At 41.8% G+C, this 95434-nt stretch carries 99 protein-coding genes and 2 riboswitches; of the genes, 59 read left to right on the top strand and 40 right to left on the bottom strand.

What is annotated here, in order from left to right; all coding sequences use genetic code 11:
- The first annotated feature begins 706 nt into the window (after positions 1-706).
- The gene (locus BVI01S_RS09100) at positions 707-1156 is read left to right on the top strand and encodes a hypothetical protein (protein WP_034758789.1); all 450 of its coding nucleotides are present in this window, start codon (positions 707-709) and stop codon (positions 1154-1156) included.
- Positions 1157-1191: 35 nt separating this feature from the next.
- Here the strand turns inward: BVI01S_RS09100 and BVI01S_RS09095 are convergent, their stop codons facing one another.
- Positions 1192-1443, bottom strand: a complete 252-nt coding sequence (locus tag BVI01S_RS09095) for a DUF2164 domain-containing protein (RefSeq protein ID WP_061809932.1) — start codon at positions 1441-1443, stop codon at positions 1192-1194.
- Positions 1444-1742: 299 nt separating this feature from the next.
- Here BVI01S_RS09095 and mscL point away from each other — a divergent pair, with 299 nt between their 5' ends.
- From mscL to BVI01S_RS09070, 5 genes are all read left to right on the top strand, one after another.
- Positions 1743-2126, top strand: coding sequence for a large-conductance mechanosensitive channel protein MscL (gene mscL / locus BVI01S_RS09090; protein WP_034758792.1), 384 nt, complete (start codon positions 1743-1745; stop codon positions 2124-2126).
- Between the two features lie 78 nt (positions 2127-2204).
- Positions 2205-2759, top strand: a complete 555-nt coding sequence (locus tag BVI01S_RS09085; RefSeq protein ID WP_439951104.1) for a DinB family protein — start codon at positions 2205-2207, stop codon at positions 2757-2759.
- A gap of 185 nt (positions 2760-2944) precedes the next feature.
- Entirely contained in the window at positions 2945-3142 is a 198-nt protein-coding gene (gene cspD, locus BVI01S_RS09080; RefSeq protein ID WP_032088076.1) for a cold-shock protein CspD, read from the top strand.
- 142 nt (positions 3143-3284) lie between these two features.
- Complete coding sequence (locus tag BVI01S_RS09075; protein ID WP_034758795.1) at positions 3285-4805, top strand: MDR family MFS transporter; 1521 nt, start codon at positions 3285-3287, stop codon at positions 4803-4805.
- Between the two features lie 149 nt (positions 4806-4954).
- Positions 4955-5113, top strand: a complete 159-nt coding sequence (locus tag BVI01S_RS09070; protein ID WP_156029999.1) for a hypothetical protein — start codon at positions 4955-4957, stop codon at positions 5111-5113.
- Positions 5114-5259: 146 nt separating this feature from the next.
- Here the strand turns inward: BVI01S_RS09070 and BVI01S_RS23130 are convergent, their stop codons facing one another.
- On the bottom strand, positions 5260-5385 hold the full coding sequence (locus BVI01S_RS23130) for a hypothetical protein (RefSeq protein WP_256503881.1): 126 nt from the start codon (positions 5383-5385) through the stop codon (positions 5260-5262).
- A 195-nt stretch (positions 5386-5580) separates the two neighbouring features.
- Between BVI01S_RS23130 and BVI01S_RS09065 the strand changes: the two genes are divergently transcribed.
- From BVI01S_RS09065 to BVI01S_RS09050, 4 genes are all read left to right on the top strand, one after another.
- Positions 5581-7083, top strand: coding sequence for a glycine betaine uptake BCCT transporter (locus tag BVI01S_RS09065; protein ID WP_061809931.1), 1503 nt, complete (start codon positions 5581-5583; stop codon positions 7081-7083).
- A 136-nt stretch (positions 7084-7219) separates the two neighbouring features.
- Positions 7220-7924, top strand: a complete 705-nt coding sequence (locus tag BVI01S_RS09060) for a Type 1 glutamine amidotransferase-like domain-containing protein (RefSeq protein WP_061809938.1) — start codon at positions 7220-7222, stop codon at positions 7922-7924.
- A 79-nt stretch (positions 7925-8003) separates the two neighbouring features.
- Positions 8004-8273, top strand: a complete 270-nt coding sequence (locus BVI01S_RS09055; RefSeq protein ID WP_061809930.1) for a hypothetical protein — start codon at positions 8004-8006, stop codon at positions 8271-8273.
- 116 nt (positions 8274-8389) lie between these two features.
- The gene (locus tag BVI01S_RS09050) at positions 8390-8827 is read left to right on the top strand and encodes a GNAT family N-acetyltransferase (RefSeq protein WP_061809929.1); all 438 of its coding nucleotides are present in this window, start codon (positions 8390-8392) and stop codon (positions 8825-8827) included.
- A 58-nt stretch (positions 8828-8885) separates the two neighbouring features.
- Here BVI01S_RS09050 and BVI01S_RS09045 read toward each other — a convergent pair whose 3' ends face one another.
- Entirely contained in the window at positions 8886-9977 is a 1092-nt protein-coding gene (locus tag BVI01S_RS09045; protein WP_061809928.1) for an AI-2E family transporter, read from the bottom strand.
- A 210-nt stretch (positions 9978-10187) separates the two neighbouring features.
- Between BVI01S_RS09045 and BVI01S_RS09040 the strand changes: the two genes are divergently transcribed.
- From BVI01S_RS09040 to BVI01S_RS09030, 3 genes are read left to right on the top strand one after another with little or no spacing between them, the layout of a single operon-like run.
- Positions 10188-11711, top strand: a complete 1524-nt coding sequence (locus BVI01S_RS09040; RefSeq protein ID WP_167562107.1) for a spore germination protein — start codon at positions 10188-10190, stop codon at positions 11709-11711.
- Positions 11695-12804: a GerAB/ArcD/ProY family transporter gene (locus BVI01S_RS09035; RefSeq protein ID WP_061809926.1), complete on the top strand. Its 1110-nt coding sequence runs from the start codon at positions 11695-11697 to the stop codon at positions 12802-12804. The genes BVI01S_RS09040 and BVI01S_RS09035 overlap by 17 nt, the downstream gene beginning before the upstream one ends.
- Complete coding sequence (locus tag BVI01S_RS09030) at positions 12801-13907, top strand: Ger(x)C family spore germination protein (protein ID WP_061809925.1); 1107 nt, start codon at positions 12801-12803, stop codon at positions 13905-13907. The genes BVI01S_RS09035 and BVI01S_RS09030 overlap by 4 nt, the downstream gene beginning before the upstream one ends.
- A 41-nt stretch (positions 13908-13948) precedes the next feature.
- Here BVI01S_RS09030 and BVI01S_RS09025 read toward each other — a convergent pair whose 3' ends face one another.
- Genes BVI01S_RS09025 through BVI01S_RS09015 form a run of 3 tightly spaced genes read right to left on the bottom strand, consistent with a single transcriptional unit; the run spans position 13949 to position 15205 of the window.
- A complete protein-coding gene (locus BVI01S_RS09025) occupies positions 13949-14263 on the bottom strand; it encodes a DMT family transporter (RefSeq protein ID WP_061809924.1) in 315 nt (104 codons plus the stop codon).
- On the bottom strand, positions 14263-14607 hold the full coding sequence (locus BVI01S_RS09020; RefSeq protein WP_061809923.1) for a DMT family transporter: 345 nt from the start codon (positions 14605-14607) through the stop codon (positions 14263-14265). The genes BVI01S_RS09025 and BVI01S_RS09020 overlap by 1 nt, the downstream gene beginning before the upstream one ends.
- Positions 14608-14611: 4 nt before the next feature.
- Positions 14612-15205 carry a TetR/AcrR family transcriptional regulator gene (locus BVI01S_RS09015; protein ID WP_061809922.1) on the bottom strand — a complete coding sequence of 198 codons (594 nt, stop codon included), beginning with the start codon at positions 15203-15205 and terminating at the stop codon, positions 14612-14614.
- 170 nt (positions 15206-15375) lie between these two features.
- Between BVI01S_RS09015 and BVI01S_RS09010 the strand changes: the two genes are divergently transcribed.
- From BVI01S_RS09010 to BVI01S_RS09000, 3 genes are read left to right on the top strand one after another with little or no spacing between them, the layout of a single operon-like run.
- Positions 15376-15705 (top strand): hypothetical protein, encoded by a 330-nt coding sequence (locus tag BVI01S_RS09010; RefSeq protein WP_061809921.1) that lies wholly within the window; start codon positions 15376-15378, stop codon positions 15703-15705.
- A 24-nt stretch (positions 15706-15729) separates the two neighbouring features.
- On the top strand, positions 15730-16128 hold the full coding sequence (locus tag BVI01S_RS09005; protein ID WP_244886913.1) for an aminoacyl-tRNA hydrolase: 399 nt from the start codon (positions 15730-15732) through the stop codon (positions 16126-16128).
- Positions 16129-16151: 23 nt separating this feature from the next.
- A complete protein-coding gene (locus tag BVI01S_RS09000; protein ID WP_061809920.1) occupies positions 16152-16496 on the top strand; it encodes a VOC family protein in 345 nt (114 codons plus the stop codon).
- Between the two features lie 69 nt (positions 16497-16565).
- On the opposite strand, the gene BVI01S_RS08995 is transcribed toward BVI01S_RS09000, so the two are convergent.
- On the bottom strand, positions 16566-16757 hold the full coding sequence (locus BVI01S_RS08995; RefSeq protein WP_061809919.1) for a hypothetical protein: 192 nt from the start codon (positions 16755-16757) through the stop codon (positions 16566-16568).
- Between the two features lie 450 nt (positions 16758-17207).
- Complete coding sequence (locus BVI01S_RS08990; RefSeq protein WP_244886912.1) at positions 17208-17405, bottom strand: hypothetical protein; 198 nt, start codon at positions 17403-17405, stop codon at positions 17208-17210.
- A 599-nt stretch (positions 17406-18004) separates the two neighbouring features.
- Between BVI01S_RS08990 and BVI01S_RS08980 the strand changes: the two genes are divergently transcribed.
- Positions 18005-18496, top strand: a complete 492-nt coding sequence (locus BVI01S_RS08980; protein ID WP_061809916.1) for a hypothetical protein — start codon at positions 18005-18007, stop codon at positions 18494-18496.
- A 48-nt stretch (positions 18497-18544) separates the two neighbouring features.
- Here BVI01S_RS08980 and BVI01S_RS08975 read toward each other — a convergent pair whose 3' ends face one another.
- Positions 18545-19399 (bottom strand): STAS domain-containing protein, encoded by an 855-nt coding sequence (locus tag BVI01S_RS08975; protein ID WP_061809915.1) that lies wholly within the window; start codon positions 19397-19399, stop codon positions 18545-18547.
- A 198-nt stretch (positions 19400-19597) separates the two neighbouring features.
- On the opposite strand from BVI01S_RS08975, the gene BVI01S_RS08970 reads away from it, so the two are divergent.
- Positions 19598-19987: a thiol-disulfide oxidoreductase DCC family protein gene (locus tag BVI01S_RS08970; RefSeq protein ID WP_061809914.1), complete on the top strand. Its 390-nt coding sequence runs from the start codon at positions 19598-19600 to the stop codon at positions 19985-19987.
- A 102-nt stretch (positions 19988-20089) separates the two neighbouring features.
- On the opposite strand, the gene BVI01S_RS08965 is transcribed toward BVI01S_RS08970, so the two are convergent.
- The 5 genes from BVI01S_RS08965 to BVI01S_RS08945 form a co-directional block, all read right to left on the bottom strand.
- Positions 20090-20497 carry a secondary thiamine-phosphate synthase enzyme YjbQ gene (locus BVI01S_RS08965; RefSeq protein ID WP_061809913.1) on the bottom strand — a complete coding sequence of 136 codons (408 nt, stop codon included), beginning with the start codon at positions 20495-20497 and terminating at the stop codon, positions 20090-20092.
- 55 nt (positions 20498-20552) lie between these two features.
- On the bottom strand, positions 20553-21074 hold the full coding sequence (locus BVI01S_RS08960; RefSeq protein WP_082804699.1) for a 2'-5' RNA ligase family protein: 522 nt from the start codon (positions 21072-21074) through the stop codon (positions 20553-20555).
- 9 nt (positions 21075-21083) lie between these two features.
- Complete coding sequence (locus tag BVI01S_RS08955; protein ID WP_156030005.1) at positions 21084-21377, bottom strand: hypothetical protein; 294 nt, start codon at positions 21375-21377, stop codon at positions 21084-21086.
- Positions 21378-21424: 47 nt separating this feature from the next.
- Complete coding sequence (locus BVI01S_RS08950) at positions 21425-22150, bottom strand: LamB/YcsF family protein (protein ID WP_061809911.1); 726 nt, start codon at positions 22148-22150, stop codon at positions 21425-21427.
- A 375-nt stretch (positions 22151-22525) separates the two neighbouring features.
- Entirely contained in the window at positions 22526-22714 is a 189-nt protein-coding gene (locus BVI01S_RS08945; RefSeq protein WP_061809910.1) for a hypothetical protein, read from the bottom strand.
- A 375-nt stretch (positions 22715-23089) separates the two neighbouring features.
- Here BVI01S_RS08945 and BVI01S_RS08940 point away from each other — a divergent pair, with 375 nt between their 5' ends.
- Together BVI01S_RS08940 and BVI01S_RS08935 are read left to right on the top strand one after the other, a co-directional pair.
- A complete protein-coding gene (locus BVI01S_RS08940) occupies positions 23090-23767 on the top strand; it encodes a response regulator transcription factor (protein WP_061809909.1) in 678 nt (225 codons plus the stop codon).
- The gene (locus BVI01S_RS08935; RefSeq protein ID WP_061809908.1) at positions 23764-25173 is read left to right on the top strand and encodes a HAMP domain-containing sensor histidine kinase; all 1410 of its coding nucleotides are present in this window, start codon (positions 23764-23766) and stop codon (positions 25171-25173) included. The genes BVI01S_RS08940 and BVI01S_RS08935 overlap by 4 nt, the downstream gene beginning before the upstream one ends.
- A 13-nt stretch (positions 25174-25186) precedes the next feature.
- On the opposite strand, the gene BVI01S_RS08930 is transcribed toward BVI01S_RS08935, so the two are convergent.
- Complete coding sequence (locus tag BVI01S_RS08930; RefSeq protein WP_034758876.1) at positions 25187-25699, bottom strand: spore coat protein; 513 nt, start codon at positions 25697-25699, stop codon at positions 25187-25189.
- A gap of 553 nt (positions 25700-26252) precedes the next feature.
- On the opposite strand from BVI01S_RS08930, the gene BVI01S_RS08925 reads away from it, so the two are divergent.
- The 3 genes from BVI01S_RS08925 to BVI01S_RS22525 all read left to right on the top strand — a co-directional run bounded on the left by BVI01S_RS08925 (position 26253) and on the right by BVI01S_RS22525 (position 30661).
- Positions 26253-29099 (top strand): 2-oxoglutarate dehydrogenase E1 component, encoded by a 2847-nt coding sequence (locus BVI01S_RS08925; protein ID WP_061809907.1) that lies wholly within the window; start codon positions 26253-26255, stop codon positions 29097-29099.
- 19 nt (positions 29100-29118) lie between these two features.
- Positions 29119-30351 carry a 2-oxoglutarate dehydrogenase complex dihydrolipoyllysine-residue succinyltransferase gene (gene odhB, locus BVI01S_RS08920; protein WP_034758881.1) on the top strand — a complete coding sequence of 411 codons (1233 nt, stop codon included), beginning with the start codon at positions 29119-29121 and terminating at the stop codon, positions 30349-30351.
- Positions 30352-30523: 172 nt separating this feature from the next.
- Positions 30524-30661 carry a hypothetical protein gene (locus BVI01S_RS22525; RefSeq protein WP_156030008.1) on the top strand — a complete coding sequence of 46 codons (138 nt, stop codon included), beginning with the start codon at positions 30524-30526 and terminating at the stop codon, positions 30659-30661.
- A gap of 71 nt (positions 30662-30732) precedes the next feature.
- On the opposite strand, the gene sda is transcribed toward BVI01S_RS22525, so the two are convergent.
- Entirely contained in the window at positions 30733-30867 is a 135-nt protein-coding gene (sda, locus tag BVI01S_RS08915; protein ID WP_034758885.1) for a sporulation histidine kinase inhibitor Sda, read from the bottom strand.
- A gap of 373 nt (positions 30868-31240) precedes the next feature.
- On the opposite strand from sda, the gene BVI01S_RS08910 reads away from it, so the two are divergent.
- The 3 genes from BVI01S_RS08910 (at position 31241) to BVI01S_RS08900 (ending at position 34678) form a co-directional block, all read left to right on the top strand.
- Complete coding sequence (locus tag BVI01S_RS08910; protein ID WP_061809936.1) at positions 31241-32875, top strand: AMP-binding protein; 1635 nt, start codon at positions 31241-31243, stop codon at positions 32873-32875.
- Positions 32876-33066: 191 nt separating this feature from the next.
- Positions 33067-33942, top strand: a complete 876-nt coding sequence (locus BVI01S_RS08905) for a gamma-glutamylcyclotransferase family protein (protein WP_051758253.1) — start codon at positions 33067-33069, stop codon at positions 33940-33942.
- A 118-nt stretch (positions 33943-34060) separates the two neighbouring features.
- Entirely contained in the window at positions 34061-34678 is a 618-nt protein-coding gene (locus BVI01S_RS08900; protein WP_061809906.1) for a DedA family protein, read from the top strand.
- A gap of 25 nt (positions 34679-34703) precedes the next feature.
- On the opposite strand, the gene BVI01S_RS08895 is transcribed toward BVI01S_RS08900, so the two are convergent.
- Positions 34704-35033 carry a hypothetical protein gene (locus BVI01S_RS08895; RefSeq protein ID WP_034758887.1) on the bottom strand — a complete coding sequence of 110 codons (330 nt, stop codon included), beginning with the start codon at positions 35031-35033 and terminating at the stop codon, positions 34704-34706.
- Positions 35034-35242: 209 nt separating this feature from the next.
- On the opposite strand from BVI01S_RS08895, the gene BVI01S_RS08890 reads away from it, so the two are divergent.
- The 5 genes from BVI01S_RS08890 (at position 35243) to BVI01S_RS08870 (ending at position 41217) form a co-directional block, all read left to right on the top strand.
- On the top strand, positions 35243-35446 hold the full coding sequence (locus BVI01S_RS08890; protein ID WP_034758890.1) for a DUF6501 family protein: 204 nt from the start codon (positions 35243-35245) through the stop codon (positions 35444-35446).
- Positions 35447-35588: 142 nt separating this feature from the next.
- Positions 35589-36494: a GNAT family N-acetyltransferase gene (locus tag BVI01S_RS08885; protein WP_061809905.1), complete on the top strand. Its 906-nt coding sequence runs from the start codon at positions 35589-35591 to the stop codon at positions 36492-36494.
- A 132-nt stretch (positions 36495-36626) separates the two neighbouring features.
- On the top strand, positions 36627-37508 hold the full coding sequence (locus BVI01S_RS08880; protein WP_034758894.1) for an ATP-binding protein: 882 nt from the start codon (positions 36627-36629) through the stop codon (positions 37506-37508).
- Between the two features lie 10 nt (positions 37509-37518).
- On the top strand, positions 37519-39438 hold the full coding sequence (locus tag BVI01S_RS08875; protein ID WP_061809904.1) for a nitric oxide reductase activation protein NorD: 1920 nt from the start codon (positions 37519-37521) through the stop codon (positions 39436-39438).
- Positions 39439-39642: 204 nt separating this feature from the next.
- Positions 39643-41217 (top strand): cation:proton antiporter domain-containing protein, encoded by a 1575-nt coding sequence (locus BVI01S_RS08870; RefSeq protein ID WP_061809903.1) that lies wholly within the window; start codon positions 39643-39645, stop codon positions 41215-41217.
- Between the two features lie 151 nt (positions 41218-41368).
- Here BVI01S_RS08870 and BVI01S_RS08865 read toward each other — a convergent pair whose 3' ends face one another.
- The 3 genes from BVI01S_RS08865 to BVI01S_RS08855 all read right to left on the bottom strand — a co-directional run bounded on the left by BVI01S_RS08865 (position 41369) and on the right by BVI01S_RS08855 (position 44746).
- Positions 41369-42676 carry an aldehyde dehydrogenase gene (locus tag BVI01S_RS08865; RefSeq protein WP_061809902.1) on the bottom strand — a complete coding sequence of 436 codons (1308 nt, stop codon included), beginning with the start codon at positions 42674-42676 and terminating at the stop codon, positions 41369-41371.
- A 283-nt stretch (positions 42677-42959) separates the two neighbouring features.
- Positions 42960-44102: a toxic anion resistance protein gene (locus BVI01S_RS08860; protein ID WP_061809901.1), complete on the bottom strand. Its 1143-nt coding sequence runs from the start codon at positions 44100-44102 to the stop codon at positions 42960-42962.
- A gap of 14 nt (positions 44103-44116) precedes the next feature.
- Entirely contained in the window at positions 44117-44746 is a 630-nt protein-coding gene (locus tag BVI01S_RS08855) for a 5-bromo-4-chloroindolyl phosphate hydrolysis family protein (protein ID WP_061809900.1), read from the bottom strand.
- A 259-nt stretch (positions 44747-45005) separates the two neighbouring features.
- On the opposite strand from BVI01S_RS08855, the gene BVI01S_RS08850 reads away from it, so the two are divergent.
- The gene (locus BVI01S_RS08850; protein WP_061809899.1) at positions 45006-46166 is read left to right on the top strand and encodes a D-alanyl-D-alanine carboxypeptidase family protein; all 1161 of its coding nucleotides are present in this window, start codon (positions 45006-45008) and stop codon (positions 46164-46166) included.
- Between the two features lie 43 nt (positions 46167-46209).
- Here BVI01S_RS08850 and yidC read toward each other — a convergent pair whose 3' ends face one another.
- The 3 genes from yidC to BVI01S_RS08835 form a co-directional block, all read right to left on the bottom strand.
- The gene (yidC, locus tag BVI01S_RS08845) at positions 46210-46971 is read right to left on the bottom strand and encodes a membrane protein insertase YidC (RefSeq protein WP_034758912.1); all 762 of its coding nucleotides are present in this window, start codon (positions 46969-46971) and stop codon (positions 46210-46212) included.
- Between the two features lie 32 nt (positions 46972-47003).
- Complete coding sequence (locus BVI01S_RS08840) at positions 47004-47285, bottom strand: hypothetical protein (RefSeq protein ID WP_034758915.1); 282 nt, start codon at positions 47283-47285, stop codon at positions 47004-47006.
- 220 nt (positions 47286-47505) lie between these two features.
- Positions 47506-47961 carry a cupredoxin domain-containing protein gene (locus BVI01S_RS08835; RefSeq protein WP_034758918.1) on the bottom strand — a complete coding sequence of 152 codons (456 nt, stop codon included), beginning with the start codon at positions 47959-47961 and terminating at the stop codon, positions 47506-47508.
- 161 nt (positions 47962-48122) lie between these two features.
- On the opposite strand from BVI01S_RS08835, the gene BVI01S_RS08830 reads away from it, so the two are divergent.
- Positions 48123-48470: a DUF1033 family protein gene (locus BVI01S_RS08830; RefSeq protein ID WP_034758922.1), complete on the top strand. Its 348-nt coding sequence runs from the start codon at positions 48123-48125 to the stop codon at positions 48468-48470.
- Positions 48471-48504: 34 nt separating this feature from the next.
- On the opposite strand, the gene BVI01S_RS08825 is transcribed toward BVI01S_RS08830, so the two are convergent.
- From BVI01S_RS08825 to BVI01S_RS08815, 3 genes are read right to left on the bottom strand one after another with little or no spacing between them, the layout of a single operon-like run.
- On the bottom strand, positions 48505-49644 hold the full coding sequence (locus BVI01S_RS08825; protein ID WP_034758923.1) for a Ger(x)C family spore germination protein: 1140 nt from the start codon (positions 49642-49644) through the stop codon (positions 48505-48507).
- Complete coding sequence (locus tag BVI01S_RS08820) at positions 49641-50753, bottom strand: GerAB/ArcD/ProY family transporter (RefSeq protein ID WP_034758926.1); 1113 nt, start codon at positions 50751-50753, stop codon at positions 49641-49643. The genes BVI01S_RS08825 and BVI01S_RS08820 overlap by 4 nt, the downstream gene beginning before the upstream one ends.
- Positions 50754-50765: 12 nt before the next feature.
- A complete protein-coding gene (locus tag BVI01S_RS08815) occupies positions 50766-52262 on the bottom strand; it encodes a spore germination protein (RefSeq protein ID WP_061809934.1) in 1497 nt (498 codons plus the stop codon).
- 162 nt (positions 52263-52424) lie between these two features.
- On the opposite strand from BVI01S_RS08815, the gene BVI01S_RS22520 reads away from it, so the two are divergent.
- The 5 genes from BVI01S_RS22520 to recQ all read left to right on the top strand — a co-directional run bounded on the left by BVI01S_RS22520 (position 52425) and on the right by recQ (position 57237).
- A complete protein-coding gene (locus tag BVI01S_RS22520) occupies positions 52425-52556 on the top strand; it encodes a YuzL family protein (RefSeq protein ID WP_156477314.1) in 132 nt (43 codons plus the stop codon).
- Positions 52557-52774: 218 nt separating this feature from the next.
- Positions 52775-52990, top strand: coding sequence for a cold-inducible protein YdjO-related protein (locus BVI01S_RS08810; RefSeq protein WP_034758928.1), 216 nt, complete (start codon positions 52775-52777; stop codon positions 52988-52990).
- A 143-nt stretch (positions 52991-53133) separates the two neighbouring features.
- Positions 53134-53268: a hypothetical protein gene (locus BVI01S_RS23125; RefSeq protein WP_261750719.1), complete on the top strand. Its 135-nt coding sequence runs from the start codon at positions 53134-53136 to the stop codon at positions 53266-53268.
- 109 nt (positions 53269-53377) lie between these two features.
- A complete protein-coding gene (locus tag BVI01S_RS08805) occupies positions 53378-54979 on the top strand; it encodes an amidohydrolase (RefSeq protein ID WP_034758931.1) in 1602 nt (533 codons plus the stop codon).
- Positions 54980-55107: 128 nt separating this feature from the next.
- The gene (recQ, locus tag BVI01S_RS08800) at positions 55108-57237 is read left to right on the top strand and encodes a DNA helicase RecQ (protein ID WP_034758934.1); all 2130 of its coding nucleotides are present in this window, start codon (positions 55108-55110) and stop codon (positions 57235-57237) included.
- Positions 57238-57303: 66 nt separating this feature from the next.
- On the opposite strand, the gene BVI01S_RS08795 is transcribed toward recQ, so the two are convergent.
- On the bottom strand, positions 57304-58905 hold the full coding sequence (locus BVI01S_RS08795; RefSeq protein ID WP_061809898.1) for an ABC-F family ATP-binding cassette domain-containing protein: 1602 nt from the start codon (positions 58903-58905) through the stop codon (positions 57304-57306).
- A gap of 398 nt (positions 58906-59303) precedes the next feature.
- Here BVI01S_RS08795 and BVI01S_RS08790 point away from each other — a divergent pair, with 398 nt between their 5' ends.
- From BVI01S_RS08790 to BVI01S_RS08780, 3 genes are all read left to right on the top strand, one after another.
- The gene (locus tag BVI01S_RS08790; protein WP_061809897.1) at positions 59304-59573 is read left to right on the top strand and encodes a YkvA family protein; all 270 of its coding nucleotides are present in this window, start codon (positions 59304-59306) and stop codon (positions 59571-59573) included.
- A gap of 155 nt (positions 59574-59728) precedes the next feature.
- A complete protein-coding gene (locus BVI01S_RS08785) occupies positions 59729-60157 on the top strand; it encodes a DUF4395 domain-containing protein (RefSeq protein ID WP_061809896.1) in 429 nt (142 codons plus the stop codon).
- A 425-nt stretch (positions 60158-60582) separates the two neighbouring features.
- Positions 60583-62514, top strand: coding sequence for an endonuclease MutS2 (locus BVI01S_RS08780; protein ID WP_061809895.1), 1932 nt, complete (start codon positions 60583-60585; stop codon positions 62512-62514).
- A 61-nt stretch (positions 62515-62575) separates the two neighbouring features.
- On the opposite strand, the gene BVI01S_RS08775 is transcribed toward BVI01S_RS08780, so the two are convergent.
- On the bottom strand, positions 62576-63304 hold the full coding sequence (locus tag BVI01S_RS08775; RefSeq protein WP_061809894.1) for a ZIP family metal transporter: 729 nt from the start codon (positions 63302-63304) through the stop codon (positions 62576-62578).
- Positions 63305-63440: 136 nt separating this feature from the next.
- On the opposite strand from BVI01S_RS08775, the gene BVI01S_RS08770 reads away from it, so the two are divergent.
- Both BVI01S_RS08770 and BVI01S_RS08765 read left to right on the top strand, forming a co-directional pair.
- Entirely contained in the window at positions 63441-63956 is a 516-nt protein-coding gene (locus BVI01S_RS08770) for a YhcN/YlaJ family sporulation lipoprotein (RefSeq protein WP_061809893.1), read from the top strand.
- Positions 63957-64066: 110 nt separating this feature from the next.
- Positions 64067-65287, top strand: a complete 1221-nt coding sequence (locus BVI01S_RS08765) for an MFS transporter (RefSeq protein ID WP_156477317.1) — start codon at positions 64067-64069, stop codon at positions 65285-65287.
- 44 nt (positions 65288-65331) lie between these two features.
- Here the strand turns inward: BVI01S_RS08765 and BVI01S_RS08760 are convergent, their stop codons facing one another.
- On the bottom strand, positions 65332-66624 hold the full coding sequence (locus BVI01S_RS08760; protein WP_061809891.1) for an NCS2 family permease: 1293 nt from the start codon (positions 66622-66624) through the stop codon (positions 65332-65334).
- Positions 66625-66710: 86 nt separating this feature from the next.
- Positions 66711-66811: riboswitch (purine riboswitch) on the bottom strand.
- A gap of 215 nt (positions 66812-67026) precedes the next feature.
- Here BVI01S_RS08760 and BVI01S_RS08755 point away from each other — a divergent pair.
- Entirely contained in the window at positions 67027-67884 is an 858-nt protein-coding gene (locus tag BVI01S_RS08755) for a CvfB family protein (protein ID WP_034758959.1), read from the top strand.
- Between the two features lie 53 nt (positions 67885-67937).
- On the opposite strand, the gene BVI01S_RS08750 is transcribed toward BVI01S_RS08755, so the two are convergent.
- Positions 67938-69158 carry an MFS transporter gene (locus BVI01S_RS08750; protein ID WP_061809890.1) on the bottom strand — a complete coding sequence of 407 codons (1221 nt, stop codon included), beginning with the start codon at positions 69156-69158 and terminating at the stop codon, positions 67938-67940.
- A 224-nt stretch (positions 69159-69382) separates the two neighbouring features.
- Between BVI01S_RS08750 and BVI01S_RS08745 the strand changes: the two genes are divergently transcribed.
- Positions 69383-70444, top strand: a complete 1062-nt coding sequence (locus BVI01S_RS08745) for a C45 family autoproteolytic acyltransferase/hydrolase (protein ID WP_061809889.1) — start codon at positions 69383-69385, stop codon at positions 70442-70444.
- Between the two features lie 181 nt (positions 70445-70625).
- Here BVI01S_RS08745 and BVI01S_RS08740 read toward each other — a convergent pair whose 3' ends face one another.
- The 3 genes from BVI01S_RS08740 to msrA are packed head-to-tail and all read right to left on the bottom strand — an operon-like array spanning position 70626 to position 72571.
- Complete coding sequence (locus tag BVI01S_RS08740; RefSeq protein WP_061809888.1) at positions 70626-71741, bottom strand: glycosyltransferase family 2 protein; 1116 nt, start codon at positions 71739-71741, stop codon at positions 70626-70628.
- 42 nt (positions 71742-71783) lie between these two features.
- Positions 71784-71987, bottom strand: coding sequence for a hypothetical protein (locus tag BVI01S_RS08735; RefSeq protein ID WP_061809887.1), 204 nt, complete (start codon positions 71985-71987; stop codon positions 71784-71786).
- 53 nt (positions 71988-72040) lie between these two features.
- Positions 72041-72571: a peptide-methionine (S)-S-oxide reductase MsrA gene (msrA, locus tag BVI01S_RS08730; RefSeq protein ID WP_061809886.1), complete on the bottom strand. Its 531-nt coding sequence runs from the start codon at positions 72569-72571 to the stop codon at positions 72041-72043.
- A gap of 219 nt (positions 72572-72790) precedes the next feature.
- Positions 72791-72989: riboswitch (cobalamin riboswitch) on the top strand.
- Between the two features lie 135 nt (positions 72990-73124).
- Between msrA and BVI01S_RS08725 the strand changes: the two genes are divergently transcribed.
- From BVI01S_RS08725 to BVI01S_RS08655, 14 genes are all read left to right on the top strand, one after another.
- A complete protein-coding gene (locus BVI01S_RS08725; protein ID WP_061809885.1) occupies positions 73125-74090 on the top strand; it encodes an ABC transporter substrate-binding protein in 966 nt (321 codons plus the stop codon).
- On the top strand, positions 74053-75111 hold the full coding sequence (locus tag BVI01S_RS08720; protein WP_034758971.1) for a FecCD family ABC transporter permease: 1059 nt from the start codon (positions 74053-74055) through the stop codon (positions 75109-75111). Before BVI01S_RS08725 ends, BVI01S_RS08720 begins: the two co-directional genes overlap by 38 nt.
- On the top strand, positions 75108-76559 hold the full coding sequence (locus BVI01S_RS08715) for an adenosylcobinamide amidohydrolase (RefSeq protein WP_061809884.1): 1452 nt from the start codon (positions 75108-75110) through the stop codon (positions 76557-76559). The genes BVI01S_RS08720 and BVI01S_RS08715 overlap by 4 nt, the downstream gene beginning before the upstream one ends.
- A gap of 36 nt (positions 76560-76595) precedes the next feature.
- Positions 76596-77150 (top strand): bifunctional adenosylcobinamide kinase/adenosylcobinamide-phosphate guanylyltransferase, encoded by a 555-nt coding sequence (locus BVI01S_RS08710; protein WP_061809883.1) that lies wholly within the window; start codon positions 76596-76598, stop codon positions 77148-77150.
- A complete protein-coding gene (cobS, locus tag BVI01S_RS08705) occupies positions 77147-77935 on the top strand; it encodes an adenosylcobinamide-GDP ribazoletransferase (protein ID WP_061809882.1) in 789 nt (262 codons plus the stop codon). The genes BVI01S_RS08710 and cobS overlap by 4 nt, the downstream gene beginning before the upstream one ends.
- Positions 77893-78522: a histidine phosphatase family protein gene (locus tag BVI01S_RS23265; protein ID WP_034760667.1), complete on the top strand. Its 630-nt coding sequence runs from the start codon at positions 77893-77895 to the stop codon at positions 78520-78522. Before cobS ends, BVI01S_RS23265 begins: the two co-directional genes overlap by 43 nt.
- Positions 78474-78902, top strand: coding sequence for a bifunctional adenosylcobinamide kinase/adenosylcobinamide-phosphate guanylyltransferase (locus BVI01S_RS08695; protein ID WP_034758981.1), 429 nt, complete (start codon positions 78474-78476; stop codon positions 78900-78902). The genes BVI01S_RS23265 and BVI01S_RS08695 overlap by 49 nt, the downstream gene beginning before the upstream one ends.
- Positions 78903-78916: 14 nt before the next feature.
- Complete coding sequence (locus BVI01S_RS08690; RefSeq protein ID WP_034758984.1) at positions 78917-79504, top strand: cob(I)yrinic acid a,c-diamide adenosyltransferase; 588 nt, start codon at positions 78917-78919, stop codon at positions 79502-79504.
- A gap of 58 nt (positions 79505-79562) precedes the next feature.
- Positions 79563-79982: an ECF transporter S component gene (locus BVI01S_RS08685; protein WP_224519842.1), complete on the top strand. Its 420-nt coding sequence runs from the start codon at positions 79563-79565 to the stop codon at positions 79980-79982.
- Positions 79979-80707 (top strand): hypothetical protein, encoded by a 729-nt coding sequence (locus tag BVI01S_RS08680; RefSeq protein ID WP_034758991.1) that lies wholly within the window; start codon positions 79979-79981, stop codon positions 80705-80707. Before BVI01S_RS08685 ends, BVI01S_RS08680 begins: the two co-directional genes overlap by 4 nt.
- Positions 80708-80870: 163 nt before the next feature.
- Complete coding sequence (locus BVI01S_RS08675) at positions 80871-81824, top strand: LCP family protein (RefSeq protein WP_034758994.1); 954 nt, start codon at positions 80871-80873, stop codon at positions 81822-81824.
- Positions 81825-82288: 464 nt separating this feature from the next.
- Positions 82289-83134 (top strand): pyrroline-5-carboxylate reductase, encoded by an 846-nt coding sequence (gene proC / locus BVI01S_RS08665; RefSeq protein WP_034759001.1) that lies wholly within the window; start codon positions 82289-82291, stop codon positions 83132-83134.
- Between the two features lie 121 nt (positions 83135-83255).
- On the top strand, positions 83256-84365 hold the full coding sequence (gene proB / locus BVI01S_RS08660) for a glutamate 5-kinase (protein WP_034759004.1): 1110 nt from the start codon (positions 83256-83258) through the stop codon (positions 84363-84365).
- A gap of 66 nt (positions 84366-84431) precedes the next feature.
- Positions 84432-85694, top strand: coding sequence for a glutamate-5-semialdehyde dehydrogenase (locus BVI01S_RS08655; protein ID WP_034759007.1), 1263 nt, complete (start codon positions 84432-84434; stop codon positions 85692-85694).
- 55 nt (positions 85695-85749) lie between these two features.
- Here BVI01S_RS08655 and BVI01S_RS08650 read toward each other — a convergent pair whose 3' ends face one another.
- From BVI01S_RS08650 to BVI01S_RS08620, 7 genes are all read right to left on the bottom strand, one after another.
- Positions 85750-86496 (bottom strand): 3'-5' exonuclease, encoded by a 747-nt coding sequence (locus BVI01S_RS08650; protein WP_051758257.1) that lies wholly within the window; start codon positions 86494-86496, stop codon positions 85750-85752.
- Entirely contained in the window at positions 86496-88412 is a 1917-nt protein-coding gene (locus BVI01S_RS08645; protein ID WP_034759010.1) for a DUF294 nucleotidyltransferase-like domain-containing protein, read from the bottom strand. The genes BVI01S_RS08650 and BVI01S_RS08645 overlap by 1 nt, the downstream gene beginning before the upstream one ends.
- Before the next feature lie 166 nt (positions 88413-88578).
- Positions 88579-90753: an MMPL family transporter gene (locus BVI01S_RS08640; protein ID WP_244886909.1), complete on the bottom strand. Its 2175-nt coding sequence runs from the start codon at positions 90751-90753 to the stop codon at positions 88579-88581.
- A gap of 122 nt (positions 90754-90875) precedes the next feature.
- Positions 90876-91415 (bottom strand): D-glycero-alpha-D-manno-heptose-1,7-bisphosphate 7-phosphatase, encoded by a 540-nt coding sequence (locus BVI01S_RS08635; protein WP_061809880.1) that lies wholly within the window; start codon positions 91413-91415, stop codon positions 90876-90878.
- A 145-nt stretch (positions 91416-91560) separates the two neighbouring features.
- Positions 91561-92754, bottom strand: a complete 1194-nt coding sequence (locus BVI01S_RS08630; protein ID WP_061809879.1) for a class I SAM-dependent rRNA methyltransferase — start codon at positions 92752-92754, stop codon at positions 91561-91563.
- A 112-nt stretch (positions 92755-92866) separates the two neighbouring features.
- Complete coding sequence (locus tag BVI01S_RS08625) at positions 92867-93703, bottom strand: alpha/beta hydrolase (protein WP_051758258.1); 837 nt, start codon at positions 93701-93703, stop codon at positions 92867-92869.
- Positions 93704-93928: 225 nt separating this feature from the next.
- On the bottom strand, positions 93929-95161 hold the full coding sequence (locus BVI01S_RS08620; protein WP_061809878.1) for an aminopeptidase: 1233 nt from the start codon (positions 95159-95161) through the stop codon (positions 93929-93931).
- Between the last annotated feature and the right edge of the window lie 273 nt (positions 95162-95434).

Below are 95434 nucleotides of genomic sequence, written 5' to 3'. Positions count from 1 at the left end.
GGAAAGGAACGGTCCATATATTTACATTCCCACTTATAAAAAATATAATAAAAAAAATTCCAAAAGAAATTCTACATTTACCTGTACGTATTGACATGCATTTCGTTTTAATACTTTTTTCGATAGAACAATCTGTCGGAGAAAGTATTTTTGTATGTCAATATGTAGCAAATTGAATGGTTTGTAAATGGTTAGGAAGAGGTAAAGAGAAGTAACAGAAAGACTTGGAAAAAGGAGAGGGGTATCATTATGATCATTCGTGCTAAATGTTGGAGGATGTTAAGCGTACAGGAAAAATTATTTATACTGAAAGCAGTATGTAATAAGCATCTCAAAAAATAGTCCGTGGATATTATCGCCGATTTGTGCATGCCACATTTTTTTGTCATTGGGCCGCTTACACTGGTGGTACGATCAAATTAGGAATGTAAGGTTTGCAAACCGAAGTGCGACATAAGCAATCCAACCCCATGTGATGTAGAAATTACATGGAGGCAGTTGATCCAGCCACCTTCTTATTCTTTTCTGATCATGTTCCCTTGAAGGTGAACATGAAATCCCCAAATACAATCCCACTACGTCTTTTTTTCCTGTCCTTAATCCCGTTTTCACATACTTCCCGGCAAAAGACAATAAAATGTTCCTGGTGTATTTTATTGGTCTTTTGGTAAGATATAATTGCACATACATATAAGGGGGACAACTAGTGAAAGCGTCACAAAGAGTCATGATAGCTGGTCTATTGATTACTATTCTGTTAAGCGGATGTAATCGAAATGCAGCGGACATGGTCGTTAATGGTAGTGTAAAGGTAAATGAAGAAGCGGAAACACTTACATTTTCCGGAGTGTTGACAGATGAAGCGTTAGAACCGGAAACGCCTTTTCGAGCACGTTTTTTCCTGCAGGGCAAAACGATCAAAAATGCGCTGGGAACCGACTTGATCTATACGGATGAAGAGCTGAAGAGCCGAAAAGAGGGAGAGGATCCTAAAGAGTATAAAGTAGAAAAAACAGTGGAAATAAAAAAGATTAAAGAGATCGATAAAGTCATAAGCGAGATTAAAGATGAAGATAAAGAATCTGTCACCATCGAAATCGTAAATGATAATGGCCGAATTGATGACAAGGTTCTTCATGACATAGAAAAGGAGTAGGGAGATTCATCCCTCTCCTTTTCTATGTATGCAGCTTATTTAGGATTCACTGGCCTTTTCAATGCATAAAGATCGTCTTCGAGTAGAAGCATTTTATCCATCAATACGTCTTTGGAATCCATCACTCCCTTATTATATAAGAAGGGACCGATTTCTTTCATAAAGAAGTCAAACCAATTTTCAGCTCCTAAATCCCCAATTTCATCCCCTGTTTGTTCATAGTGAAAACGTTGGATGCTCCCAATCATCTCATCCTTTTGCTCTTTAGGTATCTTTGTAAACATCATGAGTACCCCTCCAGTTTTGTTTCTTCCATCGTAACATAAGAGTTCCAATCACGGACATGAAAGAGAGCCATCGTTTCTTCTCCATGGACCCTGGTCAGCTTTTAATATGGTAGCCAAAGTAGTAGTTGAGTAGTTGGAAGAAATCAGCGGTCAGTGTGATGAAACATAAATAAATCATTATGAATGCATTTGTTCAGTAGAAAAAATAGTAAGACACTATGAATTTGTATGATTGTGGCAAACTAATCCGTACATGGCAGGGATTCAGCTGTGAAGTTAAGAGATAAAGGAGAATGAGCATGTGGCAGGAATTTAAGAAGTTTGCCGTAAAAGGGAATGTGATCGATTTAGCTGTGGCGGTCATCATCGGTGCCGCCTTTGGTAAGATTGTGAAATCACTGGTAGACGACATCATCATGCCCCTACTCGGTATTTTGCTTGGAGGAATCAGTTTTACCGAATTAAAGGTTACGGTCGGGGAGGCGGTCATTACTTATGGGGTATTCATTCAAAACGTAGTCGATTTTTTTCTCATCGCATTTGTCATATTCGTCATGGTTCGACTGTATAAGAAAATCGAGCGTAAAGAAGAAGTGAAAGCGGAAGTGAAAATCGACCAGAAGGAAGAACTGCTCAGGGAAATACGTGATGTATTAAAGGAATCGCCAAATCGACCATCTTGAAAGTAGATTGGATAAAAATAGAGGGGATTTCCATACAGTAGCCAATATAGTAAGAGAAGACTGTGAGGGGGGCTTAAAATGGAAATGAACTCAATCTACTTGATCAAAGAAAAAAACGGAATGAAAAAAGACTATTCGCTCCTTCTTTCCATGATGGACTATGCAAGATTGACCTCCATTCAGGAAGTGGAAAATTTGCCGGTTGAAGTGCTTGATTACCGTTGTCATGATGAAGCGAATTCCATCGGGATGTTGCTTGCTCATTTTGATGCAGTAGAAAAGATTTATCAGGCATTGACATTCGAACAATTGACGGATGATGAAATTGAAGCATATGCGACGGAATTGGAACCTGCATTAAGTTTAGGCAGCAAGGCAGCCGAAAGGATCAAAGGGAATTCTGTGGAATACTATCTGGAAAACCTTCAACGTACAAGAAAGGCCACAATCGAGCAATTTAAAAAACTGGACGAAGCATGGCTTTATGAAGAATCAGATTGGTGGTACGGGGAAAAAGGGAATAACTTCTTTAAATGGTTTCACGTCTTTGAAGACGAAATCAATCATAGAGGTCAAATAAGAATGATCAAAAAGTTATATGCAAAAGATAATCAACCTACGACAGTAGAGTAGGTTAGACTATATTTTTTACAATAAGACCCATTCCTTTCTTGAGTTTTGAAGGGGAATCTGTTATAGTAAAGATAATTATTTTTGTTCGATTAATCTACATGATTGAAAAGCATTCGTCTTGAATTTTAATCAGAGCAGGAATATAAATATTTTTACGTGCAACTGCACTAGGAGGTACATGTTTTATGTTACAAGGTAAAGTTAAATGGTTTAACGCTGAAAAAGGTTTCGGTTTCATCGAAGTTGAAGGTCAAGACGATGTTTTTGTTCACTTCTCCGCTATCCAAGGTGAAGGATACAAATCATTAGAAGAAGGTCAAGACGTTACATTTGAAATCGTTGAAGGCGCTCGTGGACCACAAGCGGCAAACGTTCAAAAGTAATACAATCGTATAATTCCAAGCAGGGTACGTCAGCTGACGTACCCTGCTTTTTTCGCTCTATAGAGAAGTCGATGTGGACAATCAGGTAGAAAGTTCTATAATGAAATAGACTGTATTACATTGTTTATGGAGGATGATCGCGTTGGTGGCTAAAGAAAGTAATATGAAACTGGCACTTGCCGGCTTATTGTTAGGTATACTCATGTCAGCCATGGATAACACCATCGTAGCAACGGCATTGGGATCCATCGTGTCAGATCTGGGTGGACTGGACAAGTTTGTATGGGTGACAAGCGCCTACATGGTAGCGGTCATGGCGGGAATGCCGATTTTCGGTAAGCTGTCTGACATGTACGGGAGAAAGAGATTTTACATATTCGGCCTTTCTATTTTTTTGATTGGTTCTGCCCTGTGTGGGATTGCACAGGATATCGTCCAGTTAAGTATATTCCGGGCCATCCAAGGAATTGGTGGTGGAGCTTTGCTTCCAATTGCCTTTACCATTGTGTTTGATTTATTCCCACCTGAAAAACGTGGGAAGATGACAGGGCTCCTTGGTGCAGTATTTGGATCCGCTTCAGTATTCGGTCCCCTGATTGGGGCGTTTTTAACGGATCATTTAAGTTGGCATTGGATCTTCTACGTCAATGTACCAATCGGTCTCTTGTCGCTCTTCTTTATTACAACCGCGTATAAAGAATCCCCGCAACGATCAGATCAACGGATTGATTGGGGGGGAGCAATAACTCTGGTGATAGCCGTTGTCAGTCTCATGTTTGCACTGGAATTCGGCGGAAAGGAATTCCCTTGGGAGTCGTGGCAAATCATTGGATTGTTTGCATCCTTCTTGCTTTTCTTTATAAGTTTTTTATGGATCGAACGAAAAGCTTCCGAGCCCATTATTTCATTTTGGATGTTTAAAAGTCCATTGTTTGCATCTGCACAGGCCCTCGCTTTTCTATATGGGGCTGCGTTCATTATCTTGACTATATTGATCCCGATCTTTGTGCAGGCTGTATATGGTGGATCTGCGACAAACGCCGGATTGATTTTGACTCCGTTGATGCTCGGCTCTGTAGCTGGCAGTGCGGTTGCAGGCATCCGGATGACGAAAACAAGTTACCGTAATATCATGTGGGTTTCCATCATTTCGTTTATAACAGGTATGGTATTACTTGCGACGATGGGGCCGGATACGAGCCGGTGGTTGTTGACGCTCTATATGGTCATAAGTGGTTTTGGAGTAGGTTTTTCTTTTTCATTACTGCCTAATGCCACGATCCATAAACTTGATCCGAGGTTTAGAGGGTCGGCCAACTCGACAAACGCCTTTTTCCGTTCCTTGGGGATGACTATCGGAATCACGGTCTATGGGACGCTGCAAACAAAGCTTTTTGCCTCTAATCTTGAAGATGCCTTCAAGGGACAGGAAGCAGGAGGGGGCTTCCAGGGAGATCCAAGAAGTATTTTTGAACCTGAAATGCGTGAAAAAATCCCGGATTTTGTACTTACTAAAATCACGGATGCTATGTCAGATTCCATCACAACCACTTTTGCCTATGCATTGATACCCCTTGGCATCGCATTAGTGTTTGTGTTCCTGATGGGGAAAACAAGACTTGAAGTGACAACCGCTCCTTCTTCTGAGAGAATGAAGGAATAGAAGAAATACCCATTCATCCCTGGTCTTTGAACAGTGAGTCATGTACAAGATCATGGATTGAAACATTGCATTGGAGTGTTTTGATTTTGTGGAAAAATGCTAAGAAATTTTTTATTTTTATAGGAGTATTCCTCGGGATTAGTCTCTTATTGAGTATCATTACCGGTCTGATCATCACCTATATGTATGATGGTACCGGTTATAAAGGTTCTCCCGTGATCGGGACCATGATAAATGGAGCTTCAGCTGTCATTGCCGTATTGGTCGCCTATAAACCCTTCAAAAAAAGCGGGGCACATAAAAGGTAGCAATCGCTTCTTAGAACGAAAAATAAACCTTCCCAAATTGGGGAGGTTTTTTAGATTCAATCTTTTTAAGGTATCGATACATAAGGAAAGAGACCAGTCATGTGACTGATCTCCCTTTAAGTATCGGATTTTGATCCTATGTTAGATTATTTATTTTGTTGGTTTTGTTGTTTAGCAGCTTTTTTAGCTCTTTCAGAAGCGTTTTGTTCTTGAGCAAATTCTGCTTCATTTTTTTGTTGTTGCGGCTTTTTGTTATTGTTGTTCGTCATCATGATCACCTCCCTCTACATTAATTTGCCCGGTTTTGAAAAAAAGATACTTGAAATATTATTTTTTACCATTCTCAATGGGACTTCCTTTTCCAGTTACTTACTAGTTTAGCTATTTCTAAAAGAGGGTAACACTAAATTCATGCCTTTATTTTTTTACATACGTATGAGACACAATGGATCTGAGGGGGAAGCAAGTTGAGAAATTTTACACCAATGTTTTGGATCGCGATTTCGATCGGAGTAATCTTTGTTTTATGGGGAGTCCTTTTTCCTCAAATGTTGATCGATGTCATGACAAATACTCAAGGGGTTCTACTTGATAAATTCGGCTGGTTTTATCAATTTTCAGCCACATTCTTTTTTATCATCGCCATCTTCCTTGCCCTTAGTAAGTATGGAAAGATTCGCTTGGGGAAAGACACGGATAGACCTGAATACTCTACATTGACCTGGTTTGCCATGTTGTTCAGTGCAGGAATGGGAATCGGCCTGCTTTTTTACGGGGTGTCTGAACCTGTATCACATTATGCCACCCCTCCGTTTGGAAAAGGAGGGACCATTGAATCAGCCAAGGTCGGGTTACGGTATACATATCTTCATTGGGGATTCCATGCCTGGGCCATATATGCCGTGGTGGCACTGGCGCTGGCCTATTATAAGTTCAGGAAGGAAATGCCTGGACTTATGAGCGCCACGCTTTATCCGGTCATCGGCGATAGAGCGAAAGGTCCAATCGGTTACATCGTGGATATTATCGCTGTATTTGCCACCATTTTCGGAGTTGCCATTTCACTTGGTATAGGAGCCCAACAAATCAATAGTGGACTCCACTATCTCATGGATGTACCAATTAATTTCAGCATCCAGCTGATCATCATGGGGATTGCTACGGTCCTTTACATTACATCTGCTTCTACTGGCTTATCCAAAGGAATAAAATATTTGAGTAATGCCAATATGGTTCTTGCGGTCTTGTTATTTATTTTATTCCTTATCGTAGGACCTTCACAATTTGTTCTGGAATTATTTTTGACGACGTTTGGAAGCTATGTTCAGAACCTGCCGAGTATGGGTTTGCGTTTTTCACCATTTAATCTAGAAAATAACCAGTGGGTGAAGGACTGGACGATTTTTTATTGGGCATGGTGGATCTCATGGACACCTTTTGTGGGAACATTCATCGCCAGGGTGTCAAAAGGCAGGACTGTCCGTGAATTCATTATTGCCGTCATCATTGTCCCTACCATTGTTTGCTCGCTATGGTTTGGGGTATTCGGGGGAACGGGATTGTACTATGATCTTGTCCAGGGAGTGGATGTAGCCGGTCAAAGTTTGGAAACGGCATTATTTTATGTGTTCGATCAGATGCCACTGAGTGGGGTTTTATCGATCATTTCCCTATTCCTGATCATTACATTCTTTGTTACTTCTGCCGATTCTGCCACTTTCGTATTGGGCATGCAAACATCCAATGGCAGTCTGAATCCTCCATTCTTTGTGAAATTCAGCTGGGGGATCATCTTGGCGGCTATCGCTGCCATTATAATGGGGACCGGAGGCATCAGTGGGCTTCAGGCAGCCACCATCATTACCGCGCTGCCCCTTGGGATCATCCTGCTCGTCATGACATATGGCTTGCTCATTTCATTTCAGAAAGAGATCAGGGTGAAGAATAAAAGGGAAACAGATAGGCATTAAATAATTAGGTATTCACCCCCCTGTCATCTTGACAGGGGGGTGAATGTGTATGGGATGAAAATATTTCCATTCGGGTCTCCGAAAGCATCATTCATTTGGTAAAATAGAGATACCAAATGGAGAGTGGGGATTGTTCATGAAACAAATCATTGCAATGGGTGGCGGAGGTTTCTCAATGGAACCTGATAACCTGTTATTGGATCAGTACATCATAAATCAGTCGAAGGCATCCAGACCTAAGGTGTGTTTCCTTCCTACAGCAAGCGGAGATGCAGAAGGGTATATTGAACGCTTTTATAAATCTTTCACATCCCTGTCAAGTGAACCTTCACATCTATCTTTATTCAAGCCCTCCACGAGGGACTTAGAAGGTTTTCTACTTGAAAAAGATATTATTTATGTTGGAGGGGGAAATACGAAGAATATGCTTGCCTTATGGAAAGAATGGGGAATTGACGTGATACTTAGGAAGGCGTGGGAGTCAGGAACCATTTTAACTGGATTGAGTGCAGGGTCGATTTGCTGGTTCGAAGAAGGAACCACCGATTCATACGGAGATGGGCTGGAGACCATCAAGGGATTGGGTTTGATAGAAGGCAGTCACTCCCCTCATTATGACGGGGAAGCAAACCGTCGTCCCCTCTATCATTCTTTTATTGAGAGTGGGGAGTTGAAACCGGGCTATGCAGCTGATGATGGAGCAGCTTTGCATTTTATTGATGAAGAACTGTCCAGAGCGGTGAGTTCAAGACCATATGCATCGGCTTACCGGGTAGAGAAAAAAGATGGAGTGATTCAAGAGTACAGAATTGCGACCCACTATTTGGGAAATCCCGTGTGATGGTATAAGAAGATCGCATAATCTGGTGTCCATTATCATAGGCATAGTGATGAGTCTTTTTCCAGGGAGGAGAATCATCATGAATGAGGAAAAGCGCAACATGACCGGGGATTTGGTAAAGAAGACATCGAAGCAGGCAAGTGAACTCCTGAACAAAACAGCCGATACAGCAAACGGGATTATCAAGAGTGTGAGCGGTGAAGGTGGATTGGTAGGGAAAGTGTCTGATACTTCGGCAGACTTTGTGAAAAACGTAAGCAACACCGGAAATAAAATGGTCGGCAAAACCGTTGATACAACAAGTAAAGCCGTAAAAGGGGCATCCAATAAGCTATTTAAAAAGAAATAAGGCTTTGAAAGGAGCAATCTCCTGTGTGGAGATTGCTTTTTTATATGTTTCAGAATCCAGATGGAATGCTATGATAAAATGAATCATGGAAGTAAATAAAGAAGGGGAGTGAAACAATGATTCAGTTTCAAAAGATTTCAGCTGCAGATACATATTCGATTAGACAACAAATTTTACGGCCTACACAAACAATGGAGGAATGCAAGTATGAAGGAGACATGGATGAGTCCACCTTCCACGTCGGAGCACTTGATGGAGAAAAGCTGATCTGTATTGGCTCCTTCTATCAGAAAGCACAGGAAGGATTGGAAGGCAGGCTTCCATTTCGTTTAAGGGGGATGGCGACCCTTCCCGATTTCAGATCGAAAGGTATCGGTAAACAGCTCATAGAGTACAGCGAAAGAATCCTTTCTAACGAAGGCTGCGATCTGTGGTGGTGTAATGCCAGGACTTCAGCTGCTCCTTACTATACAAAATTGGGACTGATACAGTCAGGTGATATCTTTGAAATTGAGCCTATAGGTCCTCATGTGATTATGTACAAAAAGATGTAAGAATGGTACATCCTCCTGCAAAAAAACAACCGGGCCACGGCCCGGTTGTCTCCAGTGTTCACTCCTGTATGGAAGATCTTCTCAGTTTAATAAACTTCACTAAATTCAATACAATCGTTTTCGATACTGCGTAGGTGGGTACGGCTAAAATCATGCCGAGTATTCCCGCTAAATTACCCGCAACGAGCAATAAAATGATGATTGTGGCAGGGTGGGTATCCAATCGTTTGCCCAGTATAAGGGGTGAAAGAAGATTCCCTTCAATTTGCTGAGCAATCGTGACCACCACTACGACAAGGATCGCCTTTGTCGGTGAATCAAACAACGCCACGATGATGGCTGGTGCTGCACCGATGAACGGTCCGATAAACGGTATGATGTTTGTGACGGCCCCAATCAGTGCCATCACGAGTGCATATGGCAACCCGATGATCAAGTAACCGATAAAGGTAAGCGTCCCAACGAATGAAGCGACTGTCAATTGTCCCTGTATGTACGCGGCAAGTGTTTCACTCGTATCCTTTAATGTGTTGATTCCTTCCTCACGGTATGCAGGCGGCAAAAATTTCGAAATGGCCTTCGGAAATTTATGACCGTCCTTGAACATGAAGAACAGAAGAAAAGGTACGGTAACAATGAGAATGGTGATGCTTGTCAACACACTGAGTAATCCCTTCAAGGCAGTGGTGATATTATCAGGCAAGGTATTGGCGAAATCCACCAGCTGATTCTCTATATCCTTCAGTGACACATAATCCTGATTCATCATCCATTTAAATTGATCTGTTTCTGACAAATATTCAATGAAGTTCCTCGTTTGCTTTGCATACTCAGGCAGGGCATTGAATAACGCAGTCACCTGACGTGTAATGACAGGTGCAATATTTCCAATGATCAACACCAATGCCCCGATGATTGCAGCATAAAGGACGATGATCGCGATTGTCCTCGGCAGCTTTGCTTTCACCAAAAGATTGACTAATGGATTCAGTAAAAAGTAAAGAAAACCTGAAATGATGATGGGAAAAAATAAGGTAGATGCAAATACGACGATGGGTTCAAAAAGAAAAGAAATCTTAGTTGAAACATAAATGATGGTAAGAATGATAAGAATTTGTAAGCTCCACGAATAAACTTTTTTCCTGGTCAACCTGTTCACCTCTGCTACGACTAGTTTATCTGATTAAGTATATCAAAAATAGGAGGGGAACCCCTACTAATATCTGAGCTAATTGAAAAATATTTTTTAGTAGGAGCATTTAAATCACATGAAACCATCCTGACACTGCAAGTGAAAATGCATAATGATACCATCTTTGGGGACCATAGTAAAAAAGTGATTCTGACTGAAGGTGCAAATATGAGTTCCTTTTACAAAAAGAATAGAAGAATACCGAAGCAGCTCCTTTCAGAAAAAGAAGAAGTCGTCGTAGAAGCCCTCACCTTGGACGAGAAAGTGTCCTTTTTTCAGGAAGGTCTTTTTCACACAGATGATTTGAAAGTAAGAAACTTAACTTTTAATGAAAAAAGAATGACCATCCTTTTTTTGGATTCTGTCATTGATAATAAAAGTTTACAGACATATATCATCCACCCCCTCTTAGAAAAAAAGGCCGGAACGATTCAAGATTCGGTAAGCAGTAATAGTGTGAAAGAAACACTTCAGTTAGAAGAGGCACTGAGGGTAATGGTGGATGGGCACTGTGTCATTTTACAGGAAGATCGTGAATGGGTTACTTTCATAAGTATGCCAAAGATTTCTTCCAACCTGAATGAGCCCCTTAATGAAAAGGTGATCAGAGGATCTCATCAGGGGTTTAGTGAAAACATTTCGGAAAATATTCATCTGATCCGTGCAAGAATCTCCAGTCCTAAGTTGACTGTGAAATACTCGAGTGTAGGGGAAACGACAAGGACGAAGTATTCTCTTGTTTATTTGTCCGATTTGACAGATATGGAAATTGTTAAGACCATAGAGGACCGAATAAGCTATATTGACACCGATTCCATCCAATCACCGGGGTATTTTGAAGAATTCCTGGAGGATAATTCGTTTTCCCCATTCCCGCAGTTTTTGAATACGGAACGTCCGGACCGTGTTGCGGGAAATCTGATGGAGGGGAGGGTGGCGATGGTGATGGAGGGAAGTCCGACTGTGCTGATTTTTCCTGTGAATTTCTTCAGCTTTTTTCAAACGACGGAGGATTATAATAATCGCGCATTTATTGGGTCCTTTATTCGTTTTATCAGGTTGATCAGCTTTATTGCCACCCTTTGTTTACCGGCTTTTTACATCGCAGTCATTTCCTATAATTATGAAATCATACCTGTGGAAATCATCTTTTCGATTAAAAGCTCACTTGAATATGTGCCCTTTCCACCATTGATTGAGGCGGCGATCATGCAGCTTACCTTGGAGTTACTGCGTGAAGCAGCGATACGGCTTCCTAATCCGATTGCCCAAACCATCGGGGTTGTAGGTGGTCTCGTCATTGGGACAGCTGTGGTAGAAGCCAATTTGGTTTCGAATACGATGGTTATTGTTGTAGCGATCACAGCGATTTCTTCTTTTGTCATACCTTCAAATGAGATGAGTACTTCTGTGAGGATCCTGGGATTCCCACTTATGATCGCTGCAGCTTTATTCGGTGTCCTTGGAATTGTCATCGGTCTGATGCTGCTATTGATCCACATGTCCAATCTGAAGTCGATGGGTCATCATTATTTATATCCGGTAGCCCCCCTTGATATTAAGGGATTGAAAGATACGTTTATACGGCTTCCAGTATGGCTGATGAAAAAGCGGCCAAAGGATTTACGAACAGTATACAGATGGAAAACGTCGGATTCCCGGAGATGGAAAAAAAATGAAGATACAGACTAATCTTACTTCCGTCCAACTAATATTCTTTATCATTCAGACCCAAATCGGGGTAGGGGTTCTCGGGCTTCCATTCAGTGTATTTTCTGTTTCGAAGGCAGATGCGTGGTTATCTGTATTGCTTGCCGGCTTCATTGTTCAGATCCTTATCGTTCTCTTCTGGATAATGGGGAGGCGATTTCCAAAGAAGTCTCTTTTTCAGTATTCCCGACAACTTTTGGGTAAAGTGGCAGGATCAACGGTCAATATTTCTTATATACTATACGGGCTTCTGGTCACAGCCTTGATCTTGATGTACTCGACCACCATCATCAAGACGTGGGTGCTTCCCCTTACGCCCAAATGGATTGTCATGTTTCTATTGATTTTTACTGGAATCTACTTGGGGAAGGAAAAGGTTGCTGCGATCAGCGATGTATATGTGGTGGTATCGAGTCTGATCTTTTTTCTTCTTCTAATTTCTGTAGTGGTGCTGGTCACATATCCCGTTGAATGGAGATATTTATTACCGATCGGACAATCCGGTGGTGTGCAGATTGTGAAGGGAGCTAAAGAAGCATACTTTTCAATGTTAGGGTTTGAATTGCTGTTGTTTCTTTTTCCATATTTTCAACACAATGGTGAACGTTCAATCCTTTATTCAGCATCGATTGCCAACCTGATTGTGACCCTGACCTATACTTATCTCACCATCGTCAGCCTTATTACGTTCAGTCCTGAAGAAATCGTCATCGTTCCCCAACCGGTTCTTTACTTTGTGAAATCCATTTATTTACAGATTATTGAGAGGATTGATTTAGTATTCATGTCATTATGGGTTGTCAATGTCATCACCTCCCTAACAAGTTATCTATTTTTATCTACAGAAGGGAGTATTCAAACATTCCGGTGGTTTAAACGTAAACGGTACATTTATACTGTATTATTTGGAATGATGGCGTATGTCATTGCATTAATTCCAAGTAAAGAAGGAGAAATGGAAATCTATAATAAAATGGTGATCAATCTCTCGTATCTCTATATTTTGGTGATCCCTGTTTTATTATTAAGCATTTCATATCTTTTCAAGAAAGCAGAAAGAGGGGAAGACGCATGAAAAAACGAGTGTTCATCATTAGTATTCTTCTTGTTATTCTCCCTTTCTTAACCGGCTGTTGGGATCAGCGGTTGCTTCGAAATGGAAGACTTGTTTTTTCTTCTTCTTTTGATTTGCTGGATGATGAAACCATCCGATCCACTGCAATCATCCGGGATTTCAAGAATGGAACCCCTATCAATACAATGGTCCAAGGCGAAGGGAAGACCATACGTGAAACACGGATGGCAATGGACAGAAAGATTTCCGGAGCATATGAGCCGTCGAAAAACCGAATATTTTTATTAGGGGAAGAACTAGCCAAAAAGGATATTTATAAGTTTTTGGATATTTTTTACCGTGATCCAAACAGTTCGATTTCAGCAAAACTTGCAGTGGTGGAGGGGAACGGAGAAGACATCCTTTCTAAATTGAGTGAAAAGAACGTGTTGATATCAGAATTCATGATTGAACTACTCACGAGTGCTGAATCCGTCACGGGCGTCCCGAAACAGAATCTACAAACGGTCTGCACACTGATGTTCGATGAAGGAAAGGACTTTGCCCTGCCTCTCTTAAAATTGAAGGATGGCGAGGTCATATTAGACGGTACAGCTATTTTCCATAAAAATTCATTATCGGGTGCTTTAACGTTCAAGGAATCATCATTATTCCTGATCATGAACAACCAAAAGGCAAAACTTGCCCGTTTCGTATCCAAAATAGACAATGATAAACGTCTGAACGTGGACAATTATATTACGTATAATGTGACAGAATCCAAGTCAAGGCTCAACATCATTTCAGATGCCCCGGATCATATACAGGTGGGGATAGACGTAGCGATGGAAGTATCAATCGTCGAATTCCCCCAGGATAAATTAACGGATAAGAAAAAATTAAAGAAACTCAATGATGAAATATCAAAGAAATTAACAGAAGATGCAGAAGGGATGATTGGGAAGATTCAACTGGCAAACTCGGATTTATTCGGGATTGGCAGGGAGCTGATGGCGTTCCATCCCAAAACGTGGGAAAAAGTGAATTGGGATGAAGCTTACCCTCAAATCACGATCGTACCGACAATAAACGTCGATATTATAGGGCACGGGATTATAAACTAATGGTCCAGTACCAATATAAAGTACTGGACCATGTATCATGATCATGAGACCATCTTTAAGCCGATGATGCTTCCAACAATACAGAAGATGAAAAACAGCCTTTTCATATCCCTGGTTTCATTAAAAAACATCATCCCCATGAGTACAGCACCTGCCGAACCGATGCCGGTCCAAATCCCATAGCCGGTACTTACGGGAATATCCAGCAGGGATAGAGACAATAGATAAAAACTCAGGGCTCCCGCTGCGAAACTGATCAAGGAAGGGACGAATTTTTTATATCCTTCTGAAAGCTTCATGAATGTCACCATGATCACTTCAGAGAAACCTGCAAAGATGAGAAACATCCAGGCCATCAGTAGCCACCCCCAGTATCTGTTTCTTCTTTATCACTCATCTTTAGTCCAATGACTCCAAAAATGAGTAAACTAATGAATGCGATCTTCCATATGCTTATCCCATCATTCAAGAAAAACATACCAACCACCGCCGTGCCGGCTGCTCCGATCCCCGTGAAGACGGCGTATGCCGTTCCGATTGGAAGGAGTCTCATTGATTGAGAAAAAAAATAAAAACTCACTAAAATAAGGAATGCCGTAATGACACTTGGCACCGGTTTCGTAAACCCTTCTGAAATGGATAATCCCGTTGCCCAGCCAATTTCCAGGATTCCCCCAATAATCACATATAGCCAGCCCATGTTGCTACTCTCCTTTACGGCTTGATATTCCAAGTGCATAAACTTTCCAAGCCGATTCAATTCGTTGTTGAAAGATTTCATTCGTATAATAGTGATGCTCCAGAAAGACACCATCCACAAGACATAAGAAAGACGCTACAAATTCATCCTCCGTGACATCTTGAAACATTCCCTGGTTCACGCCTTCCTTGTAGACCGAAACTAAGATGGATGTGGTGACCTTTTCCAAGTGAATGAATTGTTCCTGTATTAAATCCTTAAACTGTTCAGGAGGGAAGAATGTGACCCTTTTCCACAGTAGAGCCTCTTTCGTTGTCATTAAACGTTGACAAAATAAATCAAAAAGCACTCTGACATTTTTGAGTGGTTCTTGATGATTCATGGTGCCCTCCGTTTTTCTGTAAGCGGTGACCTCTGATACAATCAACTCCTCTAATACTTCGATAAAAAGGTCCTCTTTACTGCGGAAGTGATTATATATTGAAGGTTTTTTAATTCCAACCTCCTTTGCGATTTCTGCCAAAGATGTATCTTCATAGCCCTTTTGTCCAAATAGATCCAGAGCCACACTTTTTATCAGCTGCTTATTATCATTCACGATGATCCCTCTCCTTAAAACTAACTAACGGTCGTTAGCCTCATTATAATATCGATTACAGCAAAATGCAATAATCGAAAATGGTCACTATTAGAGAATACATGCGAATGATACGCCAACCCCATACATATAATCTTCTGTTGATTTTAATCGGGGGAAAGGGGATTCGCATGAAAGTCTTATGGTGGAAAGCGGCCATTCTTAGTTTATTGGTTATAATGTTGGTATGTTTACTGTTTTTGAAAATAGTGGTTAGTACAAAGGATGACTGGGTAGTAATCGAAGAGAAGTACTTTCCCTTAAAGGTTGGACACGATCCGTTAGGAATCAAGTCGGGGGAAAAACTGGATCCTTCTCAACGTGTTTCCACATGTGCCATGAAATTTGATGATGGTCATACGTATTCAGTGGACTGCGATGAATACCTTGATTTCAACATCGGGGAGAAGGTCAGAATAGACTCGATTGAAAAAAATCAAGTAAAACTAAGAAGGAAGTAAGTGTGGTAGGATAATACCATAGTATTGAAATCATTTATGATAGGAATGATCATGCAAATGACGAAAAAGGACCTTGTTCAATATTTTATCGTTAACAGAGATCTATCGATGTCGAAAGGGAAGACCGCTGCACAAGTGGCACATGCCGCCACATTGAGTACTTTGACGATGATGTCAAAGGATTCTCCTTTCCAAGACAGGCAGGAGGAATTTATAGAGTGGGCGCAGACGGGCATGAAGAAAGTGGTATTAAAGGGGAAAACGGCAGAGCTGGAGAAATTAGAGAAGAAAGGGTATTTCAGCATACATGACAGTGGGTTAACCGAAATCAAAGAAGGTTCCTTGACTGTGACCGCACTACCCCCGATGGAAAAAGATGAAGCAAAGGAAATTATCGGACATTTGTCTCTATTAAAAGATTAAATGGAGTGAAGGAGGAATGTGCATTGTTTTCGAAAATAGACACGGTACATATTCAAGTGAAGAATTTAAAGAAAGCTCAACATTGGTACGGAGAGATATTGGAGTTGGAACAGATCTTTGATTCAGGAAAATATTTGGTATTTAAAATAGGGGTAGGGGAATCGACTCTGACGATTCAGGAAGGAGAGGTCCGTCCCTCATCGGTCAAGCCCATCTTGTTTTCCGATGCGCTGGAAGAAACGAGGTTGAAGCTTTTGGAGAAGAATGTGAAGGCAGGGGAAATTGAAGTGGATGAAGATGTGACCTATTTTGAATTTCATGACTTGGATGGCAATGGATTTGAAGTGTGTCAATACATACCGTTATAGACCAAAGCCAGTATCGCAAAAAAGCTGATCAGATGAGGTTCTGATCAGCTTTTCTATAGAGATAAGCGTTTATTCTAATGTATCTAGATACGCATAATATGCGGCTAGTTTTTCATTGTTGTTTGCAGCTTTACCGTTTCCTTTTAATGATTTACCTATTGCAAAGTATTCTTTATGAACAGGTAAGACATGAACCGTAACAGCTGGTCGCCCTCTATGCCTGAAATCCTTAGGTACGTGAAGCATGGAAAATCGTTTCATCAGTATGCCTCCTTTAAGGAGAGAGCCATTCTACCCATCTATTACTATTTAAGTAGAATCTATGGTTTTCTAACGATAACATATATGATGACTTTACTCAACTTTCTGATTATTACACACAATTTTCAAGATGAAATCTTTGAAAAGTACCCCCAAGAATGAAGGAATGGATTCGTATACTATAGTGAAGATGATGGATCATCTTTCAGCACATTCTGATATTAACAACTTTGGGAGGTATTTATAAGTATGAATATAGACGAAGTACTAGAAGATACCGTAGAACTTGGACAAGAAGATATCAATCGCCCCATCTATCGCATAGACATCGATAACCTATTAGAATTAACAAGTGATCTATAAGTGGAGTTCCATATAGAGAATGAAAAAGGCAGGCCCTAAAGTAAAGGGTCTGCCTTTTTTATGCTTCACACTGATTATGACCGCTGTTTAATCGTGTCTCTTATGTTTATTAAGTAATTCCTTCATCATATTGATGATGGTTGCTCTCTCAGTCTTATCGAATGTGCGGGTCCAACCGGATAGAAGGGTTTCCTCTTCGGTTGACAGGTCACGTTGCAATCCATCTACGAAAATCTCTTTGATTTCGTCTGTTCCATTTTTAGGGTTTATCGTTTCATGTCTCATCGTTTTACCTCCTTGCTTCTTCTTCCTTATTTTCCCCAAGTCAAGTAATTCAAACATTTTAGTGCGTTCCGTGTGTTATGTGAAGAGGGGGTTAGGGGAAGAATGAAGAAAAAAAGTATAGGTGATCCTTATGTCGCTCCCTTTCTTTATTACCGTGTTGATCATGTTGATATACATTGCTCTCTTTATGAAGAAGAAACTTTCATTTACTGCTAACTCCATTCAATTTATGGTGTTATCCATTATTTCCACTAATTATATTACCATTATGACGAATAACCTGGAATGGATGAAAGCTTCCGAGGATGTCACCCAATTTATCAGTCTTCTCATAAACAGGGAATGTATTTTACCTTTGGTGGGTGTGATCATGGTGAATGGGTACTTGAATTATAATAAAAGAAGCGAAAAAATCCTTTATTATGTAAGTCTTTTGTTGTTAATAAGTGTATTGGACATCCTACACGTGCATTTTCATTCTCTTTCCTATCCGGACTGGAGTCTTTTTAATACTGTCATCGTCAATGCGTTGTATTTAGTATTCTGTATTTGGTTGGGGAAGGGGCTATATTATTTCCAGAAGAAGGAGGAGGGAAGACGTGGACAGGATATATGAGAGATCCTTTGATTTAAATGAATGGTTCATCATCATTAGTCTGATCGGTCTTCTATTGCTGATATGGGTTACTCCGAAGATCTTCTCCTTTCTTGAAGGGATGAGTTATTTCGTTTATGGAATCTCGGTGGGTATGTTCTATGATCATACCATCAGCATCCCGCCATGGGACTTTTATGATGTAAACGATAGTTCCGCCTATCAGGGAATTGATTTTATCAGTTATATTATGTATGGGCCCTATAGTTATTTTTTTATTTATATCTATCGTAAATTGAGAATCAACGGAATCATGAACCTAGCGTACATATTAATCTGGACCGCTTTCTCCCTCTTAATGGAGTGGTTTACAGTAAAGATCGGAATCTTCCACTTCGACAAGGGATATAAGATGTATTGGTCCATCCCTATCTATATGGCAGTTCAAAGTATTCAACTGCTGGTACATCACCAGATAAAAAAAGACTCTCGATAGCTTTTAAATAGAAAACCGGAAACCCAGCTGGCAGGATTTCCGGTTTTTTTAGACGGAGAGAACCGCTTCGTATTGAGTGAAGCCGATATCTTCCAGGGCTTTTTTCAGGCTTGAGCTTGTTTTCAGATCCTCAAAGGTAATACCGAGGTTCCCCAATGTATGAGCCACTTCAGGCCGGATACCGGTTAAGACGGATTGAACACCCATCATTTTAAGAGCATTGATGATCTGATAAATATTATGGGATACCATCGTGTCCATGATGGCAACACCGGAAATATCTATAAATAGATAGTCTAATTGCAGATCAGAGCTTTTTTTCAACGCCGTTTCCATGATGGCACTTGCTCTGTGGGTATCAATTTCCCCGATAAGGGGCAGGATCGCAATCTTCTCGGCAATGGGTACAACCGGGGCCGATAGTTCATCCATGGCAGTGTGGATGAGGGCAATCTGATCCTTTTCTTGGGTGCGGAATACTTCGTTTAGCTGGTACGCAATTTCATCAAGAATGGGATTGATTTCTTTATTGACTTGAAGCATAAGGGAGGCTGAGATTTGATCATCATTCAACTGTTCCATGAATATATCCCAAATGGCAGTACGGAACCCTGATAGGGTTTTTAGGGATTCATTGAGAGCCATTCCATTTTCAATAGCCACTTCCCCGACTTTCCCAGTCCATTCCTTTACTTTACGGGATGATTCTACTTTGTCTTCGTACAAAGATTGTCCGAGCATTTCAATTAATTGCATGCGCCATTCGGTGACTTGTTCCATTTTCAGTACCGATAACGTAAGCTGATCAGAAAATTTCTGTTCCTGGTAGCGAATGACACCCTGAGCGATTTCGGATTTATGGGAAACAATTTGTTTACCCAGATATAATAATTCGTCTCTCATTTTCTTCAGCCAACTCCTTATACTGCATGTTTATTTATTTTATTTCGAAATAATCTCTATTAATGGTAATATAGTATACCACAGAATCTAGTAAAATTATACTTCTCTTTAAGGAGGCGCAACCTGTTCGCGTCTTTTGTTTATAGTGTATTATAGTATAAGGGAATGGAAATTCGACTATGACGAAGGGTGATTTACTTGCGGATCATTTTGTTCGACGGCATATGCAATTTTTGCAATAAAAGTGTCCGGTTTATCATTAAGCGTGATGCAAAAGGGGAATTTCGCTTTGCCTCGCTACAAAGTGAGACGGGACAGAAGTTATTAAAGAAGCACAACATACCTGAAACGACGGACAGCTTCGTATTGGTTGATGGGGAGCAGGCTTCCGTTGAATCAACAGCAGCCCTGAAAGTATCTTCTAAACTGAAATGGCCATGGAAGATTTTCGCTCTGTTGCTCGTCATTCCGAAGCCTATAAGAGACAGCATATATCGGATTATTGCAAGGAATAGATACAGGTGGTTCGGGAAACAGGAATCATGCATGATTCCTTCAAAGGAGATCAGGGAACGATTCATAGAATAAGCGAAATTGAGTTGAAGAATGTGATGAGGAAAAGAATCAAACCATTAAAAAAGACCCTGGACGAGTGCCCGGGTCTATTTACCATTCAAATGGTATTATCTCTTACTCACTTTGAATCGTTTTAACGGAAACTTTTCTTCCTGAACGGGGACCATCAAATTCACATAGGTATATTCCTTGCCATGTCCCTAATAGTAGTTCACCATCTGACACGATGACCGTCTGACTGTGGTCGACGGTACTGGTTTTCAAATGAGCAGCTGTATTTCCTTCTCCATGCAGATCAGACGAGTGGTGCCATGGGTAAAGTTCGTCTAATCGGCGAATGAAGTCGGTTTTTACATCAGGATCGGCATTCTCGTTTACCGTGATACCCGCTGTTGTGTGTAAAGACTGCACCACCACAAGACCTTCTGTCATTCCCGACCGATTAATGATATCTTGTACGTAACGAGTAATGTCGATCATTTCATCACGCTTCTTGGTATCAATGGATAATGTTTTGATCATAATTAATCCCTTCCCTTATTAGACCTATTCGTTTACATTCCACAAAGCGTCCAATTTAAAACCTGTTATCCTTAAGAGGGACACGGCCGATGACGTTGGACACATCGTCTTCACCTATTTCTTCTAACGTAATTTCCTTTACAACCGTATGATAGGATTCCTTCAAATCCTTACACTTTTCAAGGGCACTGCTATATTCTTCGCTGTTTCCAGGCCGTCCAAGTGTGATGTGTGGCAAGTATGTAATATGGGGGTTTCGATAAGGGGCAAGAATTCCTTCATACAACTGATCATGTAATTGTATAAGAAAGTCGTTGCCTTCCTTAACATTCAAGAATAAAAATTCTCCGCCGGAACCTGTCACATCCCTTAAGGTCATGGGGAATGGAGAAATATGCTCTGCTACCGACTTAATATGAACCAGGATATCAACTGAGGGGATGGAAGATTCAAAAGGGAAAACGAGGGTAATATGGGGAGGTATTTTATCCGATAGAGGGTCATACCTATGTCTGATCTCCTGGATTTTATCTACTGAATGAAATGTAGGAAAGATATGGATCGCTCTTTTCATCATGATGCTCCTTTACTGACAAGGGGATTCCTGGTTTTCAATGAGTGTATACGTTGTTCGTTCGAATGATGCCCTGAAACACGTTCCTTCTTTTGTTTTATAGAGAGCCCGGTAGATTTTATCATGGCTCTTTGTGGTATGGGTCTGAATGATCCCCACAACGTTCGAACCCGGTGCCACCGTGCGAATGGAGGATTGAATAGTGTTGTGCAAAATGCTCCGCTTGTATACGTATACTACAATGACAAAAGCGATAAGGAAGATGAACATCCACCTTAACGCGTTTAATAGAAATGTCTTATTCACGGCTCAGCCCCCATCTCCCTTATAGCTTATTCTTTCAAAATACTTCCCTAACGTAACTTTTGTGATAGGCGCTTGGCCAGGGATAGTGCCGCTTCATTATCTCCATGGAGACAAATCGTGTCTGCCTGGATGGATACGGTCTTCCCATCAATAGATACCACTTCCTGTTTTTCTACCATTCGAAGCACCTGTTTTTCCACTTCGTCCCCGTCATGAAGCACAGCATGAGGAAGAGAGCGAGGAGTTAATGTACCATCGGATTGATAGGCGCGATCGGCAAATACTTCATGAGCGACGCGCAATCCTGCTTCTTCACCAGCCCTTGTAAGTTCACTTTGTGAAAGGCCGAATAGGGTGAGGGAGGGGTCAAGGTCGTAAACGGCTTCGGCAATCGTTTGAGCCAGTTTGGAATCCTTTGCAGCCATATTGTACAGTGCTCCATGTGGTTTTACATGGGATAGCGTCCCGCCTTGGGCTTTGATAAAAGCGTATAAAGCCCCTATCTGGTATTGAATGAGGGCATAGGTCTCCTCGGGGGAGATCTGCATCATTCTTCTTCCAAATCCCTGGATGTCTGGCAGCCCGGGATGCGCCCCCATTTTCACTCCATTCTTCATTGCGTTTGAAACAGTTTGTTTCATTACAAGGGGATCTCCAGCATGAAAACCGCAAGCGATATTGACGGATGTGACATAGTTCATCATTTCTTCATCTTTTCCTATCGTATATGCACCAAAACTTTCACCTAAATCACAATTTAAATCAATTTTCATTTTTTCATCCTTTCGAACATGAGAATGTATTGTAACATTCTGAATTCTTATTCATCATATCATAAAAGTACGTCCTTTTGTTTGCTCTTTAAATAGACTGCTGGTAAACAAATGCATTTTCTCATCAAATTTTAATCTTGTTTTAATTGAGTTCACTTTTTCGGGCGTTAGAATGAATCTTGCTTATGAATAAGGATTTATCACTCCCTAAACAGATTGAAAGTGGGGTAGCTTTCTAATCTGTTTAAATCTTTATTATGTAAGACCCATTCTAATTTCTTTCCTTTGAAGACAAAAGCCTTGCTGAAGCTTTTGTCTTCTTTTTTATGTATTTATAGAATCAAAAAAATAGACAGGGAAGATGTTCTTCGCCTGTCAGTGGTTTTGTTGTTGCCCGTTATGGGGTTTTAGTTTCATTTTATAGAGCCATTCTTTCAATTTTCCTGCATTTCGTTTTCTCTCAGGCTGGTTCTCCATAATCCTGGTCCTTAAAAAGTGATAAACCAATTCTTCCGCCAGGATGATGAGGATAAAGAAAGAAACAATCACCGCGATCCAAGTCATACCATTTCCCCCTTTTGCTTCTTAACCATGTTTATGGATATATCTACCACATTATAAAGAGAATGAAACATGATCAGGAATAACAAACAGGGTCATATAGATGATTATAATATGATTATGTAAATTGGTTCATCTCTTAATGAAAACTCACCTTTTTCTCATTTTATTTTAATGATGGAGGAGCAGAATGAAAGTAGTGATAAAAGGGAGGTTAGAACCATGTGGATTCGAATTATTCCTATTTTATTTTTCAGTTTTACGGCGTTAACATTAATGACGTATCAAGGCATTGAAATATTCCATGCCCTAAACGATTTTATTTTCAACAAAAGTAAATTAAAATAAAGGGTATTAAGATTTAGAGCAGGTGATTGTGTGAAAAGAATCTTAGTCATTGAAGATGAAAAGAATCTCTCCCGATTCATCGAATTAGAACTGAAATACGAAGGGTACGAAGTCGGCCTGGCCTATGATGGGAGAGATGGCCTGGATCAAGCCCTTAACGAAGAATGGGACATCATCCTCCTGGATCTGATGCTTCCCGGCTTAAATGGATTGGAAGTATGCAGAAGAGTCAGGCAGGTCAAAGCCATCCCGATCCTGATGATTACGGCAAGGGATAGCGTAATGGACCGTGTATCTGGGCTTGACAGCGGGGCGGATGATTATATCGTCAAACCCTTTGCCATTGAAGAGTTGTTAGCAAGGCTAAGGGCTGTGTTCAGACGCGCAGTAAAAGAGGATCCCGCTCAACAGACCTCGTTTCAATTTCGGGATATCATCGTATATAAGGAGTCCAGGCAAGTTTTTAAGCTTGAAGATGAAATTGACGTGACCAAACGGGAGTATGACCTTCTACTTGCTTTTTTAGAGAACAAGAATATTGTCCTGACCCGTGAAGTCCTCCTCAACAAAGTATGGGGATACGATACGGAAGTGGAAACGAATGTTGTGGACGTTTACGTTAGGTACTTAAGGAATAAAATAGATTCCCCAGGCGAAGAGAGTTATATCCAGACCGTACGTGGAACCGGCTATGTGATGAGGACATGAATACATTCATCAATCGACTTAAGCCTTCTTCCCTAAAGGTGAAGTGGGCATTTGCAGCCGGGTCAGCCATATTCCTTGCCTTTTTTTTATTCAGTTTTTTTCAATATCACGCTATTAATAAATGGATGCTTGATGAAGAAGAAAGTAACTTTGGGCGGGTATTGGATGAAATTACTGTCTTCTTTAAACAGAGAGGGAACGATATCCAGCTTCAGGACATATATGATAGCCGGATCCTAATGAAACAAATAGCTGAAAAAGACCAGACCATACGGATATTGGATCATCAAGGGGAACAGGTATTGGAAATCAGGGGAGAAAATGAGTCAGCCTTTTATGTGCCATTTCAACCTGTCAATGATAAATCTGTGGAATTGATAGAATCTGAAGGCAAGAAGATGCTCATTGGGCGTTCACCCATCAAATCGACCCGATTTAATGGATATGTCGAAATCATACAGCCATTGAACCGGTATGCAAACATCATGAAGAATCTTTTTTGGATGATGACCATCACGGGCATCTTGGCTCTATTGATCAGTGCTGTCATTGGGTATTCTATGGCGAAAAGCTTTGTCCGCCCATTGAATAAACTTTCTGAAACAATGAGATCCATCGAAAGAAAAGGATTTCACGAAAGAGTGGAGATTGTAAAGGCCCATGATGAAATCAGTGACTTATCCCAGATTTTTAATAAAATGATGAGTCAGATCGAAAAATCATTTCAACAACAGCAGCAATTTGTGGAAGATGCTTCACATGAATTGAGAACCCCGATCCAGGTACTTGAAGGGCATCTTGCTTTATTGAACCGTTGGGGAAAAAAGGATCCAACCATACTGGAGGAGTCTTTACAAGTATCATTAGATGAACTTGAGAGAATAAAACGCCTTGTAGGTGAATTACTGGAGCTTTCCAGAGCAGACAGGGAAAAATTCGATTTGGAAAACGCCAGGGCAAATGTACAGAAAGTAGTGGATAAAGTAATGAGGGACTTTAGGTTTCTTCATCAGGAATACACTTTTTCTTGTTTTGATGATTTAAACCAAGAAGCATTGGTAACCATTATGCCGAGGCACTTGGAGCAGATCATGATCATCCTGTTGGATAATGCCGTGAAGTATTCTGATGAGCATTCCACTATTGAAGTGAAGCTAATGGACTCTCAGGAAGACATTATCATAGAAGTCAAGGATGAGGGGATCGGTATTCCCGAGGAAGACCTTCCTAAAATATTCGACCGCTTCTATCGGGTGGATAAAGCAAGAAGCCGCGAGAAAGGTGGATATGGACTGGGATTGGCCATCGCTTCGAAGCTGGTCCAAAACTATGAAGGGGAGATCACGGCCATTGGAAACAATCCTCACGGGACCATCATTCGACTATCCCTTAAACAAATCCATTGAATTTACAGACGTCTCAATATTTTTCTGAGACGTCTATTTCTGTGTACTGCATGTCAATGCTTTTAGGGATTTTCAGTTCCAGGATCCCATCTTTGTATTGAGCAACAGCGCCTTTTTTCTTTACCAGACAAGGGAGGGTGATCACTTGTCTTTCGTCACAGCCGGGTATGTTTTCAATGATTGCCTGATTTGACGTGTGAAAAATCTTCAGATGCTTCATCCATTCCTCATTCGGTACTTGGAAACGAATATAGATATCTTCAAAGGTTTCGAACACATTGGTAGGAATTGCGGAATTGGACCTGGGTGCTTCCTCGCGTTTCGTTTGCTGCCCCTGGTTGCCCATCGGATTCATAAAGGATTGTGCCCCATTCATCATATCATTCGGATTCATCATGCTATCCCACCCGCCTGGAAACATCTTCTTCATCATACCTTGAATATAGTTATCCATATCTTTGGGGTTCATTTGATTCATTTGATCTTTCATGTTTTTATTGAAAGGGAATAAACTCCATGGGAACATGTGAACCACCTCACTTTAAACATAATAAATAGCCCTTTGTTTCCTTCTGATTCTATCCTATGCATTGGGTGGGCGATGAGTTCATTTCTGGAGATGCAAGAGGAAGGTTGGGAATGAAAAATCTTTATCTATGACTCTGTTAACATAGTACTAAACAAAAAATCGTGCAAAATAACAAAAAATATTTGGTTTTTTTAGGTAACAGTAGTAAGATGGTTTATGAAAAAAGTACCCTAACATAGGGATACAAGAAGGTGAAAAGAGAAAGCGCTTAATAAAATATTATTTCAGAATAGTCGTTATTCAGAAAGGTTTTCATGTATTTTATTATGGGAATATAAGTAATATCCCCATAAGAAGTAAGGAAAACAAAATTTTAAGAAATTTGTTATAAAGACTTTATCTTACTACTGCACAGTGATAAAATGTCCTTGTAAGCGTTTTTATGTATTAAAAATTACTATTCTTGCATAATGAATACCGTTGATTGAATTGTAAGAATACATGATACCCAAATTATACTAACTGGCAAAATAGTTGGAGGTTTTTCACAATGAAAAAGCAATCTGCAAAAGGGGAACCGTGGCAATCGTTTTACGGACCAAACCTTGGTTATGTAATGGAGGTTTATGAACAATTCCTTGAAGATCCAACGGAAGTGGATCCGGAACTAAAGGAATTATTCGAACAATGGGGGCCTCCCACCGTTGAAGACGTAAAGGTGATCGCGAGCGCCCAGCACGGTGATTCATCGTTTACACTACCCGAACAGCCTACTGCCTTGAGTAAAATGGTGGCTGCGGTTAAATTAGCAGATAATATTCGTACATATGGTCACTTAGCTGCGGATATTAATCCCCTAAATGACCGGAATAAGGATACCAGAAGAATTGAACTTTCTGAGTTTAATCTAACGGAAGAAGATTTAAAACAGATACCTGTCGATTTCTTATGTCCGAATGCACCTTCTCATATTAAAGACGGTCTTCAGGCCATTCAGCACTTAAGACAGGTATACACAAATAAGCTGGCATTCGAATATGCTCATGTTCATGAGCTTGAAGAGAAAAATTGGTTAAGGGAAAAGATCGAGTCGGAATCCTATTTCACCCCGCTTTCCAAAGAGAAGAAATTGGCGTTATTGAAACGTCTTGCCCAAGTGGACGGGTTTGAAAAATATGTTCATCGCACCTTTGTTGGTCAAAAGCGCTTCTCAATTGAAGGATTGGACACGATGGTTCCATTACTGGACGAGATGGTTCGTTATTCTGTTGAATCAGGTGCTAAAACCGTCAATATCGGAATGGCTCATCGAGGACGCCTGAATGTTCTGGCACATGTCATCGGTAAACCATACGAAATGATTTTTGCAGAATTCCAACACGCTCCGAGTAAGGACTTGATTCCTTCTGAAGGATCGATCGGCATTACGTTTGGATGGACAGGAGACGTTAAGTACCACTTGGGGGCAGACCGTGAGATCTCTCCTCAGCAGTCACCGACAGCCCGTGCACGGGTGACGCTTGCCAACAACCCGAGTCACTTGGAAGTTGTCAGCCCGATCGTTGCAGGATACACGCGTGCAGCCCAGGAAGTACGTGAAGATAAAGGCTACCCTGAGCAGTCCCCTGAAGCATCATATGCCGTCATGATACATGGAGATGCTGCCTTCCCGGGTCAGGGTGTCGTAGCCGAAACATTAAATATGAGTCAACTGCGCGGATACAATACAGGGGGATCCATTCATCTGATCGCCAACAACATGATAGGATTCACAACTGAAAGCCGTGATTCACGTTCAACTAAGTATGCATCAGATACGGCCAAGGGCTTTGAAGTTCCGATTGTGCATGTCAATGCAGATGATCCCGAAGCATGTCTTGCTGCAGCAGTCCTTGCCTATGAATATCGTAAAACATTCGGTAAAGACTTTGTCATTGATTTAATCGGCTACAGACGTTTTGGTCATAATGAAATGGACGAACCGATGGTAACGAATCCATTGATGTACTCAGTCATTCAGAATCATCCGAATGTTAAGAAGATGTACGCTGACAAGCTCATCTCTGAAGGCCTCTTAACAGATGCTGATGTAGAGAAGATGGATTCTGAAATCGAGGAAGAATTAAAAGCAGCCTATAATAAAGTGCCGGCCAAAGATGATGATCCAGATACGGTCCTTGCCCCTCCTGAAGACGTGGCGAATGGACTTCCGGAAATCAATACAAGCGTCGATTTCGATAAGCTGGAAGGGTTAAACAGCGAACTGCTCCAATGGCCAGAAGGCTTCAATGTGTTCAAGAAATTAGATCGCATCCTGAAAAGGCGGAGCCAGGTATTCGAAGGAAAAGGGAAAATTGATTGGGCGCATGCCGAGACATTGGCTTTTGCTTCCATCCTTAAAGATGGAACGCCAATCCGACTGACCGGACAGGACTCTGAAAGGGGAACATTTGCTCAACGTCACCTGGTACTACATGATGAGAAGTCAGGTGAGGAATATATCCCGTTACACAACCTGAAGGATAGCCATGCGTCATTCGTCGTCCATAACAGTCCTCTTACCGAAACCGCCGTAGTTGGTTACGAGTATGGATACAATGTTTTCGCACCTGAAACCCTTGTCCTATGGGAAGCTCAATTCGGTGACTTCTCGAATATGGCACAAGTGATGTTTGATCAGTTCATCTCGGCGGGGCGCGCGAAATGGGGTCAAAAAACAGGTCTTGTCATGCTTCTGCCACATGGTTATGAAGGACAGGGTCCTGAACACTCCAGCGCCCGTCTGGAGCGCTTCTTACAGCTTGGCGGGGAATATAACTGGACAGTCGCCAACTGTTCAACAGCTGGTCAATACTTCCATATCCTAAGACGTCAAGCCGCTATCTTACAAAAAGAAGAAGTAAGGCCGCTTGTCATCATGACTCCAAAAAGCCTGCTGAGAAATCAGTTTGCAGCTGTAACGGCAGAAGAATTAGCCAATGGGGAATTTCATTCAGTCCTTGAGCAAAAGGGTCTTGGGGATAGCCCGGATACTGTAGAAAGAGTTGTGTTATGCAGCGGCAAGATTGCGATTGATGTAGAAGAGAAGCTTCAGGATCTCGATGATAAAGACTGGTTGCACGTTCTAAGGGTGGAAGAAATCTATCCTTTCCCTAAAGGGGATATTACAGCCATCTTAGAAAGGTATCCAAACCTTAAAGAATTGGTCTGGATCCAGGAGGAACCTAAGAATATGGGTGCATGGACATTTGCGGAACCTAGACTCCGTGACATTGCCCCTCAGGGTGTCGATGTGCATTATATCGGGCGTCGCAGGCGTTCAAGCCCATCCGAAGGAGAACCGACTGTACACAAAAAAGAACAATCCAGGATCATAAACGAAGCGTTAACCCGATAAGAAAGAGGAGGACATCACAGTGGCAGAAATTAAAGTTCCAGAATTAGCAGAATCAATTACAGAAGGTACGATTGCACAATGGCTGAAACAGCCAGGGGATTATGTTGAAAAAGGCGAATATATCGTTGAGCTTGAAACCGATAAAGTAAACGTGGAAGTCATTTCAGAAGAAGCCGGTACAATCCAGGAGCTTAAAGCTGATGAAGGCGATACGGTTGAAGTTGGACAAGTGATTGCCATTGTAGGTGCAGGCGGAGAAGCCAATGCCACTTCAGATGCAAAGGAAGAAGCGCCTAAGAAGGAAGAGAAGACGGAAGAAGCACCAGTTGAAGAAACACCAGTCAAAGATGAGAAAAAGAATCGTCCGATCGCTTCTCCGGCAGCTCGCAAGTTAGCCCGTGAGAAAGGCATCGATCTGTCCGATGTTCCAACAGATCCACTTGGACGTGTTCGTAAACAGGACATAGAAGCCTATAGCAATAAACCGGCAGAAGCTCCTTCTAAACCTTCTGCACAGGAGAAGAAGGCTCCAGCAAAGAAAGATGATGGAAAGCCAGTGGTACGTGAGAAAATGTCCCGCCGACGTCAAACCATCGCGAAACGATTAGTCGAGGTTCAGCAGACAGCTGCCATGCTGACGACATTCAATGAAATTGATATGAGTAAAGTCATGGAGTTACGGAAACGCAAGAAGGACAAATTCTTTGATGACCATGATGTAAGACTTGGTTTCATGAGTTTCTTTACAAAGGCAGTGGTAGCGGCGCTTAAGAAATTCCCTTATGTAAACGCTGAAATTGATGGGGATGAAATCGTCCTTAAGAAGTTCTACGATGTCGGCGTAGCCGTATCCACGGATGATGGATTGGTTGTACCTGTCGTACGTGACTGTGAACGAAAGAATTTCGCAGAAATTGAAGGGGAAATCATGGAACTGGCTACTAAGGCCAGAAACAATAAGTTATCCCTTGGAGACCTGCAAGGTGGGTCATTCACCATTACAAATGGTGGGGTATTCGGCTCATTACTTTCCACTCCGATCTTAAATGGACCACAGGTTGGAATTCTGGGAATGCATAAAATCCAACTTCGTCCTGTAGCCATTGATAAGGACACAATGGAGAATCGTCCGATGATGTACATTGCTTTATCATATGATCATAGAATCATTGATGGAAAAGAAGCGGTTGGATTCCTGGCAATGGTTAAAGACTTACTTGAAAACCCTGAAGATTTACTTCTTGAAGGGTAAACCACTCTGATTGAATAGTGATAGATGAATGTTTGGCTGATTCATATGACCCCTGGTGGTATATGAGTCAGCCTTTTTTTCACATATTTTAACCATGAGCATAAAATGTGGTTAAACAAAATAAAGTTTCCTTAAGGAAAATTGTGGACAACAGCCGGAGAGGGTGGGGGAAATGAACGCTTATCACTCAAAAAAAGTGCTTCAATATTCTTATTTATTTCATAAGATCGGACTTCTGGATCACGATCAATTTAAGCAAATAGAGGAATACCATGGATTAAAAGTCATGAAAAAAGACAGACTCAAATGAACGTGAGTCTGTCATCAATATCTCAGGGGGTGAGATCGTTTGATTTTTAATTTTTTTGTTTATTTACAGCGTCAAGATTTCCTAAAAGGTTTCAATCCACGGTTACGAATTTCTTTCTTAAGAAGCGATATCCAGTCTTGATCATTCCCTTGTTTCTCAGCATCACGATAAGCTGCCACCAACTGTTCATTACTTAAGATTTTCATGACCAACCTCCCAGGAAATGTATAAAATATAGAATTTTCTATATTTTCTATTTATTCTACAGAGAAAACATTCATTTGAAAAGTGTTTTTTCATAAATTCCTTCTAAAGTTGTATTTTTAGTTGTTTTGTTGAAACTGGTTTAAAGAAGGCGCTTTTTGTCTTGTGAGACCAGGGAGGAATTGTTGGATTTTGTCGACAGGGGGATACCGGACTATTTAACCTGTATTAGAGGTATGGAGTAATTAGTTTGAAAATTTAAATTTTTGTGATAATATACACGCATAAGGAACTGAAATTTCACCTCTTGAATCACTTACGGAAGGTTCCGGTTTATACAGGGTCATACTAAAGGGGGAATATCATTTGTCGGAGATTTTACACACTACAGTAGGGGATCTTCTCGAAGAAAAAGCACGCATTCAGCCGGACATTGAAGCGGTCGTCTATGCTGACAGGGGGTTAAGATGGTCCTATCATGAATTTAACCAATTATGCAGACAGGCCGCAAGAGGCTTCATGAAACTTGGCATCAATAAAGGGGATCATATAGCCATTTGGGCATCGAATACACCTGAATGGTTAGTGAGCCAGTTCTCCACCGGTAAAATGGGTGCCGTACTGGTCACAGTGAACACAAATTATCGAAGTGCTGAATTAGAATATTTACTAAGACAATCAGATAGTCAGACGATTATTTTGATGGAAGAATTCAGAGGTGCGTCATATATTGACATGCTCTATGAAATCTGTCCGGAATTGAAATATTCTGAGCCTGGAGAGCTAAAAAGTGCCAAACTGCCTTTCTTGAAAAATGTGATTGTTCTAGGGGATAATTCCTATCCGGGTACATATAGCTGGGAGGACATCATGGAGAAAGGGAAGGAAGTGGAAGAGAATGATCTTGACGTAAGACTTTCCAGCCTATCCCCTCATGATGTCATCAATATGCAATATACGTCAGGGACGACAGGGTTTCCGAAAGGGGTCATGCTCACTCATTCCAATATCGTAAATAATGGGTATAATATCGCCGGATGCATGAGACTCGGAAATGAGGATCGTTTGTGCATTCCAGTTCCATTCTTTCATTGCTTCGGGTGCGTTCTGGGGGTCCTTGCTTGTGTTTCTGTAGGAGCCACAATGGTCCCCGTACAGGAATTCGATCCCCGTCTGGTCTTGAAGACGGTCCAGGATGAAAAGTGCACAGGCCTTCATGGAGTGCCTACCATGTTCATTTCGGAGTTGAATCTCCCGGATTTCGATCAATATGACCTATCCCATCTTCGCACAGGTATCATGGCAGGCAGTAATTGTCCGATTGAAGTGATGAAAGGGGTCATGGACAAAATGGGAGCAGATGAGATTACGATCGCCTATGGGCAGACAGAGTCATCTCCCGTGATCACCCAGACACGTACCCATGATCCGATTGAATTAAAGGTCGAAACCGTTGGGAAATCACTGCCTAATGTCGAAGTGAAAATTGTGGAGCCCGGTTCAAATCGGGAAATCCCTTATGGAGTACAGGGAGAATTGTGTACCCGTGGATACCATGTCATGAAAGGGTACTATAAGAATGAAGAAGCGACAAGGCTTGCCATTGACGATGAAGGATGGCTTCATACGGGTGATTTAGCCGTCATGGATGAACATGGTTATTGCAGGATTACAGGTAGATTAAAAGATATGATCATTCGAGGTGGTGAGAATATTTATCCGAGAGAGATTGAAGAATTTCTTTATTCCCATCCTAAGGTCTTGGATGTACAGGTCATTGGGATTCCGGATGAGGTTTATGGTGAAGAGGTCATGGCCTGGATCATATTGAAGGAAGGACAAACTGCTACCTCTGAAGAGATCAGGGAGTATTGCACCGGAAAGATTTCACGGCATAAAATCCCAAGATATATCGAATTCACTGATGCCTACCCGATGACTGCTTCAGGAAAAATCCAAAAGTTCCGTTTAAGGGAGCAGGCGAAGCAAACCGCCATCCCCAAAAAGTAAATGAAAAATTGAAAGCGTTTCCTCTTAAAGGACATCTCTGCCGTTATGGTGGAATGTCTTTTTTTATGAAGATTTGTATAAGGAAAGCAGAGGATACTGAAATTTTAAAGATCATTTGATAAAATATAAGAAAGCTAGGTTAGATGATTAACTGTAATGAAGTTATGTTAACAAGAGAAAGGGGTAACAGGGTGTACGTTTTTGTCTATGGTACGTTAAGAAGACACGAAAGTAATCATTCCTTACTAAAGGATGCTTCATTGGTCAGGGAGCAAGCCTGGGTAGAAGGAATTCTATATGAAACGAATAAAGGTTATCCAGCCCTGAAAGAAGGCAATGGAACAGCCTATGGCGAAGTATATAAGATCGACTCCGACATCTTATCGAAGATCGATGAGCTTGAGGATTTTCTGGAAGATCGTGAAAAGAACCTATTTATCCGAAAACTTAAAGAAGTGGAAACAGACACCGGAACCCGGGAAGCATTTGTCTACTATTCCGAAGACAAAGCATTATTTCAAGAAGAAATTCCTTCAGGAGACTGGAAGGTCCATCAATTTCTTAAGGAAAAACCAGAAAGTACACTATATTTCGCATACGGATCCTGTATGGATGATGATCGATTTAAAAAAGCACAGGTGGATCACCATTTTAAAGATTGCCTTGGAGCGGGGGTATTGGAAGGATATACAATGAAATATCTCTTTCAGGTACATGATGGAGGCCGTGGAGATATTATTGAAGATGGAGGAACGATGGAAGGGGTTGTATATGATATCCCCAAAGAGGCTGTAGAGTACCTGTTTACAAGGGAGGGGGTCACCCCGGGTTGGTACAGGGCGGCTTTCATCGACTTACTGATAAACGGCAAAACGTATGAAGATGTACTGACCTTTATCGTAAAGGTGAAATACGATGAAACATGTCCTCCCGATCATTACGCCAGGGAAATCCTCAGGGGAAGCCTTCCACATGTCAGTCGGTCTTATCATGAAAAACTACAAAAACAGTTATTGGAAATAGGTATGACGAAAGATCAAGTGGAGAATCTCCTTACCTCAAGTTAAGGTACGGGCGCTTCACGAATCATGAGTGGTTTTCGTCTTAATCCGATAGGGTATTTAATGAGTGACCAGGTGGGTTCAGGGAGAGACACAAAATGCATTGTGTGAAAAGAGGTGTGTGATGGACTTTTTACTTCATTTGGTTGATCAGTTTGGTTATATTGCCATGTTCTTATTCAGTTGGGTCGTGTTTGTTGGTTTACCGGTACCTAACGAACTGGCTGCCGCATTAGCCGGATATCTCTCTGAATGGAGACATTTTAATCCGTACACCTCTTTTTTGTTTATGTATAGTGGATTGATTTCCTATGGAATTTTTGCCTTCATGAATGGACGATATTTTGGCACTAAGCTATCATCGCGGATGAGGAATGGGAACAGATCCAAAAAGCTCATTGATAACGGAGAAGCTTGGCTGAATAAATACGGTCCATTGGCGATTTCATTCAGTTATTTTATACCGGGTATCAGGTTATTCATGCCATATATTGCAGGTACAACAAAAGGAATCTCCTTCATGAAGTATCTTCTTTATGCCCTTCCATCAGCTTTCGTATGGGGAATCGTCTATTTTCAGATTGGACGGTACTTCCCTAAGAGCTTTCAGGTGCTGTTAGAGGAAGTAAGCCTAAAAGCGGGGATCATTTTTGTCATTCTATTTGTTACACTGATTATTTATGGACTCTTCTTCACTATGAAAAAAAAGCAACAGTACAGCAAAGTAAGGTATCGGAAATAATAAAAGACTGATGGAGGTATTGTCATCAGCCTTGTTCATCTATCATGATCGTGAAATACTTTCCGAATATCCCTATCGCTTTAACCGTGATTCTGGAACCTTGCTCATCTTCATAGATCTTGCCAATTGTGTTAAACAGCAAGTACCCATTCTTAATATTTGATCCTGTTTCAATCAGGGTTGTATAGGAATTCCCCTCCATTTTTTTTGTGCAGGTTATGGAAGCGTGGCATTCAATATCGTATTCATTTAATAGCCAAGAGTAAAACTGTTCTTCATTCGGCCGGTGCGTGCTCATATAAAATAGTAGAAGGATGGAGAAAATCATCCCTATTCTGATTAATCCTTTTTTCACGAATATCGAACCTCTCCCAATATGTTATCTCCTATAATATACCATATAACAATTGTTCGGTGTGTCAAAATCCATAAAAAATCGACAAAAAACTATATAAGGGGCGTCGGAAATCGGTTCAGCCGAATTCCGGTTTAGATAGTAGTTGAACTAATGCGCCTGTAAGAATATACTAGTAGCATAGTTCCATTGAAAAGGAGGTTATCGACTTGATCCATAAAACTTGGACGGAGAATCATTCGAATAAAAAGATAAAGTGTTTACATACGGACGCAAAGAAATACACAGTTGCGAATGTCCTTACAGTTGGGAAAGAATATGAAGTGAAAAACGAATCAGAAGAATACTACTTCGTCATCGATGAAAGTGGCAAAATGGGAGGATTCTACAAAGAATACTTCGAAGAGGTCTAAACCATCCTCCAGCTGATTTTTTCCTGAACGGAAGAAATCAGCTTTTTTCATGTTAACTTAACGAAAGAAATATTCATGAACTTCATATTAATATTGCATTGTTCAAAGTGCTTGAAAATCGGGATGGATGGGGAGACGAGAAATGAAGAAATCTTTTAGTAAACGGATGGTTACTCTAGAGGACATGTCATCACTGAAAGAATTATTTATGAACTATGAACGGAAGGCATTTGGAGAAAGGCAAACCAGCGAAGAAGAAATACATGAGATGGTGGAATCGGTTCCAGAAACGGATCGGATAGGTCTTTGGCATAATGGTAAATTGGCTGCCCTCTCCATATTGACTGAAAAAGATCATCGCCTGCCCTCTTTAATTCTTGCTAAACCAAATGAACATATGGATCATTATATAAAGGAAATGGTAAAAGAATTAGTATCATCCGCTAAAACCCGACAAATGATGAAAGGTGAAAACAAAACGATCATCTTATCTGCCAACCTTGAAGTAGAGAAAAAGACTCTCGAACAATGTGGGTTTACTGCAACCCGCTTCTGGTTTCAGATGAAAAAGGATCTTGAAGATTTAACGTATATCTCCATTCCTTCCTCTTATCAGATAACAAGTTTCAATCCCGATACTGAAACTCATTGTCTTCATGAACTCTTCGAAGAGGTTTTTTCGGACCATTTTGATTATCACCCGACTGAATTGGAAGAATTCAAGAAGCGTTTCCTTCGCCCAACATTCGATCCTACTCTTTGGTACCTATTGAAAGAAGGAGACCATCTCATAGGATTTATCCTTTGTACTGTCAATGAAGAGACCAGGATGGGGGAAATCACTCATTTGGGTATACAGAGAAACGTGCGTCGCAGGGGACTTGCCCATCATTTACTTCATTACGCATTCCACAAGCTGAAAGAACGCGGGATGAAAACAGCAGCCCTATCCGTAGACAGCGACAGCTACACCGATGCCACAATCGTCTATCAAAAAGCCGGTATGTATGTCTATAGGGGATTCACCAGATATGATTTGAACATATAAAAGGTTATCACACCCGGCAAAGGGTGTTTTTTTCTTGATCTGCCGGAATAATAAATGTGTGCAGACCCTTTGCAGTGTAAGCGCTATTACATGTAGAATGACTAATATGTGAATTGGAAAGGATGTCAAAGCATGAATTTGGAAAGAGAACTACCGGAATCGGTCACTCGTATAATAAATGAAAGAAAACAAGCATTCGCTGGTACTGAGAACCACTCATTGATCGGGGAAGGGGGATATACGGCAAGTGAAGATTACATCATCGAGGACAGCATCATCTCCCTTTCCCTGGGGAAAAACCTTCTCCTAAAAGGACCTACGGGGTCTGGAAAAACAAAGCTTTCCGATACATTATCATCGATTTTTTCTCAGCCGATGCACAGTATCAACTGCTCTGTTGATCTCGATGCAGAAGCATTATTAGGATATAAAACGATCAGCGAAAGGGATGGGAAAAATACCATCGATTTCATTGAAGGACCTGTGATTCAAGCAATGAAAAATGGTCACCTGCTCTATATCGACGAAATCAATATGGCTAAACCTGAAACATTGCCGATTTTAAACGGTGTGTTGGATTATAGAAGAAGTATTACAAACCCATTTACAGGTGAAGTCGTGAAAGCGGCCCCCTCATTCGGGGTTGTAGCCGCTATCAATGAAGGGTATGTAGGTACGGTTCCGTTAAATGAGGCCCTTAAAAATCGCTTTGTCGTCATAGACGTACCTTATATTGAAGGAGAAACGCTGAAGAGTGTCATTGAAAGTCAAAGTAAGCTTACGGATGACAAGCTCATCGGCCAATTTGTAGATTTGTCTTCTGATTTATTGATCCAGGTGAAAAATGGACAAATTTCAGAGGAAGCAGCATCGATCCGTGCTCTCCTTGATGCCTGTGACTTGGCTTTGTATCTCCCTGCCAAGCGTGCGATACAGAGGGGAATTGTCGATAAGCTTGAAGATGAACGTGAGAAAGCGGCTATTCTGAATATAGCAGAAACCTTATTTGAATGAGGGATTTGTAATGCATCGATTTATTCAATTTAATGATGAAAATATTGATTCATTTTTAGTGATGGAAATGGCGGATCTTACAAAAACACTGTCAAAAAATGGGGATATGAACCTGAAGTATGGTCCGTTTTCTTATTTGGACTATAAAGAGGAAACGGTCTATGTCAGTCATTTCTGGGATCATCGAAAAAGAGATGATGAAGTCCATGGGTTGAAAAGTGATATCTACTTGAGGACCATCGGTAACCTCCATGAAACGGTGAAAGAAGATGTGATAAATTATATTGCAAAAGTAAAAAATACTTCGGTTCCACGTTTTGCAAAGCAATTATTTGTCATAGGGGAAGAAATACGATTAGAGGAAATTTGCAAATCCAAACGGCCGGGCACCAAAAGATCATTTGACACGAGAAGAACATTATACCGTCAGCACTTTGAAGCCCAGCTTAAAGTGAATTTGACGAAAAGCGTGTTTACAGATGCTCTGTTCAATTCGGTTTACCTTCTTCTTCACGCCCAATCCCCGTTGGAACAACCGGTCAAGATAAATGACGATATTGACCTGGCCATGCCGTTTATACATGGGCAGATTACCCGATTTTATGAGACCCGTCAGACGAAGGACGTTGTGAGGGTAGCTTTGGAGATTGTTGAGGTTGTGGATGAAATTGTTCAAAAAGATATGTTGAATGAATACTTCCATTTGCCTGAAGACGTCTATGAGATAGAAGAAATGTCCGGTGAAACCTTTGACGATCTAAAAAGGAAAGACCCCCTGGAGAATCATGATGTATTGGAAGAAGAAAGCACAGGGGAAGAAGAGATCATGGATGAAGAATTCCGTACATGGCACAGGGAAACAAGTGACAAAGGTGAATCATTCCTTCAGTTCGATCTGGATCAAGGTTCGCAATCCGACCTCATGGGAGAAGGTTTACGTGAAGGGGATGATGCTGATCAGGCGTTGGCAATGGTTCAAGGCTCTATGCAGGAGACAGAACGGGAGCAGTATCATAATGTAAAAGCCGAGGAGCAGGAGAGGGAAGAGTCAGGAGGGGGAGAAAGTGAGTATGGGAAGGACAATCGCTTCGCAGTACCTCACTTCCTGACCCCGTCTGTTCCCACTTCTGAAGAAAAGCTAGTGTATAGTCAGAACAAAGCGATGATTGCTCCATTTCAAAAAAAGCTTCAGAAGATGATTGAGAAAACATTGGAGCATAAGCGTATACAACCGCGCAGCGATCTGCATTTCGGCAGATTGAATAACAAGTTATTACGGTTCATAACAGATGATAATCCAAGACTTTTTTACAAAAAGCAGAATCCTTCCTCAGAGATAGACGCAGTGTTTTCTCTATTAGTCGATTGTTCAGGCTCCATGTATGACAAAATGGATCAGACGAAGCTCGGTATCACGTTGTTTCATGAATCGTTAAAATCTGTCAGGGTCCCACATGAAGTCGTCGGCTTCTGGGAAGACACGAATCGTGCGTCCAAGACCAGCCAGCCGAATTACTTAAATCCTGTGTTGAATTTCTATACTTCACTGAAACCAGGCAGTGGTTCTGAAATCATGCAGCTCCAGCCGGAAGAGGACAATCGGGATGGTTTTGCGATTCGTTTGATGACAGAAAGAATTCTGATGCGGAATGAAAAACAAAAATTCCTTCTTGTTTTCTCAGATGGTGAGCCTGCAGCCATGGAGTACGAACAAAATGGAATTGTCGATACACACGAAGCCGTTCTGGATGCAAGGAAAAAGGGAATCGAAGTCATCAACGTCTTTTTATCAAACGGTGAAATCGATGAATCCCAAAGAAAAACCATCCAAAATATTTATGGGAATTACAGCATCCTTGTATCAGATGTGGAAGAACTCCCGGAAGTATTATTTCCTTTACTCAGAAAGCTCCTATATAAGAGTATTTAAATGATAAAATGACGACTACCAGGTTACGCTGTAGTCGTCATTTTTTTTGCGTTTCCTTGTTATCCTTTTTCAATGTATGGTATGGATATGGATTTTAATATCCAAGGAAATTTCTGTATACTAAAGGAAGATAAGTCTTGGGTAGGTTAGTAAATAAACAAGATAGGGAAATGATAATAGTGTACAAGGGAGGAGGAGACATTTATGGAAGAGCTGGATATGCATCATATTTTCGAACTCGGTCTTATATTAGTTATGATTGCAGCCGGTATAACGGCGATTTCTAAGAAATTCAAGCAACCCTATCCGATTGCCCTCGTGATCGTTGGAGCGTTGATCGGGTTATTCAATATACCTGTATTGGAGCCGCTTAAGGCTTTCATTACAGAAGGTGAAGTTTTTAATTTCGTCATTATCACCTTGTTTTTACCAGCTCTTTTGGGAGAAGCGGCATTGAAGCTACCCTATTCCCATCTAAGGGCCAATAAAGAACCGATCATCGCTTTGGCTTTCGGTGGAACGTTGATTTCATTTTTAATCGTCGGTTTTTCAGCGTATTATTTCTTTGATTTCTCTATTCAGGCAGCTTTTGTTTTTGGTGCCCTGATGAGTGCAACGGATCCTGTCAGTGTATTAAGCATTTTCAAGAGTGTGGGCGTTAAGAAGCGATTGGCCGTTGTGATTGAAGGCGAAAGCTTATTCAATGATGGTTTAGCTGTTGTGTTATTCAATATTTCCGCCTTTTATCTTGTTTCATATATCGATGCTGGATGGGCGGGCCTTGGGAGCGGTTTGTGGGAGTTCATCAGAGTGGTCTCATTGGGACTGATCATCGGTGGTTCCCTGGGGTATGCCTTTTCGATTTTAACGAAGTACTACGATGATTATCCACTTGAAATCATTTTTAGTGTCATCCTATTTTACGGTTCTTTCCTTCTTGCGGAAAGTGTTCATGCTTCAGGAGTCATCGCCGTGGTCATTGCAGCACTGATTTTTGGGAATTTCGGCGGGAAGATCGGAATGAGTCCCACTACCAAGTTGAATATCAACAGTTTTTGGGATGTGGCAGCATTACTTGCGAATTCTTTGGTTTTCCTAATGGTCGGTCTTGAGATAACAAGGATCGACCTCCTTGAGAAATGGCCATACATATTCGCAGCCATACTTGTCGTATTAGTGGCAAGGAGTATAGCCGTTTATACAAGCTTGTCCCTTATCGGGAACTTCCCGCATATGTGGAAGCACATATTGAATTGGGGAGGATTGAAAGGATCTCTCTCGATTGCTCTTGTACTGAGTCTGCCACGGGACTTCCCAGGCAGGGAGGACGTGTTGATCCTTGGCTTTAGTGTTGTCTTATTCAGCCTGGTAGTCCAGGGACTTACCATCAAACCGTTAATCAATGTATTGGGCATTAAGCCTAAAGAGGAAGGAAATGAGGAATTCGAGAAATTACTTAGTCAGCTTCATCGTTATGAAATGGCGATATCAGAGATTCATCGTGTGAAACAAAAGCTCTATATCACTGACCCAATTTCGAAGGAGCTCATTGATACATACGAAAAAAGAATCGATATGCTGAAAGCACAATTGGATGACTTATTTGAACGCAACCCGGTCCTTAAAGAAAAACAGCTCTCTACACTTAGAAAACACGCCATGTATGCAGAATATGAGGCGGTTGCAAAGCTAGAAAAAGAAGAAATCATCAGTAGTGCCATTGCGGAGAATGAATATGACAGTATTACGGACAGCATCGTGCATAACGAGGAGAAATAAATCAAATTACGTCGATAAAAGGATTTCCCGGCATAAGTAGTAAGGGACCATGGGCTCTTCATCTTTGAAGAGCCCATGGTCCCTTTATTGCTATCGAAAGAATAAATCTCCAGTCTTACCAAAATGAATCAAAATCATAAAGGTAACATGATCATTTAAGATTCTCACGTTTCAAGATGCTCTTGAAATGTGAGAATGTATCGAAACTTGCTTTACCATGATACGCACCCATTCCGCTGGCGCCAACCCCACCAAAAGGAAGATAGTGAGATGTCATGTGGTTGATTGTATCATTGATTGCGCCGCCTCCAAATGAGATATTGGTCAATATTTCATCCTGAAGGGTTTCATTTTCAGAGAAAAGATAAAGTGCCAACGGCTTCGGACGCTTCACAATTTGATCAATCACTTCAGAAGTGTCTTCATATTCAATGATCGGGAGGATCGGTCCGAAAATTTCATCCTGCATGATCGGATCTTCCCATGAAATCGAATCAAGAATCGTCGGTTCAATGACGAGATTTTCACGGTCTGAGGCTCCACCGGTAACAATGCTCCCATTGTCCAGAAAGCTTTGCAGGCGATCAAAATGCCTTGTGCTAACAATGTGGCCAAAGTCTGGGTTATGAATGATATCGTCCCCGTAACTGGCATGGATGGCTCCTTTCAGTTTTTCCAACAGCTCGTTTTTTACTGCAGGATCGACGAGAACATAATCCGGAGCGACACATGTTTGACCCGCATTCGCAAATTTCCCTCTTGCAATTCGTTTCGCCGCTTCATCAATGTCCGCATCTGAATGTACAATTGTAGGACTTTTACCTCCAAGTTCCAGCGTCACGGGTGTTAAATGCTTGGCTGCAGCTTCAGCCACGATTCTCCCGACACCCGTACTTCCTGTGAAGAAAATGTAATCGAAATTTTCCTGGAGCAATGCAGTGCTTGTTTCAACTTCTCCTTCGACGACATGGAGATACTCTTCCTGGAAGTGATCATTGATCATGCCTGCAAGCAGTCTTGAAGTGTTCGGGGTCAATTCCGATGGTTTCAGGACAGCGGTATTGCCGGCAGCGATCGCTCCAACAAGGGGTGCCACGGCAAGTTGGAATGGATAGTTCCATGGAGCGATGACAAGGATCGATCCATAGGGCTCTGGATAAATAAAGCTCTTTGCCCCTGAATGTGTATCAGGTGTTTGAACTTCCCCAGGTGACGCCCATCCAGTAAGATTCTCTAAGGTGAAGTCGATCTCACCAAGGACAAGGCCGATTTCTGCCCGCTTAGCTTCAATTTCGGGCTTATTCAAATCTTCCTTTACAGCATTGATTATGTCATGTTCATGCGTTTGGATAAGATCCTTTAACTTAGTCAAAGCTTCTATCCTGAAGTTGGTATCCTTTGTAATACCAGTACGAAAGAATGATTGCTGTTTATTGATAAGTTCCTGGTAGTTTTCCATATTAAAAACTCCTCTTCTCTTTGATGAATAGTAACACTTATGCTTTTCCCGTATTGTACTGCAGATACTCTTGGGAACTATTTCTTGTGTTTCAATAAAATTGTGTGCAATTTATTGAGGCATCAATTATTTGCATGTGGAGAATGATAGTATAATCAAATCAGATATGCAAGATATATGATTCAGGAATCGAAAGACGAAGAATATAATGCCGGAATAAAATGAAAGGCCATTTCCACGATAGATTCGCAGGAATGGCCAGTGCTCATATTTATTAATTTGGTTACTTTCTGATTTCGATGAGTTTTTGTTTCAAATCATTTTCCATTGTGACCATTTCCTGTTCGGCCTGTTGTCGCTTTTGTCTGCCTTCCGCCTGTATGGCCAAGGTTTCTTCAATGGTGGAGATCAGGTTTTCCTGGGTTTTCTTCAGGGTGTCGATATCTATGATTCCCCGTTCGTTTTCTTTAGCGGTCTCGATGCTGTTTGTTTTGAGCATCTCGGAATTCTTTAATAGCAGCTCGTTAGTCGTGCGTGATACCTGCTTTTGAGCGGCTACAGCCTTCTGTTGATTCAGAAGGGTCAGAGCGATGGCGATTTGATTCTTCCAAAGAGGAATCGCTGTAAGGACAGAAGCTTGAATTTTTTCTGCCAATGCCTGATTTGTATTTTGTATCAAACGGATTTGAGGGGCGGACTGAATCGTCATTTGTCTGCTCAGCTTCAAATCATGGATTCGTTTATCCAATCGATCAAGGAACTGCATGGTATCATTGACTTCCTGGTAGATCAGCTCATCATCGGTTTCTTCTGCTTTCTTACGCAAAGAGGGGAGGAGATTGTGTTGGATTTCTTCCCGTTTGATTTCTGCAGCGGCAATATACATATTAAGGGCTTGAAAATAGTCTTTATTTTTTTCATATAAGGTTTCCAATAGTCGGTTATCGTCGAGCAGGGTCTTTTTCGAATGCTCGAGTCTAACTGAAATCCGATCAATCTGAGATCCGATTTTTTGGTATTTAGAAAGCACTTCCTGTAAAGAGGATGAAACTTTTCGAAAAAGCTTTTTAAATACGCCTTTTTGTTTCGTATTAAGCTCATCGGGATTCATTTGCTCGAGCTTCTTCATTAAATCGCCTAACACGTCACCGATCGGTCCGATATCCCGTTTTTGCACATGATCCAACATCGAATGTGAGAATGTCGACAGTTGGGTCTGAGCCGCTGTTCCATATTTTAGAATGGCTTCATAGTCCTTGTAGTCGATTTGTGCTGCTAATTGTTTGGCTTTTTCCTGCTGTTCCTTTGGCAAACGGTCAAGTAACAGGGGAGACTTTGTTTGTTCGTTCACCGCAGGCATTTCTTCCCCGAACGGGTTTGAAAGCAATAAATCCAGTTCTGATTGTTCATTTCGTTGTTCCATCATAAAACCTCCGACATTTATTTGAGATCTTTTTTGTTCGATAAATGCTGATTGGCGAAATTCAGTTCAAATTGCAGGTGATCCATGTCATCAGCCAGGACTTTATGTAAATCATTTTCCAAAGAACCTGTTAAATCGTCCAGTGTTGTACGGGTTTGCTGGAGAGACAGGAAGGTTTCTTTATTTTTACCAGGCTGGGAAGCCAGGAACGTATACTTCTCTGTGATTTCCACGACAGAATCTAAATGGTAGAAGAAGAAGGACTCAGCTGAAAAAAATCTCTTGGGTTCTTTTCTTACAAGTTGATAAATTCTTCGGCTTAATCGGTTGATCTCAAGGATTTGCTTAAAAGCTCCAAGCGATCTTACCCTTAACTGCTGACGCTGCAGCCGTTTTACCTTTTCTTTTGCTTCCTTTAAATTTCTGTTTATATATCGAAACTCCTGTCCGGAAAGACCGTTTTTATTCAACCACCATTTTTTTTGAAGAGCCTTAACGACCATGAAAAAGAGTACCCCGGTACCTACACCGGATAAGAGTGTAAGAGGAAATCCCATGTCAAAGAGGAGTAAGTAAGCGATAAAACTGCTGGTCCCCATACTGAAAGAGATGACCGCCCTTAATAAAAATTGCAGAAATGTGTTCATTTCATCTACCCCTTAATAAAGATGCTTATCTTACTTACGTTTCATTGTGTAAAAGGTTTCATATTCATACTCTCATTTTAGTGGAAACGGAGGGAAAATGGAAATAAAGTATCAGTGATGGAAGAAAAATCGGGGAGATATGTAAGGAATTAGCATCATTCTTTCAATTTCTTAACATTTATTAATGGAGTGATTATAGGAAATCTTTTTTTGGTAGAATGGGGAAGTGAGACCAATGACAAGACAGGTGTGTGAATATATGAAAAAGGTTATTGTGCTGATCTTACTTTGCTTCATAACCCCAAGTGTTTCAGCTCAACAAAATGGAGTAAAAAAACCAGGACATATTTATAGTGATTCGGCTATTATAATAGATTCTAAAACCGGAAGTATCCTGTACTCTAAAAATGGTACTAAACGAATGAACCCTGCAAGTATTACAAAAATTGCCACAGCGATTTATGCAATTCAGCATAGCGATCTCCGTGACCAGGTGAAAATCAGTAAGAAGGCAAGCCGTACCGAGGGTTCCACTGTGTATTTAGCTCCCGGTGAAACATTGAGTATGGAGCAGCTGCTTCAAGGATTGATGGTGAACTCAGGGAATGATGCCGCCGTTGCCATCGCTGAACATACAGAAGGATCTGTAAAAAAGTTTGTCGATAAATTGAATCTCTTTCTTAAGGAGGAAGTGGGGGTCCGGGATACACATTTTGAAAATCCTCATGGACTTTATGGAAAAAATCATTATACAACCGCCTATGATATGGCTGAAATCACAAGCTACGCGTTACAGAATGAACAATTTAGAGAGTTATTTGATATAGACTCCCTGGACTGGAAGGCTGAAGGGTGGAATACCACCCTTTATAATCATCACAAGATGGTGAAGGGGGAAATCCCCTATCCTGAAGTGACGGGAGGTAAGAATGGGTTTATAGACGAATCCCGTCACACCTTGGTGACGTCAGCGGAAAATGATAAACTTTCCATCGTGGTCGTCACGATGAAGGCACAGTCCAAAAGGGCCATTTATTCGGATACGAGGAAACTGCTTGATTATGGGTTGAATCAGTTTGAAAGGAATTATATCCCTAAAGAGACCGTATTCCAATTGGACGGCACTTCTTATGATTTGAAAAGGGATATTCCATTTACTCAGCCTGTAGAAGGGAAGATCACTCAGAAGCTTGCCGCAAGTGGGGAGTTGACTCTTTATAACCAGGATCATGAAGAAATGCTGTCAACCACTTTGACACCGGTGAAGGGAACACCTGTAACCCACACCGAAGCAGTTGCTTCGAGTGAGCACAAAGGGCAGTTTTCCGGGCAGCTTTTATTTTACCCGTTTATCATTTACATGGCCCTTCTATTCATTGCAGGGGTGTCCGTGTTTCGGCCAGGGTCTTTCAATAAGTAAGAGTTGAATATAGAACAAAAGGGAGCCGGCCGGCTCCCTTTTGTTATTGACTTTCCTGTTTTTCTAATGCTGGCTGCTGATGGTAAAGGGTCTTGCCGATCAGGGTCTGCAAGATGAGGAATGCGCCTCCGACCGTCCAATATAATGGAAGTGCAGCAGGTGCGTTCAGTGAAAAGATGAAGATCATGACCGGGGACAGAAGTCCCATTATTTTCATCTGTGCCTGCTGCTCTGCAGGGATGTTCATCAAGGAAACGCGTGATTGGGCCAAGTAGACAACCCCGGCAATAATCGCCATGATATGGTCCGGTTGTCCAAGGTTGAACCATAGGAAAGAGTGACTGGCAATCTCTGAAGATGAACGGATCGCATAATAGAGTCCAATCAGGATGGGCGTCTGGATCAATAAAGGCAAACATCCCATATTGAGAGGATTTACACCGTTTTTTTGATAGAGCATCATCAATTCCTGCTGAAGCTTTTTCTGCTCTTCTTTATCCTTCGTTTCTTTAATCTTCTTTTGGATCGCAGACATCTCGGGTTTGATCAACGCCATTTTCCCTTTCATATCCTGCTGATTCTTATACGTTTTAAGCATAAAAGGCAGAAGAACAAGACGAATAAGAAGGGTGATCACAATAATGGCCACGCCAAAATTCCCGCCAAGGAAGGTTCCTATTTCATGGATGAGAAATGAAAATGGATTGACAAGATAATCATGAAAGAATGCCCCTTCAGTGGTAGCAGACTGGCATCCAGTCAATGTTAATAAAAGTAAAACGAAAATGAATGAAATTTTTTTCAATGTTTTTCCTCCTCTGTATATATGCTTTTCTTTTACATATATACAGAAGAGGATTCTTCATCATTATCAGTATGATAGAATTGAAACTTCATACAGGTTGTAAACCAGACCCTGACAGGTAAGGCCTCATTTTCCGCAACCTCGCTGACAATGAGGTTGTTTCCTTCCAGTTTTTTATCATAATATTGTGTATAGAGATGGAATGGTGATGGACACCGATCCCAGATCAATGCCAGTATGAATAAAAATACGATACTGACATGCAAAGGACTTAAGTAAAAATCCAATAAATCTTGTACAATAATGTATGTCAATGGAGAAGACTCCTTTTACTATTCTAGTTGCATCCATAATAGATGAAAGAACATTTTATCACATTTACAGTATACTGCGAAACCCGGATAGAATCCATGGTAATTGTTTATACGATTTTGTGAACAATTGGTTTCATTGAAAAAGATGTATTTGAGAGCAAGTTAAAAGGTCTCTAAGTGACAAACCACTTTAGAGACCTCTCATTTCAGTGATATTCCTCTAATCGACAACGATATACGCAATCATCGGACCGTTATTCTCGATGGTTTCATGCATTTCACAAATAAGCCTGTACGTTCCTTCTTTTGAAAAAGTTACATCTACAACGGTTTCTTTCCCTTTTTTTACAGTACCTTTAATATCCGTGCCCTCGATGTAAAATGGGTGTTCCATGCCGTTCACTCCGTAAATGCGCAGTTCGACCTCTTTGCCTTTTTCCACCACAATCGTCCCGGGGTCCCAACGATATGCTTCGATTTCCTTGCCGTCGGCTGTCTTCGATTTGAATTCACCGGTTACAAGCTGAATGACTTGTTTTTCTCCCGTTTTCTCCGATAGCGACACTGTCGGGTATGAGTTTTTCGAAGATAGAGACCAAATCGTCCCGACAGTAATCACCACGATTGTCACCAGTATGGCAATGATGGAACCTTTCTTCAAAACAATGAAATTCAAATGATTTCCCTCCTCGGTCAGAAAGCATAGTACTTTTCTATTAAACCTATGCTTGTACGGCAGGGAACTTGTCAATAATTTTATAGAGGGAAAAGTTAAATATTTTTCTTTCCGGTCCATTTTATGTACAATTTGGACATGGTAGCAAGGAGGGTGAAGCATTGAATACTACATGGAGAGTTATAACGACGAAAAGTGATGCAGAGCCATGGTGGTTCTTTGAAGGCTGGGAAAAGGATATCATGAGAGATTGGACGTTTGATAGCAGGGAAGAAGCCGTTGAAACCTTTTTAACGGAACTGAAACGATTCAGTGAACGTTATCCAAAGGCAAAGACGAAGAAGTTTCACTCCATAGCATTCTGGGATCCGGAAGAGGTGTATTTTTGCGAAGCGTGTGATGATGATCTTCAGGTCTATTACGGTTTGGTCATCTTTGAGAACGATCAGCCGATGGAGATCAAGGATGGCTTGATCATCACGGAAATTACCGATAGAATGGAACAATAGGTCTATCCGATGTCGGATAGACCTGTTCCCGCTATTAATCGATAACACCTGTACGGATGATTTTGTTATTTACTTTCACATCAAAAGTGGCTTCCTTATACAGTTTGTCCCACTGCTTCCTTGTCAAATCCTCGTGCCCCCTGACACTTCTGTACTCCATTCCAAACCCAATCGGATCTGTTCCTTCCATCTGTAGCATCAGGAGGGTATCCTTAATGTTTTCTTCAATATATTTCTCTACCTCCTCTTCAACCAACTGCAGCGCCTTTGGTCTATTCAACTTCAATTCTTCTGACATTTCGAGGATTCGTGATTCAATGTTTAATTCGATATCAAATGAAGCCTGCTCTTTATTTTCTGTCTTGATTTTATAGGAAGATTTTATATTGTCGATCATCATATATATTTTGTCGTTATCGGGAGTTGCATGAAGGGTCGATAGGTATGGCTTGAACTTTTCCAAAGGCAATTCGACCTCTACACTCCCTGCGTCATAGTGTTCCATTAAAGAACGGATGAAAAAGATCCTGTCTTTTTTAATTTCCTTAATGAACCTATCCCTTGTGAATAATGCGAAGCCATCTACCCCGACTTTTCCATTTGCAGCCGTCAATAATGGAAGGATGGGGTCTTTACCGACGCTTCCGTAATCAGTGATGAATTCCTGCAAGGTTGGGGAAACAATCATCTCTGATTCAACGTTTTGCCTGACTAAGTTGTAAAGATAGGTCCCCCTGTTCGAAGGTTTTTCCTCCGTCTGATACCTCAATACCTCTTCAGCAGTCGTATCGGCTATCGTTAAATACACCATATTACCGATTGCGGAATCCCTTTCAAGCGTATCGACCAGGTGGGAAATCCCTCCGGCTGCCAGCTCCCGGCCATAAACAACGATCCTCAACTGGCCGGACACAAGCTTGTGATCAGACTCCAGATTCTGTGATAACCGGATGCCTTTACTCGTTTTAGACGTGGAGGAGAGGATCTTTTCAACATCCTCCATGGCAGGGTTGAATTGATAAAGGACCAGCGTCCCCGTGATTTTGTCATCTTCAGCCTGGTCATAGCCGACGGCCGTGATCAGACCGAGCTTTTCTAAATATTTCGTTTCCACACAGCTGCTTAAGAAAACGGAAGGGAGACAGACCAAAATAAGTAACAAGACTTTATTCATAGGTCTACACCTTTTTTCCTGTTGCCGATATATTTTAATTTAACCAGGATAAACAGGAGAGCGGGATACATGAAAGAAAGGAAAAAACTTGCAGTACCCACCTTATCCGTAATGGTATTCATAGTTATTCGTTCCTGAACGAATAGTGATAAAATCCATAGGGTGGCTGCGAAGAGATAGATGGCTTTCTTTTGAGAAAAATGAAAGACTCTCTTCATCCCCCTGGTAGCCACCCAAAAGTACAGGCATATGTTAGGGAGGATGACTAACATCCAGAAGGAGACGGCAATGAACTCAAAGCGCTCCAGGTTTGGTATCCTCAAGATTTTAAACATGGATAGAACCGGCCAGATGGTCTTTAATAAAGCGTCCTCTGAGAAAAAACCTATGCTTACAACGGTGACCACGGTGAATAAAAAGGTTGAATATCCGGTGCCGATGAGAGCGTATTTTAATACTTTTTTCTTTTCCTTTATATAAGGATAGACAAATAGCACCAAGTCAAAGCCAATGATGGTAAAGCTCGTTTTATAAGCACCCATCATGAGCTCCTTTGGAGAGGAAGTCATGACCGGCAGAAGGTGATTGAAGTCCATGAATTTAACCGGGGTGTATATCATGAATAATAGCCAAAATGCCAATATCAGACCTAAAAACGCAATTCCCACGACTACTCTGATCCCTCCAAGAACAGCATAAACAAGTAAGAAGAGGAGCAGTCCCATCAAAAGCGGAGTCGGCATTCTCGGGAAGATCCAAGCCTGCACCATCTCGATGTAATTCATCAGGATGACATAGGTCACGCCCAGATAGAAAAGGATATAGAGGATATTCATTCCTTTACTAATCCACTTACCGTATACGTCCATATGAATCCCATATAAATCTGCACTATCATAGGTTTCAAGTGTTTTAACCATGAGGAATAACACAAAGGAAACAAGAAAGCCGGCAATGATCACCGATATCCAGGCATCTCTATTCGCCTCCATGTAAATGATCCTTGGTAAGCCGGCAATTCCCACCCCGGTTTGGGCCGTATGTAAAATAAACATAAGTAAAAACGCATTAAACATCAGCCGCTCTTTAGGATTCACATTGATCTCCACACATATCACCCTTTACTCATCGACGTCTTTTTTCATTTTGGCTTTTTTGATCGGGATACGTCCCTTGTCAATGGGATGATTAGATACGGGACGTTTGACTAAATACTGATATGGCATGCGGAATATGCTGTATTTCAAATCTGAAAACCTGAATGGATAGATGGGAGATAAGTAGGGTCTTCCCAATGTTGTGATCTTCAGTAAATGAATCAAGATAAAGCAAAAGCAAAACATGATTCCGACCCCGCCATATAATCCTGCCATGACGATGATTGGGAAACGTATGATCCGAACGGCAGTCCCGATGGCATAACTGGGGGCAGTAAAGGATCCAAGCGCGGAAATCGCAATGATGATAATCAGGATATTACTGGTGAATCCCGCTTGAACGGACGCCTGCCCGATGACAATACCACCCACGATACCCATCGTCTGTCCCACCTTGGTTGGCAACCTGGCTCCGGCTTCCCTTAATAATTCAATGATAAATTCCAATAACAAGGCTTCGAAGACAGGGGGGAAAGGCACATTCGACCGTGATTGCCCCAATGAAACTAAGAGAGCAGAAGGAATGACTTCGTAATGATACGTTAGGACGGCTACATAAGCCGGAGTCAAAAGTATAGAAAAAAAGATCGCTACAAAGCGGATCATCCGGAGAAATGTACCCATATTCCATCTCATATAAATATCTTCTGTGGATTCAAAGAAATTCATGAATGTGGAAGGTCCGATAATCGCCGTGGGACTGCGATCCACAAGTAAAGCAATCTTACCGTGTAGAAGGGAAATGGTGCACCGGTCGGGAAGCTCCGTCGTAATGAATTGCGGGAAGAAGGTGAAAGAATTATCCTCAATCAATTGAGCAAGTACAGTGGAATCCACAATGCTGTCAATTTCAATATTTGTCACCCGTTGTCTGAACGTATTGACGTTTTCTTCCTCTGCAATATCTTTTATATAAACCATTTGCACCTTTTTTTTCGTTCTCGAGCCAACCATAAAGGTCTCGACACATAATTTTGGGTCGTTGATGTTTGAGCGAATCAAATTGAGATTCTTCGTAATGGATTCAGTGAATGAGATTTTCGGCCCAAACACCAATGATTCGGTTTCCGCCTTTTCAAGTGCCCGTGTGCCTTTATCTGCCACATCCGCTAATACCCCATGGGTATCCCCCTCTTTAAAGATATAAGCGGTCCCATTCACAAGATTATCGACAACATCAGTAATGGCATTCGTTGTTGTAAGCTTTGCAATATTAATCGTATTTTTGATCAGATGATAGTTCAGATCGTCGCTTGATTCCTCAAGTGGCCTGACAATGCTATCCTGCATGGAGGTGGGGTTAATCAAATCGTCAAAATAAGCCACTGCGATTTTTTGATCCCTTTTGGTGATGACCCTGAATACTAAGTCTTCACTGTTGCTCACCATAGCAAGTAATTCCTTGTGGAAGTCCTCGATATTTAAGCTGTGGGGGGGACCTTGATCTATACTCTTCTTCATTTCTCTTCGTTTGAACACAGACCTCAACACCCTAAAACCTTAATTTAATGATTAGATTTCCCATGTCCCTGTTTCTTACTCATTGAAAGGGCCGATTGAATTTATTTGTGATGTACATAAAATAAGAGGTTCATGGGAACGGTAGAAAGGGAGGTGATTTCGATGAGTAACAGGAAAAAGGATGCATCTAAAGCCACTCTCGGTTCTTCTCAAGTAGAAGGGCAAGGTACGACAAGCCAGGAGATGTCAGGTGGAGTAAAGGCTCCATCCTCAAGGAACAAAATGAAAAAATGATTCGGGTCTTTCCATCTTTACATAAAGCCCATACTTTCGTGTTGATATATTAAAATGGAGTCAAGTATGGTATAATGGAAATAATCGATGCATTTTATCCGATTATTAACGTACTATTACTGACCACATACTATCTGCAGCATAAATTACCACAATCAATATTTTCCTGTTAGAAAGCATAGCAAGGAAATCCTACTTACCTTAAAGGAGGACGTTCAATGGCTTTTGGTCGTAGAAATCAAGTTGAGGAAGAAATAAAAACAGAGGAAACAAAGATTTGGGCTTGTTCCGCTGAAGATTGTAAGGGCTGGATGAGAGATAATTTCAAGAGTGAAGATACACCTAAGTGTCCACTTTGTAAAGAAGATATGGTGACTTCCACTAAAGTATTGCAAGTGGTGGATAATCCCCATCCAACAATGAAATCATCCTGATTGAACGTAAAGAACCAATCCCCGGATTGGTTCTTTTTTCTATCCGGTTCGTAACTGCTTCAAGAATTGCAAAAAAATGATTAAACTCTTTTTTTACATTTGAATAGTATGTAATGTATTTATGTATTAAAGGAGGGAGCATCATGTCCAAGAAAGAGAAAGAAGTGAAAAGTACTTCCGTTGAAAATGAGCGTAAAGAAACTGTTTGGGACGGTTTTTGGAAGCTGTCCAAACCAGTTGACGAAAATAAAGAAGAAAAAACAGTAAGATGGTTCTGATTCATTGAAGAGGCTGTACATGCGACTATGCATGTACAGCTTTTTTACGTTTAATCGAATTGGGTTGAGGTATAAAAGAGTATAGTCAACTTTAAGGAGGAAGAGTGTAGTGAAGATTTCGAATGTTCGATTATATGACGGTCATGAATATACCAACCCGACTAAGAAGTATAGTGTAACGGTCGAGGAGGGAAGGATAACCGAGATCACAGAAGGAGAAAGAAAAACCGAAAACGGGGAAACGGTCGATGGGATGGAAAGAGTGCTGTCCCCGGCATTTCATGATTCACACATGCATTTTTTACGGTATGGATTAATGAAGAGGGAACTCGACCTTAGACATGTGACAAGCTGGGAGGAAATGAAAAAGGAGGTTCTTGAATATTACCCTGAGATGGAGAATGGGGATTGGGTCGTAGGAAGAGGCCTTGATGATAGTGAGTTTAAGGATCGAAATGATCTTTTGACCGGTAAGGATCTGGATGAATTGCATTTACATACGTATATGTTTTTTCTTCATCAGGACGGTCATGAATGCATTGTGAATCATAAGGTCATGGATTTGTTAAAGGATGAAGAAGAATTCAACGAAATTCCAGATGCTTTCAAAGAAACAGATGACAGCGGGGAATGGACAGGTCGTTTCAAGGATAGTGCCGTACATTTCATCAAACATCATTTCCGGGGTAGAAGCAGTGAAGATGCCAAGGATGCAATCAAACACGGGATTCCCCATATGCTCAAGCATGGGATTACTACACTTCACACGGACGACCTGAATTTCATTGGTTCTTATGACAGGTTGTGGAAGGCCTATACCGGGTTGGAAGAAGAAGGGGAATTACCGATCAGAGTATATTTGCATCATTACATCTTTAAAAAACAGCATCTGCACGATTTTCTCGAGCGCCATCCAGAACGGACAGGCGAAGGAACAGAACACGTGAAAGTGGGCGCAGTGAAGATATTCCTTGATGGGACTCAACGTCTTCATACCTCGGCCATGAGGATCCCTTACAAGGACCAGCCTGATACAAACGGCATCTTGATCTATACCCAGGAAGAGTTAAATGAATTGGTAAGGCTGGCAGGTGAAAATCGAATGCAGGTGGCCATGCATGCCATCGGTGATCAAGCGGTTGAACAGGCGATTACTGCACTCGAACAGAAAGAAGCGCGAACCGATACGTATCATCACAGGATCATCCATGCTCAAACCTTGGGGGAGGACTTACTATACCGATTAGAAAAGCTCAAACCCACGATTGAAACTCAGCCTTCTTTCTTGATGGGGGAATGGAACCAAAAAGTCAAATGGGTAGGGGAGGATCTTGCTCCCTACTGCGATGCATTTAAAAGTATCGTAAATCGGGGAATCCCTTATACATTAAGCTCGGACTTGCCTATTGGTTCCATCGATCCCTTCGAGGGTATGTTTGCAGCCGTGAACAGGACCGACCTTACTGGAAATCCATCAGGTGGCTGGCAGCCCCAGGAAAAGCTGACAGTGAATGAAGCGTATAGGGGATATACATCCATGCCCACCATCATCGAATTAAATGAACCACATAATTCAGGAACCCTTTCGGAAGGAGAACGGGCAGATTTGATCCTGCTGGATCGGCATCCCATGGAGGTTTCAAGCGATGAATTAAACAACATCAGGGTTGTAGAAACATGGCATAATGGTAAGAAGGTCTATTCGTTATAAGTATTTGGAATCGCCCCCTCAATACGGAGTATGTGGGGGCTTTTTTTGGGAACTTTGGACTTCCTATTGGCACTTCCCCTTTTCTTTAATACAATATAGGGAAAGGACATCATTTGGAGGGAAGATAGTTGATCACAGAAGCAAAAAAAGTATTAAAGCAATACTTTGGTTATGATGAATTCAGGGATGGTCAAGCAAGGATCATTGAATACATACTAGACGGAAAAAACACAGTCGGCATTATGCCCACTGGTGGTGGGAAATCACTTTGTTACCAGATTCCCGCACTGATGCTCGATGGCGTGACCCTGGTGATCTCACCCCTTATTTCCCTGATGAAGGACCAGGTGGATTCATTGGTTCATCAAGGCATTCCCGCTACCTTTATTAATAGTACCCTATCAAACAGTGAAGTAGATAATAGAATGGAGGAGATATCATCAGGGGAATACAAGCTTGTTTATATTGCCCCGGAGCGATTGGAATCGTATGGTTTTATTCGTTTCCTGAATACCTTGCCCATTCCCCTTGTAGCTGTAGACGAAGCCCATTGCTTATCCCAATGGGGACATGATTTCAGACCCAGTTATTTAGGGATCTACAACGCAGTGAACCAGCTCCGTTCAAATCCAGCGATTCTTGCTCTTACAGCGACAGCCACTCCCCAGGTGCAATCCGATATCCTTCATCACTTGCACATTCCGGAAAAATACAAAGTATTAACTGGCTTTCAGAGGACGAACTTATTTTTCCAGGTAGTAAAAGGAGAAGATCGAAAGCGTTGGGTAGAAGGGTATGTAAAAAAGAATCAGCAGCATTCGGGCATTATCTATTGTGCGACACGCAAAGAAGTGGAAAACCTTTATCTATTTTTTGAGAAAAAAGGAGTAGCCGTCGGGAAATATCATGGCGGGCTTTCTGACACATTAAGGCAGGAACAGCAGGAAGCATTCCTGAATGATTCCATCACGATCATGATAGCGACCAATGCGTTTGGAATGGGAATCAATAAGTCGAATGTCCGTTTCGTGATTCACTATCAAATTCCGAAGAATATGGAAGGGTACTATCAAGAGGCCGGCAGGGCAGGCCGTGATGGAGTGGATAGCGAGTGTGTGTTATTGTTTTCCCCACAGGATATCCAGACGCAGCGGTACATCATTGATCAAAATATCATCAATCCGGAATTGCATCAGAACGAAATGCAGAAATTACGTGACATGGTCGATTTTGTTCATACCGAATCCTGTTTACAGAACTACATTCTGACATATTTCGGGGAGCGCGTAGAGGAAGCATGCGGCCATTGCAGCAATTGCCTTGATGAGAGAGAATCCGAAGATGTCACAAAGGAAGCACAAATGGTCTTATCCTGTATGATGAGGATGAATGAGAGGTTTGGAACCTCCCTTATCAGTGGAGTGTTAACGGGATCAAAGAATAAGAAAATACTTGACTGGGGATTCGACAGGTTATCCACCTATGGATTAATGAAGGATCAATCTCAGAAAGAAGTCGGACTGTTCATCGATTATTTGATTTCTGAAGGGATCATTCAGGTGGAGGGTGGCAGTTTTCCCGTTCTGAAGGTGTCATCCAAGGGGAAAGAGGTATTGATGGGAGAGAGAGCCGTATCCAGAAAGGTACAGCCTACGGTTTCTGCCATTATCCCTAAGGAAGATGGTTTATTTCAGACCCTCAGAGCCCTCCGGAAATCCATTGCAGAATCAGAAGGGGTCCCTCCATTTGTCATTTTCTCGGATAAGGCATTACAGGATATGTGTGTGAAACTGCCGAAAACCTCAGAAGAATTTCTTCAGGTAAGTGGAGTGGGGGAAAGTAAGAAGGATCGCTATGGAGAAGTGTTCATAGAGGAAATCTCAGCATTCTTAGAAGAAAATCCAACACATCAGGTGGAGACAGTGAAGCCTGCGCCTGCACGGAAGGTGAATCATTCTGATACGGCATCTTATTTAATCAGCTATGCCTTATTTAAGGATCACAAAGGGATTAAAGAAATTGCGAAAGAGCGGGGTATGAGTACGGCTACGATTGAAAATCATATCATCCGTACCTTTCAGGAAGGCATCCTTGATGATTGGAGCATCCTATTTACAGATGAAGAGGAAAGCCTGATTGAAGAAGCGGTTTCAAAGGCAGGGACGGACCTGTTGAAACCAATTAAAGAAGAGCTGCCGAAAGACATCAGCTATTTTCAAATCAAAGGGTACTTAGTCAAGAGCGGACAAAGCTCATAACCCTTGTCACATATGAAAAAAAGCAGAAACCGATTTTTCGGCATCTGCTTTTTTGTTTATATCTTGTTACGCCTTCATGGCAGCTTTCATTTCCAGGAATTCATCATAGGTTGTTTCTTTATCGATGACACCGTCTTCGGTGATTTCGATAATGCGATTCGCGATTGTTTGAATGAACTGATGGTCATGGGATGCGAAAATCATTGCCCCTTTGAAGTTGATCAAACCGTTATTCAATGCTGTGATAGACTCCAAATCCAAGTGGTTGGTAGGTTCATCAAGCAGAAGGACGTTTGACCCGCTAAGCATCATCTTGGATAACATACAGCGGACTTTTTCCCCTCCGGAAAGAACACTCGGTTTCTTTATTACTTCTTCACCTGAGAATAGCATGCGACCCAGGAATCCGCGAAGGAATGTCTCACTCTCATCTTCCGGTGAGTATTGCCGTAACCAGTCAACAAGGGAAGGTTCATTTCCTTCAAAGTACTTGGAGTTTTCATTCGGGAAGTAAGCTTGGGATGTCGTCACTCCCCACTTGAATGTGCCGCTATCGGGTTCCATTTCCCCGGCAAGGATTTTGAAAAGAGTGGTCTTGGCAATTTCATTTGCTCCGACAAGTGCGATTTTGTCTTCTTTATTCAGGATAAAGCTAACATTGTTCAAGACCTTTACTCCGTCAACCGTTTTTGTAAGACCTTCAACACGGAGAACATCGTTACCGATTTCACGCTCCGGCTTGAATTGTACATATGGATAACGACGTGAGCTTGGTTTGATGTCATCCAAAGAAATTTTCTCCAACGATTTTTTACGTGAAGTGGCTTGTTTCGATTTAGATGCATTTGCACTGAACCGGGCAACGAATGCCTGAAGCTCTTTGATCTTTTCTTCCTTCTTCTTATTCTGGTCCTGAGCCATTTTCAGAGCTAATTGACTTGATTCATACCAGAAATCATAGTTCCCGACATATACTTGGATTTTCCCGAAGTCAAGGTCGGCAATGTGCGTACATACTTTGTTTAAGAAGTGACGGTCATGTGATACAACGATGACCGTGTTCTCGAAATTGATCAAGAAGTCTTCTAACCACTGAATCGCCTGGATGTCCAAGTGGTTGGTAGGCTCATCGAGTAAAAGGACATCCGGCTTGCCGAATAGTGCTTGTGCCAGTAATACTTTTACTTTTTCCCCACCTGTCAGTTCGGACATTTGTTTCGTGTGAAGGTCTTCGTTGATTCCCAAGCCTTTTAGTAGGATGGCAGCTTCTGATTCAGCTTCCCAACCGTTAAGCTCGGCGAATTCACCTTCTAATTCTGCCGCTCTCATACCGTCTTCATCAGAAAAATCTTCTTTCATGTAGATGGCATCTTTTTCCTGCATGACTTCATATAAACGGGTATGTCCCATTATGACAACTTTCAGCACTTCATATTCTTCATATTCGAAGTGATCCTGCTTTAAGACAGCAAGTCGCTCTCCTGACCCCATGGATACATGGCCGGTCTGCGCTTCGATTTCTCCTGAAAGAATCTTTAAAAATGTTGATTTACCAGCACCGTTTGCTCCGATAAGTCCGTAGCAATTCCCTGGATTAAACTTTATATTCACGTCTTCGAATAGCTTTCTATCACCAAAACGTAAGCTTACATCTGATACCTGAATCATATGTGAAATACCTCCTAATACTCAATCTAAAAGATTATAACACGCAAGTATGCTAAAAAGATAGAGTGTTAGCAGGAACAGTGATAAATTTACGGGGTATTTACATAAGTAAAGATAGGATTTGAAGAAAAAAGGTACCATAGGATATTATTTTGTTTGAAGTGATTTTTGGCTCATTTCCCCAAGTGACACAAAAGCCCGGGCACAAATGCATTTGTGCCCGGGCTTTTGTGTCACTTGGGGACCTTTCAGCTTTTGCTGAAAGGCGAGGAAAACGAACGTTTCCCTCGAATGAGCCAAAAATCGATGCTGAATAGTAGCAGCTAAAGTTTCCTGGTAAGGTTCTTTCTCTTGTTTGTGTGCTATGATAACGAAAAAAACAAACAGGTGATGATGTGATGATAAGGTTTGTGAAGCGGGTGCGGTTTCTGTTTAATGTTCGTAGATCAGTTCCGTTTTTGGTTGATTTTTTTCGTTCCAGTGAAGTTTCCTTTCTGAAGAAAGGTTTATCGGTGGGGTTGGTTGCATTTTATATCTGGCTGCCGCTTGACTTGATCCCGGATGTGTTTTTAGTGCTGGGGATTGTCGATGATTTGGCCGTGTTTACCTTCATTCTTCAATTGTTGGTAAAGATGGCTCCTCTAGAGTTACAAAAAAATATGAGTTGAAGAAATGACAGAAATGAGCAGACGTTTCGTCCGAATAGTGAAAACCGAAACCGGCCAAAAATGGGCAGCCGGTTTCGGTTTTTTCTTTTGATTTTTTCATCTCTTTCCCATACACTATAATTACATCAATTCCAATCAGAAAGGTATGAATTAATATGAGTACAGCTCCAGCCAATTCAATACCAAAACCATTAGTTCAGTTAAATCAATGGTTCATCGTAACAACTGTTGCTCTTTCATGGTTGTCCCAAATAGAATTTTTCTTGCTGCTTCCGTTCTTGGTCGGAATGTCAGCTTTACTTTTTAAGTATAATCCCGTCATGCAGGCAGGGAAGATCTTCTTAAAGAAAGAACCTTCCGCGTATCCACCGGAAGACGCTGAGCAGCAACGGTTCAACAATATCATTGCAGTCAGCTGTCTGGGAGGCTCCATCATAAGTAGTCTGGCAGGATGGAATACGGGGGTTTATCTCTTCTCAGGAATGGTCTTTGTGGCTGCGTCCGTCGCCCTTGCAGGATTCTGCATAGGATGTTTCATCCGCTTTCAATGGAAAAGGTTCCAATATAAACGTTCATTACAGTAACCTATTGACAATAGATGGAATACGTCGTAAACTAATCTTGAATTTAAATAGTGTATACAAAGGGAGTATGTTATATGTTAGGTGTCGTTCTTAACTAACCGTGAAATGAATACGGACATTTTGCAGGCAGTGGCCTTTTAATTCAGGTTGCTGGATAAGCTTATTTAGCTGTGCCTTCAAAATGTAGTTAAGAACAATGGTCATAGCATACTCACCCCTTAATCAGGAGAGCTGTGTCTTTGTGCACAGCTCTTTTTTTGTGCATGATTCCGCAAATGAGGACTTCTTTTCACGTAGGTGATCGGGAGGCTGTTTTGAGTTTACACATGCGCTATTATGATGGGGAGGATTGTATACGAGTGAAGGGAGACCACGATGGACATTGTTCGTTGTGGTCTATTTTTGTATATTCGGAGGGAAATGGAATGAACGAAAAAACGTTTCAAACACTTGAGTTTAACTCAGTGAAAGAAGAATTGATGGGATTTGCTCTGACGGAAGAAGGTAAAAAGGAATTGTGGAAGGTACGGCCATCCACAAATATCCGTCAAATTGAAATGCGCCTTGATGAGGTGACAGAAGCTGTAAACATCTTAAAGAAAAGTGCCAGTGTACCTATCCACGCATTAGACGGGGTGGAGAATATCATGGGGAATCTAAATAAAGGTGTTCCCCTGAGGCCGGATCAGCTTACAAGTTTATATTACTTTCTCGATGCATGTAAAAAGCTGAAAAAATATATGGAGGATAAACTATGGCTCGCACCGAGGGTTTCTTCCTATGTTTATTCCATTGAAGAGATCCCCGATCTCGGAGAGGAAATCAACCGATGCATCAGGAATGGCAGAGTCGATGATTATGCGAGTAAAGAATTGTTGAGGATTCGAAAGCAGGCGGGAATCCAGGAAGAACGGCTAAAGGATAAAGTACAATCGATTGTAAAATCGGCTAAGTATAAATCATTTCTACAAGAAGCGATTGTTAGTCAGCGGAACGGGAGATATGTCATTCCCATCAAGAAAGAATTCAGGGGGAAGATGAAAGGGACCGTTCTGGATTCTTCAGCCTCGGGTTCAACCCTGTATATCGAGCCGGAGGAGTTGAGCAAACAACAGGATCAGCTCCTCACTCTAAAATTTGAAGAAGATCATGAAGTTGAAAATATTTTATGGACATTGACTGGAAAGGTGCAAACATACGAGCCACAACTAAGACTTGCGGTTGAAACAATGGTCCACTATGATGTTTTGTTCGCCAAAGCAAAATATAGTCGCGCCTATGATGGAGTGAAGGCGATTGTAAATGAAGAACAGAGGATTCACTTGATCAATGCGGTTCATCCTCTGCTCGGGAAACAGGCAGTCCCGTTAACGATCAAGATGGGGGAGGGATTTTATGCATTGGTCATCACCGGCCCCAACACAGGAGGGAAAACCGTAACCATAAAGACGGTGGGGCTCCTCACCCTCATGACCCAGTGCGGTTTGCATATTCCAGCAGCCGAGGGAAGTGAAATCAGTATATATCAACAAATACTCCTGGACATCGGGGATGGGCAGAGCCTTCAACAAAACTTGAGTACATTCAGTTCTCATATAAAAAATATCATCAATATACTAAAGGATACAAACGACCGGTCCCTTGTCCTGTTGGATGAACTCGGCTCCGGTACAGATCCTATGGAGGGAATGGGTCTTGCCACGGCTATCCTGGATCAATTATATGAAAAGGGTGCCACGCTTATTGCCACTACACATTATAGTGAGATCAAACATTTTGCACAAGAGCATGAAGGCTTTATGAATGGCAGTATGGAGTTTAACATCGACACCTTGCAGCCAACGTATAAACTGATTGTTGGTCAGGGTGGGGATAGTCAGGCATTTTCCATTGCATTGAAGCTTGGAATGCACCCAGAGATCATTGAAAAAGCACATGAGATCACCTATAAGCAGAAGAAAACTTATAGGCTTGGAGAAATCGACTACAGTGAAAAAAAGGAAATGGAGAAACAAATGATCGTTAACAAGCATAAAAAAAGGAATCACGGAAAAATCCAAAAAGAAACAAGGAGCATCATCTCCTTTGCCAAAGGAGATAATGTCCAGATCTCCCCGGAAGGAGAATTTGGCATTGTCTATGAAGGCCCTGATGGTATAGGGAATTACACCGTACAAATCAAAGGGGAAAAAAGATCTGTAAGTCATAAACGCCTCCGTCTGTATGTATCCGCCAAGGAATTGTATCCAGAGGAATATGATTTCGATATTATCTTCAATAGCAAAGAAAATCGTAAAAAGGATAAACTCATGGGAAAACGATTTGTAGAAGGCTTGACCATCGATCATGAGGAATAAATGAAAAAAACGTACTCAGGGTTGAACTTGAGTACGTTTTTCTGATGCATGCTTCTAACATCTATGACATATGTGTCAGTACAAAGGAAAGAATGATTCCCAGGGATGAAAGGAAACCGACAATGGGTCCGCCTTCCTCATATGCTTCCGGCATCATCGTTGAAGACGCCATAGCGAGCAGCCCCCCGGCCCCGAACGCTCCGATAATGTATGAAGTGCTTTCAGGGGCATTCTGCAGTAATGCATACCCAAGCAAAGAACTGAAGGAAGAAAGGATGACGACACTTCCCCATAAATAAAGGATTTTCTTCGTGCTGTAATGATCGAGCTTTAACCCTATACTGCTGGATAATGATTCAGGCAAATTACTGATGAAAATAGCGATGATGAAGACCCATTGCATGGATTGACTTTCAATAAAGCTGACGCCGATGATGATGGATTCGGGTATCGCATCCATGATGGTACCGACATAAATGGCAAGCCCCGAGTGGCCATGGGGATTCTTCTTCGACCGTTTTCTTTCGCTTCCACCTTTTTTAGAAATGAACATTTCAAATAATGTAAAAATGAGGGCACCCAGAAGGAACATGGAAACGAGGTAAACCAAATCCGCTTTTCCTTCTGCTTCACTTAAGAGATCAAAAGTAGCTGATCCGATGATCAGGCCAGTACCTAAGGCCATAATAAACGCTACCACTTTTTTTGGTATATGAAGAAATAATGCCATTAACGCCCCGATTAAGAGGGAGAGACTGGCTACCCCTCCCCACAAAGCTGCCTGGAACAATGATCCTACCTCCCTAAACCGTTTTCATATCGAGTTTTCCCTAATGTAGTAAATGATTAAACATAAACCGATTCCTTGTATAGATCCAGGGAGACCTGGGGAAAGTAAGACTGAATAAATTTTAGGAGGCAAAGAAATGAAAAAATATCTATTGATTGCAACTATTGGATTGATGTTCATGATCACTGCTGCCGGGTGCGGTACAAGCAATAATATGAATGAAGAAGGACAGCAAATGAACAACCGTAACCTGGAGAGAGTGAACTACAAGAATAATCAGGCGAACCGGGATTATGTGAATGACGGGATGATGAGAGAAAATTACTCACTTGCTGACAGAGAAGCGGGGAAAGTGGCAGAACTTAAAGAAGTGAGAAGTGCTTATGTGCTGACGACTGATCAAAACGCATATGTTGCTGCTGTATTAGAAGACGATAAGAATGGAAATGTTTCAAAGGAATTGGAAAAGAAAATCTCGGATCAAGTGAAAAAAGAAAATGGCAGTATCAATAATGTGTACGTGTCAACAAATCCTGATTTCGTAGACCGTATGAGAGGGTATGCCGATAAAGCCAGAAATGGGAAACCGATTGAAGGATTTGGAGAAGAGATAGCGGATATGGTAAAACGAGTATTCCCGAACAGAGGGTAATGCTTAAGTAAAAAAAGTCGAACTCAGTTTCGGCTTTTTTTATTTTCCCATATGAAATGTTCGAATGATTCAGTATACTATTTAGAGTGACGAAATAAATGGAAGGAGAGATGGACGTGGCCCAGACAGCATCCAAAACGGCCGTGAATCCGACTATATACGGAATTCTATTAGCCATCAGTTCGGGTCATTTTATCAATGACACACTCCAGGCTGTTGTACCTGCTATGTTCCCGATCATTGAGAAGTCATTGGAACTGAGTTATATGCAAATCGGCTGGATTGCCTTCTCACTCAATATGACGTCTTCTTTATTGCAGCCGGTCTTCGGATTTTATGCCGATATTCGTTCAAAACCGTACCTGCTTCCATTGGGGATGTTGTCCAGCTTAGCAGGGTTGATTGGTTTTGCCCTCTCCGGTCATTTCATATGGATCATCGTTTCTGTATTATTTATCGGATTCGGTTCTGCCATTTTCCATCCTGAAGGATCAAGGGTGGCTTACATGGCTGCCGGAAATAGAAGGGGACTGGCTCAGTCGATCTATCAGGTGGGTGGAAATACTGGCCAGGCGCTTGCGCCGTTAATTACTGCCTTTGTCTTTGTCCCTTTTGGTCAGATAGGGGCCCTATGGTTTACCATCGTGGCCATTATTGGAGTTCTTGTCTTGTTCAGGGTCTCTAATTGGTATTCAGATCAGTTGCGTTTCAATGAAAGAAGCAAGAGGAAAAAGAATGAAGATGGAAGAAAAACCCCAATTAACCCGAAAATCAAGTGGGCGATGGTGTTTGTTGTATTCCTTGTGTTTGCAAGGTCATGGTACGGAGCAGGCTTATCAAATTATTATCAGTTTTACTTGATTGAGGACTACGGTCTTACCATTAAGAAAGCTCAGGCCTACATATTTGCCTTTATGTTTGCAGGAGTCTTGGGCACCTTCATGGGTGGGCCGCTTGCCGATCGTTTCGGAAAAAGGAACATCATCTTTTTTTCTATGATCGGAGCTGCACCTCTGACCCTTGCACTACCTTATTTACCGCTCTCCATTGTCTTTCCGTTCATTTTTTGTATCGGCTTTATTTTATCGTCAAGTTTCAGTGTCATTGTGGTGTATGCCCAAGAACTGATGCCAAGTAAAATCGGGATGGTGTCCGGTTTGACCGTTGGTCTGGCATTCGGCATGGGAGCAGTCGGAGCAGTCCTCTTTGGAGGACTGGCCGATCTTTACACCATCCGATTCGTCATGATCCTATGCAGCTTCCTACCTCTGCTCGGGATGATGACATTCTTCCTCCCCTCAGATGAAACAGTAAGAAACTTTCATAAATAACAAAAGAGGTGATCCCGTCCAAACGGAATCACCTCTTCGTTTTTTTAAGAAAATGCAAAGTAAATAATGAATAACCCACAAAGGATGTACATGATTGGATGAACTTCCTTCCACTTTTTCAATGAAATCATCGCAAATGGATAAAGAATGAAGCCTAATGCGATTCCCGTTGCAACACTGAAGGTTAAAGGCATCATAATAATCGTCACAAAAGAAGGAATGACCACTTCAAGTCGATTCCAATTGATATGTCTGACTTCCGTAGCCATCAATGCACCGACAATGATAAGTGCAGGGGCAGTCACTTCTGGAGTGATGACCGATAAGATGGGTGAGAAGAACAGGGCGACGGAGAAACAGATGGCAATCACGATAGACGTGAATCCGGTTCTTCCCCCGACGGCCACTCCGGCAGAGGACTCTACGAATGATGCTGTTGTTGAGGTCCCGAATATCGCTCCGGCCACTCCCGATGCAGAGTCAGCCAGGAGAGCCCGGCCAGCGTTCGGGATCTGATTATCCTTCATGATCCCTGCTTGACTGGCAACCGCAATCAAGGCACCTGCCGTATCAAAGAAAGCCACAAACAGAAAGGTAAAGATCACCGCCATGATTTCAAGAGTGAATATATCCCCTAAATGGTTGAATACCACTCCGAATGTCGGCTCGAGACTAGGGACACCACCAATAATGGAATGAGGCACTGAGATTTGCCCCGTGACCATCCCGATGATGGTCGTTGCAACCATCCCATAGAATATCCCGCCTTTAATTCCCTTTACCAACATCATCAGGGTAATGATAAAACCAAACACAGCAAGTAGTGTTGGAGGGGAAGAAAGGTTCCCGATCGACACAAATGTTTCAGGGTTGGCAACGACGAGTCCCGCATTTTTAAAACCTATGAATGCTACGAAAAAGCCGATGCCGCCGGCAATGGCGAATTTTAAATCCTGGGGAATGACATTGATGATTTTTTCACGGATCTTCATCACACTTAAAATCATAAAGATGATACCAGCAATAAATACTCCTGTCAGGGCGATTTCCCAGTCGACTCCCATTCCGATGCATACCGAAAACGTAAAGAACGAGTTAAGTCCCATGCTGGGGGCGATCCCGATCGGAAAGTTTGCCAGTAGACCGATTAACAGGGATCCAACAATCGCTGAGAGGGCAGTGGCTGTGAATAATGCCCCTTTGTCCATTCCGGCCTGACTCAGGATGATGGGGTTCACAACCAGAATATAAGCCATCGATAGGAAAGTCGTGACACCTGCTAACGTTTCTCTTCTATAATTTGTCCCTCTTTCATCAAATTGAAAGAATGTTTTCATACATAACCCTCCGTGTAGATAAGATAAAATAAAAAAACTCCGGTGACTGAATCAACCAGAGTGTATCTACAGGATAAAATAATTCCATTGGTCTTACTTTATCTTGTAGACAAGCCATTTAAGGTAGCTGGTAGAAACGTTCAAGCCATATTCTTGAACTTATACAAGGTGCATCTATATTTGGTATAATTGAATTAGGAGAATCATAACAACTGACTATCCTCCGGTCAATGGAACCGGTAAAAGTTCGTGAATTCATTATTTTCTAAATTGATGATTTATTATTAAAAATTGCATACGCCCTATACATCATTCCTGAAAAAAGCTATATTTAGTGAATACAAACAATGAGTAGAGAAAACGTAAGTTAATACGTGAATGAATATTGGAGGAATAAATATAATGTCTTCTTTAAAACCAGGTACAGTAGAGGATTTATACGTTGATCACGAAGTGCCATACGGTTTCTTTCTAACGAATGATATCGATCGTGTACTTCTGCATCACTCTGAAATAACAGAAGAAATCCAAGAGGGAGATACGGTGAAAGTATTTCTTTATCATGATAAGGACGTGCGCTTGACGGCGACTATGAGAATCCCGAAGGTGCAGGTCGGTGCATACGGTTGGGCAGAAGTCGTTGATAAGCGGGAAGATTTAGGCGTATTTGTGAATATTGGTCTGCCCAAGGATATTTTGGTGTCATCTGACGACCTTCCGAAATTTCAGGAGCTTTGGCCGAATCCCGGCGATCAGCTGTTCCTTACCTTGAATCGTGATAAACAAGACCGTTTATACGGAAGATTGGCCACTGAAAATATCATTGAACAGGTGTCAAGGAGAGCTTCTGCTGAAATGATGAATGCTAAAGTACAGGGACGGGTGTATCGACTTCTGAGGGTAGGAACCTTCTTCTTATCTGAACAAGGATATCGATGTTTTGTTCACATGAATGAGCGTAAAGCGGAGCCAAGGCTCGGTGAACTGGTTGAAGGCAGAGTCATCGACGTGAAGGATGACGGAAACCTGAATGTTTCGTTCTTACCATTGAAGCAGGATAAAATGCTGGATGATGCTGAAGTCATCCTTGAGTATTTGGCAGTGCGAAACGGTGCGATACCATTTTGGGATAAGAGCCAGCCGGAGGAAATCAAAGATCGTTTCAATATGAGTAAAGCGGCTTTTAAAAGGGCGCTGGGAAAATTGATGAAAGAGGATAAAGTGTATCAAGAAGAGGGATGGACGTATCTTAAGAAATAATGGATCTCCACAAGAAGAAAGAGTGCTGACAGATTGTCAGCACTCTTTCACATTTAAAGGGAAGCGCTTTGTTTGATCTTACGACTTTCCTTCGTGTTAACAGGTCTGATCGGTAAAAGGGTTCCAACAAGTGCGATAAAGGCGCACCCCATGAGTACGTATGAATAGCCATTCAACGCAATCGTAGAGAGCACTCCAAACACAACAAGGTCCAAGCCCGAATCCACAATGGAAAGCAAGGAGATGGTCGTCGCCCTGACCCCGGACGGGATTAAGTCATTGCTTAATTGTGAATAAATGGGATAACGGATTGCCCGGACAAGCCTTAACAAGAAAAATGAACCTAATACAATCCATAAAGAGGATCCGAACAAGCCGGAAATAAGTAACCCCGCTACCGCTGATAAACCTGAAATATTCATGAGCATCACCCTGGAACAGCGAGCTGTTATCCAGCCTATGGAATTCGATGCGATATAGCCAAGAATGGCAGAAACGGCATAAAAGACCCCGATCAAATAGACAGGAACGCCTGCATCCTGTAAAAGAGGTTGATCAAAGTACTGGTAAACGGCACCAGCCGGAATGAAGACCAATGTTACGTTTAAAAACATCAACAATAACTGGGGTGCCTGGCGTATTACACGGATACCACTCTTTATTTGGGAAAAAGGATTTTCTTTCTGAAATGAATCAACAGACGGCTGCTTGACTGAAAGGATTAAAAATAGTTCGATAAGGTGAAAGGCCAATCCCAGTAAGATAAGCAGAGTAAATTGACTGTCCACCAGATCCTTCGCCAAATAGGAACCGAAAAGGACGGCAATCAGCATACTGATAAATGAGGCTGATTGGATCTTTCCCATAGCCTGGTCCATTCGATTTTCTTCATTTGATTCTTTGAGTGAATCATAGATTAACGCTTCATCCGCCCCAGAAAAAAAGGTTACACTGAATCCATTGATGAAGCTGTATATGAAGAACATCCAAGGTTCATAGGCGAATAAAAGCAGTGTAATACTAAGGAACTTAAGGAAAGAACCGAATAGGAATGAATATTTTGCACCAAACCGATCTGCAAATATTCCAGTCGGTACCTCCCCGAGTAATACGGCTCCGCTCCAGAACATGAGCACAATTAAAATATCAGAAGAGGTTAGCCCTCTTTCGAAATAGAATAACGTTAAGACGGGTTGAAGAAAACTGATTGTACCAAAAAAAGAAATCCAAAATAGCACCCGGATGTTATGGGTGGCAAGTGTTGATTTTGTCATAATTTGTCTCCTGCTTCCTGTGTTTTTATATATACCGGAAGAAGGAGCGTCGTTTCATTAATTCAGAACGTTCACTCCTTCTTGAAATAGTGAAAGTGTTTTGAATGTTTTTTGCATGATATTTCCTCCTCGTATTTTATGAATCAAGTGTAGCATAACAGGGAGAAAAAGAAGAAGATATTTATTCGACATTATCCTTTATTCGCAGAAAGGGGCGTGGAACAATGAAAGAGGTTGTGGTAGACGTATTGCAGTCCAGAGGGACCTATTATGAGATTGGTGTTCGATTCGGACAGAAACTTCGGCAGTCGCCACTCTATTCTCATCATGAAAAGAGACGAAAGAAGTCATTGAGAGATTATAATGTAAAGCTGCTTGAAGTCGAGGGACTACTCCGGCAATTTGCACCGGGATTATGGGATGAATTAAATGGACTATCCCATGGTTTACAGTGGTCATTGGAAGATACCATACATGAATATTCGGGATTTCAGCAGGAATGGAAGGAGTCAGGATGTTCGTCATTGGCCAAAGACGGTATATACGTGAGGAATTATGATTATCACCCGAAAACATATGAAGGCCGGCTGTTACTCGTCGAGCCTGCGGGGGGCTATGCATCTATCGGATTTTCAGGAAGGGGAATCGGACGGATTGACGGGTTGAACGAAAAAGGATTGGCAGTTGGTTTTCATTTCGTGAATCGAATAAAGCCGGGAGATGGATTCATTTGTACGACAATCGCCCGCATCCTCCTGGACACATGTAAGAATACAGACGAGGCCATCGAAGTGTTGCGCAGGCTGCCTCACCGACACAGTTTCAATTATTCTTTATATGACCAAGGTGGCAAAGCTGCTGTGGTAGAAGCTTCTCCGAGGGGAATAGGGGTGTATCACCATTCAACCTTAAGTTGTACCAACCATTTTCAAATGAATCATATGAAAAAGGATAACCGACATTATGTAAGGGACTCTCAAAAAAGGCTGGACCTGTTACATTCAGAACAAGAAAAGGAATTAACCATAGATGGGGCATTCAAACTGTTTAACCGGGGAGACAGCCCGATTTTCAAGAAAGCGTATGATGCTTGGGCAGGGACGATTCATACATGTGTCTTTGAATGTACATCACTAAGATGCTTAATCGGCTTCGGGGAAAGTTCCGATGGATTGGTGGTGGACTTTCAGGAATGGGTCAGGGGAAGAGATATTCCCGTCCGGAAAATGTCAGGGAAGTTCGATACAAATGAGCCGTTTTTATTTATGGAAGAAGTGACGGAATAAGGGGGGAACCGAGCAAATCAAGGGATTAACGGCTTATCATTCGTGGAGGACTTCCTCGGTTCTTATTAATAAAATGCGCAAATTCATAGAAATGTATGTATGATTTGTAACATTCTTAAAAATGTGGTGACTTGGCGAGTGGTGCAGGTATATGTTTGTGAAGTAATATTCACTAACAGGATCATTTCATCTTCTCGTTCTTTCCTTTCTCTATATATACATAACGATCTTTCCAAGTGGTCCTTTTCCTGAAAAAGGTATTCAAAAATGAATGAAGAAAGGTCGCTAGGAAAAATAGGATGTGAATTGGAAATAATAATGTCTCGAACACGCTGAAATTACCGATTCTTCTCACTAAGAAATAGAAATAACCCCCTAATAGGATGTATTGGATGATAAATAAATAGGGATATTCCCAAATCATATCCGGTGAGTGAATGACCAGCGTAATAAGCGAAGCCATCCACAAAGAAGAAAGCCCCAGGAGTAGGATGTTTGTCGACTTAGCTCCTGAAGCGAAGCTCTTTGACCACCCGTTGAATACATCACCTATTCCTTCCCCATACATCCTCATGGAAATGGCATTCCTGCCACTTACCGCTTCTACCGATTCCCCGCATTTCTTCGCCCATTTACTCAAGGCAAAATGTTCCACCATTTCCCCTTTGATGGCTTCATGACCTCCGACTCGCTCATAAACGGGCCTCGAACATAAGAAAAATTGCCCGAAACCGCCTGAAGGCGTGCACAACCATGAAAAGAGATGGGTGATACTGGTTGAGGCAAACACCATTAAATGAAACAGCATGGAGAATGTTTCATGAAAGGATTCCATTTTATGAAACGGATGAATGGTCAATACTCCTTGACATTGTTGCATTTTATACGTTTCGCATATCTTTAACAGACCTGCTTGTTCGAACCAGGTATCACTATCTACAAACAATAGGAATTCTCCTTTAGACTCTTTTGCTCCATTCCAGCATGCCCATGATTTTCCGTTCCATCCATTAGGCAAAGGGGGTGCATCAATTACAATTGCACCCTCGTTTAAGGCAATAGCCTTCGTTTGATCTGTTGATCCATCATTCACAACAATGACTTCCAATGGCTGTATGAACTGCATCCGAATACTGGATAAAAGCCTCCCGATCGTCTTTTCTTCATTTCTTGCAGGAATGATGATGGAACATTTCTTGACCAGATAACTATTCCGTACATGAACAGAATTCTTCACTGTCGGAATTCTCGTAAAAAGGAAAATGGTAAGGCCCAATGCGACAATCCAGAAATACATTTGTTTTCACCTTCTTTGACAAAATTCTGCTGTATCGCCATTCTAACCATAATATTTACCCATGATACGCATAGGGCGTTTTTTAGCTAAAGTCTCATTGGGATGGATGGGATCGACGGTATCCGAGTTATTTGCGTTTTCATCCTTCTCATCAGGATAAGGGTCAAAGAAATTAACCACTTTTCCCTGTCCAGAGAATCCTATCACTTGTTCTTTATCATCTTTCGCCTTGTCGGATTTCTTCATAAAAAAACTCCTTTCTAGCCATTAGTTTGGCGAAAGAAGTTTTTTTCATGCCACTATTTGTTTTTCCAATGTCCATCTATGAATTCATCGCGCCCTGACTTTGCGCGATCTTGTTTGTATTCCTCCGGATTCGTTTTGTAGAACTTTTGATGATACTCTTCTGCCGGATAAAAGGTTGAGGCAGGAAGGACTTTGGTGACGATCGGCTTCTTGAATCGCCCGCTTTCTTCAATCGTGTGTTTTGACTCTTCAGCCAATTGTTTCTGGTGTTCATTGTGATAGAAGATAGCTGTTCGATACTGTTCACCGCGATCGTGGAATTGACCACCGTCATCAGTCGGGTCAATCTGAGGCCAGTATAACTCCAATAGCCTTTCATAAGGAAACAGAGCGGGATCATAGGTGATCTGAACCACTTCATAATGTCCGCTGCCACCGGCTTTAATATCCTCATATGAAGGATTTTCAAGATGACCTCCAGAATATCCCGATACGACATCAATAATCCCCGGCAGCTCATCGAACGGCTTTACCATGCACCAAAAACATCCGCCTGCAAAAGTAGCGACTTCTCTATCATTCATTTAGCAAACCTCCTGTACCATATGTACTCCTCTAAAGCAGTAAAGCAATAGCTTGAACAGATTCTACCATGAAAGATTAAAAGGAACAATCAAAATAGCTTGTCTGCTTCAGCTGTGCCGACTTTACGATTAATCTTTTTCTACAATTTTCAACAAATTCATTAAAATACATTTCCTAACGGATGGAATTTGTGTATAATTCTTTTGAACGGAACAATTTCATACGTTACGAAATCAGGTGAAGTGTAAGATGTGATTCTTCTTAGCTTCTTAATAGGGAAGTTGGTGTAAATCCAACGCGGTCCCGCCACTGTAAATGGTAGTGAGCTGAACATTTACCACTGTGCAAACATGCACGGGAAGGTATCAGCAAACTATGACCATGAGCCAGGAGACCTGCCTGATTTTAAGCGCACCAATTCTACGCGGATAGAAAGGTGTAATATGCATGGTTCATTGAATATAAACCTATATATGCATCTTACACAACATCTCTAGTCCACTGGAGATGTTTTTTTGTCTGTCAAAATGTTAATCAACAGGAGGAATAAAAATGAAACACACAGTAAAAGCCTTACTTGCATTGTTGGTAGCCATCGGATTCCTGACAGCATGCGGAACGAATGACGGGGAACAAACGAAGAAAAAGGAAATAGCAGAAGTAAACCAAAATGAATCCGGATATCCTTTATCATTGAATGACGCGCTTGATAATAAAGTCACCCTGGAAGAACAACCTAAACATATCGTTTCGTTAATTCCCAGTAATACGGAGATTTTATTCGAGCTTGGGCTCAATAATGAAATCGTCGGGGTGTCAGACTTTGATAACTTCCCGAAAGAAGCCGCCGATAAAGAGAAGATTGGTGGAATGGAGTTTAACGTAGAGAAAATCGTCGGCTTAGATCCGGACCTGGTCCTTGCCCATGAATCTACAGCAAAGTCAGCAGAAGAAGGTTTGAATCAACTGAAAGATGCAGGGGTGAATGTATTCATCGTTCAAGATGCTAAAAGCTTTGAAGAAGTATATAACACAATTCAGGACATAGGGACACTAGTCGGTAAAAAAGAACAGGCAGATTCCGTTGTCTCAGAAATGAAATCAGATTTAAAATCCATCCAGGAAAAAGCAAGTGAAGTAACGGAAAAGAAAAGAGTCTATGTGGAAGTTTCGCCTTCCCCTGACATTTATTCAACAGGTAAGAACACGTTCATCGATCAAATGCTATCTATGGTCAATGCTGAAAATGTCATGAGCGAGCAGGAAGGCTGGGTACAGGTGAACCAGGAAGCGGTCATCTCGTCTAACCCTGATTCAATCATCACTACATATGGTTATTACAGTGAAAATCCGAAAGAACAGATCATGGGAAGAAAAGGATGGGAAGATGTGACGGCAGTTAAGAATGGGGATGTTCACGATGTCCATTCTGATTTAGTCACACGGACAGGTCCAAGATTGGTTGAAGGAGTAGAGGAAATTGCAAAGTCGATCTATCCAGAGGTATTTGCAGAATAAGATAGGGATCACATACGGATTGGCAGGGCTATTTATACTCACGGCGGTGCTTGCAGGTGTTTCGATCGGTACAATAGCCATTCCACCGATGGATATCCTATACATCGTCGGTTATAAGTGGTTCGGTTTTCAAATGCCTGATACGGTTAATCCCATGTTTGTGAACATTGTCTATACGATCCGGCTTCCAAGAGTATTGTTGGCTCTATTGGTCGGCAGCTCCTTAGCCATTGCCGGAGCTTCTTTTCAAGGGCTGTTACGCAATCCTCTGGCTGATCCCTACACATTGGGAGTGTCATCAGGTGCATCGGTCGGGGCGGTCATCACATTGTTTTTCCATTGGAGCATCCCTTTCATCGGGAAGTTTACGCTTCCCTTTTTCAGTATTGTTTGTTCGATCATCACCGTATTTCTCGTATTATGGTTCGCACAAAAGGTTGAAAGGACCATGAAGGTCGAAACCATTATACTGACAGGAATCATCTTCAGCTCGTTTCTGGGCTCGGTGATTTCCTTGATGATCGCACTCACAGGTGAGGAACTGAGGCAGATCATCGGCTGGCTTCTTGGAAGTGTATCCATGAGAGGGTGGGATTACATTGCGATCATCTTGCCTTTCTTCCTTATTGGGGTGGTGTTGCTCCTCCTGAACAGCAAGGAATTGAACGGCATGAGCTTCGGGGAGGAACAGGCCCGTCATATCGGTATCTCGGTTCAAAAAAGGAAGCTGATCATTTTGATTGCCGGAAGCATCCTGACGGGGGCAGCAGTGGCCGTGTCCGGAACGATCGGATTTGTCGGCCTTGTGGTTCCTCATTTTCTGCGAAGAATGATCGGACATGATCACAAGCATCTCCTTCCCCTATCAATCCTTGTAGGAGGAGGGTTCCTCGTTCTCGCCGATCTGCTTTCAAGAACGATCATCGCTCCGACAGAACTTCCGATTGGAGTGATCACCGCCTTGATCGGCGCACCGATGTTTGCTTATATTCTTTTAAAGAAAAGGGGTCTTTCAACATGATCGATGTAAACGGGGTGTCAGTAGGCTACGGCGATCAAAAGATCGTGGAAGACATGAATTTTCATATTGACAAGGGAGAGTTCTTTGGAATACTTGGCCCAAATGGAAGTGGTAAAACGACGTTACTGAAAGCGATGACGGGTCTCCTTCCTTTGATGGATGGAGTGATTACCTTGGAGGGAAAGCCGCTTGATCAGTTTTCTTCGAGAGAATTGGCTACCCATGTCGCAGTATTGCCCCAGATATCGACTGAAGCATTTTCGTATCAAGTGAGGGAGACGGTGATGCTTGGAAGATATGCTCACCAGAAAGGTTTCTTTAAGGGTACGACCGACCGGGACAAAGAGATGGTGGACAAAGTGATGGAGCAGACGGGAATTTCTGCGTTTCAATATCGTTACCTTCATGAATTGTCAGGTGGTGAGCGACAACGGGTGTTCCTGGCACAGGCTCTAGCCCAGGAACCTCACATCCTCCTTCTGGATGAGCCGACTAATCATCTTGATCTTTCCTACCAGAAGTCACTATTGGATTTGATTAAAAGTCAAACAGATCAAGGGACATTAACGGTCGTGGCCATTTTTCACGATTTGAATTTAGCGAGCCTATACTGTGACCGTTTACTCTTACTGGACCAGGGCACAACGAAACTTCTCCATCATCCGGAAGAAGTGTTGAAAGAAGAACATATCGAAGAAGTCTATCAAACAAAGGTCCAGAAACAGGCTCATCCTTTGGTGGCCAAACCTCAAATGGTGATCGTGCCCGAAGGATCCCTCACTGAGAACCTGGTATTAGATGAAAGGTATATGACATTGAACGAAGATTGCATCCTTTATTCTGCCCCTTTCCCGTTGAAGTGTATGTCCTCGGGTATTATCGGAGCGGGAATTGGTTGGTACTCTCACTTCATGAACCGACGGGTACCCGTTGATTATGACTGCCGGGATTACAAACAAGATATGAAGGAGTATCTCATTACGAAAGAGCTGGATCCGTCTTTGTCTGTCGGTATGATGACGGCTCTCGATTTGTCTAACATGATATGTGAGCGTTTTGAGATGATGGGGAAATCGGTTTTCGTCATCGTGACCGCCGGTGTCGGAAATGCCATGGATGTATCAACGAGCTTTCAATATGATATTGATTCTAAACCGGGTACGATCAATACCTGGGTTTTCATTAATGGGAATTTATCTGATGAGGCCTATATCGAAGCCCTCGTCACTTCCACGGAGGCAAAGGTGAAAGCACTGAATGATATGGAAGTAAGGGACAAAAGAACCGGAAACCTTGCAACCGGAACGCCTACAGACAGCATTCTGATTGCTTCCAGTCAAAAAGGGGAGATCGAACCATTTGCAGGACCGATCACTCCGATAGGTAAGTTGATCGGCAAAGGAGTCTATGAAGTAACAAAAAAAGCCATCCAACGTTATATGGGTTAAAAAGAGGGCTTTCATCGTAAGGAGGCACATTTTCGCATGGGAAGACTTTTTTTTATAACCGGAGGGGTTAGATGCGGGAAAAGTTCCTATGCAGAAAAGCTTGCATCGGAACTGAAAACATCGAATGAGATTTTGATCTATCTTGCGTGTGGAGTGTGTACGGACAGAGAAATGGAAAAAAGGATTTTAAAACACCGACTGGATCGCCGATCTTCTCATGAAAAGTGGACGACCATTGAAAGGCCACTGGCTATCGGGGATATCGTCGATACTATACCGTCCAATTCCATTGTTCTATTAGATTGTCTCACGACTCTCCTGACAAACGAATTGTTCAATGGGGATATGGGGGGCGGAAGGTATGTAGAGGATATTATCTATGAATCTGTCATTCAATTAGCAGATAGAGTAAAAGCATTACTTGTTGTAAGTAATGAATTATTTCATGACATTCCACCTGAAACAGACGAAATACTCCAATTCCAAAGGACGCTGGGAAGATTACATAGAAGATTGGTGGAGAAGTCGTATATAGCGATCGATATGACGGTTGGAATCCCGGTTATAAAGAAAGGGGTTTCAATGAAATGAGATTAGTAAAGAGTCTACTCCTTAATATACAGTTTTTCACGGTACTTCCAGTGCGAAAAGAATTCTCGCTTGGAAAAAGTGAAATGAGATGGATGGTACGCACATTTCCTTTATTGGGTTTATTGATCGGAATGTTTCTCTCAAGTGGTTATGTGTTACTGGCATCCTTTACACCCATGAGCTCATTGGCATTATCATTTTATATTTGGGTGATGCCCATTCTCCTTACCGGTGGAATTCATTTGGACGGTTATATGGATGCAAGCGACGCCTACTTTTCCTACCGGGATCTAAAGAAGCGTTTAGAGATCATGAAAGACCCCCGTATCGGTGCATTTGGTACCCTCTCTCTAGTGGTATTGCTCTCCTCCCGCTTTTTATTTATATATGAATCCGTCCGCTATTCTGATTCTGCTACGATTTGTTTGGTTCTGCTGTCGATCCCCATTTTCAGCCGTATCGTCATGGGAGTGAGTATCATTCTTATCCCCGCTGCCCATAAATCCGGTATGGGGTATAGCTTCAGTAAAGATACGAAATGGAACGATGTTTTGTGGATGCTGGCCTCATTGATAGGGATCGTAGTGGCAGGCGTCGTCCTGAATAGCCTTTTTCTTTATGCTGCCTTCACGATTGTAACGGCCGGATTTTGCCTGTTTGTTCACTCGAAGAGCATAAAGTGGTTTGGAGGCATGACTGGTGACACAGTCGGAGCAAGTGTAGAAGGGGGGGAGTCGATTTTATGGATGACTATATGGCTATTGCTTTTATTCGACATGGTTTAACAGATGCAAATGAGAGAGGGAAATACATCGGTTGGTCAAACCCGAGCTTATCACGAAAAGGAATCGATAAGCTTAAACAGATAAAGCGATCCTACAAGCCATATGAGGGATGTTTTTCAAGCGACCTAAACCGATGTTTGGAGACCTCGCATTTTTTGTTTCCTGAAGCCTCTATCATTTCATCTCCTCTGTTAAGAGAATTACATTTTGGAAAATGGGAAGGCTTGACCTACGAGGATTTGAAGGGAAATGAAGAGTATCAGTATTGGATAACCGATCCCTCTAAATCTCCTCCAGGAGGGGAAGGGATACATCAATTTATAAAACGAGTCGAAGTTGCCTGGGAGCAAATCAAAGGACAAATCGATTCACTTAATGGGGATCGGTACTCAGTCATAACCCATGGTGGAGTCATTCGGCACCTGTTAACTTCTCTATCCCCCAAAAGTGATCATAGATCTTTTTGGGATTGGGAGGTCTCCCACGGAAACGGATACGAATTGGGTTGGAAAACAGAAGAGGATTGGAGGGACCAGAATTGTACTTCATTACGGGAGGTTCCTTTAATGGCAAGGGCCAATGGGTAAGAAAACATTTTCGTTTGAAGAGAAGCGACACAGAATGGGTCCGGTTATTTACAGAAGGTTTGGAAGAAGTCCATCCATCAAAGACCGTCCTGGTGTTGGAGGGGCTTGAGTATGCCGTTCGATCTGCCCTTTTACGTGGAAATCGTTACGTTAGGAAAGAATTCTTCCAACGGATGGAGGAATTGAAAAAGTGGGAAGAAGAACATCCAGAACGAAAAGTAATCTGGATCGGGTCAGAAATAGGGAAAGGAATTGTCCCTATCGATCACATTTCAAGGGAATGGAGAGATGTGACGGGATGGGTTTATCAGGACCTTGCTGAAAAGTCGCATAAGGTATGGCTTGTTTGGTATGGCATGGCTACATCAATAAAAGGGTAAGGGAGGAAATAATAATGCAACTATACACAAGAACAGGAGACAAAGGACAGACAAGTTTAATCGGGGGTAGGGTCGATAAGGACGATATCAGGGTGGAAGCATACGGGACACTGGATGAAGTCAATAGCTTCGTTGGTCAGGCTATTTGTGAATTATATCATGAGCGCTTTGACGATATCGTAAAGGACTTAGTTACAATTCAGCATGAACTCTTTGACTGCGGGGGAGATTTATCCAATGTCTCAAAAAAGAGAAGGAGCAAGCTTCAAATGGATTCCGTCCTCGCTTTGGAAGAAAAAATAGACGATTTGGTCAGAGAAGCTCCACCTCTTGAAAAATTCATACTGCCGGGTGGTGTAAAAGCTTCTGCGAGTATTCATATTGCACGGACCGTTGCGAGAAGGGCAGAGAGATGCATGGTTACCCTTTCAAAGGCAGACCCCGACTTTCCGGTAGTTTCGTTGCAATACATCAATCGATTATCAGACTACTTCTTTGCTCTGGCACGCGTGATCAATCACAGAAGTAGTGTCAAAGACGTTGAATACCTCCGCAGTGCCAACGTATTCTCTACACGTAAAATTCAGAAACACAATGAGTAGTAGTTTAAAGTCCATTTTGTTACTATCATTGTTTTTGGCTTTTGCTGCCATTGGAGGGATGGTGAAGATTCCGGCGATCATCGGGACCATCGCCCTTGACAGTATGCCTGCATTATTAATCGCTTCTTTATACAATGGAAGGAAGGGAGCGCTGGTGGCAGGGGGAGGACATATACTTTCAAGCCTGTATGCAGGTTTCCCCCTCGGTCCGCTCCATTTTCTCATTGCCGTGGAAATGGCTCTCCTTGTCTGGCTTTTCGGCTATGTATTTTCATGTGGGCATCGTGTATTGGCAGCTGCGCTTTTTCTGGTAGGGAATGGTGTATTGGCAGCTTTGCCCTTTGTTTTTATCCTGAGTTCTTCTTTTTACATCACAATCGTTCCTTCTTTATTAGTAGGGAGCTTCATCAATTTAACAATGGCTCACTTTCTTTATCCTCCTCTAGCTTCCAAATTACCAAGGGGTGAATTAGAATGATTGGAAATCGTGATGCGCTGTCCATCTCCATCACTGATAAAGATGAACTGATCATTGCCTCTGACTGCAGCGGTGGAATCGGAAATAAGCCCGATGACGCCGTGCAGGTTGATCCTGAGGTGGTGGGATATTTCGGTTTTCGAGTCGCGGTGATGGAATGTTTATCAGCCGGTGCCCGCCTCATGGCCGTTCAATTAATGAACTTCACAGGTGACACCGTGTGGGAGAAGTATGCCTCGGGAGTGCGGTTGGGTTTGAGTGAACTAGATATGGGGGATATTCCCCTAACGGGAAGTTCAGAATCCAATTTCGATCTAAACCAGTCTGCACTCGGCGTAACCTGTATCGGTATGAGAAGGAAGGAGCGACACTTTCTTCCCCAAAAAGATCTTTCATATGCTCTTATCGGCATTCCTTTAGTGGGGGAAGAAGTACTGATACACAGATCATCCATAGCCCCATTGGGTCTATTTCATCTCTGCATTCACCATCCTTCCATAGTCGATATATTACCTGTAGGTTCCAAAGGTGTGCGTCATGAACTGTCTCTGCTTATAGGGAAACCGTTGAAAAGGGGAGATGTATACTCCACCCATGACTTGGATAAATCAAGCGGGCCCGCCACTTCATTTATCATTTCGTACAATAAGGAAGAAGAACAGAATATAAGGAAACTTACCGGTTCACATTTTCAATCTTTGATCTTATTTGACGGGAACATTTAAATACTTTTATAGATATTTGTGGTAAACTATATTCTCGGGGTGGACCGGTATGGAGAAAAGTGTTAGTTTATCCAGTATTCTGTGATTGTCAATTTTAATTGCATAGAGTACTATTTCATATTATCATCGGTTCATCATGAATGTCATAAAAGTAGGTGAAGAAATGGAGTCACGACTAGATCGAAAGACCAAGAGGAAAAAACGTGGTAGAAAAGTGATTTTGGTATTATTAATCCTTATTTTCAGTTTGATCGGTTACGCTGCTTTTCAATTTTACAGTGGTTATAAAATGGCTGGTGAAGACCAGATGCAGGAAGATTATAAATTCAATGGAGTAAAAGATGAAAACGGGAAGGTTAACGTTTTGTTATTGGGAGTCGATAGCAGGGGCGAGGAGAAATCAAGGACAGATACTATGATGCTCGCGCAAATCGACCCGAAAACGAATGAAACCAAACTCGTTTCGTTTATGAGGGATATATATGCTGAAATCCCCGGATATAAAAACTATAAGCTAAATACCGCTTTTTATTTAGGCGGACCGGAATTGCTTCGAAAGACAATCAAGCAGAACTTTGATCTTGATATTCAATACTACATGATTGTTGATTTTAAAGGTTTTGAACAGTCAGTCGACATCCTTGCACCAGAAGGAATTGAAATGGATGTTGAAAAGGCGATGTCAGAAAACATCGGTGTTTCCCTCGAACCTGGTGTCCAAAACCTGAACGGAAAGGAATTACTCGGCTATGCCAGATTCCGTCATGATGAAAATGGTGACTTCGGAAGGGTTAAAAGACAGCAAAAAGTGATTGCTGCCCTTAAAGATGAAGCCTTATCCATCGGAGGCGTAACAAAGCTTCCGAAAATGGCAGGATCCATTCAGCCATATATTCAGACGAATATGAGCAAACTGGATCAAATCTCAATCGCGAAAGATATTCTTCTCAGCAACACCAGTGACATGGACAAGCTAACCTTGCCAGTAGAAGGATCCTATACAAATGGAAGTTACAGCGGAGTGGGATCCGTTCTCGAAATAGACTTCGAAGAAAATATTCAAGCTTTAAAAGACTTCCTGAGTGGAAAAAGCCCAGACGACACTGCAAACGAATAAATCTGAAAATCCCGTTAAGCCTTTAAAAGCTTGACGGGATTTTTTTGTTTTTAGAATGGACTTGTTGGAACGTGCTCTCCGAACTGCGCTGACAGGGGGCAGGGCCAAAAAATCAATCTATTTCCAATCATATCCTTACAGTATAAATTCTGATTATACGCTTTCTCAGCCAATCTAGGGCCTTCAGAAGGAATCTGAATAACATAAATGGTAATGATAACGCTTCCACTAGCTATTTCGGCTAATTCCTTACTACTTCCTATAATGCCCTTGATATCATTCCTCAGCATGTTACGATTATTAACGTTGTGAACAAAACACACGCCAATCAAGGTTTTTGGCGACCTGAAACAACTATTATCTTAATTATTTTTTCTTGATTATTACATTAAATGTACAACTAAAAACGAAAAAAGTGTTTTGAGAAAAACGTACTATAAAATAAGGAACGGGAGCGGATATGATTGTTAAATAATAAAACGATAGCATTTCTTGGTGCAGGTAATATGGCTGAAGCAATGATTTCAGGGACAGTACAGAGTGGCAAGATTCCAGCTGAGCAAATCATTGTTTCGAATCGAAGCAATTATGGAAGACTTCAAGAAATGAAAGCTAAATATGATATCACAGCAATTACGAAAGACGATCTGCCCTTTGATGAAATAGATATTCTCATTCTTGCCATGAAGCCAAAGGATATCGATAAGGCATTAGATTCCATCAATCATCTTGTCAGGAACGATACGGTGATCATGTCGGTACTGGCAGGGATTACGACTTCTCATATGGAAGAACAGTTACCTGGAGGTCAGCCTGTCATCCGTGTCATGCCAAATACGTCAAGTATGCTGAAGGAATCTGCAACGGCTATCAGTGCCGGAAGGTTCACTTCAAGAGAAGATATGGAGAACGCAGAAGAGTTACTATCAAGCATCGGAGAAGTATTCGTCATCGAAGAAAGCCAGATGGACATTTTCACTGGAATTGCCGGAAGCGGTCCAGCTTACTTCTACTATTTAATGGAACATATCGAAAAGACGGGTGCTGAAGCAGGATTAGACCCGAAATTGGCTCGTAAAATCGGAGCTCAAACCATTTTCGGAGCAGCCAAAATGATGCTGGAGCGAGAAGAATCACCAACCCAACTTAGAGAAAATGTAACATCCCCAAACGGTACTACGGCTGCAGGACTTGATGCATTAGCTCAGTTCGGTGGAGGTAAAGCCATCTCAGAAGCTGTTAAGGGAGCAGAAAAGCGTTCGAAAGAAATCAGCTCATCCTTACGGTCCAAAGAATTAGTCACAAGCTAATAACCCAACGAATTCCAAACACCTCATATAAATTATGTTACCAACCAAACATGAAATACAGGTCTGTCCCTGCATATAGAAAGAGGGGCAAGGGACGGACCTTATTACTAGGAGTGATTGAATGTCCCAAGATAAGAAACGTATCGTGATTAAGATTGGAAGTAGTTCATTGACAAGCTTACATGGAGAAATGAGCCGCAGGAAGCTTGAGCGACTTGTGGATGAGGTTGTCCGTTTAAAGGATGACGGTCATGAAGTCTTGCTTGTTTCATCAGGAGCAGTTGCTGCAGGTTATCGTAAATTGGGTTGCTTGACACGCCCAAGTTCGCTGCCTGAGAAACAGGCAGCAGCAGCTATTGGTCAAGGGCTATTAATCGAAGCGTATTCTGATCTATTAATTTCAAATGGATATGTGGCTTCTCAAATTCTGATCACTCGTAGTGATTTTTCTGATGAAGATCGATACAACAATGCCAGAAATACGATTAATGTCCTGCTCGAAAGAGGGATTATTCCGATTGTAAATGAAAATGATACCGTAACGATTGACCGTTTGAAGTTTGGAGATAATGACACACTATCCGCTAAAGTCGCAGCACTCGTGGATGCTGATCAACTCATCATCCTATCAGATATTGATGGGCTATATGATTCAGATCCCCGCAAAAATCCAGATGCTGAACTGCTGGAGAGTGTAACTGAAATCACGGAAGATATTGAAGACATGGCGGGAGAGCCGGGTAGCTCAGTCGGTACCGGCGGCATGAGATCAAAGATCGATGCATTCAAGATTACAATGGCATCAGGCATACCCGCGTTCCTGGGTAAATCAGGACATTCTAACATCATTTACGATGCTGTCCAGCATACGGCTAAAGGAACCTATTTTGAATCGACGGAAGATTCGGTCAATCTCGATTCCAAAAAGCAATGGATTGCGTTCAATTCCGGTCCAGAAGGTGAAATCACCATCGATGCAGATGCGAAAGACCGTATTTTAGAGCGGAAAGAGAGTTTGACGATCGATGATATTTATACTGTGAAAGGCCGTTTTGATAAGGGTGCAGTCGTACGTATCCTGGATAACCGCGAGGAGGAAATCGGTCTTGGAATGGTTAACTATCGCTCTGGTCAGCTGAAGAACCCTACAAATATAAAAGCCGATGAAATCGCAGTAGAAATTGATCAGCTCGTATGTCATGTAGAAGTTCCCATTCCAGTAGGTGTTTAGTTGAACATTATTCTGTAATTGATTCATTCAAGTATATAGCTTTTCAAAATAATCAGGAGGTATTTGATGACTTTAACTGTAGAAAAAACCGATGTAAAAAAACAGGCGATATTGGCTAAAAAAGCTTCTAAAACCTTAAGCATGCTGACAACGGAACAAAAAAATAAAGCCCTTCATATTCTTGCCGACCATTTAGAGGCAAACTACGGGTCCATTCTTAAACAGAACGAAAAAGACCTTGAAAGAGGCCGGGAAAAGGGGTTTGAAGAGGCCTTTATGGATCGCTTATCTCTTTCTAAAGAGCGGGTTGAAGACTTTGCAAACGGTCTTCGCCAAGTGGCTGACCTGGAAGATCCGACTGGTAAAGTGGTTTCTGATTGGACCTTGGAAAATCAGCTGCAAGTTCAAAAAGTGACCGTTCCGCTCGGTGTCATCGGAATGATTTATGAAGCCCGCCCAAACGTGACGGTGGACGCTACAGGTCTTGCATTAAAATCAGGTAATGCCATCATCCTGAAAGGTGGATCGAATGCCATCACGTCAAATAAAGCCATTGTAGATGTAATGCATGAGGCGTTGGAACAAACAGATATTCCAAAAGATGCCGTACAATTCATCAACACAACGGATCGTGAGGCGACAAGTGAATTATTCACAATGAAAGAACATATTGATGTGCTGATTCCCCGTGGTGGCGGCGCATTGATCAACGCTGTCGTCAATAACGCAACGGTTCCTGTCCTCGAGACAGGTGTAGGGAATTGTCATATTTACATCGACAAGGAAGCTGAACTGGAAAAAGCATTGAACATCATCATAAATGCCAAAACGGACCGTCCCGCGGTTTGTAATGCGGCTGAAACCGTCATTCTCCATGAGAATTGGTTTGATGAACACAAGGATGCCTTTGTTGAAAAACTGAAAGAGCATCACGTTTCCATTCATGGGGATGAAAAAGTGGTCGAAGTGATCAAAGATGCTAAACTTGCAGGTGAAGAAGATTGGGCAAACGAATATTTAAGTCTTGATATTGCCGTGAAAGTGGTGTCTTCACTTAATGAAGCCGTGGATCATATTGAACAATACGGTACCAAACATTCTGAAGCGATTGTGACGGAAAACAATGAAACGGCGAAAAAGTTCATGATGCTGGTTGATGCTGCTGCTTTATATCATAATGCTTCTACACGTTTCACAGATGGAGGAGCATTAGGATTCGGTGCTGAGATTGGCATTTCAACCCAGAAGCTGCATGCAAGAGGTCCGATGGGTCTTCCGGCGCTAACCACAGTGAAGTATATGATGCATGGAACCGGACAAATTCGATAATATGTAAAAACGCATGAGGTCTACTCCTCATGCGTTTTTTATATTCTTTCGACTGTCAGCCTGATTCCTGAAGCAGGAATTCATGCAATCCTCGGATTGTATGAACTTCTTGTTGATAACATAGTGTCAAAAGTCGTTCGAAAATCTCGGCCGTCATGATCGCATCATTTAAAGCATGGTGGCGGGTCCGGTCTTGAATATCGAATTTCTTTATAAGAACATCCAAATAGCAGTCATCCCTGCCAAGTAAGCTATTGGCCAATGAAAAGGAATCGACAAATTCTGGATCGAAAGAAGGCAGTTCCCATTTATTTATCCTTTTTTGAAGAAAGTTAATGTCGAAGCTCGCGGGATGTGCTACCAGAATCGTCCCTTTACTGAACTCCAAAAAACGTTCCAACCCTATAGGCAGCGTCACTCCATTTAAAAAATCTTTACGTCTTAGTCCCGTAAACCTCTTCGTTTCCCTGGACACTGTTTGAAGAGGGTCGATCACCTGATAGAATGTCTCATCCCTTTGAACTTTTCCTTCTTTCAGCTTTACAGCTCCAATCGAAATGATTTCATCTCCAACTTCAGGAAAAAAACCAGTGGTTTCAAGGTCGAAAATCGTAAAGGTGCAATGGAAGAGATGCTTTTTTTGAAGAGTCGGTTTTTCTTCTTCAAATTGTTTAAGGCCACGGGAAAGTTTATGATAGGAAAGCTTTTCTTTTTCCCGCTTCACTTGATGGCGGAAGATGAATCGCTGCCATAAATAATACTTTAATATCCGGTAGCCTACATTAATACCTATATTATCCATTAAACCACCCGGTTCCTATTGAAACTGATTTCCATCACTTGCTGCAGTCGGTTGGCAATCTGGATGGATTCTTTTAATTTTTGGCGATCCTCTTTCGAAAGGGTGCGGACATCGATGTCATTACTTAAAGGCTTTCCCTCACTAAGTTCACGCAGATTCTGTTGCGTTCTTAAGGAAAGGAGGATATGCATGGCCGTTTTAACGTTTTCGGCATCCCTTGGGTGAAAGGCTTGTAACTTTTTCAATGCCTGTACCCTTTTGATGGTGTTCACTTCTTTTATCCCATACTTTACCGAATGAATCCGGATCATATTGACGATTTGTAAGAGTCCTGACTTTTTGATATTGAATAGATGGTTTTTCGGTTTCAAGTTTACCCGGCCCAATGGACCAACGGGGAGTTTGAAACGAAGGGCATCTTTTCGTAAGAGTTGCTGCATATTCAGGGATCGTTTCGATTTTTCAGTCAGGTAATTCCGGATCTCTTCTGCGATGGAATAGTCTCCGTAAATTGGACGGAAGTCATAGAACATCGTGATGTTCTGGATTTCCTGTGCATCCATTTCGTGGAGCCACTCATCAATGGCCTTTTTCCAGTCCGTATACGATCTCTTCCATTTTTGTTCCTTCGCCATGATCCCGCCTGTACATTCAGGGAAACCACATGCAGCAAGCTTTAAATTGAGCTTCTCGGTGAAGGCCTGAAAATAGAGATCAACTTTTTTCAGGTCAGATAAATGATTATAATCATCAAGGATGATCCCATTATCCTGGTCGGTATGGAATCCCTGTTCACTGCGTCCCTGACTGCCCATGACAATGAAACAATAATTAATCGGAGCAGAACCGTAACCTTCCTGCCTCATTTCCTTTTCGCTCAATTGAATGATTTTCCGGTGGAGCCGATCATTGTAGTTTGATATCACTTCACAAATATCGAATCCAAAGCTGTCCTGTGCAAGAAGGTCTTGAATGAACTGTTGGAACGTCTCGCTCTTTACCGTAGCCAGTTCAACCAGTTCATCATTTGACACGGCCTTTTGAATTTTATAAGAAAGATCCAGATAGTTCGAATCCTGAATATTGAGAAATGATGTACTGGTTAGAATTCCGACCACTACATCATTGCGAATGATAGGGACGAAATCCACTTCTTCATGTTTAAAGTAGGAGAGGGCTTCATAAGCGAAGGACTCATCCCTGATCCAAAAAGGCTTTTCTTTCATCCAGTCTTTCACCATTTCAGCGTTACATGGATTGGTTAGATAAGACAGGATTTCCCGCTGGGTAAGGATGCCAAGCATTTTTTTGTTCTGATCCACCACGACTAACCCATACGTGTCCTGTTCCTTCATCTTTTTGGCTGCGTCTATGATGGTAGCATTTCCATCGATGAAAGTAGGGCTCTCCATGAGAGTATGGACTTTTGTGCGGAACAGATTGATGTTTTCATCATCGGTTTCAGTGGCTGACTTTACCTTGATTTCATCGTATAGGGTCTTCATCCGATTGCCGATGCTTTCAAATATGATTTTTGAAAAATCATTGTTTTTGGTCATGATTTCTAAAATCCGGTCTTTCTGAATCCGGAATACCGTACAATCCTCTATTGCCTGGACTGAAAAAGTCATTTGTCCGCTCGTAAGCATGATCATAATACCAATTAAGTCACCGGGGTAATAGAAGCGGAGTGAATATTGCTTACCACTGGAACGATGGAGGACATTTTTGGCAAGTCCGGAGACAAGGAAGTAAATATCCAGTTCTTCCACCGTTTCATCTTCATGAAAGAGAAATTCCCCTTTTTTGAAAGTTGTGTATGTTGAACCGGAAATAATATAATCCAGCTGTTCCGCTGATAGGACATCAAATGGATAGTGATCTCGAATAATATGTAGTAATTCCTGCTGGTTCATCAAATACCTCCCGTTCGTGCTGGTTCCATAGTACTTTACCATAGAATCCCCTAATTTGAAAACGATAAAACAGGCCGTCATACATAACAAGACACCCTGATATCAGGGTGTCTTGTTCAACATTCGATTTGATTCACCATCAGGAGGAATTTAAATAAATCCCGGGTCAAGAGGCTTTATGGGCTTTTACAACCTGTTTTTCCTTCTTCATGAAAGGCATCCACCAGTTCCAGTCTCCAAGTAGCTTCATTAACGAAGGGACCAGTACCATTCTGACGATGGTTGCATCAATGAAAATGGCGATGGCAATCCCAACCCCGATCTGTTTGACAGGCATCACACCAGTAAAAGCGAAAGCCCCCGTTATGACAATCATGATAAGAGCAGCCGATGTGATGATCTTACTTGTTGAAGTAAGTCCTTCAATGGTGGAACGTGTGTTGTCACCGGTTTTTTGATAAATTTCATGGATTCTGGAGATGAGGAATACCTCATAGTCCATGCTAAGGCCAAACACAAGGCTGAATACCAGCACCGGAAGCACAAGGGCAATATCCGATTCAGGGATTCCAAAGTGGCCTCCCTGGAAGATCCATACTAAAATTCCGAATGTCGATGTCAGACTGATGATATTCATCAAAATGGCCTTCAATGGAATGATGATGGAGCGGAATGCAATCATCAGTATCAGGTAGGTAGAACCTAAAATGATGCCAAGGCATAATCCTACTTTTTGATAGATTTCATCAAAGATTTCCTGATTGAATTTCACCTGTCCCCCAAACTGGAGGGGGTGTGACCATTCTTTTTGACTCCATTCGTTCACCAGTTCCTGGGCAGCGGATGATGATGAATCCAATGACAAGTGAACTGGAATCAGTGCTTTGTCTCCCTGGATAAAACGATCCAGTGCAGGATCAATCTTCTTCCTGGATTCCGGCTTCTGAATGGCCCCGAATAATTTTTCCGGAGATTCGATATTGGTGGCTTTGAAGATAGAGTCCACTGAAGTCACAGCTGATTCCTGATTGAATTCTGAAAGGAGTTCATTCAAATCCTCCAATCCATCTTTGGTCTTCCAGCCATTCTCCCGTTTGGCAATCACATAAATCGTACTGCCCTCATCTGTCATAAACTCCTCCTGAATGGTATCCATTGCCTGACGGGATTCAAATGTTACAGGTAATGCCTCGGTATCAGGAATGGACAGATTCATAGAGCGGACAGGCAAAATGCCGATCACTAAGACAATCAGGGCGAGGAGGGCCAGCATCACGGGCCTTTTCATGATAAACCCGGCAAATACCCTCCATTTCCCGTTGTCATTTCTCTTCTGTTTAATCAGCGTCCATTTATTTATAGACTTACCGAGGAGCAGAAGAACGGAAGGGAGGAGTGATAATGCAGATACAACTGCAAGCATGACGACAACCATACCTCCGATGGCAATCGTCTGGAATATATCAATTTCAATAAGCATCATGGCCCCTAAACCGATGAAAACACACAATGCAGAGAAAATGATTGATTTTCCTGCCGTTTGAATAGTGGTATGGATTGCTTCCGGTATGGATCTCGTAGCCAGTTCTTCACGGTAACGGTTAATGAACAATAGAGAGAAGTCAATGCTCAGGGCAAGACCAATCATTGGGACTACATTCAGAAGGAAAACCGATAATTCCATGCTGCCACCAATCAGAGCGAGAATTCCGAATGCCATCACGACCGTCACCACTCCAATGATGATGGGAACAAGCGAAGCAACAACCGAGCCAAATGCAAATAACAGGACAAGGAGAGCGAAAGGTAATCCTATCAATTCGGCCCGTTTCAGATCATCCTGACTGGCCTTATTAATATCTGAACTTATAATGGAAGCACCGGTCAATGATTGACCTGGATTTTCTTTTATTAGTGCTTTAACTTTTTTTGTTTCGTTGGTGATATCAGACTCATCGAAGGATAAAACGGCGTAAGCCACGTCGCCTTTCACTAATTTTTCATCTTTTAACGGTGATTGTATAGAAGAGGTGACACCCAAGTTTTCTATGCTCTCAATCGTTTCCTTTATGGATGCCTGGAACCCTTCTGCAGATTGGGAATCCTGCTTTTCCATAAGAAGCAAAATAGATGATTCGGGAAAATCAAACGAATCGGTCAATTCATTCTTTACTTTTTCAAACTGTCCGTCTGTCCTAAAACCATCCCCGCCTAGTATGGTGGGTAAGTCTGTTGCAAAATAAGCGAATATCCCCGCTGTCATCACCCAAAGTACAATGATCCATTTATACCATCGGGTGATCCCTTTACCGAGCAGGTTCATCTCATCACACTCCTTCATTGAAAGTCTTACATCCTGACTTTCCACTATTTCTTACGTTAAAAAAGAATCACTCATTCAGTTTAATAGGTGGAGTCAACGGGTGCAATAACTAAATGTTCGAATAGAGGATAAGAAAACCATCAAAAAGAATCCTTCGTGTTGAGGATGAATGTCGAGGCGCTCAATAAATCAGGAAATATGTAATCAGCGTTATACGATGGGGAAGAGTTGCCATTTAGTAAAATCGTGGTGCATCCAGCTTTGTTGCCTGCTTCTATATCTACATCACGATCCCCGATCATGAAGGATCCAGCAAGATCAATCCTGTATTTTTCTGCCAGTTCAAGAAGCATCCCGGGTTCGGGCTTTCTGCATGAACAACCCGCATGGGGTTTGTGAGTGCAGCAGGAAACTTCCTGAATGAAACCGCCTGCTTGTTTGATTTCATGTACCATATAATCATGGATGGACTCCAGCTCATCATGGGAAAGATAGCCTAATCCAACACCACCTTGATTTGTAACGACAAAAAGAAGGAATCCGGACTGGGATAAAGCCTTTATGGCTTCGGGGGCTCCTTTCAGGAAATAAAATTGATCCGGCCGGTTCACAAAGCGGACTCTATTGGTTTTCACCTCGTTGATTACACCATCACGGTCAAGAAAAACAGCTTTATTCATCATAAATCCTCCTTATTCGATAACTTTCATCAAGAAACACCGTGTATATGTCGCTTCTTGCGGTTTCCGAGGAAATAATGACAGAGTATTCTGTCATTTATTCTTAATCGGTAGGGACGGACCTTGGAAGGTCCGTCCCTTTCCTTTATAGTTTGCGGATAAAAACGACTTTTAAGTAGTCACTCTGCTTGTATTGACTGAGGGTTTTAAAATCTTCAGGAAGAGTGTATTCTTCGAGTATCTTATATTTCCCGTTGGTTTCCTTGAATGCTGCATCAATAAAACCTTTGAATTTTTTCATATTGAAGGTGCTGCAGTTTGTAGAAGCCACGATGGTCCCGTTCTTTTCAGTGATGGCTATCGCTTCTTTCAACAAATCCTTATAATCCTTTGCAGCACTGAATGTGTGTTTTTTTGAACGGGCAAAGCTTGGTGGGTCTAATATCACCATATCGAATGAAAGCTGTTTTTTAACAGCATATTTGAAGTACTTGAAGACATCTTCCACAATGATGTCTTGAGCCTCATAATCGATTCCGTTTATGCTGAATTGTTCAATCGTTTTGCTTAAACTGCGATTTGCAAGGTCCACACTGGTGGTGTGAGAGGCACCGCCGAGAGCAGCATACACAGAGAATGCACCGGTGTAAGAGAAGGTATTCAATATCCTCTTGCCTTCTGAGTATGCGTCACGAATCCTTTTTCTTACTTCGCGTTGATCGAGAAATACTCCGACCATCGCTCCGTCATTTAAATAGATGGCAAATTGTACGCCGTTTTCTTTCACGAGGAGAGGGAAGGAAGGGCGTGTACCCTCGACAAAATCGTCTTCTTCAACGTATTTCCCTGCCTGTGCGAACCTTTTCTTCTGATAAATACCTTTATATTCGGTTAATGCACGTATCGATTCCACCACTTCTTCATGAAAAGAATAGGCGCCCCTTGAATACCACTGAATGAGATAATATCCATCAAAGTAGTCAATGGTTACACCCCCGAAACCATCGCCTTCACCATTGAACACCCTGAATGCCGTCGTATCTTCACTATAGTAGAAGTGGAGACGTTGATTAATGGCAGCCTGGATCTTTTTATAAATGAACTCCTTGTCTATATCTTCATGTTCTTTCCAGCTCAGAAGCCAGCCAATCCCTTTATTCTGGAGTCCGTAGTACCCTTTTGCAATAAAGCGACCATCGGTATCTACAAGCTTCAGGATGTCACCGTCCTGTGCATCTTCAATCGATGTCGTGACATTTTCTTTATTTAAAAGAGGAAACCCTTTTAGAAATAGTTGTATGTATTTGGGGCTTGCTTTTACGATTTTTTCTTTCGTCATTCCACTCATCCTAACCTATTGGTTTAGTCTTGTGTAGTATAGAACGTTACGGGCGTTTACGCAACTGCATAAAAAAATCCCCTCAGGTCCGAAGAGGGGAAAGGTGTTTCAATTATTTACTCCATAAGTAATCTCCTACAAGACGATCCACTTTCATCGTTTCATGTAATCCGCTATGAGAAATCGTTGGATCATATACAATTTTGGACTGAAAAGGATTTCTTTCAAAAAATGATCGACTCTCCAGTGCACTCTGTACATTTACCACATCATCACCTGAACCAGCGATGGATAGCACTTGTATTTCAGAAGGAATCAAATGACGATTGAGATACATTTTTTTCAACGCGCGAGAGCCAGGCTTTAAATCAATCACAGCTGCACCGGTATTGATTTGCCCATAAGACTCTTTCGTCACTCCCTGAAATGGAGTGGCAATCGTAATGAATTTATGGGTTTTTGGAACAAACGATTCATTACTGGTATTCTCTAAATATTGGGTTGAAGCAAGGCCACCCATTGAGTGGGCGACAATATTGACAGTAGAAACATTGAATTGGTGATGCAGCAGCTTCATGGCATTTTCTAGCCAAATCGCCTGTTTATCCAAGGAAGCCCGATTGTCTTCAAAAATGACTTGAACAAGTGGGGGAGAACTCGGGTTTTTAGGAAGAGCCCCTTTGTATCTTATACTGCCGGAATCTGATACGGATATTTCCAGCGTTTTTTGACCCCATCCATGCCTGTTCTCAAAACGGTCCAACATGGTCCTGAAGGAATTATATGTACCTTTGTATCCGTGCACGAAGACGGTTGGATATTTCTCTTCGGCGGTTAAAGGTTTTTCACTTGATTGGACATTCGTCGTCCGGAAAATAGTATATAAAGTGAAGAAGGCAACGATAAAGAGCCCGCTCCAGAAAAATGATCGTTTTGACTTTATTGACAAGAAAATCGCTCCTTTAAAAAGGTATACTTCTATTGTAAGGGATTCGTGAAGTATTGAATATGTTAAAAAAGAAATTTATTTGTCATATTATATGTAATTTTTACCTAATTTGGGACTATGTTTCTATTTATTCATTTTCTCTAGTCAGGATAAGCAAGGACCATAAGAAAAAGGCTTAAATGAACATTTAAGCCTCCAACTTTATTTTGCCATTAATAGTAAAAATTAAACCCAATCACCAGCTTTGAAAATCGGTTCAATCGTGCCATCCGCCTTTTCACCGTCGATATCCAATTGTGATGAGCCGATCATGAAGTCCACATGAATCATGCTTTCGTTAAATCCAATCTCCTGTAACTGTTCACGCGTCATCGTCTTACCATCCTCTACACATACAGAAAGAGCCCTGCCCAATGCAATATGACACGAAGCATTTTCATCAAAAAGAGTGTTATTGAAAACGATATTTGTATTGGAAATTGGGGAATCGTGAGGTACCAATGCAACCTCACCCAAATAAGATGCACCTTCATCCGTTTCGAGTAAGTTCTTTAACGTTTCATAGCCTTCTTCAGCCGTGTAATCAATGACTTTCCCTTCCTTGAAGGTCAACGAGAAATCCTTGATAAGGGTGCCGCTATAATTAAGAGGCTTTGTACTCGAAACAACACCGTTCACGCCATATTTATCTGGAATTGAAAACACTTCTTCCGTCGGGAGGTTCGGGACGAATGGAATCCCTTTATCATTGGTGAATTGGGCACTGATCCATTTGGTTTTAGAGTGGAATTCGATGGTCAGGTCTGTTCCAGGTCCTTTATAATGAAGCTTTTTATATTTCCCCTTGTTTAAACGATCGGCGTTTTTATTAAGGTTTTCGATATGCGCTTCCCATAATTCGACAGTATTTTCCTGATCCGTTCTGGTGGTATAAAAAATGTTCTCCCACAGTTTGGTAAAAGCGTCTTCTTGAGAAAGATCGGGAAAAACGGTCTGAGCCCATTCCACTGTTGGTATCGCAGCGATCAACCAGCTGATCTTTCCGCCTCCGATATAAGCTGAAAAGTCTTTCATCGCTTCTGCAGAAGTTTTGTTCAACATAGCGACACGCGTAGGGTCTGAGTCCCTTAATAGAGAAGGATTCGGGGCAGCTAAGTTCAATAATGCCACATTGTTCTCTGCCATCTCAATGTACCCTTTTGCCTTCCATTCAGGAAACGCTTTCAACCCATCCTCAGAAGATTTCTCCAGGCGGATCTTTTTCAATTCATCATCATAGAAATCCGTTAACACATTCAGTGCTCCTCTTTCGAATGCTTTTTCTGTTATCAGGCGGACAAACTCATATGATATTATAGGTGCTGATATCATCAGTTCCTGTCCCTTTTGCAGATTCAATCCGACTTCTACGATCAGATCTGCATATCGTCCTAAATTTCTCTCAAATGCTTCATTCATTTGTGAATCCCCCTTATATATGTATTCAATCATAACTATATCTCTTTTTTCAGAAAATTTCATTGAATAAGATCATTTAATTTAAATAAGACCGAGGCAGGGACTAAGGTGTTTAGTTAAAAGAAAATCCGAACGATCATTCGAGATTCTTTTTTGAGAATCGAGATCGTTCGGATTTATCATTTGGATGTTTACATAAATATTGTTGCTTTTGACCCAGTGAGTAGTGGTTGATTTCCGCTTCAGGTGCTCGCTTTCCGCGGGGCTGGCGGT

This window comes from Rossellomorea vietnamensis NBRC 101237 (assembly GCF_001591825.1).
GTDB classification, from domain to species: domain Bacteria; phylum Bacillota; class Bacilli; order Bacillales; family Bacillaceae_B; genus Rossellomorea; species Rossellomorea vietnamensis.
Note: the sequence above shows the minus strand (reverse complement) of the source record. Positions and strands in the feature narration are given on the sequence as shown.

Coding starts and splice junctions, on each gene's coding strand:
- BVI01S_RS09055 (WP_061809930.1), top strand. CDS start 8,004: ATGAATGAGGAAAAGCGCAACATGACCGGGGATTTGGTAAAGAAGACA.
- BVI01S_RS08755 (WP_034758959.1), top strand. CDS start 67,027: ATGTCTTCTTTAAAACCAGGTACAGTAGAGGATTTATACGTTGATCAC.
- BVI01S_RS08950 (WP_061809911.1), bottom strand. CDS start 22,150: ATGAAAATTGATTTAAATTGTGATTTAGGTGAAAGTTTTGGTGCATAT.
- BVI01S_RS08630 (WP_061809879.1), bottom strand. CDS start 92,754: ATGACGAAAGAAAAAATCGTAAAAGCAAGCCCCAAATACATACAACTA.
- BVI01S_RS08685 (WP_224519842.1), top strand. CDS start 79,563: ATGGTGAAGATTCCGGCGATCATCGGGACCATCGCCCTTGACAGTATG.
- BVI01S_RS08725 (WP_061809885.1), top strand. CDS start 73,125: ATGAAACACACAGTAAAAGCCTTACTTGCATTGTTGGTAGCCATCGGA.
- BVI01S_RS08930 (WP_034758876.1), bottom strand. CDS start 25,699: ATGTTCCCATGGAGTTTATTCCCTTTCAATAAAAACATGAAAGATCAA.
- BVI01S_RS23125 (WP_261750719.1), top strand. CDS start 53,134: ATGTCCAAGAAAGAGAAAGAAGTGAAAAGTACTTCCGTTGAAAATGAG.
- BVI01S_RS09020 (WP_061809923.1), bottom strand. CDS start 14,607: ATGGGCTGGCTATATGTGATTATTGGGGGAATCCTGGAAATTGGCTGG.
- BVI01S_RS23265 (WP_034760667.1), top strand. CDS start 77,893: ATGGATGACTATATGGCTATTGCTTTTATTCGACATGGTTTAACAGAT.
- BVI01S_RS08680 (WP_034758991.1), top strand. CDS start 79,979: ATGATTGGAAATCGTGATGCGCTGTCCATCTCCATCACTGATAAAGAT.
- BVI01S_RS08790 (WP_061809897.1), top strand. CDS start 59,304: ATGATAAGGTTTGTGAAGCGGGTGCGGTTTCTGTTTAATGTTCGTAGA.
- BVI01S_RS08810 (WP_034758928.1), top strand. CDS start 52,775: ATGGCTTTTGGTCGTAGAAATCAAGTTGAGGAAGAAATAAAAACAGAG.
- BVI01S_RS08780 (WP_061809895.1), top strand. CDS start 60,583: ATGAACGAAAAAACGTTTCAAACACTTGAGTTTAACTCAGTGAAAGAA.
- BVI01S_RS09060 (WP_061809938.1), top strand. CDS start 7,220: ATGAAACAAATCATTGCAATGGGTGGCGGAGGTTTCTCAATGGAACCT.
- BVI01S_RS08945 (WP_061809910.1), bottom strand. CDS start 22,714: ATGACTTGGATCGCGGTGATTGTTTCTTTCTTTATCCTCATCATCCTG.
- BVI01S_RS08935 (WP_061809908.1), top strand. CDS start 23,764: ATGAATACATTCATCAATCGACTTAAGCCTTCTTCCCTAAAGGTGAAG.
- BVI01S_RS08750 (WP_061809890.1), bottom strand. CDS start 69,158: ATGACAAAATCAACACTTGCCACCCATAACATCCGGGTGCTATTTTGG.
- BVI01S_RS08770 (WP_061809893.1), top strand. CDS start 63,441: ATGAAAAAATATCTATTGATTGCAACTATTGGATTGATGTTCATGATC.
- BVI01S_RS08960 (WP_082804699.1), bottom strand. CDS start 21,074: ATGATGAAAAGAGCGATCCATATCTTTCCTACATTTCATTCAGTAGAT.
- BVI01S_RS08870 (WP_061809903.1), top strand. CDS start 39,643: ATGGAAGAGCTGGATATGCATCATATTTTCGAACTCGGTCTTATATTA.
- BVI01S_RS22525 (WP_156030008.1), top strand. CDS start 30,524: ATGAACGCTTATCACTCAAAAAAAGTGCTTCAATATTCTTATTTATTT.
- BVI01S_RS08885 (WP_061809905.1), top strand. CDS start 35,589: ATGAAGAAATCTTTTAGTAAACGGATGGTTACTCTAGAGGACATGTCA.
- BVI01S_RS09095 (WP_061809932.1), bottom strand. CDS start 1,443: ATGATGTTTACAAAGATACCTAAAGAGCAAAAGGATGAGATGATTGGG.
- BVI01S_RS08850 (WP_061809899.1), top strand. CDS start 45,006: ATGAAAAAGGTTATTGTGCTGATCTTACTTTGCTTCATAACCCCAAGT.
- BVI01S_RS08925 (WP_061809907.1), top strand. CDS start 26,253: ATGAAAAAGCAATCTGCAAAAGGGGAACCGTGGCAATCGTTTTACGGA.
- BVI01S_RS09035 (WP_061809926.1), top strand. CDS start 11,695: ATGAAGATACAGACTAATCTTACTTCCGTCCAACTAATATTCTTTATC.
- BVI01S_RS08655 (WP_034759007.1), top strand. CDS start 84,432: ATGACTTTAACTGTAGAAAAAACCGATGTAAAAAAACAGGCGATATTG.
- BVI01S_RS08880 (WP_034758894.1), top strand. CDS start 36,627: ATGAATTTGGAAAGAGAACTACCGGAATCGGTCACTCGTATAATAAAT.
- BVI01S_RS09030 (WP_061809925.1), top strand. CDS start 12,801: ATGAAAAAACGAGTGTTCATCATTAGTATTCTTCTTGTTATTCTCCCT.
- BVI01S_RS08900 (WP_061809906.1), top strand. CDS start 34,061: ATGGACTTTTTACTTCATTTGGTTGATCAGTTTGGTTATATTGCCATG.
- BVI01S_RS09040 (WP_167562107.1), top strand. CDS start 10,188: ATGAGTTCCTTTTACAAAAAGAATAGAAGAATACCGAAGCAGCTCCTT.
- BVI01S_RS08865 (WP_061809902.1), bottom strand. CDS start 42,676: ATGGAAAACTACCAGGAACTTATCAATAAACAGCAATCATTCTTTCGT.
- cspD (WP_032088076.1), top strand. CDS start 2,945: ATGTTACAAGGTAAAGTTAAATGGTTTAACGCTGAAAAAGGTTTCGGT.
- BVI01S_RS08760 (WP_061809891.1), bottom strand. CDS start 66,624: ATGAAAACATTCTTTCAATTTGATGAAAGAGGGACAAATTATAGAAGA.
- proB (WP_034759004.1), top strand. CDS start 83,256: ATGTCCCAAGATAAGAAACGTATCGTGATTAAGATTGGAAGTAGTTCA.
- BVI01S_RS09010 (WP_061809921.1), top strand. CDS start 15,376: ATGAAAGTCTTATGGTGGAAAGCGGCCATTCTTAGTTTATTGGTTATA.
- BVI01S_RS08710 (WP_061809883.1), top strand. CDS start 76,596: ATGGGAAGACTTTTTTTTATAACCGGAGGGGTTAGATGCGGGAAAAGT.
- BVI01S_RS08815 (WP_061809934.1), bottom strand. CDS start 52,262: ATGAAGAAGAGTATAGATCAAGGTCCCCCCCACAGCTTAAATATCGAG.
- BVI01S_RS08795 (WP_061809898.1), bottom strand. CDS start 58,905: ATGATTCAGGTATCAGATGTAAGCTTACGTTTTGGTGATAGAAAGCTA.
- BVI01S_RS08645 (WP_034759010.1), bottom strand. CDS start 88,412: ATGAACCAGCAGGAATTACTACATATTATTCGAGATCACTATCCATTT.
- BVI01S_RS08745 (WP_061809889.1), top strand. CDS start 69,383: ATGAAAGAGGTTGTGGTAGACGTATTGCAGTCCAGAGGGACCTATTAT.
- BVI01S_RS08965 (WP_061809913.1), bottom strand. CDS start 20,497: ATGATCAAAACATTATCCATTGATACCAAGAAGCGTGATGAAATGATC.
- BVI01S_RS08640 (WP_244886909.1), bottom strand. CDS start 90,753: ATGAAGGAGTGTGATGAGATGAACCTGCTCGGTAAAGGGATCACCCGA.
- BVI01S_RS08635 (WP_061809880.1), bottom strand. CDS start 91,415: ATGAATAAAGCTGTTTTTCTTGACCGTGATGGTGTAATCAACGAGGTG.
- BVI01S_RS08825 (WP_034758923.1), bottom strand. CDS start 49,644: ATGAATAAAGTCTTGTTACTTATTTTGGTCTGTCTCCCTTCCGTTTTC.
- sda (WP_034758885.1), bottom strand. CDS start 30,867: ATGAAAATCTTAAGTAATGAACAGTTGGTGGCAGCTTATCGTGATGCT.
- BVI01S_RS08715 (WP_061809884.1), top strand. CDS start 75,108: ATGATCGATGTAAACGGGGTGTCAGTAGGCTACGGCGATCAAAAGATC.
- BVI01S_RS09050 (WP_061809929.1), top strand. CDS start 8,390: ATGATTCAGTTTCAAAAGATTTCAGCTGCAGATACATATTCGATTAGA.
- cobS (WP_061809882.1), top strand. CDS start 77,147: ATGAGATTAGTAAAGAGTCTACTCCTTAATATACAGTTTTTCACGGTA.
- mscL (WP_034758792.1), top strand. CDS start 1,743: ATGTGGCAGGAATTTAAGAAGTTTGCCGTAAAAGGGAATGTGATCGAT.
- BVI01S_RS22520 (WP_156477314.1), top strand. CDS start 52,425: ATGAGTAACAGGAAAAAGGATGCATCTAAAGCCACTCTCGGTTCTTCT.
- BVI01S_RS09085 (WP_439951104.1), top strand. CDS start 2,205: ATGGAAATGAACTCAATCTACTTGATCAAAGAAAAAAACGGAATGAAA.
- BVI01S_RS08995 (WP_061809919.1), bottom strand. CDS start 16,757: ATGAAACGATTTTCCATGCTTCACGTACCTAAGGATTTCAGGCATAGA.
- BVI01S_RS08990 (WP_244886912.1), bottom strand. CDS start 17,405: ATGAGACATGAAACGATAAACCCTAAAAATGGAACAGACGAAATCAAA.
- BVI01S_RS08860 (WP_061809901.1), bottom strand. CDS start 44,102: ATGATGGAACAACGAAATGAACAATCAGAACTGGATTTATTGCTTTCA.
- BVI01S_RS23130 (WP_256503881.1), bottom strand. CDS start 5,385: ATGATGACGAACAACAATAACAAAAAGCCGCAACAACAAAAAAATGAA.
- msrA (WP_061809886.1), bottom strand. CDS start 72,571: ATGAATGATAGAGAAGTCGCTACTTTTGCAGGCGGATGTTTTTGGTGC.
- BVI01S_RS08735 (WP_061809887.1), bottom strand. CDS start 71,987: ATGAAGAAATCCGACAAGGCGAAAGATGATAAAGAACAAGTGATAGGA.
- BVI01S_RS09025 (WP_061809924.1), bottom strand. CDS start 14,263: ATGGCCTGGATGTTTCTCATCTTTGCAGGTTTCTCTGAAGTGATCATG.
- BVI01S_RS08650 (WP_051758257.1), bottom strand. CDS start 86,496: ATGGATAATATAGGTATTAATGTAGGCTACCGGATATTAAAGTATTAT.
- BVI01S_RS08975 (WP_061809915.1), bottom strand. CDS start 19,399: ATGAGAGACGAATTATTATATCTGGGTAAACAAATTGTTTCCCATAAA.
- BVI01S_RS08740 (WP_061809888.1), bottom strand. CDS start 71,741: ATGTATTTCTGGATTGTCGCATTGGGCCTTACCATTTTCCTTTTTACG.
- BVI01S_RS08875 (WP_061809904.1), top strand. CDS start 37,519: ATGCATCGATTTATTCAATTTAATGATGAAAATATTGATTCATTTTTA.
- BVI01S_RS08855 (WP_061809900.1), bottom strand. CDS start 44,746: ATGAACACATTTCTGCAATTTTTATTAAGGGCGGTCATCTCTTTCAGT.
- BVI01S_RS08690 (WP_034758984.1), top strand. CDS start 78,917: ATGCAACTATACACAAGAACAGGAGACAAAGGACAGACAAGTTTAATC.
- BVI01S_RS08785 (WP_061809896.1), top strand. CDS start 59,729: ATGAGTACAGCTCCAGCCAATTCAATACCAAAACCATTAGTTCAGTTA.
- BVI01S_RS08675 (WP_034758994.1), top strand. CDS start 80,871: ATGGAGTCACGACTAGATCGAAAGACCAAGAGGAAAAAACGTGGTAGA.
- BVI01S_RS08620 (WP_061809878.1), bottom strand. CDS start 95,161: ATGAATGAAGCATTTGAGAGAAATTTAGGACGATATGCAGATCTGATC.
- BVI01S_RS08765 (WP_156477317.1), top strand. CDS start 64,067: ATGGACGTGGCCCAGACAGCATCCAAAACGGCCGTGAATCCGACTATA.